The sequence below is a fragment of the Curtobacterium sp. MCBA15_004 genome (assembly GCF_001865055.2).
GTDB lineage: Bacteria > Actinomycetota > Actinomycetes > Actinomycetales > Microbacteriaceae > Curtobacterium.
In genome coordinates this window covers 1597369-1712711 of record NZ_CP126266.1, presented here as the reverse complement: position 1 = coordinate 1712711, position 115343 = coordinate 1597369, and the positions used below count along the sequence as shown (strand labels likewise).

The 115343-nt window shown below is 72.8% G+C and carries 104 protein-coding genes, 1 other RNA gene and 1 pseudogene; 37 read left to right on the top strand and 69 right to left on the bottom strand.

Annotated elements, in window-relative coordinates; translation table 11 throughout:
- Nucleotides 1-93: 93 nt before the first annotated feature.
- The 3 genes from QOL16_RS08070 to QOL16_RS08060 form a co-directional block, all read right to left on the bottom strand.
- Nucleotides 94-705, bottom strand: a complete 612-nt coding sequence (locus tag QOL16_RS08070; RefSeq protein WP_175473145.1) for a GrpB family protein — start codon at nt 703-705, stop codon at nt 94-96.
- A 358-nt stretch (nt 706-1063) separates the two neighbouring features.
- Nucleotides 1064-1279, bottom strand: a complete 216-nt coding sequence (locus tag QOL16_RS08065) for a hypothetical protein (RefSeq protein WP_065964506.1) — start codon at nt 1277-1279, stop codon at nt 1064-1066.
- 224 nt (nt 1280-1503) lie between these two features.
- The gene (locus QOL16_RS08060; protein WP_065964505.1) at nt 1504-1926 is read right to left on the bottom strand and encodes an NUDIX domain-containing protein; all 423 of its coding nucleotides are present in this window, start codon (nt 1924-1926) and stop codon (nt 1504-1506) included.
- 133 nt (nt 1927-2059) lie between these two features.
- Here QOL16_RS08060 and QOL16_RS08055 point away from each other — a divergent pair, with 133 nt between their 5' ends.
- The gene (locus QOL16_RS08055; protein WP_071285377.1) at nt 2060-2560 is read left to right on the top strand and encodes an RES family NAD+ phosphorylase; all 501 of its coding nucleotides are present in this window, start codon (nt 2060-2062) and stop codon (nt 2558-2560) included.
- Nucleotides 2561-2784: 224 nt separating this feature from the next.
- Nucleotides 2785-3783 (top strand): IS481 family transposase, encoded by a 999-nt coding sequence (locus tag QOL16_RS08050; protein ID WP_305411566.1) that lies wholly within the window; start codon nt 2785-2787, stop codon nt 3781-3783.
- Here QOL16_RS08050 and QOL16_RS08045 read toward each other — a convergent pair.
- From QOL16_RS08045 to QOL16_RS07965, 17 genes are all read right to left on the bottom strand, one after another.
- Entirely contained in the window at nt 3780-4955 is a 1176-nt protein-coding gene (locus tag QOL16_RS08045) for a flagellar hook protein FlgE (protein WP_071284945.1), read from the bottom strand. The genes QOL16_RS08050 and QOL16_RS08045 overlap by 4 nt on opposite strands.
- 107 nt (nt 4956-5062) lie before the next feature.
- Complete coding sequence (locus tag QOL16_RS08040; protein ID WP_071246899.1) at nt 5063-5494, bottom strand: flagellar hook assembly protein FlgD; 432 nt, start codon at nt 5492-5494, stop codon at nt 5063-5065.
- 8 nt (nt 5495-5502) lie between these two features.
- Complete coding sequence (locus tag QOL16_RS08035) at nt 5503-7056, bottom strand: flagellar hook-length control protein FliK (RefSeq protein ID WP_139266453.1); 1554 nt, start codon at nt 7054-7056, stop codon at nt 5503-5505.
- Nucleotides 7053-7781: a C40 family peptidase gene (locus tag QOL16_RS08030; protein ID WP_071284943.1), complete on the bottom strand. Its 729-nt coding sequence runs from the start codon at nt 7779-7781 to the stop codon at nt 7053-7055. The genes QOL16_RS08035 and QOL16_RS08030 overlap by 4 nt, the downstream gene beginning before the upstream one ends.
- Complete coding sequence (locus QOL16_RS08025) at nt 7778-8209, bottom strand: flagellar FliJ family protein (protein WP_071284942.1); 432 nt, start codon at nt 8207-8209, stop codon at nt 7778-7780. The genes QOL16_RS08030 and QOL16_RS08025 overlap by 4 nt, the downstream gene beginning before the upstream one ends.
- Nucleotides 8209-9549 (bottom strand): FliI/YscN family ATPase, encoded by a 1341-nt coding sequence (locus QOL16_RS08020; protein WP_065964837.1) that lies wholly within the window; start codon nt 9547-9549, stop codon nt 8209-8211. The genes QOL16_RS08025 and QOL16_RS08020 overlap by 1 nt, the downstream gene beginning before the upstream one ends.
- A complete protein-coding gene (locus QOL16_RS08015; RefSeq protein WP_065964839.1) occupies nt 9546-10232 on the bottom strand; it encodes a hypothetical protein in 687 nt (228 codons plus the stop codon). The genes QOL16_RS08020 and QOL16_RS08015 overlap by 4 nt, the downstream gene beginning before the upstream one ends.
- The gene (gene fliG / locus QOL16_RS08010; RefSeq protein ID WP_083230421.1) at nt 10225-11274 is read right to left on the bottom strand and encodes a flagellar motor switch protein FliG; all 1050 of its coding nucleotides are present in this window, start codon (nt 11272-11274) and stop codon (nt 10225-10227) included. The genes QOL16_RS08015 and fliG overlap by 8 nt, the downstream gene beginning before the upstream one ends.
- On the bottom strand, nt 11271-12935 hold the full coding sequence (gene fliF / locus QOL16_RS08005; RefSeq protein ID WP_071284941.1) for a flagellar basal-body MS-ring/collar protein FliF: 1665 nt from the start codon (nt 12933-12935) through the stop codon (nt 11271-11273). The genes fliG and fliF overlap by 4 nt, the downstream gene beginning before the upstream one ends.
- Entirely contained in the window at nt 12935-13285 is a 351-nt protein-coding gene (gene fliE / locus QOL16_RS08000) for a flagellar hook-basal body complex protein FliE (protein ID WP_071284940.1), read from the bottom strand. Before fliE ends, fliF begins: the two co-directional genes overlap by 1 nt.
- Nucleotides 13285-13680 carry a flagellar basal body rod protein FlgC gene (locus QOL16_RS07995; RefSeq protein ID WP_065964843.1) on the bottom strand — a complete coding sequence of 132 codons (396 nt, stop codon included), beginning with the start codon at nt 13678-13680 and terminating at the stop codon, nt 13285-13287. The genes fliE and QOL16_RS07995 overlap by 1 nt, the downstream gene beginning before the upstream one ends.
- Complete coding sequence (locus QOL16_RS07990; RefSeq protein WP_065964845.1) at nt 13677-14021, bottom strand: flagellar basal body protein; 345 nt, start codon at nt 14019-14021, stop codon at nt 13677-13679. Before QOL16_RS07990 ends, QOL16_RS07995 begins: the two co-directional genes overlap by 4 nt.
- A gap of 165 nt (nt 14022-14186) precedes the next feature.
- Nucleotides 14187-14507 (bottom strand): hypothetical protein, encoded by a 321-nt coding sequence (locus QOL16_RS07985; RefSeq protein ID WP_071284939.1) that lies wholly within the window; start codon nt 14505-14507, stop codon nt 14187-14189.
- On the bottom strand, nt 14497-14970 hold the full coding sequence (gene fliS, locus QOL16_RS07980; protein ID WP_083395081.1) for a flagellar export chaperone FliS: 474 nt from the start codon (nt 14968-14970) through the stop codon (nt 14497-14499). The genes QOL16_RS07985 and fliS overlap by 11 nt, the downstream gene beginning before the upstream one ends.
- Nucleotides 14971-14981: 11 nt before the next feature.
- Nucleotides 14982-16382 (bottom strand): flagellar filament capping protein FliD, encoded by a 1401-nt coding sequence (gene fliD, locus QOL16_RS07975; RefSeq protein ID WP_071246885.1) that lies wholly within the window; start codon nt 16380-16382, stop codon nt 14982-14984.
- 90 nt (nt 16383-16472) lie between these two features.
- Nucleotides 16473-17663 (bottom strand): flagellin, encoded by a 1191-nt coding sequence (locus tag QOL16_RS07970; RefSeq protein WP_071246884.1) that lies wholly within the window; start codon nt 17661-17663, stop codon nt 16473-16475.
- A gap of 169 nt (nt 17664-17832) precedes the next feature.
- Nucleotides 17833-18648 carry a sigma-70 family RNA polymerase sigma factor gene (locus QOL16_RS07965; RefSeq protein ID WP_065963886.1) on the bottom strand — a complete coding sequence of 272 codons (816 nt, stop codon included), beginning with the start codon at nt 18646-18648 and terminating at the stop codon, nt 17833-17835.
- 448 nt (nt 18649-19096) lie between these two features.
- Here QOL16_RS07965 and QOL16_RS07960 point away from each other — a divergent pair, with 448 nt between their 5' ends.
- The 6 genes from QOL16_RS07960 to QOL16_RS07935 all read left to right on the top strand — a co-directional run bounded on the left by QOL16_RS07960 (nt 19097) and on the right by QOL16_RS07935 (nt 24676).
- Nucleotides 19097-19585 carry a flagellar protein FlgN gene (locus tag QOL16_RS07960; RefSeq protein WP_071284938.1) on the top strand — a complete coding sequence of 163 codons (489 nt, stop codon included), beginning with the start codon at nt 19097-19099 and terminating at the stop codon, nt 19583-19585.
- Nucleotides 19586-19592: 7 nt separating this feature from the next.
- Nucleotides 19593-21008, top strand: a complete 1416-nt coding sequence (flgK, locus tag QOL16_RS07955; RefSeq protein ID WP_071284948.1) for a flagellar hook-associated protein FlgK — start codon at nt 19593-19595, stop codon at nt 21006-21008.
- Between the two features lie 2 nt (nt 21009-21010).
- Nucleotides 21011-21892 (top strand): flagellin, encoded by an 882-nt coding sequence (locus QOL16_RS07950; protein WP_065963893.1) that lies wholly within the window; start codon nt 21011-21013, stop codon nt 21890-21892.
- Nucleotides 21889-22257: a flagellar assembly protein FliW gene (gene fliW / locus QOL16_RS07945; protein WP_065963896.1), complete on the top strand. Its 369-nt coding sequence runs from the start codon at nt 21889-21891 to the stop codon at nt 22255-22257. The genes QOL16_RS07950 and fliW overlap by 4 nt, the downstream gene beginning before the upstream one ends.
- Nucleotides 22258-22639: 382 nt before the next feature.
- Entirely contained in the window at nt 22640-23602 is a 963-nt protein-coding gene (locus QOL16_RS07940) for a hypothetical protein (RefSeq protein WP_071246881.1), read from the top strand.
- A 150-nt stretch (nt 23603-23752) separates the two neighbouring features.
- Nucleotides 23753-24676, top strand: a complete 924-nt coding sequence (locus QOL16_RS07935) for a hypothetical protein (RefSeq protein ID WP_175473110.1) — start codon at nt 23753-23755, stop codon at nt 24674-24676.
- A 77-nt stretch (nt 24677-24753) separates the two neighbouring features.
- Here QOL16_RS07935 and QOL16_RS07930 read toward each other — a convergent pair whose 3' ends face one another.
- Both QOL16_RS07930 and QOL16_RS07925 read right to left on the bottom strand, forming a co-directional pair.
- Nucleotides 24754-25722, bottom strand: a complete 969-nt coding sequence (locus QOL16_RS07930; protein WP_065963900.1) for a beta-ketoacyl-ACP synthase III — start codon at nt 25720-25722, stop codon at nt 24754-24756.
- 228 nt (nt 25723-25950) lie between these two features.
- Entirely contained in the window at nt 25951-26343 is a 393-nt protein-coding gene (locus QOL16_RS07925; protein ID WP_065963902.1) for a ChaB family protein, read from the bottom strand.
- A 133-nt stretch (nt 26344-26476) separates the two neighbouring features.
- On the opposite strand from QOL16_RS07925, the gene QOL16_RS07920 reads away from it, so the two are divergent.
- Nucleotides 26477-27448: an aldo/keto reductase gene (locus tag QOL16_RS07920; protein WP_065963906.1), complete on the top strand. Its 972-nt coding sequence runs from the start codon at nt 26477-26479 to the stop codon at nt 27446-27448.
- A 205-nt stretch (nt 27449-27653) separates the two neighbouring features.
- Here the strand turns inward: QOL16_RS07920 and QOL16_RS07915 are convergent, their stop codons facing one another.
- Together QOL16_RS07915 and zapE are read right to left on the bottom strand one after the other, a co-directional pair.
- Complete coding sequence (locus QOL16_RS07915) at nt 27654-28928, bottom strand: ammonium transporter (protein ID WP_065963908.1); 1275 nt, start codon at nt 28926-28928, stop codon at nt 27654-27656.
- 417 nt (nt 28929-29345) lie between these two features.
- Nucleotides 29346-30296: a cell division protein ZapE gene (gene zapE / locus QOL16_RS07910; RefSeq protein ID WP_083395082.1), complete on the bottom strand. Its 951-nt coding sequence runs from the start codon at nt 30294-30296 to the stop codon at nt 29346-29348.
- Between the two features lie 212 nt (nt 30297-30508).
- Here zapE and QOL16_RS07905 point away from each other — a divergent pair, with 212 nt between their 5' ends.
- Nucleotides 30509-31420: a sulfurtransferase gene (locus QOL16_RS07905; protein ID WP_071284936.1), complete on the top strand. Its 912-nt coding sequence runs from the start codon at nt 30509-30511 to the stop codon at nt 31418-31420.
- Nucleotides 31417-31866, top strand: a complete 450-nt coding sequence (locus QOL16_RS07900) for a SufE family protein (protein ID WP_065963913.1) — start codon at nt 31417-31419, stop codon at nt 31864-31866. The genes QOL16_RS07905 and QOL16_RS07900 overlap by 4 nt, the downstream gene beginning before the upstream one ends.
- An 86-nt stretch (nt 31867-31952) precedes the next feature.
- On the opposite strand, the gene QOL16_RS07895 is transcribed toward QOL16_RS07900, so the two are convergent.
- Nucleotides 31953-33176, bottom strand: coding sequence for a S9 family peptidase (locus tag QOL16_RS07895; protein ID WP_071284935.1), 1224 nt, complete (start codon nt 33174-33176; stop codon nt 31953-31955).
- Between the two features lie 23 nt (nt 33177-33199).
- Here QOL16_RS07895 and QOL16_RS07890 point away from each other — a divergent pair, with 23 nt between their 5' ends.
- The 4 genes from QOL16_RS07890 to QOL16_RS07875 all read left to right on the top strand — a co-directional run bounded on the left by QOL16_RS07890 (nt 33200) and on the right by QOL16_RS07875 (nt 38666).
- Nucleotides 33200-33781 (top strand): DUF3000 domain-containing protein, encoded by a 582-nt coding sequence (locus QOL16_RS07890; RefSeq protein WP_065963916.1) that lies wholly within the window; start codon nt 33200-33202, stop codon nt 33779-33781.
- 215 nt (nt 33782-33996) lie between these two features.
- Nucleotides 33997-35187, top strand: coding sequence for an HRDC domain-containing protein (locus QOL16_RS07885; RefSeq protein ID WP_071284946.1), 1191 nt, complete (start codon nt 33997-33999; stop codon nt 35185-35187).
- Nucleotides 35188-35313: 126 nt separating this feature from the next.
- Nucleotides 35314-36525: a thiolase family protein gene (locus QOL16_RS07880; RefSeq protein WP_065965055.1), complete on the top strand. Its 1212-nt coding sequence runs from the start codon at nt 35314-35316 to the stop codon at nt 36523-36525.
- Nucleotides 36526-36527: 2 nt separating this feature from the next.
- Nucleotides 36528-38666, top strand: coding sequence for a 3-hydroxyacyl-CoA dehydrogenase NAD-binding domain-containing protein (locus QOL16_RS07875; protein WP_071284934.1), 2139 nt, complete (start codon nt 36528-36530; stop codon nt 38664-38666).
- Between the two features lie 273 nt (nt 38667-38939).
- On the opposite strand, the gene dxs is transcribed toward QOL16_RS07875, so the two are convergent.
- The 5 genes from dxs to dut all read right to left on the bottom strand — a co-directional run bounded on the left by dxs (nt 38940) and on the right by dut (nt 46072).
- Nucleotides 38940-40874 (bottom strand): 1-deoxy-D-xylulose-5-phosphate synthase, encoded by a 1935-nt coding sequence (dxs, locus tag QOL16_RS07870; protein WP_071284819.1) that lies wholly within the window; start codon nt 40872-40874, stop codon nt 38940-38942.
- 140 nt (nt 40875-41014) lie between these two features.
- Nucleotides 41015-43870 (bottom strand): aconitate hydratase, encoded by a 2856-nt coding sequence (locus QOL16_RS07865; protein ID WP_071284818.1) that lies wholly within the window; start codon nt 43868-43870, stop codon nt 41015-41017.
- Nucleotides 43871-43998: 128 nt separating this feature from the next.
- Nucleotides 43999-44829, bottom strand: a complete 831-nt coding sequence (locus tag QOL16_RS07860) for a DUF3159 domain-containing protein (protein WP_083395048.1) — start codon at nt 44827-44829, stop codon at nt 43999-44001.
- A gap of 35 nt (nt 44830-44864) precedes the next feature.
- A complete protein-coding gene (locus tag QOL16_RS07855) occupies nt 44865-45587 on the bottom strand; it encodes a DUF3710 domain-containing protein (protein WP_253181672.1) in 723 nt (240 codons plus the stop codon).
- Entirely contained in the window at nt 45584-46072 is a 489-nt protein-coding gene (gene dut / locus QOL16_RS07850; RefSeq protein ID WP_071284817.1) for a dUTP diphosphatase, read from the bottom strand. Before dut ends, QOL16_RS07855 begins: the two co-directional genes overlap by 4 nt.
- Nucleotides 46073-46129: 57 nt before the next feature.
- Here dut and QOL16_RS07845 point away from each other — a divergent pair, with 57 nt between their 5' ends.
- On the top strand, nt 46130-46570 hold the full coding sequence (locus tag QOL16_RS07845; RefSeq protein WP_253181671.1) for a DUF3093 domain-containing protein: 441 nt from the start codon (nt 46130-46132) through the stop codon (nt 46568-46570).
- Between the two features lie 200 nt (nt 46571-46770).
- On the opposite strand, the gene QOL16_RS07840 is transcribed toward QOL16_RS07845, so the two are convergent.
- Complete coding sequence (locus QOL16_RS07840) at nt 46771-47070, bottom strand: DUF4193 domain-containing protein (protein ID WP_065963598.1); 300 nt, start codon at nt 47068-47070, stop codon at nt 46771-46773.
- A gap of 271 nt (nt 47071-47341) precedes the next feature.
- Here QOL16_RS07840 and sepH point away from each other — a divergent pair, with 271 nt between their 5' ends.
- Nucleotides 47342-48352, top strand: a complete 1011-nt coding sequence (sepH, locus tag QOL16_RS07835) for a septation protein SepH (protein ID WP_171898799.1) — start codon at nt 47342-47344, stop codon at nt 48350-48352.
- A 23-nt stretch (nt 48353-48375) separates the two neighbouring features.
- Here sepH and QOL16_RS07830 read toward each other — a convergent pair whose 3' ends face one another.
- The gene (locus QOL16_RS07830) at nt 48376-49527 is read right to left on the bottom strand and encodes an alkaline phosphatase family protein (RefSeq protein WP_071284816.1); all 1152 of its coding nucleotides are present in this window, start codon (nt 49525-49527) and stop codon (nt 48376-48378) included.
- Between the two features lie 25 nt (nt 49528-49552).
- Here QOL16_RS07830 and QOL16_RS07825 point away from each other — a divergent pair, with 25 nt between their 5' ends.
- The gene (locus QOL16_RS07825) at nt 49553-52039 is read left to right on the top strand and encodes a DNA topoisomerase (ATP-hydrolyzing) subunit A (RefSeq protein WP_071284815.1); all 2487 of its coding nucleotides are present in this window, start codon (nt 49553-49555) and stop codon (nt 52037-52039) included.
- Nucleotides 52040-52195: 156 nt separating this feature from the next.
- Here the strand turns inward: QOL16_RS07825 and QOL16_RS07820 are convergent, their stop codons facing one another.
- Nucleotides 52196-54313 carry a type IIA DNA topoisomerase subunit B gene (locus tag QOL16_RS07820; RefSeq protein WP_065963579.1) on the bottom strand — a complete coding sequence of 706 codons (2118 nt, stop codon included), beginning with the start codon at nt 54311-54313 and terminating at the stop codon, nt 52196-52198.
- Between the two features lie 176 nt (nt 54314-54489).
- On the opposite strand from QOL16_RS07820, the gene QOL16_RS07815 reads away from it, so the two are divergent.
- Nucleotides 54490-54714: a hypothetical protein gene (locus QOL16_RS07815; protein ID WP_065963576.1), complete on the top strand. Its 225-nt coding sequence runs from the start codon at nt 54490-54492 to the stop codon at nt 54712-54714.
- Nucleotides 54715-54822: 108 nt separating this feature from the next.
- On the opposite strand, the gene QOL16_RS07810 is transcribed toward QOL16_RS07815, so the two are convergent.
- From QOL16_RS07810 to QOL16_RS07790, 5 genes are all read right to left on the bottom strand, one after another.
- Entirely contained in the window at nt 54823-55596 is a 774-nt protein-coding gene (locus tag QOL16_RS07810; RefSeq protein WP_071284814.1) for a type 1 glutamine amidotransferase, read from the bottom strand.
- On the bottom strand, nt 55593-56852 hold the full coding sequence (locus tag QOL16_RS07805) for a MurT ligase domain-containing protein (protein ID WP_071246852.1): 1260 nt from the start codon (nt 56850-56852) through the stop codon (nt 55593-55595). Before QOL16_RS07805 ends, QOL16_RS07810 begins: the two co-directional genes overlap by 4 nt.
- A 4-nt stretch (nt 56853-56856) precedes the next feature.
- On the bottom strand, nt 56857-58149 hold the full coding sequence (locus tag QOL16_RS07800; RefSeq protein WP_139197436.1) for an RNA polymerase sigma factor: 1293 nt from the start codon (nt 58147-58149) through the stop codon (nt 56857-56859).
- 188 nt (nt 58150-58337) lie between these two features.
- Nucleotides 58338-59666, bottom strand: a complete 1329-nt coding sequence (locus tag QOL16_RS07795) for a nitrate/nitrite transporter (protein ID WP_071284813.1) — start codon at nt 59664-59666, stop codon at nt 58338-58340.
- Nucleotides 59667-59805: 139 nt separating this feature from the next.
- Nucleotides 59806-60726 carry a proteasome assembly chaperone family protein gene (locus QOL16_RS07790; protein ID WP_065963570.1) on the bottom strand — a complete coding sequence of 307 codons (921 nt, stop codon included), beginning with the start codon at nt 60724-60726 and terminating at the stop codon, nt 59806-59808.
- Nucleotides 60727-60809: 83 nt separating this feature from the next.
- On the opposite strand from QOL16_RS07790, the gene QOL16_RS07785 reads away from it, so the two are divergent.
- From QOL16_RS07785 to sucB, 3 genes are all read left to right on the top strand, one after another.
- Nucleotides 60810-62291 carry a leucyl aminopeptidase gene (locus QOL16_RS07785; RefSeq protein ID WP_071246846.1) on the top strand — a complete coding sequence of 494 codons (1482 nt, stop codon included), beginning with the start codon at nt 60810-60812 and terminating at the stop codon, nt 62289-62291.
- Between the two features lie 153 nt (nt 62292-62444).
- Entirely contained in the window at nt 62445-63818 is a 1374-nt protein-coding gene (lpdA, locus tag QOL16_RS07780; RefSeq protein WP_071284812.1) for a dihydrolipoyl dehydrogenase, read from the top strand.
- 73 nt (nt 63819-63891) lie between these two features.
- Nucleotides 63892-65388: a 2-oxoglutarate dehydrogenase, E2 component, dihydrolipoamide succinyltransferase gene (gene sucB / locus QOL16_RS07775; RefSeq protein WP_071246842.1), complete on the top strand. Its 1497-nt coding sequence runs from the start codon at nt 63892-63894 to the stop codon at nt 65386-65388.
- 163 nt (nt 65389-65551) lie between these two features.
- On the opposite strand, the gene QOL16_RS07770 is transcribed toward sucB, so the two are convergent.
- Nucleotides 65552-66397, bottom strand: coding sequence for a hypothetical protein (locus QOL16_RS07770; protein WP_139266429.1), 846 nt, complete (start codon nt 66395-66397; stop codon nt 65552-65554).
- 127 nt (nt 66398-66524) lie between these two features.
- Here QOL16_RS07770 and QOL16_RS07765 point away from each other — a divergent pair, with 127 nt between their 5' ends.
- A complete protein-coding gene (locus QOL16_RS07765) occupies nt 66525-67238 on the top strand; it encodes a DUF4191 family protein (protein ID WP_065959351.1) in 714 nt (237 codons plus the stop codon).
- Nucleotides 67239-67556: 318 nt separating this feature from the next.
- Here the strand turns inward: QOL16_RS07765 and QOL16_RS07760 are convergent, their stop codons facing one another.
- A complete protein-coding gene (locus QOL16_RS07760) occupies nt 67557-68027 on the bottom strand; it encodes an RDD family protein (RefSeq protein ID WP_071246838.1) in 471 nt (156 codons plus the stop codon).
- A gap of 141 nt (nt 68028-68168) precedes the next feature.
- Here QOL16_RS07760 and glnA (QOL16_RS07755) point away from each other — a divergent pair, with 141 nt between their 5' ends.
- Nucleotides 68169-69593, top strand: a complete 1425-nt coding sequence (gene glnA, locus QOL16_RS07755) for a type I glutamate--ammonia ligase (RefSeq protein ID WP_065959355.1) — start codon at nt 68169-68171, stop codon at nt 69591-69593.
- A 445-nt stretch (nt 69594-70038) separates the two neighbouring features.
- Here the strand turns inward: glnA (QOL16_RS07755) and QOL16_RS07750 are convergent, their stop codons facing one another.
- The 6 genes from QOL16_RS07750 to QOL16_RS07725 all read right to left on the bottom strand — a co-directional run bounded on the left by QOL16_RS07750 (nt 70039) and on the right by QOL16_RS07725 (nt 79606).
- Nucleotides 70039-71466: a UDP-glucose/GDP-mannose dehydrogenase family protein gene (locus QOL16_RS07750; RefSeq protein ID WP_065959357.1), complete on the bottom strand. Its 1428-nt coding sequence runs from the start codon at nt 71464-71466 to the stop codon at nt 70039-70041.
- Nucleotides 71463-72965, bottom strand: coding sequence for a glycoside hydrolase family 26 protein (locus QOL16_RS07745; RefSeq protein WP_071284810.1), 1503 nt, complete (start codon nt 72963-72965; stop codon nt 71463-71465). Before QOL16_RS07745 ends, QOL16_RS07750 begins: the two co-directional genes overlap by 4 nt.
- A complete protein-coding gene (locus QOL16_RS07740; protein WP_071284809.1) occupies nt 72958-74544 on the bottom strand; it encodes a glycosyltransferase family 2 protein in 1587 nt (528 codons plus the stop codon). Before QOL16_RS07740 ends, QOL16_RS07745 begins: the two co-directional genes overlap by 8 nt.
- A 515-nt stretch (nt 74545-75059) precedes the next feature.
- Entirely contained in the window at nt 75060-78032 is a 2973-nt protein-coding gene (locus QOL16_RS07735; RefSeq protein ID WP_071284808.1) for a bifunctional [glutamine synthetase] adenylyltransferase/[glutamine synthetase]-adenylyl-L-tyrosine phosphorylase, read from the bottom strand.
- A gap of 20 nt (nt 78033-78052) precedes the next feature.
- Nucleotides 78053-79390, bottom strand: a complete 1338-nt coding sequence (gene glnA / locus QOL16_RS07730; RefSeq protein WP_065959363.1) for a type I glutamate--ammonia ligase — start codon at nt 79388-79390, stop codon at nt 78053-78055.
- 36 nt (nt 79391-79426) lie between these two features.
- On the bottom strand, nt 79427-79606 hold the full coding sequence (locus tag QOL16_RS07725; RefSeq protein WP_065959365.1) for an SPOR domain-containing protein: 180 nt from the start codon (nt 79604-79606) through the stop codon (nt 79427-79429).
- A 674-nt stretch (nt 79607-80280) separates the two neighbouring features.
- Here QOL16_RS07725 and map point away from each other — a divergent pair.
- The 3 genes from map (at nt 80281) to rnpB (ending at nt 82295) form a co-directional block, all read left to right on the top strand.
- A complete protein-coding gene (gene map, locus QOL16_RS07720; protein WP_071246947.1) occupies nt 80281-81144 on the top strand; it encodes a type I methionyl aminopeptidase in 864 nt (287 codons plus the stop codon).
- A 16-nt stretch (nt 81145-81160) separates the two neighbouring features.
- The gene (gene ppgK / locus QOL16_RS07715) at nt 81161-81919 is read left to right on the top strand and encodes a polyphosphate--glucose phosphotransferase (RefSeq protein ID WP_065959368.1); all 759 of its coding nucleotides are present in this window, start codon (nt 81161-81163) and stop codon (nt 81917-81919) included.
- A gap of 15 nt (nt 81920-81934) precedes the next feature.
- Nucleotides 81935-82295, top strand: an RNA gene (gene rnpB, locus QOL16_RS07710) — RNase P RNA component class A.
- A gap of 77 nt (nt 82296-82372) precedes the next feature.
- On the opposite strand, the gene QOL16_RS07705 is transcribed toward rnpB, so the two are convergent.
- The 10 genes from QOL16_RS07705 to QOL16_RS07660 form a co-directional block, all read right to left on the bottom strand.
- Nucleotides 82373-83107: a zinc ribbon domain-containing protein gene (locus QOL16_RS07705; RefSeq protein WP_071284807.1), complete on the bottom strand. Its 735-nt coding sequence runs from the start codon at nt 83105-83107 to the stop codon at nt 82373-82375.
- The gene (locus QOL16_RS07700) at nt 83104-84054 is read right to left on the bottom strand and encodes a Nif3-like dinuclear metal center hexameric protein (protein ID WP_083395047.1); all 951 of its coding nucleotides are present in this window, start codon (nt 84052-84054) and stop codon (nt 83104-83106) included. The genes QOL16_RS07705 and QOL16_RS07700 overlap by 4 nt, the downstream gene beginning before the upstream one ends.
- A gap of 62 nt (nt 84055-84116) precedes the next feature.
- Nucleotides 84117-85274: a hypothetical protein gene (locus QOL16_RS07695; protein ID WP_071284806.1), complete on the bottom strand. Its 1158-nt coding sequence runs from the start codon at nt 85272-85274 to the stop codon at nt 84117-84119.
- Between the two features lie 138 nt (nt 85275-85412).
- On the bottom strand, nt 85413-85976 hold the full coding sequence (locus tag QOL16_RS07690; RefSeq protein ID WP_254780279.1) for an alpha/beta hydrolase: 564 nt from the start codon (nt 85974-85976) through the stop codon (nt 85413-85415).
- 71 nt (nt 85977-86047) lie between these two features.
- Nucleotides 86048-87013 (bottom strand): AraC family transcriptional regulator, encoded by a 966-nt coding sequence (locus tag QOL16_RS07685; RefSeq protein ID WP_071284804.1) that lies wholly within the window; start codon nt 87011-87013, stop codon nt 86048-86050.
- A 130-nt stretch (nt 87014-87143) separates the two neighbouring features.
- Nucleotides 87144-87557 (bottom strand): ATP-binding protein, encoded by a 414-nt coding sequence (locus QOL16_RS07680; RefSeq protein WP_253181523.1) that lies wholly within the window; start codon nt 87555-87557, stop codon nt 87144-87146.
- A complete protein-coding gene (locus tag QOL16_RS07675) occupies nt 87554-87892 on the bottom strand; it encodes an STAS domain-containing protein (protein WP_065959378.1) in 339 nt (112 codons plus the stop codon). The genes QOL16_RS07680 and QOL16_RS07675 overlap by 4 nt, the downstream gene beginning before the upstream one ends.
- Nucleotides 87893-87948: 56 nt before the next feature.
- Nucleotides 87949-89166, bottom strand: coding sequence for a multidrug effflux MFS transporter (locus QOL16_RS07670; RefSeq protein WP_254780277.1), 1218 nt, complete (start codon nt 89164-89166; stop codon nt 87949-87951).
- Between the two features lie 153 nt (nt 89167-89319).
- Nucleotides 89320-91977: a phosphoenolpyruvate carboxylase gene (locus tag QOL16_RS07665; RefSeq protein ID WP_071284802.1), complete on the bottom strand. Its 2658-nt coding sequence runs from the start codon at nt 91975-91977 to the stop codon at nt 89320-89322.
- 127 nt (nt 91978-92104) lie between these two features.
- The gene (locus QOL16_RS07660) at nt 92105-92758 is read right to left on the bottom strand and encodes a heme oxygenase (biliverdin-producing) (RefSeq protein ID WP_071284801.1); all 654 of its coding nucleotides are present in this window, start codon (nt 92756-92758) and stop codon (nt 92105-92107) included.
- Between the two features lie 60 nt (nt 92759-92818).
- Between QOL16_RS07660 and QOL16_RS07655 the strand changes: the two genes are divergently transcribed.
- Entirely contained in the window at nt 92819-93664 is an 846-nt protein-coding gene (locus tag QOL16_RS07655; RefSeq protein ID WP_071284800.1) for a siderophore-interacting protein, read from the top strand.
- Between the two features lie 129 nt (nt 93665-93793).
- Nucleotides 93794-94408, top strand: coding sequence for a GIY-YIG nuclease family protein (locus QOL16_RS07650; RefSeq protein WP_065959388.1), 615 nt, complete (start codon nt 93794-93796; stop codon nt 94406-94408).
- A 142-nt stretch (nt 94409-94550) separates the two neighbouring features.
- Here QOL16_RS07650 and QOL16_RS07645 read toward each other — a convergent pair whose 3' ends face one another.
- From QOL16_RS07645 to QOL16_RS07625, 5 genes are all read right to left on the bottom strand, one after another.
- Nucleotides 94551-96140 carry a GMC family oxidoreductase gene (locus QOL16_RS07645; RefSeq protein ID WP_071284799.1) on the bottom strand — a complete coding sequence of 530 codons (1590 nt, stop codon included), beginning with the start codon at nt 96138-96140 and terminating at the stop codon, nt 94551-94553.
- A complete protein-coding gene (locus tag QOL16_RS07640; protein ID WP_071284798.1) occupies nt 96137-97477 on the bottom strand; it encodes an alpha/beta fold hydrolase in 1341 nt (446 codons plus the stop codon). The genes QOL16_RS07645 and QOL16_RS07640 overlap by 4 nt, the downstream gene beginning before the upstream one ends.
- A gap of 98 nt (nt 97478-97575) precedes the next feature.
- The gene (locus QOL16_RS07635; RefSeq protein ID WP_071284797.1) at nt 97576-98634 is read right to left on the bottom strand and encodes a hypothetical protein; all 1059 of its coding nucleotides are present in this window, start codon (nt 98632-98634) and stop codon (nt 97576-97578) included.
- Between the two features lie 107 nt (nt 98635-98741).
- On the bottom strand, nt 98742-99410 hold the full coding sequence (locus tag QOL16_RS07630; RefSeq protein WP_139197433.1) for an RES family NAD+ phosphorylase: 669 nt from the start codon (nt 99408-99410) through the stop codon (nt 98742-98744).
- A complete protein-coding gene (locus QOL16_RS07625; protein WP_083229962.1) occupies nt 99407-99964 on the bottom strand; it encodes a hypothetical protein in 558 nt (185 codons plus the stop codon). The genes QOL16_RS07630 and QOL16_RS07625 overlap by 4 nt, the downstream gene beginning before the upstream one ends.
- 190 nt (nt 99965-100154) lie before the next feature.
- Between QOL16_RS07625 and QOL16_RS07620 the strand changes: the two genes are divergently transcribed.
- The 3 genes from QOL16_RS07620 to QOL16_RS07610 are packed head-to-tail and all read left to right on the top strand — an operon-like array spanning nt 100155 to nt 103605.
- The gene (locus QOL16_RS07620) at nt 100155-101750 is read left to right on the top strand and encodes a GNAT family N-acetyltransferase (protein ID WP_083395046.1); all 1596 of its coding nucleotides are present in this window, start codon (nt 100155-100157) and stop codon (nt 101748-101750) included.
- On the top strand, nt 101747-102520 hold the full coding sequence (locus QOL16_RS07615) for an amino acid ABC transporter ATP-binding protein (protein ID WP_071284796.1): 774 nt from the start codon (nt 101747-101749) through the stop codon (nt 102518-102520). The genes QOL16_RS07620 and QOL16_RS07615 overlap by 4 nt, the downstream gene beginning before the upstream one ends.
- A 26-nt stretch (nt 102521-102546) precedes the next feature.
- Nucleotides 102547-103605 carry a transporter substrate-binding domain-containing protein gene (locus QOL16_RS07610; protein WP_071284795.1) on the top strand — a complete coding sequence of 353 codons (1059 nt, stop codon included), beginning with the start codon at nt 102547-102549 and terminating at the stop codon, nt 103603-103605.
- A 100-nt stretch (nt 103606-103705) separates the two neighbouring features.
- On the opposite strand, the gene QOL16_RS07605 is transcribed toward QOL16_RS07610, so the two are convergent.
- The 6 genes from QOL16_RS07605 to QOL16_RS07580 form a co-directional block, all read right to left on the bottom strand.
- On the bottom strand, nt 103706-104836 hold the full coding sequence (locus QOL16_RS07605; protein WP_071284794.1) for an LLM class flavin-dependent oxidoreductase: 1131 nt from the start codon (nt 104834-104836) through the stop codon (nt 103706-103708).
- Nucleotides 104833-106197, bottom strand: a complete 1365-nt coding sequence (locus QOL16_RS07600; protein ID WP_071284793.1) for an NtaA/DmoA family FMN-dependent monooxygenase — start codon at nt 106195-106197, stop codon at nt 104833-104835. Before QOL16_RS07600 ends, QOL16_RS07605 begins: the two co-directional genes overlap by 4 nt.
- On the bottom strand, nt 106194-107438 hold the full coding sequence (locus QOL16_RS07595; RefSeq protein ID WP_071284792.1) for an LLM class flavin-dependent oxidoreductase: 1245 nt from the start codon (nt 107436-107438) through the stop codon (nt 106194-106196). The genes QOL16_RS07600 and QOL16_RS07595 overlap by 4 nt, the downstream gene beginning before the upstream one ends.
- Nucleotides 107435-107863 carry a carboxymuconolactone decarboxylase family protein gene (locus tag QOL16_RS07590; RefSeq protein ID WP_083395045.1) on the bottom strand — a complete coding sequence of 143 codons (429 nt, stop codon included), beginning with the start codon at nt 107861-107863 and terminating at the stop codon, nt 107435-107437. Before QOL16_RS07590 ends, QOL16_RS07595 begins: the two co-directional genes overlap by 4 nt.
- A 94-nt stretch (nt 107864-107957) precedes the next feature.
- A complete protein-coding gene (locus QOL16_RS07585) occupies nt 107958-108206 on the bottom strand; it encodes a DUF4287 domain-containing protein (protein WP_071246812.1) in 249 nt (82 codons plus the stop codon).
- Between the two features lie 104 nt (nt 108207-108310).
- A complete protein-coding gene (locus tag QOL16_RS07580) occupies nt 108311-109621 on the bottom strand; it encodes a reverse transcriptase family protein (protein WP_071284791.1) in 1311 nt (436 codons plus the stop codon).
- A gap of 239 nt (nt 109622-109860) precedes the next feature.
- On the opposite strand from QOL16_RS07580, the gene QOL16_RS07575 reads away from it, so the two are divergent.
- Nucleotides 109861-110430 (top strand): histidine phosphatase family protein, encoded by a 570-nt coding sequence (locus QOL16_RS07575; protein WP_083229978.1) that lies wholly within the window; start codon nt 109861-109863, stop codon nt 110428-110430.
- A 38-nt stretch (nt 110431-110468) separates the two neighbouring features.
- Nucleotides 110469-110873: pseudogene (locus QOL16_RS07570) on the top strand (RidA family protein); the annotation flags it as partial.
- A 147-nt stretch (nt 110874-111020) separates the two neighbouring features.
- Here the strand turns inward: QOL16_RS07570 and QOL16_RS07565 are convergent.
- Together QOL16_RS07565 and QOL16_RS07560 are read right to left on the bottom strand one after the other, a co-directional pair.
- Nucleotides 111021-111983, bottom strand: coding sequence for an SDR family NAD(P)-dependent oxidoreductase (locus tag QOL16_RS07565; RefSeq protein WP_071284790.1), 963 nt, complete (start codon nt 111981-111983; stop codon nt 111021-111023).
- Between the two features lie 168 nt (nt 111984-112151).
- Nucleotides 112152-112679: a hypothetical protein gene (locus QOL16_RS07560; protein WP_071284789.1), complete on the bottom strand. Its 528-nt coding sequence runs from the start codon at nt 112677-112679 to the stop codon at nt 112152-112154.
- Nucleotides 112680-112762: 83 nt separating this feature from the next.
- On the opposite strand from QOL16_RS07560, the gene QOL16_RS07555 reads away from it, so the two are divergent.
- From QOL16_RS07555 to QOL16_RS07545, 3 genes are all read left to right on the top strand, one after another.
- Nucleotides 112763-113395, top strand: a complete 633-nt coding sequence (locus tag QOL16_RS07555; protein WP_071246941.1) for a TetR/AcrR family transcriptional regulator — start codon at nt 112763-112765, stop codon at nt 113393-113395.
- 51 nt (nt 113396-113446) lie between these two features.
- A complete protein-coding gene (locus QOL16_RS07550; RefSeq protein ID WP_065959418.1) occupies nt 113447-113713 on the top strand; it encodes a hypothetical protein in 267 nt (88 codons plus the stop codon).
- A gap of 191 nt (nt 113714-113904) precedes the next feature.
- Nucleotides 113905-115212, top strand: a complete 1308-nt coding sequence (locus QOL16_RS07545) for a PP2C family protein-serine/threonine phosphatase (RefSeq protein ID WP_071284788.1) — start codon at nt 113905-113907, stop codon at nt 115210-115212.
- Nucleotides 115213-115343: the final 131 nt, after the last annotated feature.

Genomic DNA, 115343 nt, shown 5'->3' with positions numbered 1-115343 from the left:
CGCGTGTCCTCGTCCAGCGGGATCCGGCATGTGCAGAGCCAGCTCCGCACGAGGACCGAGCCCGGGCCGCGGACACCGGTCGAACCGAGCCGCTCACGGCCGCGGATGAGGATCGTGGGCGTGGTTCGGATCGGCGGTGAACGCGCGCTCGTAGATGTCGTAGACGACCGCGGCCTTCGCGTCGTTGTACCGCACCGCTCCGCTCGCGCGCACTGCGCTCGCCTTCGCCTCGGCGTAGGTCGCTCGGTCCTCGGGGTGGGCCCGCAACCACTCCACGAACAGCCGGTGCCGTCGGGGCTCCACTGCGTCCGGCTGCCACACGTGCAGGTTGGTGTTGGGTTCGCCGAGGGTGAGCTGGCGGTGCGGATCTCCCGCGATGGCGTCGCGGAAGACCAGACGGAACCCGACCGCTTCGAGCTTCGGCAACCAGGCTTGCTCGTCGAGCACGTCAGGCACGAGCAGGTCGACGTCGATGACGGGCTTGGCCACCATCCCCGGCACGGCGGTGGAGCCGACGTGCAGGACGGTGCGGTCCGACCCGAGTGTGCTCGCGACGAGGTCGCGCACACGGGCGAACGATGCTTCCCACCGTCGGTCGTAGGCCTGCGGCGGACCGGGTTCGGTCTGTCGGAACGCCACGCGCTGGGACTGACGGGCGGCGTTGCTTCCGATGGCGATCGGGCGCCAGAGGGGATGTGTGGCCACCGTCACATCATGTCTCCTCGACCGGTCTCAGGAACCGATCGTCGATCGGGCAGCGTCGTCAGGACGAGCTCCGTCCCCCTCGGCGCGGCCCAGGAGAACACCGGCGCGACCTGCCCGGCCTCGACGATCGACACGACACAGACCACCAGTGCCACAGCGGCCAGTGCGATGGAGACACGTGCCCACGGGCGCGAGACCGCTCGAGCAACAACGAGACGATCGTAGCGACGGATGGCCGTCGATCGTCCCGTTCCGCCCGCGGATCTGCTGACGGCGCGGCAGCGGTGTTCGCGCTGAGGCCCCCTGAGCTGAGGCGCCCACGTGTCGGGAGCCGATCGACCGGTGCCCCGCCGCGCGGTCAGTAGCCCCGGCGGTGGAGCGCTCGGAAGACGAACACCCAGGCGATCAGGAGCAACAGCCCGACGGTGCCGACCCACCGCTCGGCTGTCCCGCCGTCGAACACCGCCCAGAAGCAGACCAGGGCCGACAGGCCGGTCCCGACAGCGATGGGGATGCGCCAGACCGTCGTCCAGGTCCTCGTGGCGGGTCGGTCCGACTCATCCGGGTTGGTCATGACGCGAGCGTACGGGTCTGTCACGGCATCCCGACAGCGGATCCGCTCCGGGGATGGGCCGGCGTTCATCCGAAGAGGACGACGCCTTGGAAGAGCCCGCCCACGAACGACACGCTGCCAGCAGCACCCAATGCGGACGGTCTCGGGTCCGAGGCATCGCAGCGGCGGATGGTCGCTGACCGACCGCGTCCAGCACGAGGCCTGACCGTCCGGTCATCGGTCGGTCATCGGAACGGCTCCGAGGTCGGCTCGACCGTGTCCAGCACGATGCGCACCGCCTGTCTCGCTGCGTCGGGAACGAGCCCCTCCTCGTCGAGTGACGTTGCCGCGACCCAGCTCGGCTCGTACTCGTTGCGCGCCGAAGCTCGGCGCAGTTCGGGTCCGCCGAGCGACACCGCCGTGGACGTCACCCGTACCGCGAAGTACACGGCAGGTGTCTGCTGGTCGACGGGGACGTCGAGCAGATCGCCCACGTCGCCGTCGAGCCCGGTCTCCTCGAGGAGCTCACGTCGGCACGCCTCGCGCAGGTCCTCACCCGCTTCGACGCCGCCTCCCGGCAGCACGCAGTAGCTCCGGCCGTCCCTGCGCCGTTTCACCACGAGCACCCGCTCGTCGAGCGTGACGACTGCCACCGACCGGATACGCACGACGACAGTGCACCATGCGCGGCCGCGATCCGCGAGACGCCTCGACGGCAGATCGGCTCCGGCGACAGCGCGTCGAGCAAGGATCTCGGACCAGACGTGCACCGGAACGCTCGAGGAGTGGCATGCTCCGGCTGTGACGAACGGCGAACAGCTCTTCGCGCCGGAGGTGCGCGGCACGTTCTACCGGGCCGTCGACCCGCGCTTCCGCCGGTCCGCGATCGCCGGCTCCCGCGCGGCGGGACGGTACTCGCGGGCGGACCAGCCGACGCTGTACCTCAGCTCGTCCGTCGAGGGCGTGGAGGCAGCGCTGATCGCCCATCCCGGAACGCGGTCGGCCGACCCGGTGGTCCTCGAGGTCGACGTCGTGGCCTCCCGGATCATCGACCTCCGCGACGGGTCCGCCCGCGAGGCAGCCGGCATCGACCTCGGCGATGCGACCGCGCCGTGGCAGCAGGTCGTCGCCGACGGCGGTGTCCCGACTTCGTGGCTCGTGCGTGACCGCCTGACCGAGCTCGGCGCGACCGGCCTGATCGACCCGTCGCGCAAGCACCCCGGGCTCTGGCACCTGGTGTTGCTCCGGTGGAACGAGGACGACGCGCCCAAGGTCCACGTCCGAGGTGCAGCGGCGGACTGACGGCCCCCGTCGGTCCCGGCGAGATCTGCGGACGACGGCGACGGCGCCGCCAGCCGATCGGGCACCGGGGCGAGCAGCTGCCCCGGACGCTCGCACCGCGCGCGGCCGGGGCGTCCGTCCGCGCGCTAGCTGTAGTTCCTCGGGACGTTGTGAACGGGTGACGTAGAAGAAGACCTCCGGGACGATGTGGGTTACCACACCAACACGTCGCACCGGAGGTCTTCGTGACTCACGCTAACGCCCCGTTCACCCCGACCGGCAGGGAACGTCTTGCTCGGCTGATTGTCGAAGATGGTTGGCCCGTTCGTCGCGCTGCGGAACGGTTCCAGTGCTCGCCCGCGACTGCTGCCAGATGGGCGGCCCGATACCGGGCTGGAACCTCGATGCAAGATCGGTCATCACGACCGTTGACCAGTCCGAAACGACTGCCCACACGGCTGGAGCGCCGCATCATCGCGTTGCGCGTGACAAGGCGTTGGGGTCCGCACCGGATCGCGTTTCACCTGCACCTGGCGCGCTCAACCGTCGGTCGAGTCCTGACACGGTTTCGGATGCCGTTACTGCGCAACATTGACCAAGCAACAGGGCTGCCCGTCCGCCGGCCGATACCGGTCCGATACGAGAAGGCCCGGCCAGGTGAGCTGGTCCACGTCGACATCAAAAAACAAGGCCGTATCCCGGACGGTGGCGGGTGGCGTTTCCATGGCCGCGGGTCTGCGCAGGACCGATCAGCGGGGTCCGCTCGCGATCGTGCTGCCCGAGGTGGTGCGCGTGGTTCTCGCGGGTTCAGGTTCCTCCACCACGCCGTCGATGACCACTCCCGATTGGCGTATTCAGAGGTCCTCGATGACGAACGCGGGACCACCGCTGCCGGGTTTTGGGAGCGCGCGAACACGTTCTTCGCCGCTGCTGGGATCCGGGTCGAGGCGGTCATGACGGACAACGGCGCCTGCTACCGGTCCCGGGACTTCGCCGCCGCGCTCGGTCAGGCGAAGCACCGCTTCACCCGCCCCTACCGGCCACAGACCAACGGCAAGGTCGAGCGGTTCAACCGGACCCTCGCAGCCGAGTGGGCCTACGCCTGCCACTACGAAAGTGATGCAGCCAGAACCGCGACTTACGCGGACTGGCTGCATCACTACAATCACCACCGACCACACACCGGCCTCGGCGGCCAAACCCCATCAGATCGCGTTCACAACCTCACGGGGAACTACAGCTAGCGCTTGAGGTTCGTCAGCTCCTGCAGCACCTCGTCCGAGGTGGTGATGATGCGCGCGTTCGCCTGGAACCCACGCTGCGCCACGATCAGGTTCGTGAACTCCTGCGACAGGTCGACGTTCGACATCTCGAGCGTGCCCGAAGCGAGCTGTCCGACGCCGGGCTCCCCCGGTGCGCCGACGGTGGCCTGGCCGGAGTTCGCGGTCGCCCGGTAGCCCGAGGCTCCGGTCTTCTCGAGCCCGGCGGGGTTCGCGAACGTGGCGAGGGCGATGCGGCCGATCGCGAGCGAGGCGCCGTTCGAGAACGTGCCGACGAGCGTGCCGTCCTTCGCGATCGAGTACCCCTGGAGCGCACCCGCGGCGGCACCGTTCTGCGACGAGATCGAGGACGTGTCGAGCGCGGCGAAACCGGTGAGCTGGGTCAGGTCGACCGCGATGTCGCCGACCTGCATCGAACCGCCGCCGGTGAGCTTGCCGTTGCCGTCGAAGGTGACCGCGCCCTGGACAGCGGTACCGCCGTCGATCTGGCCGCTGACGTTCCAGCCGGCGTCCGACCGCGCGAAGGTGAGCTTGAGGACGTGCTTCTGGCCCGCCGCGTCGTACACGGTCGACTCACGGACGCGCTGCCCGTTGACCGCGGTCTCCGACGGCAGGTTGCCGGTCATCGCCGCGGTCGTGGTGCTGACGGCGGGAGCGGCGGCCTCGAGCGGGAGGCGGATGTCGCCGAGCTGCCCGCCCTGGTTCACGACGCCGTTCGTCGCCGGGTAGCCCTGCACGATCTTGCCGTCGGCGCTCACGAGCCGACCGTCGGCGTCGAAGTCGAACGCACCCGCACGCGAGTAGACGGTGTCGCCGCCGAGGCGGGTGACGAAGAAGCCGTCGCCCGAGATCATCAGGTCGGTGGCCTTCCCGGTCGCCTGCGCCGAGCCCTGCGCGAAGTTCGTGGACACACCGGCGACCTGCACGCCGAGGCCGATCTGGGCGGGGTTCGTGCCGCCGATGCCGGTCTGCGGTCCGCCGGCGCCCTGGGTCATCTGCGACAGGGTGTCCTGGAAGACGGTGGACGACGACTTGAAGCCGACGGTGTTCACGTTGGCGATGTTGTTGCCGGTGACGTCGAGCATCTGCTGGTGCGAGCGGAGGCCGGAGATCCCGGAGTAGAGCGAGCGGAGCATGGTGCGACCTTTCAGAGGAAAGAGCGAGGGAAGAACGAGGAACGAGCGAGGAAGAGCAGGGGACGAAGCAGAGAAGGGCCGAACCAGCGCCGGGCGGCGCGGACCCGTCAGGCGCCCCGGATACCGGAGATCACGTCGAGGTCGACCTCCTTCCCACCCACGGTGACGGTCGGCACGCTCGCCGCGTAGGACACCGCGGTCGCCGTCCCGGTCACGGCCGTACCCGACGCGGCGTCGGTGTAGGTGACTTGCTTGCCGACGAGGTTCGCCGCGGCCATCCGCATCTGCAACGAGAAGCCCTCGTTCGCGGTGGTGGTCTGGTTGGTGATCTGCTCCATCATCGCGAGCTGCGTCTGCTGGCTGATCATCTGGTTCGTGTCCATCGGCGAGGACGGGTCCTGGTTCCGGAGCTGCGTGACGAGCAGCTTCATGAACACCTCGGAGTCCATAGTCTGGGACTTCTTCGTCGCGCTGTTCGCGGTCAGGGCCGCGGCCTGCGCGGCCTTGTCGACAGTGCCGGTGATGCCGTCGATGGGCATGGTGCCTCCTAGGCGAGGACGTCGAGTCCGACGCTGCGGACGGTGGACGGACGGGTGGTGACCGGCGTGGCGGCGGCGGGGCGCGCCTCCAGGCCGGTGTCGGGCCGGGCCGCGCCCGGCGCGGGCCGGTCGTCGCGGGAGCCGGGGTGGTTCTGCGAGGACAGGTCGAGGGTCGTCGCGACCCCCGCGCCGGCGTCGCGGCGCAGGTCCGGTAGGACCTGGCGGACCGCCTCGCGGCCCGCGTCCGAGGCGGCGAACAGCTCGACGTGCATGCCGTGCGCGGTGACGAGCGCGCGGACCGTCACCGGGCCGAGCGCGTCGGGCTGCACCTGCACGGTGACGACGTGCTCGCCGTGACCGGCGTGCGCGAGCGTGAAGAGCGGGCGGACGAGCTGCTGGGCGAGCGGCGCGGGTGCCGCTGCCGGCGCGGGTGCTGCCGGAGCGGCCGGCGCCGCGGCCGTCGTGGCGGGGACGACGAACGGCGTCTCGCCGCCGCGCGGGGCGGCGACGGCCGGGAGGCCCGGATCACCCTGGCCGGACGAGCGCGCGTCCGTCCCGTGGCCGGTCCGTTGGTCGGCGGTGCCGCCCGCGGGGAGGGTCGCGACGGTCGGCGCGGGCGCGGTGGTCGCGGTCGGCGCGGGCGCGGCCGTCGTGGTGCCGGCCGTCGGGCTCGGGACAGTCGTCGGCGCGGCGGCGACGGGGGTGCCCGCCGGAGCGGCGGGTGCGGCGGGTGCGGCGGGTGCGCCGGGGGTCGCGGCAGCGGGTGTCCCGGGGGTCGCGGCTGCGGGTGTCCCGGGGGTGCCGTCGGCGGAGGCTCCCGCGGCCGCGGCCGCGGCCGCGGCCGCGGGGGTTCCCGTGGTGGTCGAACCGGTCGCGACGGCGCCGGGGTCTGCGGCGGTGCCGGAGGCTCCGGCGTGCGGGCCCGGTGCAGCCGGTGTGGTCGGGCGACCGGAGCGCGCCGGAGCGGTCGTCACGGATGCGGACTCCGGGCCGGCAGTGGCAGTACCGGTTGCCGGGGTCGACGCGATGCCGGGCACCGGGAGTGCGGGCTGCGCCGACGCGGACGCCGACGCCGACGCTGCGGATGCGTCCGTCGCTGTGGCAGCCGCGGCGCGAGGCGACGCACCGACCGCGGCGGCCGGTGTGCCGAGACCAGCGGGTGCGGTGGCGGTTCCTGCCGCGGGCCCCGCCGTCGTCGGCGTCGTCGCTGCCGCCGACAGCGCCGCCGACGGTGCCGACACGGGCTGTGCCGTCACGGCCGAGGCGGACGGCGTGGTGGTGGCGGGGCTCGTCGAGCCGTCGTCCGTCCCGGCGCCGGTGTCCGGGCTCGTACGCTCCGTCGTCGACGTCGGCTTCGACGACGGCTTCGACGACGGCTTCGACGACGAGCCGGTCCCGCCGTCCTGGTGTCCCTCGGCCGAGCGACCGGCCCGGGCCAGCGCTGCCCCGAACGGGACGGCCGAGTCGGAGACGCCGGACGGACCGCGTGCGGCACGCTGCCCGAGCAGACCGGCACCCACCGCGGGTCCGCCGGTGGGCAGGCCGGTCGTCACGGGGCTCATGCCGCACTCCCCGAGCGCATCATCGACAGCAGGGCCGCCGTCTGCAGGTCCGCCGAGCCGGCACCGCCGACCGCGCGCGCAGCCGGGGTCGCCGCGCTCGCCGCCGGGGCGTCCGACGGCACGATGCGGCGGATGGTCGCGATGTCCGAGTCCTTGTACCAGTTGTCCACGATGCGGACGTCCTTCCCGGGTCGTGGCGCGTGCAGCACCTTGCCGTCGCCGAGGTAGATGACGATGTGCTGCTCGCCCTTCGGCACGATCAGGTCGCCGGGCTTCGCGTCCTTCAGCGAGCCGACCGGCACGCCCATGTCGGCCTGGTCCGGGACGACGCGCGGCATCGTGACGCCGAGGTCCTTGAACACCGTCTGCACGAGTCCCGAGCAGTCCATGCCCGACCGGGTCGTGCCGCCGAACACGTACGGCACGCCGAGGTACTTCTTCGCGTCGGCGACCACGTCGGCACCGGTTGCTCCGCTGCCGGTGGCGATCGAGCCGCGCCCGGCGTCGACCGACGTCGCGGGCGACGCCGCCCCGGCGTCCGCAGCGGCCGCCGTCCCGGACGCCGTGCCCGTGGCGGTCGCGAGGGCGTCGGCGAACGCGGTGGAGGACGCGGCGGAACCGGCGGTGCTCGCGGCGCCACCCGTCGGGGCGCCCACGTCGGCGCGCAGGGCGTCGATCCGCGACCGGATCTCGTCGATGCGGGAGAGCACGGCGTCGACGCTCATCGGGCACCACCTTCCGTGCGGCTCCGCGCCGCGATCTCGTCGAGGGCGGCCTGCTCGGTGCGCAGGTCGGCGGCCGTCTCCTCGCGGTCGTGCTGGTCCTCGAGCTTCTCGAGTCCGAGCGCGGCCCGGCGGGCGGCGTTGTACGCGGTCTGGGCGGCGTCGGCGTCCGCGCGTCGGGTCTTCGCGACGGCGTCGAACTCCTCGAGCATCCCGCGCGTCGAGGCCCGGGCAGCGGCGACCGCGCTCAGGGTGGCGGCGTCGCGGACGACCGTCGAGCCCTCGGCGTCGGCCAGGGTGCGGCGCGCGGCGAACCGGGCGTCGGCGGCGTCGCGCACCCGGTCGTTCGCGGCGGCGAGCTCGGCCGCGGCGCGGTCCTGCTCGGCGTGCCGCAGCCGCAGGAGCCCGGCCAGGGGGAAGCGGCGGGCCATCAGCGCACCCCTCCCGCCGGGACGAGCGTCGCGACGAGGCGGTCGAGCGCGTGCCACGACGCCTCGGCCGTCGCGCGCTCGTCCATGCCCTGCTGCAGGAACGCGTCGATCGCGCCCTGGTGGTCCACCGCGGCGTCGACGAGCGGGTTCGTGCCGCGCTGGTACGCGCCGACGTCGAGCAGGTCCTGCGCGTTCCGCCGTGCGGCCATCACGGTGCGCAGGGTCGTCGCCGCGGCACGCTGCCCGGGGGACGTGACCTTCGACGCGACGCGCGACACCGAACCGAGCGCGTCGACGGACGGGAAGTGTCCGGTGACCGCGAGCTTCCGGTCGAGCACGACGTGGCCGTCCAGGATGCTCCGGGCGCTGTCGGCGATCGGCTCGTTGTGGTCGTCGCCGTCAACGAGCACCGTGTACAGACCCGTGATGCTGCCGACACGGTCGGTGCCGGCACGTTCGAGCAGCCCGGCGAGCACCGAGAACGTCGACGGCGGGTAGCCCCGGGTGGCCGGCGGCTCCCCCACCGACAGCCCGATCTCGCGCTGGGCCATCGCCACGCGGGTCAGGGAGTCCATCATGAGCACGACGTCCTGGCCGGCGTCGCGGAACGACTCGGCGATCCGGGTCGCGACGAACGCGGCCCGGAGGCGCATGAGCGCGGGCTCGTCCGAGGTGGACACGACGACGATCGAGCGGGCGAGGCCCTCGGGTCCGAGGTCGTCCTCCAGGAACTCCCGCACCTCGCGCCCGCGTTCGCCGACGAGCGCGATGACGTTGACGGCAGCGTCGCTCCCCCGCGCGACCATCGACAGCAACGAGGACTTGCCGACGCCGGAGCCGGCGAACAGGCCCATGCGCTGCCCGCGGCCGACCGTGGTCAGGGTGTCGAGCACGCGGACGCCGAGCTGTATCGGGGTGTCGATCCGGGTGCGGGCCATCGCGTTCGGCGTGGCGTGGTCGAGCGGCACCCAGGCGTCGGCGGCGAGCGGTCCGCGGCCGTCGATCGGTCGCCCGAGCCCGTCGAGCACCCGGCCGAACAGCCCGGTGCCGGTCGGCACGAGCACGGGACGCCCGGTCGGTCGCGCCGGGGTCCCCGCGGTCACGCCGACGAGCCGCCCGAGGGGCATGCAGCGCACCCCGTCCGCGTCGGTCGCGACGACCTCGACGGCGGTCTGCGGGCCGCCCTCGGTGCCCACGGTCACGACGTCGCCGATCCGGGCGTCGAGTCCCGCGACGGTCAGGCCGAGCCCGACCGCGCTCGTCACGGTGCCGACGCGCTGCGGTGCCGCCGCGGCGAGGGCGTCGTCGAGGCCACGCGGGCGCAGCAGGGTCGCGGTCACCGGGACGTCTCCGTCGGGGCGGCGGCCGGTCGGGCCGGCGCGCCGAGCGCCGAGCGGGCCCGGTCGAGCGCGGCGTCGATCCGCGCGTCGAGCAGACCGTGCGGCAGGTCGACGACGGCGTCGCCGTCGCGCAGCGCCGGGTCACCGACCACCGGGACCGGCAGGTCCAGGTCCGCGACGCGGGCGGCGTCGGCAGGGCTCACGCGGATGGCCAGTGCGATCGTGCGGTCGACCGAGGCGAGCGCACGTCGGACCGTCGCCTCCGCGCCGGTGGTGGGTCGCGCCTCCCGGCCGGACTGCCGGGTCGCGTCGGACGCGCCCAGCTCCTCCTGACGGGAGGCGCGGACCACGTCCCCGACGACGGCCTCGGCCAGCTCCAGCGCGGCCGCGACGACCGACTCCTCGGCGTCGGCGAGGACGGGTGCGACGTGCGACAGGAGCGCGTTCGTCGCGGCGTCGAGCACCTGGACCCGGCGCGCGGTGTCGGCCTGCAGGGCCGCGAGCCGGGCGGCGTGCTCGGCCTCGAGCCGGGCGCGCAGTGCGTCGGTGTCGGCCTGCGCCGCGCGCAGTCCGGCCGTGTAGCCGGCCGCGTGGCCGCGGACGTCTGCGGCGGCGGACCGGTCGCGGGTCGCGGTGCCGCCGAGGGCGGGGAACGCGATGCGCTGGACGACGGGGTCAGTCAACGAGCTCGTCCTCCTCGGCGCGGTGCACCGTGATGACGCCCTGCGCCTCGAGTTCGCGCACGGAGCGGACGACCTCGGCGCGGGCCTCCTCGACCTGCGAGACGCGGACCGGGCCCATGGCCTGCAGCTCGTCGTCGAGCAGCGAGCGGTTGCGCTCCGACACGTTCGCGCGGATCGTCTCGACGACGGGGCCGGGCGCGCCCTTCATCGCGGTCGCGAGGAGCTTCGAGTCGATGCCGCGCAGCACCTGCTGGATGTCGCGGGACTCGAGCTTGACGATGTCGGCGAAGGTGAGCATGCGGGAGCGGATGTCCTCGGCGAGCTCGGGGTCGCGCGCCTCGAGGCCCTCGAGCACGGCCTTCTCGGTCGCGACGTCGGCACGGTTGATGATGTCGACGAGGGGCGCGATGCCCCCGACGACCTCGATGCTCTCGCGCGGGGACACGACGGCCCCGGCGCGCTGCCGGAGGACCCCGGCGACGATGCCGACCGCCTCGGGCGTGGCGCTGCCCATAGTGGCGAAGGCCTGCGCCACGTCGGTGCGGGCGCGCTCGTCGACCCCGGCGAGCACGGCGCTCGCCTGCGCGGGCTTGAGGTGGGCGAGCACGAGGGCGATGGTCTGCGGCAGTTCGCCCTCGAGCAGCGAGACGACCTGGCCGGGCTCGGCGTCGTCGAGGAACTCGAAGGACTGTCCGGCCAGGTTCGAGGCCAGGCGGTCCATCACGCCCGCCGCGCGCTCGGAGCCGAACGAGGCCTCGAGGAGCCCGAGCGCCGCGTCCTTGCCGCCGCGCTTCTGCACCCGACCGCGCTGGGTCATCCGGTGGAACTCGGTCATCGTGCGGTCCACCACGGCGTCGTCGACGCGGCGCATCCGGACGATCTCGGCGGAGATCTCCTCGGCCTCGAGCTCGGTGAACTGCTTCATCACCTCGGCGGCGCGCTCGGTCTCCATCTGCATGAGGATGAGCGCGACCTTCTGCGCGCCGCTCAGCGCGCGGTCGGCCGTTCCCCCGGCTGCGGGGGCCGGGACGAGCGCGCTCACACCGGCGCCCGGTCGTCGAGGAGACCGCGCAGGAGGTCCGCGGTGCGCTTCGGGTCGCGCTCGGCCAGCGCGGCGATGTCCTGCCGGCGGCGCTCGGCGCTGATCTCGTCCGTGGTGAGCACCTCGGTCGGGGCGTCGTCGTGCGGGATCGCGGGCAGGGCGACCGTCGGGGCGTCCCCGGCACCGAGCGGGGTGCGCTCGGCGTCGTCGAGGGCCAGCGGCAGCTCGAAGGTCTCCCCGGCGAAGGCGTCGAGCTCGCCGACGTCCACCGCCTCGCGCTCCTGGCGACGGCCGCGGCGTGCGAGCACGATCGCGAGCACGATGGCCGCCGCGATCACGGCGAGGACGATGCCGGCGGTGCGGATCGCCGACCACGTGCTGGCCTGCTGGTCGGCCTGCTCCTGCTCCTTCAGCGCCTTCGCGGCGTCGTCGGCGGCACTGCGGTCGAAGTCCATCATCGCGACGCGGACCTGGTCGCCCCGGACGTTGTCCACCCCGGCCGCCGCGGCGACGAGGTCGTTGATGCTCTGCAGGTTGGCGTTCTTCACGGCGTCGGCGCGGGAGTTCAGCGCGACCGAGATGGTCTGCCGCTGGACCCCGCCGGCCGGGATCTGCGTGGTCTCGGTGGTGTGGTCGACGGCGTTGTTCTTCGTCGCCGACTCGTTCTTGTAGCCGCCGTCGCCGTTCGCGCCCGTGCCGTTCGGGACGGCGATGTTGTCCGGCCCGAGGACGCCCGTCGCACCGGCGCCGCCGGCACCGGAGCCCGCGCCGTACTGCTCGGTCGTGCTCGACTCGTTCAGCGCGATCGGACCCGTCGTCGGGTTCGTGTAGCTCTCCTGCGTCCGGGTGCCGGACTGCTGGTTCATCGTCGCGGCGACCACCACGCTGGCGTTCCCGGCGCCGAGGGTCGTGTCGAGCAGGTCCTGGATCTTCTTGCTCGTCGTCGCGTCGTAGTCGGCGGCCTGGTCCGCGCCGCTGCCGGTCGCGCCGGTGCCAACGGCGGACAGGGTCTGCCCCTTCGAGTCGACGACCGAGACGTCGGTGGGCTGCATGCCCTCGACCGCGGCGCTCGTCAGGTGCACGATCGACTGCACCTGGTCGGTGCTGAGCTGCTTGCCGTTCTGGGTCGCCACGAACACCGAGGCGGTCGGGTCCTTCTCCTCGGCGGTGAAGACGGTCTTCTTCGGGATCGCGAGCTGCACGGTGGCGGCCTTCACGCCGTCCATCGACGAGATCGTCTTCGCGAGCTCGCCCTCGATCGCCCGCTTGTAGGTGACGTCCTGCTGGAACTCGGAGCTCGTCACGCCCATCTTGTCGAGCAGCGAGTAGCCGCCCTCGTTCGACGACGGCAGGCCGTTCGACGCGGCCTTGAGCCGCTCCGAGTACACCTGCGACTGCGGCACGAGGATCGTCGCGCCACCGTCGGTGAGCTGGTACGGCACGCCGTCGGTGTTCAGCTGGTCGGTGATCGAGCTCGCGTCGGCGGCGGCGAGCCCGGTGAACAGCGGCGCGTAGGACGCCTTGCCGAGGAAGCTCGCGAGGGCGATGCCCCCGAGCACGACGGCCGCGATGCCGATGATCGCGATGGTGCGCTGCGCGGCCGAGAAGCCCTTGACGTAGGCGACCAGGCGGCCGAGCGTGTTCCGGACGGCGGTGGGCATCAGGCCTGCATCCTCATGATCTCGTTGAAGGCGTCGACGCCCTTGTTGCGGACGGCGGCGACGAGCTCGAGCGTGACCTGCGCGCGGGTGGCGGCGATCGTGGCGTCGTGGATGTCGTCGAGGTTGCCGGTCACGGCCTTGAGAGCGAGGGTCTTCGACGTGTCCTGCAGCTGCTGCAGGCCGTCGACGGCGTTCGTCATGCTCGCGCCGAAGCCGTCACCGGTCGCGCCGGTGGTCGCCGCGGTGCCAGTCGCGCCGGATGCGCCGGTCGCGCTGGAGACGTCGGTCATCGAGGGGAACGCGCGGGTCATCGCGTTGGTGGTCACACCGTTCACGGCGTCGACGGGCATCAGTTCTTCCCGATCTGCAGGGCCGCCTCGTAGGCGGTCTTCGCCCGGTCGACGACGGCGGCGTTCGCCTGGTAGCCGCGCTGGGCCATGATGAGGTCCGCCATCTGCGTCCCGAGGTCGATGTCCGGCATCCGGACGTAGCCCTCGGCGTTCGCGAGCGGGTTGTCCGGGTCGTACGTCACGCGGCCGGCGGCGCTGCCGAACGCGGCGCCCTTGACGTAGGCGCCCGACGTGCCGGCACCCTCCTGCACCTCGACGTAGCGGGCCTGGAAGGCGGAGTCGTCCATCGACCGCACGGTGTTCGCGTTCGCGATGTTGTCCGAGACCGCGTCGAGCCACTTCCGGTGCACGGTGAGGCCGGTGCTCGCGATGCCGATCGCGTCGAAGGTCGTCACGAGTTCGTCCGCATCGCCGCGCGCACGCTCGTGAGCTCGCTGTTCATCGCCTGCGTGGCGAACTGGTAGCGCAGCACCGTGTCGACGTTGGAGAGGGTCTCCTGGTCGAGGTTGACGTTGTTGCCGTTCGTGTTCGTCGGCTCGAGGCTGCGCGAGGTGGTCGCCTCGGCGTGGCCGTCACCGTGCACGATCGACTGCGCGAGGGTGTCCTCGAACCGGACCTTCTCGGCGTGGTAGTTCGGCGTGTTGATGTTCGCGATGTTGTTCGCGATGGTGCGCTGGCGCAGCGACAGGCCGTCGAGGGCACTCTGCAGCGCGACGCTCGTCACGGAATCGAACACGGGGCCGTCCTCGTGGGGCGCGACGTCCGGGGACGCCGACGGGTGGCTGTGGCCGATCCGTGGCCGAGGGGTGAGCGATCCGTGCTCGCGGGGGTCTGTCGGCCCCGGGCGGGGGTGCGTAAGCGGCTGCCCCGAACGGGGGTCGGGTGCGGGGGTGCCCGACCGTCAGGCGGACGCGTCGAGGTACACCGACCCGCGCGGCTCGCGCGTCGCGTCGACCGCCCGCAGCGCACCGAGGTGTTCCAGGGTCTGCCGCCGCTCCGCCTCGAGGGTCGCCATCCGGTCCCGCTGCGCGGCGAGCAGCCGGGAGGCGCGCCCCACCAGGTCGCGCGGCACCGGTCCCAGCCCGGTCGGCTCGGTCCACGTGGTGGTCGCCTCCGCGGTCAGGTCGCGTTCGAGCGCGTCGAGCACGGCGACCCACGCGCCGTGGTCGGCGTCGGTGGTCACCGCGCCGGTCGCGCCGTCGCGCGTGGCGTCAGGCGACACCGAGGGCCCCGCCGGTCGACGTCACCGGGGTCGCGGTGGGCAGGGCCGCGGCGGCCTCGTGCCACGACTGGCGGAGGGGCTCGAGGATCCGGATGCAGTCCCGCGTCGCCTGGACGTCCCGGTGCACGTTCGCGGTGATGAGCGAGGTCGAGGCGTAGTTGTAGATCGCGAGCAGTCCCTCGCTCCCGTCCCACACGTCGATCCGGAGCGTCGAGGACAGTTCGCCGACGATCGCCTGCGCGTGCAGGAGCTGCTCACGTGCGGCGTCCCAGTCGGCGGTGGTCTGTGCGGCCTCGGCACGGTGCAGGTCGAGCAGCAGCCGGTCGTACAGCATCGTGACGAGCTGCGCCGGCGTCGCCGACAGGACCGCCTCGTTCGTGTACTGGGCGCGGCGCTGGTCGGTGACCGTCCGCGGCTGGGCGGCCTGGCGGAAAGCGGCGGACTGGAGGTCGAAGGCGTTCATGGGTCTTCCCGTCAACTCGTCGGCGTCGAGGCGAGGTGGCTGGCGATGTAGCTCGACTGCGACTGGAGCTTGCTGAGGCTGGTCTCGAGGGCCGCGTACTGCGCCTGCAGGGTCGCGCGGCGCTGCGTCAGGCGGTCGGTCCAGCTGTCGATCTGGGTGGTGAGGTCCTTCGCGACGGACTGCTGTCCGGTGATCGACGTCGTGATGGAACCGGTGTACTTGTCCGAGGCGGACGTCGCGGCGGCGCCGACGTTGGTCGCGACGCCGGACAGGATCGCCTGCGTGCCCTCCGGGTCCGCGGCGAGGGCCTTCTGGAACGCCGCGGCGTCGAAGGTGAAGTCACCGTTCTTGGTGATGACGATGCCGATCGACGACGGCGACTTCCCGTTCACCGGGGCCGACATCGTGCTCGTCAGGCGCTGCACGGCGTCGCGGGTGGTCGCGTCGCCGGTGAGGACACCCGCCGTGGTGCTCGTGGTGCCCGTCGTCGGGCTCGTCGTGCTCGTGACCGCGGTGTTCGACCCGTAGTAGGCCGTGATCGCGTTGAGCGCGTCGACCAGACCGGACGCGACCGCCTGGGCCTTCGACGTGTCCTGCCCGATCGTCACCGTGACCGGGTCGGTCGTGGCCTGCGAGACCGTGACGTCGACGCCCGGGAGCAGGTCGGTGAAGGTGTTCGTCGCACTCGTGACCGTCTGCGCTGCGGCCGTGCCGGCCCAGAGCGTGACGGAGGCGTCGCGGGCCGCCGTGACGACGGCCGCGCCGGTCGCCGACAGCACGTTCGGCGCGGTGCCGGCCGTGACCTGGTCGCCGCTGCCCGCGAACACCTGGAAGGCTCCGGCGGCACCGGTCTTCGTCGCGGTGAACTGCAGGCGGTAGAGCTTGGTGCCGTCGGTGTCGGTGCCCGCTGCGACCTTCGTCGCGGAGACCCCGGCGCCGGCCTTGTTGATCGCGCTGACGGCGTCGTCGAGCGATCCCGAGGTCGGCGTGACGGTGGTCTGCTTGCCGTCGGACCCGACGATCGTGATCGGCGCGGCCTGGGCGTCCCACGTCGACATCGCTCGGGTGACACCGACCTGCGCCGCGGCGGTCTGCCCGACCGTGAAGCTGACGGAGCCCGCCGTCGCCGCGGCGCCGGTCGCGACCGAGACGCTCGTCGCCGAGCTCTTCGCCGTGAACACGTCGAGCGAACTCGGCTTCGCCGCGTCGGAGGCCTTGGTGGCCAGGGTCTGCACGAGACCGTTGATCGTCTGCAGCGACGACACGAACGCGTTGGTGTCGGTGAGCTTGCTCTTGAGCAGCGTCTGCGGGACCTGCTCGATCGACATGAGCGAGTTGATGAGGTCCGAGGTCTTGAGACCGCTGACCAGACCGTCGATGGCGAGGCTGCTCGCCGAGGACACGGACGACATCGAGGGCTCCCTGCCGTCGGGGTCGGGTGGTGGGAGGGTGACGCCGCCACCCGGGGGCTCGAACTCCCCCGGGTGACGGCGTCAGGGGTGCTAGCGCAGGAGCGAGAGCACGCCCTGCGTGCTCTGGTTCGCCTGCGCGAGCATCGAGGTGCCGGCCTGGCTCAGGATGTTGTCGCGCGTGTACTTGACCATCTCCTGTGCCATGTCGACGTCGGTGATGCGGGACTGCGCCGCGGTGAGGTTCTCCTTGGCCACGTTCGTCACGTTGATGGCGTGGTCGAAGCGGTTCTGGATCGCACCGAGGTTCGAACGAGCAGCCGACACGGCAGCGATCTGCGTGTCGATCAGCTTGATCGCGTCCTGCGCGTGCTGGGCGGTGTCGAACTGCACACCCACCTGCGACGTCGCGCTGGCGGTGCCGTTGGTCAGACCAGCACTCGTGGTGGTGCCGCTGACCGTCCCACCGCTGAGCGACGAGACGACGATGCCCTTGCCCGCACCGTTGTCGTCCTTGACGACCGAGACGCTGAAGTTGGCCGAGAAGTTCGCGTCCTTCGACAGTGCGTCCGCGTACTCCTGGACGCTGTCCCAGCCGGCGGTGGTGCCGCTGGCAGACGAGAGGGTCCCCGTGGTGACCGTCTTCGCGGTGGTCGAGCCATCGGCGTTCGTCTGGTTGAGCGTGAACGATGCCGTCGTGCCGAGGGTCGCCAGGGCTGCGTCGAAGGACGTGCCAGCGTTCTGCACCGATCCGGTGGTCAGCTTCGTCGCGATCGCCGCCACGTTCGCACCGGAGAGGTCGACCGAGATCTGGCTTCCCTTGTCACCGTTCGCGCCGACCTGGAACTTCAGCGAGTTGTTGCTGCCGTCGAGCAGGTTGATCCCGTTGAAGTTGGTCGACGAGGAGATACGGGTCAGTTCCTGCTGGAGCTGCCCGACCTCGGTCTTGATGGCGTCTCGCGACGTGCCGTTGTTCGAGTCGTTGCCCGCCTGGACGGCCAGGTCACGCATGCGCTGGAGGATCGAGTGGGTCTCGGTGAGCCCACCTTCAGCGGTCTGCACGACGGAGATGCCGTCCTGTGCGTTGCGGGCGGCGACCGTGAGGCCACCGACCTGCGACTTGAGTCCCTCGGAGATCGTCAGACCGGAAGCGTCGTCGGCAGCGCGGTTGATGCGGAGACCCGTCGAGAGCTTCTCGAGGGACTTCGACAGGTCGTTCTGCGTCGAGTTCAGGTTCCGGTACGTGTTGAGTGCCGAGAGGTTGGTGTTGATGGACAAACCCATGGTGGTTTCCTCCGTGAATCCTTGGGTGGTGGTGTCTGCCCGTCCATGGGCTGACACGGGTGACTCTCGGCAGGTGCGCCGAGGTCGTTAGCGCCCGACGAGATTTCCTCGTCGAGAAGTCTCGAGCGGTGCGAGCCGGAGCGAGACTCGAGCGGTGCGAGCCGCAGGCCTAGCCCGCGGCCACGGCCGTCGGCACCGCGACCTCGTGCACCGCACGCGCGACCCCGGCACTCGCGTTCGCCGCGACCCGCGCCAGGTACGCGCTCCGTCGCGCCGCCGTCGTCCGCGAGGCCGGCTCGACCGCGGTCCCGTCGCCGTAGTGCTCGGCGAGCCCGTCGCGGAGCAGCCGCATCGCCTCGGAGCGCTGCTGCGACACGGCCGAGTGCGTGATGCCGAGCTCGGCGGCGACCTCGGTCACCGTGCGGTCGCCGAAGTACACGTTCTCGACCACGTACCGCATCCGCTCGGGCAGCGCGGCGACCGCGGCCCGGAGGTAGCGGCGCTTCTCGGCTGCGAGCAGGTCCTCGCCCGGCAGCGGCTGGTCGGCGGCGAGGGTGTCGTGCACCGTCTCGTCGATCGGACCGACCGTGCGGGCGGCATCGCTCATGGCGCCGGCCGCGGTCTGCCGGTCGACACCCATCGCGTCGGCGATCTCCTGCACGCCGACGCTCCGGCCGAGTCGGGCGGACAGCGCCTCCTGCGTGGCGAGGGTCTCGCGGATCCGCTTCCGGGTGCCGCGCGACGCCCAGTCGGCGGAACGCATGTCGTCGGCGAGGGCGCCCGCGATCCGGGTGCGGGCGTACGCACCGAAGGGCACGCCGAGCTCCGGGTCGAACGCCTCGGCCGCGGCGACGAGGGCCAGCGACCCGACGGCGGCGAGGTCGTCACGGTCCAGGTGGGTGGCGCGGGAACGGACGTCGGCGACGATGTAGCCGACGAGCGGCAGGTGCTCCACGATCATCGCGTTGCGTGCGTTCCGGTCCATGTTCCATCCCCTGGTCGACCTGCGTGACTGACCCGTCCCTGGGCACGACGGACGACGGCCTGCGGAGGGCCGTGGTGTACGCCGAAGAGCCGCCCGGATCCGTCCGGGCGGTGCCCGCATCCCTGCGATGCGGTGCGGGGTCTGTCCCCCGCGTGCCGTTCGAATGTATCGGCTGTGAAACCCGTGAGCGCTGTCAGGATCGACCCCAGTGCGGGGGTGCACACGGGGTTCTCCGGTCGGCATTTCTGGGGACCCAGGGCGGGGAACGGTCGTTCTTGTCCCCCGGCGCGGGTACGGACGGGAGGCACGGTGTGCTTCCCTGACGGATTCTCGCGTCCGTCGGTGCTTACGCCGCGTCCCGCCGCGTCGATAGTCGTCGGTGTCCACCGGAAGGCGGACCGACCGACCTGAACGAACCCCGAACGACCCGTCCCCCCGGGAGGAGCTGATGAGCGTGAACGACCTGTCCGCCGTCCTCTGGCGCGAGCGTGAACTGCTCGAACTGCTCACCTTCAAGCTCGAGGAGGAGCAGCTCCTGCTCGCTGCCGGGCGCTCCCGCTGGGTGTCGCACGCCAGCCGTGAGGTCGAGCAGGTCCTCGAGCGCCTCCGCAGCACCGGCCTCGAGCGTGCCGCGTCGAGCGCCGCCGTCGCCGAGGAGTGGGGCGTGCCCTCCGAGGCACCGCTGCACGACGTCGTCGCCGCCGCACCCGCCGGCCCGTGGGGTGAGATCCTCGCCGCCCACCTCACCGCGATGATGGAGCTCACGACGCAGATCGGCGCCCTCCGCGACGAGAACGACCGCTTCCTCCGCACCGCCGCCCAGGCGACCGAGGAGACCCTCGCCGGGTCGGTCACCTCCGCGGCCACGTACGACGCCTCCGGCTCGTCGGGGGCCACCGGCTCCGACGGCGCCCGCCTGTTCGAGGGGACCCTGTAGCACCGTGGTGAGCACCTTCGGATCCCTCGCGACCGCGTACTCCGGCCTGACCGCTGCGCGCACCGGCATCGACGTCACCGGGCAGAACATCGCCAACGCCGGCACCGCCGGCTACACCCGGCAGCGGGTCACGCAGTCGTCGATCCCCACCGTCCAGACCGGCTTCGTGCACGGCACCGCGGCCCTCGCCGGTCAGGGCGTCTCGGTCGACGGCATCGCACGGCTCGGCTCCCTGACGCTGGACGCGGGGCTCCGCGTCGCGACGGGTTCCTCGACGTGGGCGACGACCCGCGCCACCGCGCTGTCCGACCTCGAGGACGGGCTGCACGAACCGGGCAAGGACGGTCTGTCCGCGAAGCTCGACGCCTTCTGGTCCTCGTGGAGCGGCCTCGCCGCCCACCCGGACGACCCCGGCGCCGCGTCCTCGGTGATCGCGTCCGCGTCGACCGTCGCCGGCGCCCTCGCCTCCGGGTCCCGCGCCGTCGACGCACAGTGGACCACCGTCCGGGCCACCGCCGCGACGCAGGTCGGCCAGCTCAACGACGCTGCCGCGCAGGTCGCCGACCTCAACGGCCGGATCCGCTCGACCCTCGCCTCCGGCGGGAGCGCGAACGAGCTGATGGACCAGCGCGACCAGCTCACCCAGCAGATCGCCGGGCTCGCCGGCGGGACCGTGCGGGCGCACGCCGACGGCACGGTCGACGTGCTCCTCGACGGCAACGCCCTCGTGCAGGGCACCGACGCCCGCACCGTGCAGCTCGCCGGTGCCGACCGCATGGCCGACGGCCGACCCGTGACCCTGCAGTGGGCCGGTGCCGAGCCGCGCGACGTCGCCCTCGGCGGCGGGTCGATCGGCGGCGCACTGTCACTGCTGGCCCCCGCGTCGTCAGGCACCGGCGGCGCCCTGGCCGAGGCCGCGGCGTCCTACGACGCGGTCGCGACCGCCCTGGCGACGACCGTCAACGCGGCACACGCCCGTGGCACGACGCCCACCGGCACCGCCGGCGCACCGTTCTTCGCCCTCGCGTCGGGCACCCCCGCCGCCCAGGGCCTGTCGGTCGTCCCCGTGGACGGGTCCGGCCTGGCGACGCGGAACGCGGCGAACCAGCTCGACGACTCGTTCGCCGACGCGCTCTCGCGACTCGGCACGGTCGCCGGAGGTGCGGACAGCACCTGGGCAGGCTTCGTGGCGGGGGTGGGCAGCGCCTCCAGGACGGCCACGTCGGAATCGACGCTGACCGGCCTCGCACTCACCAGCGCACGCACCCAGCAGCAGTCGGGTGCCGGCGTCGACCTCGACGAGGAGAACGTGAACCTGCTGAGCTACCAGCACGCGTACCAGGGCGCGGCGCGCGTCCTGACCGCGGTCGACGAGATGCTCGACACCCTCATCAACCGCGTCGGACTCGTCGGGAGGGGCTGACCGTGATCACCCGTGTGACCACCCAGATGTCGATGGCGGCCGCCGGCGAGCGGCTGCAGGCGAACGCGGCCCGCGTCGCCGAGGCGACCCAGCGCGCCACCACCCTCAAGGCGATCGCCCGCCCGTCGGACGACCCGGTCGGCACCGGCTCGGCGATGCAGGTCCGCAAGGAGCAGGCCGCCGCGGCGCAGTACGCCCGCAACGCGGACGACGCCGTCGGCTGGCTCGCGACGACCGACAGCACCCTGACCGGGGCCTACTCGGTGCTCGGCAAGGTGCGCGACCTCACCGTGCAGGCCGCGAACTCCGGCACGATGGGCACCACCGAGCGCGACGCGTTCATCACCGAGCTCCGCGGCCTGAAGACCGACCTCGAGGCCGCCGCGAACACCACGTACGGCACCCGGTCGGTGTTCGCCGGCTCCTCCACCGACGCTGCCGCGTACACGCCCGGCACCGGCTTCGCGAGCGCCACCACGGCCGTGCAGCGCCGCGTCGGCGACGGGTCCACGATCCGGGTGGACACCCCCGGCGCCGCGGCCTTCGGCTCCGGTGACACCTCGGCGTTCGCCGTGATCGACCGCATCGTGTCCGACCTGCAGGCCGGCGTGAACGTCAACCCGCGGCTGAACGACGTCGACGGCGCGATCGACGCCGTGCGCGCGACCCAGGCCGACGTCGGCGTCCGGCACGCCGCCGCGCTCACCGCCCAGGACACGCTGAAGTCGACGTCCGTGTCGCTCGAGAACCGCCGCTCGGGCATCGAGGACCTCGACCTCGCCGGCGCCGTCCTCGACCTCCAGGTGCAGCAGACCACCTACCAGGCAGCCCTCGCCGTCACCGCGAAGGTCCTGCAGCCGACCCTGATGGACTACCTCCGATGAGCATCGACCTGACCTTCCCCGTGCCCCCGTTCGGCCTGTCCCCCGCGCCGGTGTTCTCGCTCGTGCCGGTCGACGGCGTCGAGGGGCTCTTCGCGCTCACCGGCGACGACGCCCGACTGTTCGTGCTCGACGCCGCGGTGCACCTGCCCGACTACGCGCCCGAGCTGTCCGACGAGCAGGCCGCCACGATCGGGCTGACCGACCCTGCTGAGGCGATGCTGCTCGTCGTGGCGAACCCCGGCGCGGAGTCGACGACCGTCAACCTGCTCGCGCCCGTGGTGGTCAACGCCCGCACGGCCGTCGGCGCCCAGTTCATCCTCGAGGACCAGGACCTGCCGCTGCGCGCGGAGCTCGCCCGGCGCTGAGGTGCCGGGCCGGGCGGGGTCGCCCGGGCTGCGGCTCGCCGGGCTGGTGGTCGCCCGGGATGTGGGTCGCCCGGGCTGTGGGTCGCCGCTGGTGATCGACACCGCCGCTGTCGTTCGACGTCGGCAATGTCGCATCATGCGCACGCACCGGTTCCGGGCGCGAACAAGCGTCACTGCCGCTGTCGTCCGACATCGACGATGTCGCAACACGCGCACGTATGCGTCCCACCCACGAAGAAGCGTCATCACCGCTGACGTCCGACGTCGACGACGTCGCCTCCGGCACGCGCGGCGTTCCTCCACAGCCGGGAGGCGCGGCTCACCATCCACAGGTCGGCCCTCTTCCGCCAGTCCCTCGGCCCGACCGCGACAAGCTGCCGGCATGCACGAACGAGTCCTCTCAGTACCGCTCATCCGGACGAGCGGGTTCCCACCCGCGGAACGCCGCAGCCTGCAGCGCCAGGTCCGACGCGGCACCCTGGTCGCGGTGCGGCCGGGAGCGCTGGTCGACCCGGCGGACGTGGCCGGGCTGCGTCCCGAGGAGCAGCACCTGTTGCTCGTCCGGGCGACGGCACCGCGGATCGTGCCACCCCTCGTGCTGTCGGACCGGTCCGCGGCGGCTGCTCACGGGCTGCCGTTCGTCGGCCCGACGCCGGACCGTGTCGAGGTCCGCGACCCGCGACGGTCTCGGACGGAGACCACCGCGCGGCTCCGCGTCCGGCCGGCGAGGCAGCGGACGAGCACCGGCACCGACCGGTGGTCCGGGACGCCCCCGTTCCGACCGGCCGACTTCGCCGGGGTCGTCGTCGAACCACTCGTCGACGTGCTCGTCGAGGTCGCTTCCACGGAACCGCTGCTCAGCGCGCTGCCGATGATCGACGCAGCGCTGCACGATCGGCGCATCCTGCCCGAGATGCTGGTCGACGAACTGCGCTCGGCCGACTGGAAGGGGCACGCGAAGGTCGCGGCGGCGGTCGAGATGGGGTCGGCGGCGTCCGGGTCGCCGGCGGAGTCCGTGTGCCGGGTGCGGTTCCGGCAGCTCGGGCTGGCGCAGCCCGTCCAGCAACACCGCTTCGTCCGGCCCGGGCACCGCGACGCGGTCGTCGACTTCTGGTTCCCCGACCACGGGGTCGTCGTGGAGGTCGACGGACGCGCGAAGTACGAGGACGATGCGATGCTCGCCGGGCGTTCGACCGCCGAGGCGCACTGGCAGGAGAAGCAGCGTGAGGACTTCGTCCGTTCCTTCGCAGCGGTCCGTCGGGTCGTCCGGGTCACCTGGGCGGACCTGATGGACCCCGAACGACTGCGGGCGGCGTTGGTCCGGGCAGGGTTGCCGTGCCGATGAGTACCGAGCGGACATCCGGGCCGACGCCGACGCCGACGCCCGTGACCGCCCCCGCCCCCGCAGCCGGTCCCGCTCCGGCCCCCGGCGAGGGCGCACGCAGGGGGACGCTCCCGAGCGTCGCTCCCACCCGGTCCGGGTACGGTCGTCCGCATGGCTCGACAGCAGAAGAACGAGGCGATCGTGCCGATGCCGCCCGCAGCGGTCCGCGCCGGTGGCCCGGACGACCAGGACGGACGCCGCGTGCAGGAGCAGCAGACGGGCTGGGTCAAGATGCTCGACCGCGTCATCGCCGTCCAGCGGCCGGTCGTCGTCGCGCACGTGAACGCGATCCGTCGGCGCCACCCGGACGCCGACCCGCAGCAGGTCGTCCAGATCCTCGAACGGCAGTACCTGGCAGCCGTGACGACCGGCGGTGCAGCCGTCGGCGCGAGTGCGGTGATCCCGGGTGTCGGGATGGTCGCAGCCCTCGGGCTCAGCGGCGCCGAGACGGTGGGCTTCCTCGAGGCGACGGCACTGTTCGCCCAGTCGGTGACCGAGGTCCACGGCATCGCGCTCGACGACCCGGAGCGGTCGCGCACGCTCGTCATGGCGTTGATCCTCGGCTCGCCCGGGACGCAGCTCATCAAGCAGCTCGCGGGCCAGGCTGCCGGTGGTCAGGCACGGACGGCCTTCTGGGGCGAGATGGTCACCTCGACGCTGCCGAAGCAGGTCGTGAACGGCATCGGCGGCAAGGTGCGCGACCAGTTCATCAAGCGTTTCGCCGCACGTCAGGGAGCATCGGTCCTCGGCCGTGCACTCCCCTTCGGGATCGGCGCAGCGGTGGGTGGCCTCGGCAACCACGCCCTGGGGCGGAAGGTGATCCAGGCGTCGCGCGAGGGGTTCGGCCTGCCGCCGCGCCACTTCACCATCGTGCTCGACGCGAACCCGGTGTCGGACCGCAAGGCGAAGAAGGCGCTCGACGGCGGGAAGGCCTCGGAACCGAAGCAGCGCGGACGCTCGCGGCGCCGCGGTCGGGACCAGGACGAGGACCTCTGGGGCGACACCCCGGACCGGGACGATCCCGCCCTGCGCTGACCCCGGCGGTCGGGGGCGTCAGCGACGCGCAGCCTCGACCACCCCGACCCGGTGGTGCCGCGCGCCGCCGACGCGCCTCAGCGCCGCCGGACCGGCGTCGTCACGACCTGCCCTGCGTGCGCGAACCCGCCGCCGAAACCGAACAGCAACGCCGGCACACCCTCGGGCAGCTCACCGCGCGACCACGCCTTCGAGAGTCCGAGCGGGACGCTCGCCGCCGAGGTGTTGCCCGACTCGACGACGTCGCGCACGACGTACTTCGACTCGCCGCCGAGGGCCGCCGCGAGCGGTTCGATGATCCGCAGGTTCGCCTGGTGGAACGCGAACACCTCGATGTCGTCGAGGGTGAGCCCGGCAGCCTCGACGACGGCGCGCGCGTGCCCCTCGGCCTCGGTGATCGCCCATCGGTAGATCGACCGGCCCTGCTGCGTGAAGTACTCCGGGTCACGCGTGACGAGCACGGCCTCGTTGAGGTGCGGCACGCTCCCCCACGACACGGGCCCGATCTCGGCGGTGTCGGAGGCACCGAGGACCGCTGCCCCGGCGCCGTCACCGACGAGGACACAGGTCGAGCGGTCGGACCAGTCGGCGATGCTCGAGAGCGTCTCCGAGCCGATGACCAGTGCGGTGTCGGACGCCCCGACGCGGATCGACTGGTCGGCCAGCGCCATGGCGTACTCGAACCCGCTGCACGCAGTGTTGATGTCGATCGGTGCGGGCCCGTTCGTCATGCCGAGCGCGGCGGCGACACGTCCGGCGGTGTACGGCGACCGTTCGCGGTGCGTGGTCGAGGCGACGATGACCAGACCGATGTCCGACGGCTGGAGCCCGGCGTCGGCGATGGCGTTGCGGCCAGCCTCGATGGCCATCGAGACGACCGAGTCGTCCGGTCCGGCGATGTGCCGGGTCTTGATCCCGGTCCGGGTGGTGATCCACTCGTCGTTCGTGTCGACCATGGTCGACAGTTCGTCGTTGGTGAGGACGCGCGAGGGCTGGTGGTGCCCGAACCCGAGGATCCGGCTGCCACGGAGAGCTGGGGTGTTCATCCGCGGCACGCTACTCCTGTCGACCGGCGCCACATGCCCAGCGCGGCATGCGCGTCGGGTGCTGGTGCCAGATCAGGCGCGGCAGGAGTGGCAAGCGCCGGGTGCGCGACAGACGCGGCGGGCGCCGAGTGCGCGGCAGTCGCGGAACGCGCCGCATGCACGGCAGGAGCGGCGGCCGCCTTGTGGACGGCACGAACGGCGTCCGCGGCCCGCCCACCAACACCCGCGTCACTCCCGCGCCGCCGCCGTCGCCCGGTCGTTGGCCCGCTTGATCGCCTCGACGAGCTCGTCCTTCGTCATCGACGAACGTCCGTGCACGTCGAGTCGTCGCGCCACGTCCATGAGGTGCGCCTTGGTGGCGTTCGCGTCCACCCCGCCCTCGGTCGTCCCGGACCCGCGCGTCCCCTCGGCGCCGGAGTCGGACGGACCGCGGTGGTCCTTCTCCTCCCAGTGGTCACCGACCTTCTCGTACTCGTGCTTCACCGCGGCGAAGGCCGTGCGGTGGGCGCGTTCGCCGGGGCCGTAGGTCTCGTTCGCCGAGTCGAGCGTCTTCTCGAAGATCTCCTGCGCGTGCTCGGGCGAACGTCGCAGGGTGCTCGGGATCTCGTCCTTCGCGGGCATCGTCGTTCCTCTCGTCGATCGGTGCTCCCCTCGTACACCCCGCACCTGGCGACACCGACGGAACGCCCCGGCGCACCCCGCCGGGTACTCCCAGGGCCTGGCTCCCCCAGCCCACGCCGCGTAGACCGGCCACATGGACTACACACACCTCGGTCGGACAGGGTTGTCAGTGTCCCGAGCAGTGCTCGGCACCATGAACTTCGGCCCGGAGACCAGCGAGGACGACTCGCACGCGATCATGGACCGAGCCCACGAGCTCGGCGTGAACTTCTTCGACACCGCCAACGGCTACGGCGGCTCGGTGGGCAAGGGTACCACCGAGGAGATCATCGGCCGCTGGTTCGCGAAGGGCGGCGGTCGTCGCGAGAAGACCGTCCTCGCGACGAAGGTCTACGGCGAGATGATCGACTGGCCGAACGGCGGCAAGCTCTCGGCGTACAACATCCGGCAGTCGCTCGACGCCAGCCTCCGGCGCCTGCAGACCGACCACGTCGACCTGTACCAGATGCACCACGTCGACCGGGACACGCCCTGGGACGAGATCTGGCAGGCGATGGAGCTCGCCGTGCAGCAGGGCAAGGTGCTCTACGTCGGCTCGTCCAACTTCGCCGGCTGGCACATCGCCCAGGCGCAGGAGGCAGCCGCGCACCGGAACTTCCTCGGCCTGGTCAGCGAGCAGTCGATCTACAACCTCGTCGTCCGCGACGTCGAACGCGAGGTCCTGCCCGCCGCCCGCCACTACGGCCTCGGGGTCATCCCGTGGTCACCGCTCCAGGGCGGGCTGCTCGGCGGCATCATCGAGAAGACCGAGCAGGGCTCGCGCCGGCTGTCGGGCCGGAGCGCCGAGTACGTCGAGGGACACCGGGACCAGCTGACGGCCTACGAGGCGCTCGCGAAGGACCTCGGCCACACCCCGGGCGAACTCGCCCTCGCGTGGCTCCTCCACCAGCCCGGCGTCACGGCGCCGATCACCGGCCCCCGCACGATGGAGCAGTGGGAGTCGGCGGTCCGCGCGACGGACGTCCGCCTGGACGACGCGACGCTGGCGCGCCTCGACGAGCTGTTCCCCGGCCACCGCACCTCGCCCGAGGACTACGCCTGGTGAGCTGACCAGCGGCGGCCGACCGGCGCAGTCCTGCGCCGTCGGCCCACCCCACGCCGCGGTCGCGGCCACGGACGGGAGGCGCGGTGCGGGTCGCTCCGACCCGCTCCGCGCGACCTCACCCGCACACGACGAAGGGCCCCGCGCCGTGCGCGGAGCCCTTCGTCCCGACCGGTCCGACCCTGCGGGCCCTTCCGGCCGACCGGCCCTACCGGACCGAGACCGGGGTCTTGTCCGACTCCTCGTAGAGGACGTAGCCCTCTTCACCGTGGACCGCGGTGTCGATGCCGGCGACCTCGTCCTCGGTCTTCACACGGAAGCCGATGGTCTTCTCGATGGCGAACCCGATGACCAACGCGAGGACGAACGAGTACGCGCCGACCGCACCGGCCGCTGCCGCCTGCTTGCCGAGCTGGACGAACGAGCTTGAGTAGATGAGCCCGGTCGTGTTGGCGAAGATGCCGAGGTAGAGCGTGCCGAACACGCCGCCGACCAGGTGGACGCCCACCACGTCGAGCGAGTCGTCGAAGCCGAGCTTGTACTTGAGGTCGATCGCGAAGCAGCAGACCACGCCGGCGAGGAAGCCGAGCAGGATGCCCCAGCCCGGGGTGAGGTTGGCGCAGGCCGGGGTGATCGCGACGAGACCGGCGACGGCACCCGAGGCGGCGCCGACCGAGGTGGCCTTGCCGTCCTTGATCTTCTCGATGAGCAGCCAGCCGAGGACCGCGGCAGCGGGGGCGGCGAGCGTGTTCACCCAGGCGAGGGCTGCGGTGCTGTTCGCGGCACCGGCCGAACCGGCGTTGAAGCCGAACCAGCCGAACCACAGGATCGCGGCGCCCAGGAGGACGAAGGGCGGGTTGTGCGGCTTGTGCGCGCCCTTGGCGAAGCCGACGCGCTTGCCGAGCACCAGGGCGAGCGCGAGACCCGCGGCACCGGCGTTGATGTGCACTGCGGTGCCACCGGCGAAGTCGATGACGCCCCACGTCGCTGCCCAGCCCGAGGTGAGGTTGAAGACCCAGGAGGCGACGGGGAAGTAGACGACCGTGACCCAGATGCCCGCGAAGACCATCCAGGCGCCGAACTTCGCACGGTCCGCGATGGCGCCGGAGATGAGGGCGACGGTGATGATCGCGAACGTTGCCTGGAACCCGACGAACGCCAGGTCCGGGTACGTGGCGGCGAGCTTCGTGGCCTGCGACTGCTCGAACGCCTGGCCGAGACCGATCTGGTTCCAGTCGATGCTGAAGAAGCCGACGATGCCGGACACCGCGGTGTGGTCACCGGTGTTCGCGAAGGCGATCGCGTAGCCGTAGAGCACCCAGAGGACGCCGACGAGCGCGATCGCGCCGAACGACATCATCATCATGCTGATGACGGACTTCGCCTTGACGAGACCGCCGTAGAAGAAGGCAAGGCCGGGTGTCATGAACAACACCAGTGCAGCCATGATCATGATGAAGCCGGTTTGGCCCTGATCGAGCATCTGTTCACCTCTCGCGCGAATGCTGTGCGGCTCTCGGTCCGCCTCGGGTGTTCAGAGTCTGGCGACGCGGTGTTTCACGAGGGGGCACGAACTGTTTCGCGGGTGTAACGCCGCGACGCGGCGTGTGAACGTTGTGTTTCGTGGGCCTCCGACGTCGCCGTCAGGAGGCGGGGCAACGGCTGTGCCGTGTCGGACGGGAGGCCCGTGGCGGGCACGTCCACGGGCCTCCCGTCCGGTGCGGGGCCCGGTCCAGGGCGCGCACCAGCGCGAGGGCGGCGAGCAGCGCGCGACAGCGCGACAGCGCGACAGCGCGACAGCGCGACAGCGCGAGGTCGGTCAGCAGTCAGCAGTGCGCGGCAGCGCCGTCACTCCGCAGCGCGCGACAGCGCCGTCAGTCGGCAGCGCGCGACAGCGCCGTCAGTCGGCAGCGCGCGACAGCGCGACGACGCGCGACGCGGCGCGCAGGTACTTCTTGCGGTAGCCCCCGTCGAGCATCGCCTGCGGGTAGACCTGGTCGAGCGGCGTGCCCGAGGCGACGATCCGCACCTGCGCGTCGTACAGCCGGTCGACGAGCGCGACCCACCGCAGGGCGTCGGTCTGGTCGGTGAACGCATGGGCGTCGGTGAGCCCGACGGCATCGAGCCCCTCGACGAGCGCGACGTACTTCGAGGGGTGCACGGTCGCGAGGTGCGCGACCACCGCGCGGAAGTCGTCGAGCGTGGTCGCACCGGCGGGCAGCTCCCCCGCGACGTCGTCCACCACGCGGGCCGACTCGTCGACGGCGCGGCGGCGGTAGTCGAGGCCGTCGATCCGCATCGTCTCGAAGCGGTCCGACATCGCCTGGATCTCGCGGAGGAAGTCCTGCGCCGCGAACCGGCCCTCGCCGAGCGCGCCGGGCGGGGTGTTCGACGTCGCAGCGAAGCGCGTGCCGGTCTCGGCCAGCTCCTTGATGAGCCGGGTCATCACCATCGTGTCGCCCGGGTCGTCCAGCTCGAACTCGTCGATGCAGACGAGCGACGTCCCGCGCAGCAGGTCGACCGTGCCCTGGAACCCGAGCGCCCCGACGAGGGCGGTGTACTCGATGAACGTGCCGAAGGTCTTCCGGGACGGCTCCGCGTGGTAGGCGGCGGCGAGCAGGTGCGTCTTGCCGACACCGAACCCGCCGTCCAGGTAGACCCCCGAGCGTGCAGGTGCCTCGGGGGCCTTCCGACGGCCGAACAACCCGCGCCTCGCGGGCTCCGGGCGAGTGGCGACGAAGGCCTCGACCGCGTCGCGCACGGCGGCCTGCGACGGGTACTCCGGGTCCGGGCGGTAGCTCGCGAAGGACGCGTCGGCGAACTGCGGCGGCGGCACGAGTGCGGCGGCCATCTGCTGCGGCGTCACCTGCGGGTCGCGGTCGACGAGGTGTCCGGGCACGGAGGTCACTGCGGGGGAAGCCAATCGAGGGGCCCTTCGGGAAGCTTGTCGTGCGGTGTCACGTTGCAGGTGGCGGTCGGTACGTCCGCGTACCGTTGCCAGCAGGCACCGAGGTCCGATCCTAGTCTCGGCCCGCCCGACGTCACGCCCTGGAGGTACCCCCGATGACCGCACCGGTCGACCCGTCCGAGAAGTTCGCCGCCTACGCCCACCCGGAGCGCCTGGTGTCGACCGAGTGGCTCCAGGAGCAGCTCGACGCCGGGGTCGGTTCGCCCGACCTGGTTGTCGTCGAGTCCGACGAGGACGTCCTGCTCTACGAGACCGGCCACGTCCCCGGTGCGGTGAAGATCGACTGGCACACCGACCTCAACGACCCGGTGCAGCGCGACTACGTCGACGGCGCCCGGTTCGCCGAGCTCGTCGGCGGCAAGGGCATCGGACGCGACACCACGGTCGTCATCTACGGCGACAAGAACAACTGGTGGGCCGCCTACGCCCTCTGGGTCTTCACGCTCTTCGGCCACGAGGACGTCCGCCTGCTCGACGGCGGCCGCGCCAAGTGGATCGCCGAGGACCGCGCGCTGACGCGGGACCGCACCGAGGTCGCGCCCGTCGAGTACCCCGTGGTCGAGCGCCGCGACGACGAGGTCCGTGCCTTCAAGGAGGACGTGCTCGCCCACCTCGGCAAGCCCCTCATCGACGTCCGGAGCCCCGCCGAGTACGACGGCTCCCGCACCACCGCCCCCGACTACCCGGAGGAGGGCGCCCTCCGCGCCGGCCACGTCCCCACCGCCGTGAACATCCCGTGGGCCACCGCGGCCGCACCGGACGGCGCGTTCAAGACCCGCGAGGAGCTCGACGCCGTGTACCGCGACGGTGCCGGCATCGGTGACGCCGACGAGGTCGTCGCGTACTGCCGCATCGGCGAGCGGTCGAGCCACACCTGGTTCGTCCTGCAGCACCTGCTCGGGTACGAGAACGTCCGCAACTACGACGGATCGTGGACCGAGTGGGGCAGCGCCGTCCGCGTGCCGATCGCCGTCGGCAGCGAACCGGGTACCGTTCCCTCCCGATGAGCACCGAACTCCCCCAGTCCCTCGCCGAGATCCGCGACGACTTCCTCGAGCTGACGCAGCAGGACCGCCTCCAGCTGCTCCTCGAGTTCTCCGACGAACTGCCCGCGCTGCCCGAGCGGCTGCAGGGGCACGAGGACGAGCTCGAACGCGTCGAGGAGTGCCAGTCCCCCGTGTTCATCACCGTGACGGTCGGTGCCGACGGCGACGAGCCCGACGTCGTCCGCATGCACGCCACCGCGCCGCGCGAGGCACCCACCACCCGGGGCTTCGCCTCGATCCTCGCGCAGGGGCTGTCCGGCCTGACCGCCGAGCAGGTGCTCGCCGTCCCGACCGACTACCCGCTGACCCTCGGGCTGAGCGAGGCGGTCAGCCCCCTGCGCATCCGCGGGATGGTCGGGATGCTCGGCCGGGTGCAGCGGCAGGTGCGCGCGGCGGTCGCCGCCTGACGGCGACCGCCTGATCACGACCCCCTGACGGACGGGAGGCACGGTGCCGGCTGGCACCGTGCCTCCCGTCCGTCAGCCGGTCGCGTCTACCGGGCGCTGGTCGCGTCGGTCGGCTGCACCACCTCGGTCAGCCACGCGAGGATGCGGGCGTCGAACCAGTCGGCGTCGTGGTTCCAGAGCTTGGTGTGCCGCGCGGTGGTCTGCACCTCGAGCCGGACGATGTCCGGCCGCGCCCGCGCGAGGTCGTGCGACGCGGACGACGGCACGAACCCGTCGTCGTCGCTGTGCAGGATGAGGATCGGCACCGTCAGCTCGTCCGAGCGGGCGACCATGTCGAGCTCGCGCAGGTCGACCGGGCGCTGCAGACCGGCGACCCGGTGCAGGACGGGTGTGCGGAGGACGCGCTGAGCGACCTTGCGGACCGGCCGCGGCAGCTTGAGCACCCGGCTCTGCGACTTCAGCACCGCGTGCCAGTCGACGACCGGGGACTCGAGGACGACGCCGTCGACGAGTCCGGCGAACCGAGAGCGGACGAGGGTCTGCAGCACGACCGCGCCGCCCATCGACCACCCCATCAGCACGACGCTGCTCGCACCCCGCGCGGACAGCCACCGGAGGACCGCGTCGACGTCCTCCCACTCGGTGCTGCCGAGGCCGTACCGACCGTCGGCGCTCCGCGGGGCGACGCCGTCGTTCCGCCACGACGCGAGGACGACCGAGTAGCCGGCGGCGCGGAAGACCGGCACCGCCCGGATCGTCTCGGCGCGGGTCACGCCGCGGCCGTGCACCAGGACCGCCCACGGTGCGTCGGGGTCGTCGGCGCGGACGACCCAGGCCGGTGCGGGACCGTTCGGCGTGGGGACGTCGACGTCCTCGACGGGGACGTCCAGCTCGCCGGGGGTCAGGTAGAACCAGCCGCCCCAGCGTCCGCGTCGCGCGGCGGTCGGGTCGCCCGCGTCGACCGCGATGATCCGCCGGGTGACCGTCGTCTCCGTCGTGCCGAGGACCTCGCCGATCCGCATGTGCCCGGTACCGCCGCCGAACCACAGGCTGTAGCGGCCCTGCAGCTCCGTGTCGGCGGTGCGTTCGAGCGTGACGGTCATCGCGTCGGTGTCGACGGCGTGGATCGGGACGCGTTCGGTGCGCTTGCGGTCGGGCGTCACGACGGCACGGGCGACGGCGGCGACGAAGCCACCGACCACCGCGGTGGCGACGGCTGCCGCCGCGATGCCCGCCCCCAGGGCGACGAAACCGGCCGATCGTGCGGTCTCCTGGACGACGTCCTCGGCGGGTCGCGCGGATCGGGACATGGCCGGGAGCCTAGTCTGCATGCGTGTCCGATTCCCGAGAGCCCGAGGCCTTCGCGCGACTGCGTGCGTTCGTCGAGTCGGGCGGGACCCGCACCGAGACCACCGTCACCGAGATCCCCTCGCCCTCGCGGATCGCGCCGTACTCGATCGCCCTCGCGGCGGACGTCAGCGGAGCCGTGCACGGCATCGACTCGGACCTCGGGACCGGCCGGTTCATCGCCCTGTACGACCCCGAGGAACCCGAGGGCTGGGGCGGCGCGTTCCGCGTCGTGACCTTCGCCCAGGCGCCCCTCGAGCCGGAGATCGGCGTCGACGAGTTCGTCGCCGACGTGACGTGGAGCTGGCTCGTCGACGCGCTCGCGGCGCACGGCGCGACGTACGACCGGGCATCGGGGACGGCGACCAAGATCATCTCGCGCGGCTACGGCGACCTCGCGGCCCAGGGGGACGGCGCACAGCTCGAGCTCCGGGCCTCGTGGACGCCCCGCGACGAGGACCTCACCGCGCACGTCGAGGCCTGGGAGGAGATCGTGGCGATGCTCGCCGGTCTCCCGCCGGCCTCGGACGGCGTGACGCTGCTGGCTCCGAGGAGGACCACGAAGTGACCGACCCCGCCGCACCCGCCGGCACCCCCGCTCCGTCCGGCTCCCCCGCCGAATCCGGCGGCGCCGCTGCCTCGGGTCGCACCGCAGCGTCCGGCGACGCCGCTGCCTCCGGTCGCACCGCAGCGTCCGGCGACGCCGCTCCGACGGGCCGCACCACGCGCGGCGGCGGCGCCACGCGTCCGGCGGACCCGGCGTTCGAGGCCGCGCACGCCACGGTGCACGTCATCGAGGAGCACGACGAGTACCTCGAGGCCGTCCGTGCGATCGCCGCCGGCCACGGGCCCGTCGCGGTCGACGCCGAGCGCGCCAGCGGCTACCGGTACTCGCAGCGGGCGTACCTCATCCAGGTCTTCCGCCGCGGCGCGGGCGCCTTCCTGTTCGACCCGATCGCGATCGGCGACTTCTCCGAGCTGCAGGACGCGATCGTCGACGAGGAGTGGCTGTTCCACGCCGCCTCGCAGGACCTGCCCTGCCTGCAGGAGGTCGGCCTGGTCCCGACCCGCATCTTCGACACCGAGCTCGGGGCCCGTATCGCCGGGTTCCCCCGCGTGGGCCTCGGAGCGGTCGTCGAGCAGCTGCTCGGCATCACGCTCGCCAAGGCGCACTCGGCCGCCGACTGGTCGACCCGACCACTGCCGCAGGCCTGGCTGGTCTACGCCGCGCTCGACGTCGAGCTGCTCCCCGACCTCCGCGACGCGCTCGCGACCGAGCTCGACGCCGCGGGCAAGTCGCGCATCGCCGCCGAGGAGTTCGCGGCGGTCCTCGCACGAGCCCCGAAGCCGCCCCGCGCCGAGCCCTGGCGTCGCCTGTCCGGCATGCACGCCCTGCGCGGTGCACGGGCCCTCGCGATCGCCCGGGCGCTGTGGACGGCCCGTGACGCGTTCGCGCGCGAGACCGACGTCGCGCCCGGCCGGACGATCCCGGACTCCGCGATCGTCGCCGCCGCCGCTGCCGCCCCCGCGACGAAGGCCGAGCTCAGCGCGGTCAAGGCCTTCACCGGCCGCGCGAGCCGCTCCGAACTCGACCGCTGGTGGGCCGCCGTGGAGGAGGGCCGCACGACGGACGACCTGCCGAAGCTCCGCGGCTCCGGCGAGGCCACGCTGCCGCCGCCCCGCGCGTGGGCGGAGCGCAACCCGGAGGCCGACCGCCGGTACAAGGCGGCCCGTGCGGCGGTCGTCGCCCGGGCGGAGGAGCTCGACCTGCCCGTCGAGAACCTGCTCACGCCGGAGACCCTCCGCGTGGTCTCGTGGGACCCGCCGAAGCCGATCGCGACCGAGACCGTGGGCGCCGCCCTCGCGTCCCACGACGCGCGGCCGTGGCAGGTCGAGGAGACCGCTTCGCTCATCGCACACGCCTTTGTCGCAGACGCACAGGAGCCTGCTGCGGAGAGCAACACCGACTCGTAGGAACACCCCAACGGGCATGCGTCCGCCCAGCCTCGGGGCATAGCGTCGAGGCCGTCGCCGGGTGCAGCCCGGCAGGTCGGGGCGACAGGTGTCCCGACTCGATCAGTGAGGATCTGGAGGCCCAGATTGCCCAAGGCATCAGACGTCGTCTTCGTGGACGGCGTTCGCACCCCGTTCGGACGAGCAGGCGAGAAGGGGGTGTTCTGGAAGACCCGCGCGGACGACCTCGCGGTCCACGCGATGCGGGGGCTCCTCGACCGGAACGCCCAGCTCGACGGAGCGGCGGTCGACGACGTCGCCGTGGCCGCCACCACCCAGCAGGGCGACCAGGGCCTGACCCTCGGCCGGACCGTGGGCATGCTCGCCGGGCTGCCGAAGTCGGTCCCCGGCTACGCCATCGACCGCATGTGCGCGGGCGCCATGACGAGCGTCACGACGCTCGCCGGCGCGATCGCCTTCGGCGCCGCGGACGTCGCGATCGCCGGTGGCGTCGAGCACATGGGGCGCCACCCGATGGGGTTCAACGCGGACGTCAACCCGCGCTTCGTGGCCGAGCGCATGGTCGCGAGCGACGCGCTCGTCATGGGCAGCACGGCCGAGCGCCTGCACGACCGTTTCCCCGCCATCACGAAGGACCGCACGGACGCCTTCGCCGTCCAGTCCCAGCAGCGCTACGCCGCCGCCTGGGGCGCCGGCAAGCTGCAGCCCGACGTGGTCCCCGTCGAGGTCAACACCGGACAGGGCTGGGACGTCGTCACGGCGGACGAGCCGCCGCGACCGGGCACCACCCTGGAGGCGCTGGCCGCCCTGCGCACGCCGTTCCGGCCCCACGGACGGGTCACCGCCGGCAACGCGGCCGGCCTGAACGACGGCGCCACGATGAGCCTGCTCGCGTCCGAGGAGGGCGCCAAGCAGCACGGCCTGCCGACGAAGATGCGCATGGTCTCGTTCGCCTTCGCGGGCGTCGACCCCGAGGTCATGGGCATCGGCCCGGTCCCCGCGACCGACAAGGCGCTCCGCAAGGCCGGGCTGACGATCGACGACATCGGTCTGTTCGAGATCAACGAGGCGTTCGCCGTCCAGGTGCTCGCCTTCCTCGACAACTACGGCATCGCGCAGGACTCCCCGAACGTGAACGCCTGGGGCGGCGCGATCGCCGTCGGGCACCCGCTCGCGTCGAGCGGTGTCCGGCTCATGAACCAGCTCGCGGCGCAGTTCGCCGAGCGGCCGGACGTCCGGTACGGCATCACCACGATGTGCATCGGGCTCGGCCAGGGCGGGACCGTCATCTGGGAGAACCCGAACTTCAGCAAGAGCGCGGCACGGAAGGCGGCCTGAGCATGACCACCACCCCGATCGACCAGCTGACCGCGCTGAGCGAGGACGAGGTCGTCACGCACTCGTACGTCAAGCACGTGGCGCTGCCCTCCGGTGGCACCCTCGCGCTCATCACGCTCGACAACGGCAAGGACTACAAGCGTCCGTCGACGCTCGGCCCGCGCACCATGCGCGAGCTGTCCGACGTGCTCGACACCCTGCGCGACGAGGCCGCGAAGGGCGACGTCCAGGCCGTCGCGATCACCGGCAAGGAGTACTGCTTCGCCGCCGGCGCCGACCTGTCGCAGGCCGCGGCGCTGCCGTCCCGCGAGGTCGCACACGAGCTCGGCGTGCTCGGGCACGCGACGCTCCGGAAGTTCAGCGACCTGGGGGTGCCCTCGTTCGCGTTCGTGAACGGGATCGCCCTCGGCGGCGGCCTCGAGGTCGCGCTGCACTGCACCTACCGGGTGTTCTCCTCCGCAGCGCAGGGCATCGGTCTGCCCGAGGTGTTCCTCGGGATCATCCCCGGCTGGGGCGGGGCGACGCTGCTCCCCCGCCTGATCGGTCCGGAGAAGGCGCTCCGCGTCATCGTCGAGAACCCGCTCAAGAACAACCGCCTGATGGACGGTCCGGCCGCGGTCGAGATCGGCATCGGCGACGCCCTCATCCCGTCGGTCACGTTCCTGCCCTCGGCGGTCGCGTGGGCCGACGGCGTCGTGTCCGGTCGGACGAAGGTCAAGCGCGCCAACGAGCCCGGGATGCTCGAGAAGGCCGCGTGGGGCACGGTCGTCAAGGTCGCCCGCCAGCAGGTCGCGTCGAAGATCGGCACGGTGCCGAAGTCGCCGTTCCGCGCGCTCGACCTCGTCGCCGCCGCGAAGTCCGGCTCGCTCGAGGAGCGCTTCGCGGGTGAGGACGACGCACTCGCCGACCTCCTCGCCGGGGACCAGTTCGCGGCGTCGATGTACGCGTTCGACCTCGTCCAGAAGCGCGCGAAGCGTCCGGTGGGTGCCCCCGCCGACGTCGAGGCGAAGAAGATCACGAAGGTCGGTGTCCTCGGCGCCGGGCTCATGGCGTCGCAGTTCGCGCTCCTGTTCGCCCGCCGCCTCGGTGTGCCGGTCGTCATCACCGACGTCGACCAGGCGCGCGTGGACGCGGGTGTCGAGCGCATCCGCGGCGAGGTCGCCAAGCTCCGCGAGAAGGGGCGCATCTCCCCCGACGACGCGAACCGGATCTCGGCGCTCGTCAGCGGTTCGGTGTCCTACGACGCGTTCGCGGACGCCGACTGGGTCATCGAGGCCGTCTTCGAGGAGATGAGCGTCAAGCAGGAGGTGTTCCGGAAGATCGAGCAGGTCATCGCCCCGGACGCGATCCTGGCGACGAACACGTCCTCGCTGTCGGTGTCCGAGATGGGCTCGGTCCTGTCCGACCCGTCGCGGCTCGTCGGCTTCCACTTCTTCAACCCGGTCGCCGTGATGCCCCTGCTCGAGGTCGTCCGGACCGAGCAGACCTCGGACGAGACGCTGGCAACCGCGCTGGCCGTCGCGAAGACGCTCAAGAAGACCGCGATCATCACGGCCGACCAGCCGGGCTTCGTCGTGAACCGGGTGCTCGCCCGTGTCCTCGGCGAGGCCATGCGCGGCGTCGAGGAGGGCACCTCCTTCGAGACCGTCGCCGAGGGTGCGGCACCGCTCGGCCTCCCGATGTCGCCCTTCGAGCTGCTCGAACTGGTCGGCCTGCCGGTCGGCGCGCACGTGCTCGACTCGCACCACGCCGCCTGGCCGGAGCGCTTCTACCCCGGTGACGGGCTGAAGCGCATCGCCGAGCACGGGACGATCCTGACCCGCGACAAGAAGGGCAACGCGACCGGGTACGACCCCGCTGCCGTGAAGCTCGTCGCACCCGCGAAGAAGGACGCGAAGCCGGTCGACGCCGCTGAGATGCAGCGCCGGTTCGAGGACGCCCTGGCCGACGAGGTGCACCGCATGCTCGAGGACCACGTGGTCGAGCACGTCGAGGAGATCGACCTCGGTCTGATCCTCGGCGCCGGTTACCCGTTCCAGGCCGGTGGCATCAGCCCGTACCTCGACCGTTCCGGTGCCTCGGAGCGGGTCTTCGGCGGCACGTTCCACGACCCGGCGATCGTCGGCCCCGCCTCGCGCTAGCCGCGCCCTGCACGAGCGGAAGCAGCTCGCGCCACGGATCCCCGTGGCGCGAGCTGCTTCCGCTTGTGCGCGAGCACGTCGCGGCGCCGAGCGGCGCCCGCGGCGCCGAGCGGCGCCCGCGGCGCCGAGCGGCACGCCGCCGCGGCCGCCGCCAACCCCTGCACAGCGGAAAGCACCGCGCGCCACGGATTCCCGTGGCGCGCGGTGCTTTCCGTTGTGCGCGAGCACGTCGCGCCGCCGCGCGCCGCGCGGCACGCCCCGCGCACCGCGCCCTCAGCGCCCGGCGGACTCCCGCGACCGCGCCGGCTTCGCCTGCGGCACCTTCGTCCCGACGACCTGGTCGATGACGTCCCGGGCGATCACCTGCGCGGTCAGTCCCGCGTCCGCCAGGATCTCGGACCGCGACGCGTGGTCGATGAACGCGTCCGGCAACCCGAGTTCGTTCACACCCGTGTCGACCCCCGCGGCGCGCAGGTCCTGGCGCAGCCGCGTGCCGACTCCGCCGACGCGCACGCCGTCCTCGATCGTGATGACGAGCCGGTGCTCGCGGGACAGGTCGACGAGCGACCCGGGGACGGGCACGACCCAGCGCGGGTCGACGACGGTCGCGCCGATCCCCTGCGCCTCGAGCAGCGCCGCCGCGTCGAGCGCCACGGGCACCATCGAGCCGACGGCCACGAGGAGCACATCCGGCTCCTGTCCGTCGGCCGGGTCGCGCAGCACGTCGACCCCGTCGGCCAGTCGTCGGAGCGCCGGCAGGTCCGGGCCGACCGACCCCTTCGACCAGCGCAGCACGGTCGGTGCGTCGTCGACGGCCACGGCCTCGCGGAGTTCCTCGCGCAGCGTGACGGCGTCCCGGGGTGCCGCGATGCGGATCCCGGGCACGACCTGCAGCAGCGCGAGGTCCCACATCCCGTGGTGCGACGGCCCGTCCGGCCCGGTGATGCCGGCACGGTCGAGGACGAACGTCACCCCGGCGCGGTGCAGGGCGACGTCCATGAGCACCTGGTCGAACGCCCGGTTCAGGAAGGTCGCGTAGAGCGCCACCACGGGGTGCAGCCCGCCGTACGCCAGGCCGGCGGCGGTCGTCACGGCGTGCTGCTCGGCGATGCCGACGTCGATGACGCGGGACGGGTGCCGCTCCTGGAACAGGTGCAGCCCGGTCGGGCGGAGCATCGCAGCGGTGATCGCGACGATCCGCTCGTCCTCCGAGCCGATGTCCGCGAGCGTCGAGGCGAACACCGACGTCCACGACGGCCCCGACGACACGTCGAGCGACTCACCGGTCTCCGGGTCGATGTGCCCGACCGCGTGGAACTGGTCGGCCTGGTCGCGGAGCGCCGGCTCGAAGCCGTGCCCCTTCTCGGTGATCGCGTGCACGATCGTCGGCGCGCCGTAGGCCTTCGCCTGCCGGAGCGCCGCCTCCATCGCGCGCTGGTCGTGCCCGTTCACCGGACCGATGTACTTGATGTCGAGGTTCGAGTACAGCGCCTCGTTGTTCGTGAACCGGGCCAGGAACCCGTGCAGCCCCCCGCGCAGCCCACGGTAGAACGCCCGACCGGGGGCGCCGAAGTGCGATGCGACCGCCTGCGACTTCTCGAACAGCGCGCGGTACTCGCGGCGCGTGCGCACCGAGCTGAGGAACCGGGCCATGCCGCCGATCGTCGGGGCGTAGGACCGCCCGTTGTCGTTCACGACGATCACGAGCCGGCGGTCGTTGCTGTCCGAGATGTTGTTGAGCGCCTCCCACGTCATCCCGCCGGTCAGCGCGCCGTCACCGACGACGGCGACCACGGTGCGGTCGTCCTGCCCGGTCTGCCGGAAGGCGCGGGAGATGCCGTCCGCCCAGGACAGCGACGACGACGCGTGCGAGGACTCGACGATGTCGTGCTCCGACTCGCGCCGCTGCGGGTAGCCCGCGAGCCCACCCCGCTCCCGCAGCCGCGAGAAGTCCTGCCGCCCCGTGACGAGCTTGTGCACGTACGACTGGTGCCCCGTGTCGAACACGAACGGGTCGTGCGGGGAGTCGAACACGCGGTGCATCGCGAGGGTGAGCTCCACGACACCGAGGTTCGGCCCCAGGTGCCCGCCGGTCTTCGCGACCTCGGCGACGAGGAACCGCCGGATCTCCGCGGCGAGGTCGGTCATCTGCGCGTCCGACAGACGCTTCAGGTCACGCGGCGACGTGATGCTCGAGAGCAGGCTCACGGGCGCTCCTTTCGTGGGGCAGGCCCCCACACTATCCGCGCGACCGGACGACGGACTGGAGGCCCGTGGCGGTGTCGCCACGGGCCTCCGGTCCGTCAGATGGTCGCGTCAGCGACCGGTGCGCGCGTCGCGCGCCGTGCTCACACGAGCGAGCGGAGCACGTACTGCAGGATGCCGCCGTTGCGGTAGTAGTCCGCCTCACCGGGGGTGTCGATGCGGACGACCGCGTCGAACTCGACGGTCTGCTTGCCCGCCGGCGAGTGCTCGCTCGGCTCGGCCGTGACGTGCACGGTCTTGGGCGTGCGGCCCGCGTTGAGCTCGGTCAGACCGGAGATCGAGACGACCTCGGTGCCGTCGAGCCCGAGCGAGTCCGCTGACTCTCCCGCCGGGAACTGCAGCGGGACGACGCCCATGCCGATGAGGTTCGAGCGGTGGATGCGCTCGAAGCTCTCGGTGATGACCGCCTTGACGCCGAGCAGGTTCGTGCCCTTGGCCGCCCAGTCACGCGACGAGCCGGAGCCGTACTCCTTGCCACCGAAGATGACGAGCGGGATGCCCTGCTCCTGGTAGTGCTGCGACGCGTCGTAGATGAACGACTGCTCGCCGTCGGCCGTGGTGAAGTCGCGGGTGTAGCCGCCCTCGACCCCGGCGCCGTCGTTGGCCGAGGCCAGGAGCTGGTTGCGGAGACGGATGTTCGCGAACGTCCCGCGGATCATCACCTCGTGGTTGCCGCGACGCGACCCGTACGAGTTGAAGTCCTTGCGGTCCACACCGTGCTCGTCGAGGTAGCGACCCGCGGGGCTGTCCGCCTTGATCGAGCCGGCCGGCGAGATGTGGTCGGTCGTGACCGAGTCGCCGAGCTTCGCGAGCACACGGGCACCGGAGATGTCCGACACCGCGTCGGGCTGCATCGTCATGCCCTCGAAGTACGGGGGCTTCCGGACGTAGGTCGACTCCTGGTCCCACTCGAACGTGTCGCCCGTCGGGGTCGGCAGGTTCTTCCAGCGGTCGTCGCCCTCGAACACCGAGCCGTACTCGTGCGTGAACATCTCGGTGTCGATCGAGGTGTCGATGACCTGCTGCACCTCGGCCGCGTCGGGCCAGATGTCCTGCAGGTAGACGTCGTTGCCGTCCTGGTCGGTGCCGAGTGCGTCGGCGTCGAAGTCGAAGTGCATCGACCCGGCGAGGGCGTACGCGATGACCAGCGGCGGCGAGGCCAGGTAGTTCATCTTCACGTCGGGGTTGATGCGGCCCTCGAAGTTGCGGTTGCCCGAGAGCACCGCGGTCACGGCGAGGTCGTTGTCCTGCACGGCCTGCGAGATCTCCTCGGGCAGCGGGCCCGAGTTGCCGATGCAGGTGGTGCAGCCGTAGCCGACCGTGTAGAAGCCGAGCTCCTCGAGGTAGCTGGTGAGACCGGCCTTCTCGTAGTAGTCGGTGACGACCTTCGAACCCGGCGCGAGGGTGGTCTTCACCCACGGCTTGGCCTTCAGGCCCTTCTTCGCCGCGTTCCGGGCGAGGATGCCCGCGGCCATCATGACCGAGGGGTTCGACGTGTTCGTGCACGAGGTGATCGCGGCGATCGCGACCGCGCCGTGGTCGATCGTGAACGTGTCGCCGTCGCCGACCGTGACCGAGGTCGGCTTCGAGACCGTGCCGGGCGCGCTCGACGCGTGCACCGGGACCTCGGACGCCTGGGCGTCCTGCAGGTCGTCGACCGCGTGCTCGTCGCCGGGCGCCGCGGCGACCGGGTCGGATGCCGGGAAGGTGTCGGCGACGGCCTTGTCCTCTTCCGAGTGGTCGATGCTCGCGTAGTTGGCGAGGTCGACCTCGAACTGGTCCTTGGCCTTCGACAGCTCGATGCGGTCCTGCGGACGCTTCGGGCCGGAGATCGAGGGGACGACCGTCGACAGGTCGAGCTCCATGTACTCCGAGTAGGCCGGCTCGACCGAGGGGTCGTGCCAGAGGCCCTGCTCCTTGGCGTACGCCTCGACGAGGGCGATCTGCGCGTCGTCGCGGCCGGTCAGGCGCAGGTAGTCGAGCGTGACGTCGTCGACGGGGAAGATCGCGGCCGTCGAGCCGAACTCGGGGCTCATGTTGCCGATGGTCGCGCGGTTCGCGAGCGGGACCGCCGAGACGCCCTCGCCGTAGAACTCGACGAACTTGCCGACCACGCCGTGCTTGCGGAGCTCCTGCGTGATGGTGAGCACCACGTCGGTCGCGGTGACGCCGGCCGGGATCGCGCCGGACAGTTTGAAGCCCACGACCTTCGGGATGAGCATCGACACCGGCTGGCCGAGCATCGCGGCCTCGGCCTCGATGCCGCCGACGCCCCAGCCGAGCACGCCGAGGCCGTTCACCATCGTGGTGTGCGAGTCGGTGCCGACGAGGGTGTCCGGGTACGCGTAGAGCTCGCCGTCGAACTCGCGCGTGTACGTGACCTTCGCCAGGTACTCGATGTTCACCTGGTGGACGATGCCCGTGCCCGGCGGGACGACCTTGAAGTCCTCGAACGCGGTCTGGCCCCAGCGGAGGAACTGGTAGCGCTCACCGTTGCGCTCGTACTCGAGGTCGGTGTTGCGCTGCAGGGCGTCCTCGCGACCGAACAGGTCGGCGACGACGGAGTGGTCGATGACCATCTCGGCCGGGGACAGCGGGTTGATCTTGTTCGGGTCGCCGCCGATCTGCGCCATCGCCTCGCGCATGGTGGCGAGGTCGACGATGCAGGGCACGCCGGTGAAGTCCTGCATGACCACGCGGGCCGGCGAGAACTGGATCTCGGTGTCCGGGTCGGCCTCGGGCTTCCACGAGCCGAGGGCGCGGATCTGCGCTTCGGTGACGTTGGCCCCGTCCTCGGTGCGGAGGAGGTTCTCGAGCAGCACCTTCAGGCTGTACGGGAGCTTCTCGTGCCCGGGCACGGCGTCGATCCGGTGGATCGCGTAGTCGACACCCCCAACCGACAGTGTGTCCTTCGAGCCGAAGCTGTTGACTGCAGCCACTGTGCCGCCTCCCTGGTGATCGGTGTGCCCTCATCCTCGTGGGCCGCGGACCGTCCCACCAGCAAGGCAAACCTAATCCCGGGGCCGTGCGAGCGCCGCCGGGAAACTGTCTCGATGTCGAGACAACCCTACACCGCGGCGGTGTCGTCCCGACGCGTGAACACCGTGCGGACGAGCAGCCACGTGACCCAGAGCACGGCGGCGTAGAGCGGCACGCCGAGGATCAGCTTCAGCCCGGCGAGCAACTCGACCTGCGCCGTCAGGTACAACGGCACCTCGACGGCCAGGCGGAGCGCGAACAGTCCGACCCAGACCCACGTGGCCACCGTCAGGACCCGCCGCTTCGCGAGATCCGCGCGCCAGTCGACGTGCGAACCGTCCTCGGCCGCCGGCAGCAGGAAGCCGACGACGACGCCGATGAGCGGCCACCGGACCGCGAGCGACACGAGCAGTCCGACGAGCCACACGGCGTTGATCACGATGCCGGGGATGAAGTTCGTCTCGGCACGTCCGGTCAGGAGCGCGAGCCCGGCGGACACGGCCACGCCGAGGATGCCGGCGAACGACATCGTCACGGACTGCCGCTGCACCAGCCGGAGCACGACGAAGACGAGCCCGACGACGACCGGGATCACGACGCTCGGGACGAGCTCCTTCGTGATCGTGTAGACGACGAGGAACGCCAGGCCCGGAAGGATCGACTCGGCGAGCCCGCGGATCCCACCGACGGCACCGAGCAGGTCGCGGCCCGACGGCGTCTCGCCGGGTGCGACGCGGGCGATCCCGGCGTTCTGCACCGCGGCGCGGAACTGCTCCGAGAAGGTCGGCTGCGCCGCACCGGGCTCGCCCGCCACGGACGCACCCGTGCCGGACGCACCCGTACCGGCCGCGAGCGTGTCGGACGCGTCCGTCGGGACCGCGCCCGTGTCGGGACGTGGGCTGTCGTCGTGGACCGGCACCGTGCCTCCAGGCCTGATCGTGTGTCGGGACGGCGTCAGACGGCGCTCTGCGTCGCCTTCGGCATGTGCAGCGGGATGAGGTCGCGCGGCGGCATCGGCGTGGTGCCGCGCACCACGACGACGCTGCGGAACAGCTCCTCGATCTCGGTGGCGTCGTCGGGCTGCTCGGCGGCCTTGCCGGCGATCACGCCGCGGAGGAACCAGCGCGGGCCGTCGACCCCGACGAAGCGTGCCGGGCGGGCACCGTCGGTGGTGCCGGTGCCGTCGGTGACGACCGGCACGAGGGCACGGAGCTCGGGGCCGAAGGGACCCTCGACCTCGTCCACGGTGCCGCCCTGGCGCTCGATCTGCTCGGCGATCTGCGCGCGGATCTCGTGCCACAGGCCGGTCGACCGGGGCGCGGCGAACGGCTGGACCTGCAGCGTCGACTCGTCGTAGTCGAGGCCCACGGCGACGACGCGCTGCGAGCCCTCCTCGACCTCGAGACGCAGGTGCAGTCCCTCGCGCGGCAGGACCTTCACGCCACCGAGGTCGACGTACGGGCGCACCAGGTTCGCCTCGGTCTCGTCGTGCGGACCGTTCTCGGCACGGTCGGCCGGTGCGGACTTGTCGGTCGGGGCGACCGCGTCCACCTCGTCGACCCCGGCGTCGGCGTCCGTGGCGATGTCGAGCTCGGGCGTCGTGTCCGCCACCTCGGCGTCCGCGGCGACGGCGTCCGCCACCTCGACCTCGCTCTGCTTGCGTCGACCGAACTTCATGCGTCCGTTCCTTCCTGAACGTCGTGGGCGGCGCCGGGGGCACCGCTCCGGTCACCGTAGCCCGAGGACCCGAACCCGCCCTCACCGCGACCGCTCTCGGGCAGTGCGTCGACGCGGGTGAACGACACGCGCGGCACCGGCATGACGATCAGCTGGGCGATGCGGTCGCCGACGTGCACCTCGTACGGCTCGGTGGCGTCGGTGTTGAGCAGGGCGACCTTGACCTCGCCGCGGTAGCCCGCGTCGACGGTGCCAGGGGCGTTCACGATCGTGATGCCGTGCTTCGCCGCGAGGCCGCTGCGCGGGACGACGAAGGCGACGTGGCCGTCGGGCAGCGCGATGCGCAGGCCCGTCCCGATGAGGCGGCGCTCGCCCGGACGGAGCACGAAGGACTCGGTGGAGACGAGGTCGGCACCGGCGTCGCCGGGGTGCGCGTACGCGGGGGTGTTCTCCCCCGTCCAGAGGACGTCGACTGGTTCGGTCACGTGACGAGGGTAGTGCAGCCCGTGACCGTTCCGTGACCTGGACCGGTTCGTGGTCGAATGGACCCCGTGACCGTGTACCGCGAACGACTCTGGGCCCCGCCCGCCCTCTACCTGGCGACGGCGCTCGTCATCCCCGCGAGCCTCCTCGTCTTCCTGCCGATCAGCGTCCTCGCCGGCGTCCTCGTGGCGATCGGGATGTACGCCGGGGTCGTCGTCCTGCTCGGGGTCCTCGCCCCCGTGGTCGAGGTCACCGACACCGAGTTCCGCGCCGGACGCGCACACCTGCCCCGAGGCCTCGTGGGTGCGGTCACCGCGTACCAGGGCGCGGAGGCCACGACCCAGCGCGGTCCGAAGCTCGACGCCCGTGCGTGGACGCTCTTCCGCGGCTACGTGCGCGGCGTCGTCAAGGTCGAGGTCGCCGACCCCGCCGACCCGACGCCGTACTGGCTCGTCAGCGTGCGGCACCCGGAGCGCGTGGTCGAGGCGCTGCGCGCCTGAGGACCGGCCGGGAGGCGCGGGTCGGGCCCGCCCCGCGCGCCGGCCCCGTCGGCTGGTCCCGGCCGCCGGAACCGTCGGCTGGTCCCGTCCACCGACACCGTCGGCTGGTCCCGTCCACCGACACCGTCGGCTGGTCCGGCCCGCCGGGACGACGGAAGGCCCGCCACCCCGAGGGGTGACGGGCCTTCCGGTCGATCTGCCTAGAGCGAGGCGCACTCCGCGCACACGGGTCCGAGCTTCGACTCGTGGTCGAGCTGCGAGCGGTGCTTCACGAGGAAGCACTCCACGCACGTGAACTCGTCGACCTGCGGCGGGAGCACGACGACGTCGAGGTCGACGTCGCTGAGGTCCTGTCCGGCGAGCTCGAAGCTGCCGGGGTTGTCCGAATCATCGTCGACGACCCCCGACATCTTGTCGGGCACGCGCTCCTTGAGGGCCTCGATCGACTCTGAGTCAGAGGATTCGTCGGTCTTCCTGGGGGCGTCGTAATCGGTGGCCATGCCCATCCATTTCTCGGTTCGAGAGGTCGTCGCCGGTGATCGGCGGCGACAGTTTGCACCACGGCCCCGCAGAGCGCAAACCGAACGCGCTGTGGGATCGTCAGGCCCTGCAACCGGACACCCGACCCGGACATTCCCGGGTGCCGCACACCGGTCGACACCAACCCGCGGCGCGCCCGTGCGCCTCCGCCGGATCGGCCCGGGGCCCCTGCATACTCCTCGGGTACGCGCACGACCGTACGGACGCTCGGGAGGCGGAACCATGCAACACGTGAGAGTCATCGGAGTCGAGGCCGGGGCACTCCTGCTCGCGACCGACGGCGGCACCGAGTTCCGGTTGCCGGTCACCTCGTCGCTGTCGAGCCAGGTCCGGCAGGCGAACCCCGACGCGGGCCCGCAGAAGCGCGTCTCGCCGAAGGACGTGCAGGCACGCATCCGCGGTGGTGCCGACGCCGCCGACGTGGCCTCGGCGCTCGACGTCGACGTCGAGTACGTCCGTCGCTTCGAGGGCCCCGTGCTCGCCGAGCGTGCGTTCATCCTCGACGCAGCACGCCGCGTGCCGGTCACCCCGGCGGACGCCGAGTCCCCGGACACCTTCGGCGAGGCCATCGACGCCAAGCTCGCGTCCGGCGACGCCACCGCGGTCACGTGGGGGTCCTGGAAGCACGCCGAGCACGGCTGGCAGGTGCGCGTCCGCTACACCGCGTCCGAGGTCGAGCACGACGCGCAGTGGCTCTTCGACCCGAAGACCTCGACGCTGACCCCGGACAACGGTGACGCCCACCGGCTGTCCGACACCGAGGAGGAGGGCATCGCCCCGCGCCTCCGTGCGGTGGAGAACGACCACCAGGCAGCCGACGGCACGCGCTTCGACTCGGGCGCGTTCCGCGTCGAGCAGGTCGAGGAGCAGCAGCCAGAGCCGGAGGCCGCCGAGCGTCCGCTCCGTGCGCCGCTCCCCCGCATCGGCGCCGCACCCGTCGAGGACCGCTCGCCGGGCAACGAGACCGCCGACCTCCTCGAGGCCCTGCGCCGCCGCCGTGGTGAGCGCGAGGCCGCGGCGTTCGGCGAGCAGCAGGACGAGCCGCGCGGCACGTCCATCAGCGTCGTCGACATCCCCCTGCAGGGCTTCGACTCGCCCGTGTCGGCCCCCGAGCGCGGCGATGCCCGCCCGGCATCGGCGCCGGACGCCGACGCGCGTCCCGACCGCAAGAAGCGGAACCGCCGCTCGATGCCGAGCTGGGACGAGATCGTCTTCGGCACCCGCCCGGAGGACCCGGCCTGACCGAGCGCGCCTGACCGCCGTGGTCAGGCGGCGAACGCCCCGCCGAGCCGGAGCGGCACGAACACCTCGTCGTCGGTCATGGCCCCGTGCTGGCCGACCATGCGCTTCGGCGTGTCGCGCGGCCCGACCTCGCGGTCGTCGTTGAAGGCCCAGGAACCCCGCGCCACGACCACGACGTCGCCGATGCGCGGGAGCACGCGCGCGTCCACGGCGCCGAACCACCCGGCCGCGACCGCCTCGTCACGGCTCGCGACGTACGCCTTCTTGCCGTAGCGGACCCGCCAGGCCTCGACGAGCGCCGGGACGTCGGTCCCGGGTGCGACCGTGAGCTGCCGGCAGCGCGGGTCACCGGCGACCCCGACGACGTCCTCGAGCAGCGCCGGGTCGATCGCCACGTTCGCCTGCTCCGGCACGTCGAGCACCCCGTGGTCGGCGGTCACGAGCAGCCCGACGTCGGGCGCGCCGCGGTCCTCGAGCCGGGCAAGCTCGCCGTCGAGGAGCTCGAGCGCGGCCGTCCACCGGTCGGACTGCCACCCGTGCTTGTGCCCGATCGAGTCGAGCTCCGGCACGTACAGGTAGACCAGGGACCGGCCGGTCGCGGTCTCGGCCAGTGCGGCGTCCACCCGCTGCGGGATGCTGTCGGCGGCGACGTAGCGCGCGCCGCCGAGCACGCTCGCGGTCATCCCCGACGCGCGGTACCGGGTCGGACCGACCACCACGGGGTCGACCCCGAGCGGGACCGCGTCGGTGAAGACCGTCGACGCGAGCAACCAGTCCGCGGGCACGACGTCGTCCCACCCGCTCAGCAGGTTCATCACCCGCGCTGTGTCCGGGTTCCACCCGCTGTACCCGACCACGCCGTGGGTCCCGGGCGAGCGACCGGTCGTCAGGGTGCTCAGGGCGGCGGCGGTCGTCGTGGGGAACCCGCTGCGCATCCGCTTCCCCCCGGTGGCGAGCCAGCGCGCGTGTCCCGCTCGCGCAGCCAGCGCGGCGGACCCCAGGCCGTCGACCAGCACGACGACCGCGGAACGGGCGGGACGGAGGGTGATCCGCGCCTCCCGGCCGGTGGCACGCAACCACGCGTCGTCGGCGGCGCCGAGTGCGACGAGGCAACTCGGCAGCACGTCGGCGAGGTTCGCGGGGGCGTCGGGGGCGCTCGGTACGCTGGGGGGCACCCCCAGATCCTCCCAGAAAGGTCCCATGGCACGCACGGAAGCAGTCGGCCTGCCCGACGGTGAGCGCATCGAGGACGTCGACGTCTCCGAGGAGATGCAGGGTTCGTTCCTCGAGTACGCGTACTCCGTCATCTACTCGCGGGCACTGCCCGACGCACGCGACGGCCTCAAGCCGGTGCAGCGTCGCATCCTGTACCAGATGGCCGAGATGGGCCTGCGCCCGGACCGCGGGCACGTCAAGAGCGCGCGCGTGACGGGCGAGGTGATGGGGAAGCTGCACCCGCACGGCGACGGCGCGATCTACGACGCCCTCGTGCGGATGGCGCAGCCCTTCACGATGCGCGTCCCGCTCGTCGACGGACACGGCAACTTCGGCTCGCTCGACGACGGTCCGGCGGCCGCGCGCTACACCGAGGCCCGGCTCGCCGAACCGTCGATGGCGATGACCGAGGGGCTGAACGAGGACGTCGTCGACTTCGTCCCGAACTACGACAACCAGATCATGCAGCCGGCGGTCCTGCCCGCGGCGTTCCCGAACCTGCTCGTCAACGGGGCCTCGGGCATCGCGGTCGGCATGGCGACGAACATGGCGCCGCACAACCTCGGCGAGGTCGTCGAGGCCGCCAAACACCTGCTCCTGCACCCGTCGGCGACGCTCGAGGAACTCATGGAGTTCGTCCCCGGTCCCGACCTGCCCTCCGGCGGCACGATCGTGGGGCTCTCCGGGGTGCGCGACGCCTACGCCTCGGGGCGCGGCTCCTTCCGCACCCGCGCCAAGGTCAGCGTCGAGAACCTGACGCCGCGCAAGACCGGCCTGGTCGTGACCGAGCTGCCCTACCTGGTCGGCCCGGAGCGCGTGATCGAGAAGATCAAGGACGGCGTCCAGTCCAAGAAGCTCGTCGGGATCTCGGACGTCAACGACCTGACCGACCGCAACCACGGGCTCCGGCTCGTCATCGGCATCAAGTCCGGCTTCAACCCGACGGCCGTGCTCGAGCAGCTCTACAAGCACACCCCGCTCGAGGACGGCTTCGGCATCAACAACGTCGCACTCGTCGACGGATCCCCGCGCACCCTCGGGCTGCGGGAGCTGCTCGACGTGTACGTGCGGCACCGCATCGCGGTCGTCACCCGTCGGTCGGAGTACCGCCTCGCCCGGCGCCGGGAGCGGCTGCACCTGGTCGAGGGCCTGCTCGTCGCGATCCTGGACATCGACGAGGTCATCGAGGTCATCCGTTCCTCCGACGACTCCGAGACCGCTCGCGGCCGCCTGCAGGACGTCTTCGACCTCTCCGAGGTACAGGCCGAGTACATCCTCGAGCTCCGGCTGCGGCGGCTGACGAAGTTCTCGCGCCTCGAGCTCGAGGGCGAGCGCGACCAGCTCCTCGCCGACATCGCCGCGCTCGAGGAGCTCCTGGCCTCGGACGACCGGCTCCGTGCCCAGGTGGCGCTCGAGCTCACCGAGGTGTCCGACCGCTTCGCGACGCCGCGCCGCACGCTGCTCACCGAGGCCGACGCCCCGGTCCGCGGCGCACGGAAGGCCGCGGTCGACCCGGAGTCCCTGCAGGTCGCCGACTCGCCGTGCCGCGTGCTGCTGTCCACCACCGGGCGGCTCGTGCGGGTCGACATCCCGGACACCGACCTCGGCATCGTGCGGGTCCCGAAGCGCTCGAAGCACGACGCGGTCCGCTCCACGGTCGTCTCGACGGTCCGCGGTCGGGTCGGTGCGCTGACCTCGACCGGACGGGTGCTGCGGTTCTCGCCGGTCGACGTCCCCTCGGTGCCGCCGGCGTCGGTGCGGCTCGACGCGGGCGTCCGGGTGGCCGAGTACCTCGGCATCGCACGCACCGAGACCGTCGTCGCCCTCGTCGACCTGTCCGACGGCGCCACCGACTCGCTCGCGATCGGCACCGAGCAGGGCGTCGTCAAGCGCGTCGCCACGGGTGCCTGGCCCGACAAGGACGAGTTCGTCGCGATCGGGCTCAAGCCGAGGGACACCGTCGTCGGCGCGGCGCAGGCACCGGAGAGCGACGACCTGGTGTTCATCACCTCGAACGCGCAGCTCCTCCGCTTCCCCGCCGTCGGCGTACGCCCGCAGGGACTCCCGGCCGGTGGCGTCGCAGGCGTGTCCCTCGCTGCGGGTGCCTCGGTCGTCTGGTTCGGCTCGGTCCCGCGCTCCGACGACGCGGTCGTCGCCACGGTCTCGACGTCGTCGGGTGCGCTGCCCGGCACGGATGCGGGCCGCGCCAAGGTGTCGGCGTTCTCGGAGTTCCCGGTCAAGGGCCGGGCGACCCAGGGGGTCCGCGCGCACGCGTTCCTCAAGGGCGAGGACGGCGTGACCGTCGCCTGGGCGGGCATCGCACCGCCGCACGCCGTCGGGTCCGACGGTGCCGCACGGACGCTGCCCGACTGGCTGTCGAAGCGCGACGGTTCCGGTGCGCCGCTCGAGGCCGTGATCGCGACGATCGGCGGGAGCGCAGCGGCGCTCGACGGGACCGCGGGCGAAGCGTAGCGGCGGGCTCGCCGGTGTCACCGCGTGCGGGCGGCGCCGGCGTCACCGCGTACGGGCTGTGACGCCAGCGTCACCGCTCGGGGGCTGTGGCGCCGGCGCCCCCGCCTGCCGGCGTCCCCGCCCTGGCTCGGCGACGCCGGCAGGCCTCGCTCGCAACTAGGCGTCGATGCGGTCCCGGTCGAGGCCCTCGCCGGCCAGGATGAACTCCTTGCGCGGCGCGACGTCGTTGCCCATCAGCAGCTCGAAGACCTTCGCGGCGCCCTCGGCGTCGGTGACGTTCACCCGACGCAGGGTCCGGTGCGTCCGGTCCATCGTCGTCTCGGCCAGCTGGTCGGCGTCCATCTCGCCCAGGCCCTTGTACCGCTGGATCGGCTCCTGGTACTTCTTGCCCTGCTTCGCGAGCTTCTTCAGCACGGCCTGCAGCTCGGCCTCGGAGTAGGTGTACAGCGTGTCGTTCGGCTTGCCGCGGTTCACGACGACGACCCGGTGCAGCGGCGGAACGGCGGCGAAGACGCGGCCCTGCTCGATCATCGGGCGCATGTACCGGAAGAACAGCGTCAGCAGCAGGGTGCGGATGTGCGCGCCGTCGACGTCGGCGTCGGACATGATGATGATCTTGCCGTAGCGGGCCTGGTCGATCTCGAACGAACGACCGGAGCCGGCGCCGATCACCTGGATGATCGACGCGCACTCGGCGTTCGAGAGCATGTCGGAGACCGAGGCCTTCTGCACGTTGAGGATCTTGCCGCGGATCGGCAGGAGCGCCTGGTACTCGCTGTTGCGCGCCAGCTTCGCGGTGCCGAGCGCCGAGTCCCCCTCGACGATGAACAGCTCGGTACCCTCGGCGTCCTGCTTGCGGCAGTCGGCGAGCTTCGTCGGCAGCGAGGAGTTCTCGAGCGCGTTCTTGCGACGCTGCGTCTCCTTGTGGGCGCGCGCGGAGATGCGGGTCTTCATCTCGGCGACGACCTTCTCGAGCACGAGCGCCGCCTGCGCCTTCTCGGTCCGCTGCGTCGAGGTGAGGATGTCGGTGAGGTGCTTCGACACGACCTGGTCGACGATCTTGCGGACCGCCGGGGTGCCGAGGACCTCCTTCGTCTGCCCCTCGAACTGCGGCTCGGGCAGGCGGACGGTCAACACGGCGGTGAGCCCGGCGAGGACGTCGTCCTTCTCGAGCTTGTCCTGCCCGACCTTGAGCTTGCGGGCGTTGGCCTCGACCTGGGTCCGCACGGCCTTCACGATGCCCGACTCGAAGCCGGCCAGGTGCGTCCCGCCCTTCGGCGTCGCGATGATGTTGACGAAGCTGCGCTCGATCGTCTCGTACCCGGAGCCCCAGCGCAGCGCGATGTCGACCTCGCACGCGCGCTCGACGGACGTCGACACCATGTGGCCCTTGTCGTCGAGCATCGGCACGGTCTCGGTGAACGTGCCCGTGCCCTGGATGCGCCAGACGTCGGTGACGGCGCTGTCGAGGGCGAGGTGCTCGACGAACTCGCTGATGCCGCCCTCGTACCGGAAGCGCTCGACGACGGGACCGGCGGCGACGGTCGTGCCCGTCGCCTCGGCCCGCTCGGCCGCGGCGGCGATCGACGCCGGGCGCTCGTCGGTGATCGTGATGCCGAGGCCGGGCACCAGGAACGCGGTCTGACGCGCCCGGCTGACCAGGTCGCTCGTGCTGAACTTCGCGTCCGGGGTGAAGATCTGCCGGTCCGCCCAGTACCGCACGCGGGACCCGGTCACGCCCTTCTTCACCTTGCCGACGACCCGCAGCTCGCTGCCCGACGTGTACGGCGAGAACGGTGCGTCCGGGCCGTCGCCGTCGAACACCCCCGGCTCACCGCGGTGGAAGGACATGGCGTAGGTCTTGCCGCCCCGGTCGACCTCGACGTCGAGGCGCTCCGACAGCGCGTTGACCACCGAGGCGCCGACGCCGTGCAGTCCGCCCGAGGCCGCGTACGACCCCGAACCGAACTTGCCGCCGGCGTGCAGCTTCGTGAACACGACCTCGACACCGGTGAGCCCGGTCTTCGGCTCGACGTCGACCGGGATGCCGCGCGCGGTGTCCCGTACCTCGACCGAGCCGTCGGCGTGGAGCACGACACCGATCTCGTCACCGTGTCCGGCGAGGGCTTCGTCGACCGAGTTGTCGATGATCTCCCACAGGCAGTGCATGAGGCCCCGGGAGTCGGTCGACCCGATGTACATGCCCGGACGCTTGCGGACCGCCTCGAGCCCCTCGAGGACGGAGAGATGGCGCGCAGAGTAGTCGGAGCTCACCCGCCGATGGTACCGACGCGCACCGACACCCTCGGCCGAGCGGAGCGGCGCGCCTCGGACTGGGGACAAGTGGTCCGCGGTGAGCGAAACAGGGTGCGCGCGATGCAGGGTTCCCAGCCACCACGTGTTCAAATGGTGACTCAACGCACCCCCTGCGATCCGTGAGGAGCACAGCAATGACCCAGACCGTGCACGACCTCTCCATCGACGAGACCACCAGCAACCAGCTCACCGCGCTCGACCGCTGCGACAGCTGCGGAGCGCAGGCCTACATCCGCGCGACGATGGCGAGCGGCGAGCTCTACTTCTGCGCGCACCACGGTGCTGAGTTCAAGGACAAGCTCGCGGCCACCGCGATCGAGTGGCACGACGAGAGCAGCCGACTCTACGAGTCGAAGTAGGCGCTCCCCCACAGCAGACGGGAGGCGCGGTGCCAGCTGGCACCGCGCCTCCCGTCTTGCTGTGTGCGGCAGGTCCCCCGGAACGGGTCGGTCTGCCGGCCCGCGGGATCAGGTGATCCGCTTGAAGGCCTTGTCGACGTAGCGGTCGACCGTCGCGCGCGCCTCGCGCGCGTACCGGTCGATCGTCGCGGTCCGCTCCGGGTCCGGGGCGTACGCGCGGCCGAGCCGCGCGGTGGCCGCAGCGAGCACGGCGTCGGTGAGCTGCGGGTTGAGCGGCAGGAGCGGCCCCTGCGTGTGCGTGCCGAAGGACGTCCCGACGATCGCGCCCTCGACCGGGGTGCCGGCCTGGTTGCCACCGCCCGAGACGACGTCGGCGAACGGCTCGACGCCGGCGCCGAGCTCGATCCGGGTCGCGTGGTCCTCGAAGCCGGCGAGGCGCGTCGGAGCACCGGGTAGGAGCGGGTACCGGGCGTCGAGGACGAAGTAGTTCACGCGACGCTCGGCCCCACGGACCGCACGCGCGTCGAACACGCCGAACCCGGTGACGGGCTCGCCCTCGGTCGGGACGACCTCGTTCGTCGCGAGGTCGAAGCCGCCACCGACCGCGACCACCGGCACGCCGGAGGCCGCCAGGTCGCGCAGCGGGGCGCCGACACGGACGACGTCCGCCCCGAGCGACCGCATGGCGCTGAGGGGTCCGTTGCCGACCACGACGACGTCGGCTGCGGTGGGCAGGTCGTCACCGGGGGCGTACTCGACGACCTCGGTCGCGATGTCCGCGGCCTCGGCCCGGCGGACCAGGGCCGCGACGTTGCCACGGTCGCCCGAGACGCCCATCTGGCGCGGGTACACGTGCAGGATGGTCAACCGGTCGGCGGTCATGCCGTCTTCTCCATGTCGCCGTGCCCGAGCGCCTTGCGGGCGATCATCATGATCTCGTAGTTGACGATGAAGTTCTTCGTGCCGGAGGTCGTCGCTCCGAGCTGCTCCATGTGACGGATCGCCGCCTCGACGTCCGGCTCGACGCGGTCGATGCGGACACCGGCGTGCTCGAGCGCGATCGCGATCTGCCAGGCCTTGTCGCCCGACACGACGTCGACGTGGTCGAGCTTCGAGAAGTCGATGTCGTAGATCCACGAGATGTCCGGGGTGCCCTCGTCGATCGCCATGAGGACCTGCTCCGGGCTGTCCGGCAGTGCGTCGAGGTTGAGCTGGAGGCTCGCGGCGTTCTTGAACATCGTGAACTCGGCGGACTCGCCGGCGATCGGGAGCCGCTCGCCACGGCCGTACGCCGGCTTCATCGTGCCGAACGCCCGCGTGACCGCCTCCGCGCGGAACTGCGCGCCGAGTGCAGCACTCGCGGTCGCGGTGGCCGCCGCGGCGTCGACCGCGTAGTGCAGGCCGCGCGCCGGCAGCCGGACGGGGATGTCCGTCCCGGCGAAGCGGATCGTCGCACCGTCGCCGGTGTTGACGACCACCTCGGACTCGGCCGGGTTCGGCTCGCCGTCGGTGCGGTCGAAGTCGTCGGCGTTCTGCAGGCCGTTCGGCGCCGCCGCCACGACCTCGGCGCTCGCACCGAACCGGAGCACGCGCTGCCCCGGCTCCGCCGTGTAGGCGTCGAGGAACTGGTCGTCGCGGTTCGTGATGACGTTCGCCGTCGAGAGCGCCGCCGTGTCGAGCATCATCGCCGCGACGCGCTCGGTCTCGAAGAATCGGTAGAGCTGGTCGACCTGGACGTTGAGCATCGTGACCGTCGACGGCGACAGGATCCCCGCGAGTTCGACCGCGAAGGCCTCGTCGACCTCGAGGATGCCGATGTCCGCCTTGAGCCGACCGGTCAGCGACACCTCGGACAGGAGCGCCGAGGCGATCCCCTGCGGAAGGTTCGCACCGGACGGGTTCGTGAACACCCGGAGCCCGTGCGCCCGCACGATGTCGGAGATCATGTGCGTCGTCGTCGACTTGCCGTTCGAGCCGAGCACGAAGACGACGCCGTTCGGGAACTGCTTCGTCACGTGCTGCAGGAAGTCCGGCACGAGCTTGAGGACGATGTAGCCCGGGTAGGCGGATCCCCCGCCGCGCGCACGTGCGAGGGCGCGGAGGACCCGCCCGACCAGGATCGGGATGAGGAAGCGCATCGGCCTACTCGAGGTAGTCGCGCAGCGACTGCGACCGCGACGGGTGGCGGAGCTTCGCCATCGTCTTGGACTCGATCTGGCGGATGCGCTCGCGCGTCACACCGAACGTGTCACCGATCTGGTCGAGGGTCTTCGGCTGGCCGTCGCCCAGGCCGAAGCGCATGCGGATGACGCCCGCCTCGCGCTCGGACAGGGAGTCGAGCAGGCTCTCGAGCTGCTTCTGCAGCATCGTGAACCCGACCGCGTCGGCCGGCACGACCGCCTCGGTGTCCTCGATGAGGTCACCGAACTCCGAGTCGCCGTCCTCGCCCAGGGGCGTGTGCAGCGAGATCGGCTCGCGGCCGTACTTCTGCACCTCGACGACCTTCTCCGGGGTCATGTCGAGCTCGCGGGCGAGCTCTTCCGGAGTGGGCTCGCGACCGAGGTCCTGCAGCATCTGGCGCTGGACGCGGGCGAGCTTGTTGATGACCTCGACCATGTGCACCGGGATGCGGATGGTGCGGGCCTGGTCGGCCATGGCGCGGGTGATCGCCTGGCGGATCCACCACGTCGCGTACGTCGAGAACTTGAAGCCCTTGGTGTAGTCGAACTTCTCGACCGCACGGATCAGGCCCAGGTTGCCCTCCTGGATGAGGTCCAGGAACTGCATGCCGCGGCCGGTGTAGCGCTTGGCGAGCGAGACGACCAGACGGAGGTTCGCCCCGAGCAGGTGGCTCTTCGCGCGCTGCCCGTCACGGGCGACCCAGCGGAGCTCGCGCTCCTCGGACTTGGACAGCCCCGTGCTGTGCTGCAGCTTGTCCTCGGCGAACAGGCCGGCCTCGATGCGCATCGCGAGCTCGACCTCCTGCTCGGCGTTGAGGAGGGCGACCTTGCCGATCTGCTTCAGGTAGTCCTTGACCGGGTCGGCCGTGGCGCCCGTGATGGTCGTCGAGTAGACCGGGGCCTCGTCGTCGTCGGACTGCGAGATGACCAGCGCACCGGCGGCGACGGCTGCCGCGGCGTCGGGCTTCGCAGCCGTGCCCTCGGTCTCGGTCTCGTCGGCGTCGTCCGTCGCGTCGACGACCTCGTCCACGGGCTCGACGGCCTCGTCCTCGTCGACCTCGTCAGCCTGCTTCTTCGCACGGCTGGTGGTCTTCTTCGGCGCAGCCTTCTTGGCGGCGGGCTTCTTCGCGGCGGTGGCCGGTGCGGCGCGCTTCTTCGGCGCGGCCTTGGTCTCGGCCGCGGGCTCGTCGCCGGTGGCGACGCCCTCGGGCTCGGTGTCCTTCGTGGGATCGATCGTCGTGCTCCGGGCAGCCATGCGATCACCTCTCTCGTCGTGCCACGTTCGTGGGGTCGTGGCCTCCCTCGCCGCCCAGGGCGTCCGCCGCAGTCCCCCGCGTCACACGTCCTACCGTTCCGGGCAGCACGAGGACCCATGTCAAGTCCCCCGCGTTCGCGGCGCAGTCGAGCGTCACGGTTGCGAGGGGGCCAGAACGGGTCCTCGGTCTATTGTTGCACGGCCTTCTTCCGCAGGCGCGCAACGAGTGCAACCCAGAGCGGTCCGACCTGTATTCCTTCCTGCGCGTGCAGCTCCCGACGAGTGCGCCGACGGGCGTGCAGGAGCATGCCCACGCCGACGCCGACGACGACGTACTGCACGGTCAGGGCGACCCGGAAGTTCTCCCAGTCGAAGACCGTGCGCCCCGTGGCCCCGGACACGACGTCGAGCAGGGTCCCGATGAGGAACATCATCACGAAGGCCGCCAGGAAGCCGCCGACGTTGACGACGCCGTTCGCCGATCCGAGGGACCCCACCGGGTTGAAGCTGCGGGCGAAGTCGAAGCCGATCAGGGAGCCCGGTCCGCCCACGCCCATCGCCACGACGAGCAGGACGAGCAGCCACGTCGGCGGGTGCCCTGGCCAGAGGAGCACCGCGGTCCAGACGAGTGCGAGCGCACCGACGATGCCGAGCACGAGGTTCGACCGACGCAGTGGGAACCGCGCGCAGAGGACCCCGAGCACCGGACCGGCGACGAAGCCGACGACGACGATGACCGTGAGGAAGGTCGCCGCCTCGGACGGGGTGTAGCCGAGCCCGCGGAGCATCGGCACGCCCCACAGGAGCGAGAACACCGTGCCGGACGACTGGGTCACGTAGTGCGACCAGAACCCGAGCTGGGTGCCCGGTCGGCGGAGGGCGTGCCCGAAGGTGTGGAACGCGCCTCGCCACGAGTGCGGCAGGGGCAAGGGGATGGTGTCCGTCCGGACCGGCACCGGCCCGTTGTGGACGAACACCACGGCGAGCAGCAGCCCGACGAGGCTCGCCGCCGCCGCGACACCGAACGCCGGGGTCCACCCGGCGGTGTGGAGCAGGACGGCGAACGGGAACGCGGACAGCACCTGCCCGACCTGGCCGAGGTTGCCCGTCCACTGCGAGACCTGCGGCAGGATCCGACCGCTGAACCACATCGGCACGAGCCGGATCACCGAGATGAACGTCATCGCGTCACCGGCACCGACGAGGACCCGGCCCGCGATCGCCGGCCCGATCGTCGGCGAGCAGGCGACGACCGCCTGGCCGGCCACCAGCAGCGCCGCGCCGAGGAGCACGAGCCGGCGCGGTCCGACCCGGTCGAGCGCGATGCCCACCGGGATCTGCAGCCCGGCGTACACGGCGATCTGGACGACCGCCAGGGTCGACAGGACGGCGGCGGACACCCCGAAGCGGTCCTGGGCGTCGACGCCCGAGACACCGAGGGACGAGCGCTGCACCACGGCCAGGACGTAGGCCAGCACCGCGACGCCCCACACGAGGAAGGCACGACGGGAGTTCACCCCACCAGGCTACCGAGACCGGTGCGTCACCAGCGTCCGCCTGTGCACGACGCGAGTGACGAGGCGGGCTGTGGAGGAGCCTCCAGTCCGACCGCTCGGCACGCTGGGACGGGAGCCGCCGCGTGTGCGCTCCGCGCGCTCAGTCGGCGGCTGCGTCGCCGTCCGGACGGCGGTCGGCGAGGAACCGCTCGAGCTCCGCCGCGATCGCGTCGGCCGTCGGGACCTCGCCGTCCACCCCGGTGAGGGGCGACCCGACGGGGTTGCCCTCCATGTAGGTGTCGTGCCGTTCCTCGAGGACCGAGACCAGCCGCTGCAGCTCGGCGTTGCCGGCCACCTGCTCGTCGACGCGCGTCAGGAACTCGCGACCCGCCTCGCGCAGGGCGTCGGTCGGGAAGATGAGCCCGGTGGCCGCGGAGATGCCCGACAGTCCCGCGACCGCCGCGTCGGGGAACTCGGTGTCGCCGAGGTAGTGCGGGACGAGCAGGACGAGCCCGGTGACCTGCGCACCGGACGAGGCGAGGCGGTGCTCGACGAGGTGCAGGACGTTCGCCGGCGCCTGCGTCTCGGGCTTCCAGACGCTCATCTGCTCGACGAGGTCGGCCCGCGTGCCGGAGACCGTGAGCCCGACCGGCCGGGTGTGCGGGACCGGCATCGGGATGGACTGCAGCCACGTCGTGTCGGCCACCTGCAGGCGGTCGGCGAGCTCGGTGACGGCGCGCACGAAGCGGTTCCACTGGAAGTCGGGCTCGTACCCGGTCAGGAACAGGAAGGGCTGCCCGAGCTCGTCGCGCACCAGGTGGAGCACGAGCCGGGGCGGGTCGACCGCGGTGATGTGGTCCTGCTCGAAGGTGATGACGGGGCGGCGGGCGCGCCAGTCGAGCAGCGCGTCGGGGTCGAACTCCGCCACGAGCTCGTGCTCAAGCCCGAGGATCGACGACGCGACCTGGGCGACGGCCGACCCCGCGTCCACGAAGCCGGTCAGTCCGGCGACCAGGTGCAGGCCGGCCGGGACGTCGGGAGCGGCGTCGGCGACGGTGTACAGGTCCTCGGGGTGGTTCACCGTCCCATGCTAGGCGGAGGCCCCGACGGGACCGGGCCGGACACCCACGCTGTCGGCGAACACGTGCTGGATAGGCTGGGCGCATGGTCCGACCGACGCTCTCCACCTCATCATCCGCACCCTCCGACGTCGAGGCCGACGTCCTCGTCCTCGGGGTCGTCCCGGGGAAGGACGGCGGCGCGCCCACCCTCGCTGCGGGCGCGACCGGCACGCTGGACGCCCTCGTCGACCTGGACCTCGCGACCGTCGGCGTCACCGGCGCGAAGGACCAGCTCATCCGCCTGCCCGGCACCGGGGTCGCCGCCGCCGGCATCGCGCTCGTCGGCCTCGGCTCCTCGGTCGACGTCGCGGCGATCCGCTCGGCCGCGGGCAGCGCCGTCCGGCAGCTCCCCCACGCCTCGTCGATCACGCTCGCCCTCCCCACCGACTCGGCCGAGCTCGTCGACGCCGCGCTCGAGGGTGCCGCACTCGGCGCGTACGCCTTCACACGCCACAAGGGCGCCGGCACGACCGGCCCGACCCGCGGCGACCAGCGCATCGAGGTCCTCGCACCGTCCGACGTGCCGGCCGACGCCACGGTCCGTCCGGCGATCGTCGCCGACGCCGCCGCGCTCGTCCGCGACCTCGTCAACACCGCGGCCGGTGACCTCGGTCCCGCCGACGTGGCCGACGTCGCGGTCGCGCAGGCCGAGGGGCTGCCCCTGACGGTCGAGGTGCTCGACGAGCACGCGCTCGAGGAGCAGGGCTTCGGCGGCATCCTCGGCGTCGGACGCGGATCCGAGCGCCCGCCGCGCCTGGTCGTCGTGCGGTACCAGCCCGAGGGCGCAGCGAAGCACCTCGCCCTGGTGGGCAAGGGCATCACGTTCGACACCGGCGGGCTCTCGCTCAAGCCCGCCGCGTCGATGCTCGGCATGAAGACCGACATGACCGGCGCCGCGACCGTGCTCGCCGCGACCGTCGCGGCCGCACGGCTCGGGGTCGACACGCGCATCACCGCGTGGCTGTGCCTCGCCGAGAACATGCCGTCCGGCTCGGCCACCCGCCCCGGTGACGTGCTGACGCTGAAGAACGGCAAGACCGTCGAGGTCACGAACACCGACGCCGAGGGCCGTCTCGTGCTCGGCGACGGCATCGCAGCGGCCTCGCTCGAGCAGCCCGACGCGATCGTCGACGTCGCGACGCTCACCGGTGCACAGGTCGTCGCGCTCGGCGACCGCACCACCGGCCTGATGGGCAGCGACGACCTCGTCGCCCGCGTCCGCGCCGTCGCCGACGCCGTGGCCGAGCCGATCTGGCCGATGCCGCTGCCCGAGGAGCTCGACGCACGCCTCGCCAGCGACGTCGCCGACATGGTGAACGCCACGGTGGGCAACCCGTCCGGCGGGATGCTCCTGGCGGGCAAGTTCCTCGAGCGCTACGTCGGCGAGGGCATCCCGTGGGCGCACCTCGACATCGCCGGTCCGTCCGAGCACAAGGGCGGCGGCTACGGCTGGCTCGGCAAGGGGGCCACGGGAGTCATGGTGCGCACGCTCGTCCGGCTCGCAGAAGAGCTCCAGTCCAAGTAGTAGGTTGGTCCCGGCGGGGCAGCGCACCGACGCGCCCCCGCCGGAACCAGCGGGACGGGACCGGAACCATGCGGTCCGACCGTCGGACGCCGCCTCCGCGGTGTCCAGTGGGGTCCGACCCGGACCCCGACACGCACGAGGGAGTTGCACCAGGTGACGGAACAGACTTACGACGTCGTGGTCCTCGGTGGCGGCAGTGGTGGCTACGCCGCTGCGCTCCGGGCCGCGGAGCTCGGCATGAGCGTCGCGCTCATCGAAGGGGACAAGCTCGGTGGCACCTGCCTGCACCGCGGCTGCATCCCGACCAAGGCGCTGCTGCACGCCGCCGAGGTGGCCGACGCGACGCGTGACGCCGAGAAGTACGGCGTGGTCGCCGAGTTCGCCGGTGTCGAGGTCCCGAAGGTCATCGAGTACCAGCAGGGCGTCATCAACTCGAAGTACAAGGGCCTGCAGGGCCTGGTCAAGGCCCGCGGCATCACGGTCGTCGAGGGCTGGGGCCGCCTCACCTCGCAGAACACGGTGCAGGTCGGCGACCAGACCGTCACCGGCAAGAACGTCGTGCTCGCCACCGGCTCCTACTCGAAGTCCCTCCCGGGCCTCGAGATCGGCGGCCGCGTCATCACGTCCGAGACCGCGTTGAAGATGGACTACGTCCCGAACAAGGTCGTCATCCTCGGTGGCGGCGTCATCGGCGTCGAGTTCGCGAGCGTCTGGAAGTCCTTCGGCGCCGAGGTCACCATCGTCGAGGGTCTCCCCCACCTCATCCCCGCCGAGGACGAGTCGATGTCGAAGCAGCTCGAGCGCGCGTTCCGCAAGCGCGGCATCGAGTTCTCGCTCGGCATCCGGTTCGACCACGTCGACCAGCACGAGAACGGCGTCGTCGTGACGCTCGAGGACGGCAAGACCTTCGAGGGCGACGTCCTCCTGGTCGCCGTCGGCCGTGGTCCGCTCACGCAGAACATGGGCTTCGACGAGGTCGGCGTCGCGATGGACCGCGGTTTCGTCACCACCGACGAGCGTCTCGCCACCAACCTGCCGAACGTCTACGCCGTCGGCGACATCGTCCCCGGCCTGCAGCTCGCGCACCGCGGCTTCCAGCAGGGCATCTTCGTCGCCGAGGAGATCGCCGGTCTCAAGCCGGTCGTCATCCAGGACGTCAACATCCCCAAGGTCACCTACTCCGACCCCGAGGTCGCATCGGTCGGGCTCTCGCAGTCCAAGGCCGAGGAGCAGTACGGCGCCGACAAGGTCGACACGTACGAGTACAACCTCGCCGGCAACGGCCGCAGCCACATCATCGGCACGTCCGGTGCCGTGAAGGTCGTCCGCGTCGTCGACGGTCCGGTCGTCGGCGTCAGCATGATCGGCGCCCGCGTCGGCGAGCTGATCGGCGAAGCCCAGCTCGCCGTCAACTGGGAGGCGTACCCGGAGGACATCGCCCCCCTCATCCACGCGCACCCGACGCAGAACGAGTCGCTCGGCGAGGCGTTCCTCAAGCTCGCGGGCAAGCCGCTGCACGCACTGTGATCACCACGACCACCGTGCGCAGCGCGACCACGACATCCACCACCACAGCAACCCGCGAACAGGAGCCCACCCGATGAGCGAATCCGTCAACCTCCCGGCGCTCGGCGAGAGCGTCACCGAGGGCACGGTGACCCGATGGCTGAAGAACGTCGGTGACCGCGTCGAGGTCGACGAGCCGCTGCTCGAGGTCTCGACCGACAAGGTCGACACCGAGATCCCGTCGCCGATCGCCGGCGTCGTCGAGGAGATCCTCGTCCAGGAGGACGAGACCGTCGAGGTCGGCACCGCGCTGGTGAAGATCGGCGACGGCTCCGGCTCGGGTTCCTCCGACTCGGGCGACTCAGGCGCCGAGCAGGCCCAGGGTGCCGACGAGTCCGCCGCCGAGGCGAGCGAGCCCGAGACGGCTCCGAGCACCGAGCAGCAGGAGGAGCAGCAGGCTCCCGAGCCCCAGCAGGCCGAGCCGGCTCCGGGCGGGCAGACGCAGCCCGCCGCCCCGCAGGCCCCCTCCGCTCCCCCGGTCCCGCAGGCCGCTCCGGTGCCGCCGCCCGCCGCCGTCCCGGCAGCGGTCCCGGCGCCCGCCCCGGCCGCCGCTCCGGCCGCATCGGGCTCCGCCGCCAGCGCGTCGGTCCCGCAGCCGAACCAGGACGCCGCCGCATCCGGCTACGTCACCCCGCTCGTGCGCAAGCTCGCGAACGAGCAGGGTGTCGACCTGTCGACCGTGACCGGTTCGGGTGTGGGGGGACGCATCCGCAAGGAGGACGTCCTCGCCGCCGCCGAGCAGGCCAAGTCCGCAGCCGGGTCGTCCTCGACCGCGGCATCTGCCCCGGCCGGCCCGTTCGTCGCTGAGACCTCGCCGCTCCGCGGCACCCGCGAGAAGATGTCGCGCCTCCGCAAGGTCGTCGCCGAGCGTGCCGTGCAGTCGATGACCTCGACCGCGCAGCTCACCAGCGTCGTCGAGGTGGACGTCACCAAGGTCGCGCAGTTCCGCGACGCGAACAAGGCGCAGTTCCTCGAGAAGACCGGCTCGAAGCTCAGCTTCATGCCGTTCTTCGCGCTGGCCGCCTCGGAGGCGCTCAAGGCGCACCCGAAGATCAACTCGACGGTCGAGGGCGACGAGATCGTCTACCCCGAGCACGAGAACGTGTCGATCGCGGTCGACACCGAGCGCGGTCTGCTCACCCCGGTCATCAAGGACGCGTCGTCGCTCGACCTGGCGCAGTTCGCGAAGGCCATCGCGGACCTCGCCGAGCGCACCCGGAACAACCAGCTCAAGCCCGACGAGCTGGCCGGCGGAACGTTCACGCTGACGAACACCGGGTCGCGCGGCGCGCTGTTCGACACCCCCGTCGTGTTCCTGCCGCAGTCGGCGATCCTCGGTACCGGCATCGTCACGAAGCGTCCGGCGGTCGTCAAGGTCGACGGGCAGGAGGCGATCGCGATCCGCTCGTTCGTCTACCTCGCGCTGTCGTACGACCACCGGATCATCGACGGTGCCGACGCATCGCGCTACCTCGTCGCGGTGAAGAACCGCCTCGAGGAGGGCAACTTCGGCCCGAACCTCGGGTACTGATCCCGGCGCTCGAGCCCTGCCACCGGAACGGCCCCGGTCCCCTCGTGGGACCGGGGCCGTTCCCGTGCGACCCGGGAGTGCCGGTCACGCGGGTGCCGGGGGTCGGCCGTCACGGGGTCGCTGAGCACTCCACGGCGTCACGGCTCGGGGGTGCGTCGCGGCCTCACGCGGCCGACGCGAGCACGAGGACGCCGACCACGACGACGAGTCCCACGAGCACCATCCGGAGCGGCACCCGGCGAGAGGCCCCGATCGGCACACCCTGTTCGACCACCTCGCGGAGCACGACCAGGGCACGGTCGAGTCCCCCCGACGGACTGGTCCCACCGGTCGGCTCGGCCGAGGGATCGACCGGCGTGCCCAACGACACCCAGGCCGGCCGGACCCAGCGCACGGGCCTCGGCGGTGCCGCGGCCAGAACCGCGTCGAGCGCCGCGCGGACGACGTCGGCGTCGCCGGCGCGCGCGGCGTCGAGCAGGGGGTCCAGGGCCGCACGAGCCGGTTCCCGAGGGTCCGTACGGTCCCACACCGTTCGTGCGGCGGTGAGGAGGCCCCGGGCCCCGTCGCGGTCCTCGAACGTCGTCCGCGTGCTCGGTGACCGTGGCGAGTCGGTACTCCCGTCGTGCGGGTCCGGACAGCACGGCGCTCCGCCCGGCGGCCGGTCGGCCACCACGACCGCGCCGGCCTCGTCGACGCCGATGCCCTCGGCAGCGACGGCGCCGAGTTCGAGCGCACCCGCACGGCCTCGGTGGGCGAGTTCGAGCAGGGGGACCGAGAGCGTGACGGCGACGCCGCTCGTCGGGACACCGAGGACGTCGAGTGCCGCGTCGAGCGATCGCACGGCCGGTCGGAGCACCTCGGCGGCGAGGTGACCCCGGGGGCACCGGCCGACGCGGGTGATCGGGACGAGGTGCGGTCCGCAGCCGGCGGCGCGGTCTGCCACCCAGCGCGTGAAGGCGGCCGCGTCCTCGGCGCCGCACCACAGCTCGGTCCGCTCCCCCGTCGTCATGGTGACCAGCGTGGCGGAGGGCGGGCGGGCCTCCCGTCCGGTGGCGACCACCTGTGGACAGCGACGTTCGCCCACAGCCTGACCGCGAGCGGTCCTCGTGACACGGCGCAGGCCGTATCCTGTTGGCATGGCACGCAGCACTCCAGAAGGTACGACGGCGAAGGAGCCGGGTCGTCTCAAGCAGATGTACCAGGTCTTCACCATGACCCGCCGGGCAGACCCGAAGTCTGTGTGGTGGTTCCTCCTCGCCTTCCTCGGACCGGTCGTCGCGGGCGTGCTGCTCGCGTTCCTCCTCCCGGGTCAGAACTGGCTCGCGATCACGCTCTGGATCGTCGCCGGCGTGCTGCTCGGAGTCCTGCTGTTCCTGATCGTCCTCGGTCGTCTCGCCGAGCGTGCGGCCTACTCGCAGATCGCCGGCCAGCCCGGTGCCGTCGGTGCCGTGCTGTCGAACTCCCTGCGTCGGCAGTGGCGTTCCAGCGAGATGCCCGTCGCGGTGCACGGTCGCTCCCAGGCCGCCGTCTACCGTGCGGTGGGCGCTCCGGGCGTCGTCCTCATCACCGAGGGTCAGCGTGGCACCCTCAAGCGCCAGCTCGACGAGGAGCGCCGCAAGGTCCAGCGCATCGTGCCGAACGTCCCGGTGCACGTCGTCCACGTCGACGACGAGCAGGACGGTGTGACGCTGCACAAGCTGCCGCGTGCGATGAACAAGTACAAGAAGTCGCTGAACCGCAACGAGGTCCTCGCGGTCGCGAACCGGCTCGAATCCCTGACGCACAGCCCGGCGTCGGCGATCCCGAAGGGCATGGACCCGATGCGGGTGCGTGCCGGGCGTCCGCGCTGAGCCAGCGCCGTTCCCGGCGCAGCCGCCCCGACGGCTGACCGAACGGAGGCCCCCGACCGTGCCAGGTCGGGGGCCTCCGTCGTGTGCGGGGTACGGGTGCGGCAGGCCTGGGGCGGCCGGTGGGGCGCACCGGCGTCACGCGCCCCGGGGGCCCGCGCTGCCGTTCGCACAACCGAAGGCACGTCGCGCCACGGAACGCCGTGGCGCGACGTGCTTTCGGTTGTTCGGGAGCACGTCACACCAGGCCGCGTCGCGCTAGGACGCCCGCGCCCCGCGCCCACGCCCACGCCCACGCCCGCGCGCCCGCGCGCCCGCCGGTCAGCGTCGGACGAGCACCGTCCCGGCGATCCGGTCGTGGGCGCCGCGGCTGTCGCGGTCGATGATGAGCGCCGGCACGACGATGCACAGCAGCAGGGTCCGGACCACCGGCCGCCACACCCCGACGTAGCCGCCGCGCATCGGCACGACGCGCAGCCCGACGCACAGGTGGCCGAACGACCCCGAGAACGTGCAGATGAACAGGACCTGCAGCACGGCGAAGATCGCCAGCTGGATCCACGTGTGCGCGATGTCGCCGGAGCCGTTCACGGGCGACCAGACGCCGAGCAGGAAGGCCACGAGGTCGGCCAGGACCCCGTCGATCAGGAGCGCGACGACCCGCCGTCCGATGCGCCCGACGCTGCGGGGGCCCTCCTCGGGAAGACCGAGCTCCTTGCCCGGCCAGCCGTCCGGGTGTCCGCCAGCGGCGTGTGCGGATGCGTCGGAGGGCGGGGTGGTGCTGCGGGCCATGCCTCCAGCGTAGGCGACCACCTCGACGTAACACGCGCGAAACAACGCAGTCATGTCCGGGAAACTCTTGGTCAATAGCCTCGTCGGAGGGTGCACCCGCGGCACCTCCGACATCACCTACCCCCCAGGAGATCGACACACATGTTCAGCGATTCCTCCGAGGTGCTCGCCTTCATCAAGGACACGGACGTCAAGTTCCTCGACATCCGGTTCACGGACCTCCCCGGGGTCCAGCAGCACTTCAACATCCCGGCGTCGACGGTCGACGAGGACTTCTTCTCGGTCGGTCAGCTCTTCGACGGTTCGTCGATCCGCGGCTTCGCGTCGATCCACGAGTCGGACATGCAGCTCATCCCCGACGTGACGACGGCCTACATCGACCAGTTCCGTGCCGAGCGCACGCTGATCATGATCTTCGACATCTACAACCCGCGGAACGGCGAGATCTACGGTCGCGACCCGCGCCAGGTCGCCAAGAAGGCGGAGAAGTACCTCGCCTCGACCGGCATCGCGGACACCGCGTTCTTCGCCCCCGAGGCCGAGTTCTACATCTTCGACGACGTCCGCTACTCGGTGACCCAGAACCAGTCGTTCTACGCGGTCGATTCCGAGGAGGGCGCGTGGAACACGGGCCGCGAGGAAGAGGGCGGCAACCTCGCGAACAAGACCCCCTACAAGGGCGGCTACTTCCCCGTCTCCCCCGTCGACAAGACGGCTGACCTCCGCGACGACATCACCCTCAAGCTGATCGAGGCGGGCTTCGTGCTCGAGCGCTCGCACCATGAGGTGGGCACGGGCGGCCAGCAGGAGATCAACTACCGCTTCGACACGATGGTCCACGCCGCGGACGACATCCTGAAGTTCAAGTACATCGTCAAGAACACGGCCGACCAGTGGGGCAAGGTCGCCACGTTCATGCCGAAGCCGCTCTTCGGTGACAACGGTTCGGGCATGCACACCCACCAGTCGCTCTGGAACGACGGCAAGCCGCTGTTCTACGACGAGAACGGCTACGGCGGCCTGTCCGACGTCGCCCGCTGGTACATCGGCGGCCTGCTGAAGCACGCCCCGGCGCTCCTCGCGTTCACGAACCCGTCGATCAACTCGTACCACCGCCTGGTCAAGGGCTTCGAGGCGCCGGTCAACCTGGTGTACTCGGCCGGCAACCGCTCGGCGGCGATCCGCATCCCGATCACCGGCACGAACCCGAAGGCCAAGCGCATCGAGTTCCGCGCGCCGGACGCCTCGGGCAATCCGTACCTCGCCTTCGCCGCACAGCTGATGGCGGGCCTGGACGGCATCCAGAACCGCATCGAGCCGCACGAGCCGGTCGACAAGGACCTCTACGAGCTCCCCCCGGAGGAGGCCAAGGGCATCCCGCAGGTGCCGGGCTCCCTCGACGAGGCACTCGAGGCCCTCGAGGCGGACCACGAGTTCCTCACGAAGGGCAACGTCTTCACCGAGGACCTCATCCAGACGTGGATCGACTACAAGCGTGAGAACGAGATCCTCCCGCTCGCGCAGCGTCCGCACCCGTTCGAGTACGAGCTGTACTTCGGCGTCTGACCCTCGCTGAACGCAGGAGAGCCCCGCACCGTCCCGGTGCGGGGCTCTCCTGCGTTCGCGGCACCGGTCAGGACGGCGTCCCGAGTGGGATCGGGCGTACCTGGGCGGATCAACGGACCTGGTACACCCGGAAGGACCAGCTACGCCCGGGAGCAACAGGTCTGCCCGGCAGGTGGTGCGGTGGTGACCAGCCTGGAGGCGCGGGGTGGCCTGGCGGACGGGCGCCGCGCCTCCAGGCTGGTCGCGACGCACCCTCGTGGTCACCGCACCGCGTCACCGTGCCGCGCCACCTCGCTGCCGGAGCAGACGGCGGCACGCAGTGCCGCGCCGTGACCCGCCCCCGGGGCCCACGGACGACGCAGCACCCGGGTGCCGGACACGCGCACACGCACGGACGGGGCCCACGCCGCCCCGGCGCGGGCCCCGTCCTCGGGGCGACGAGTGCCTACCGCGCCGTCGCCAGCACGTCGGCGGCACCCGCCGCCACGCTCACGGGTGCACCCGTGACCGGCGTGGGACGTCCCAGGGAACGGACGGACCACCCCGCCTCGACCCAGTTCGCGACCGGGAGGCAGTTGCGCGCGTCGATCACCGAACGGCGTCCGACGAGCGCTCCGAGGGCGGCCGGGTCGGCACCGACGACCTCGTCCCACTCGGTGAGCACGAGCACCAGGTCGGCGCCCTCGACCGCGTCGGTCATCGACGTGGCGTACGTCAGCGTCGGGAACGACCGACGGGCGGTGTCGTTCGCCTCCGGGTCCCACAGCGAGACCTGCGCGCCGCGCAGGTGCAGGGCGGCGGCGACGTTGAGCGCCGGCGAGTCCCGCACGTCGTCGGTGAGCGGCTTGAAGGCCGCCCCGATGACCGCGATGCGACGGTTGAGCACCGAGCCACCCAGGGACTCGATGGACATGTCGATGACGCGTTCCCGCTGCCCCATGTTGATCTCGTCGACCTGCTGCATGAGTCCGACGACCCGCCCGGCGCCGAGCTCCCCCGCACGGTGCATGAGGGCACGGATGTCCTTCGGCAGGCAGCCGCCGCCGAAGCCGAGGCCGGCGTTGAGGAACTTCCGGCCGATTCGCTCGTCGTGCCCGAGGGCGTCGGCGAGGGTGGTGACGTCGGCACCGGTGATGGCGCACATCTCCGAGATCGCGTTGATGAAGGAGATCTTCGTCGCGAGGAACGCGTTCGCGCTGACCTTGACGAGCTCGGCGGTCGCGAGGTCCGTCGAGACCACCGGGGTGCCCTCGGCGATCGGGGCGGCGTAGACCTCGCGGATGACGGCGTCCGCAGCGGCCGAGGCACCGCCCCACACCAGGCGGTCCGGGTGCAGCGTGTCCGCGACGGCCTTGCCCTCGCGCAGGAACTCGGGGTTCCAGATGAGCTCGGCGTCGATCCCGCTCGGGGTGAACTCGCGGACGATGCCGCGCAGGCGCTCGGCGGTGCCGACCGGCACGGTCGACTTCCCGACGATGAGGCCCGGGTGGGTGAGGTGCTCGGCGACCCCTCGGGTGGCGCTCTCGACGTACGCGAGGTTCGCCGCGTGCGACCCGGCCTTCTGCGGGGTGCCGACGCAGATGAAGTGCACGTCGGCCGCGGCGACCGCGTCGGCCATCGAGTCGGTGAAGCGGAGCTTGCCGGTCGCGACGTGCTTCGTGATGAGCTCCGGCAGCCCGGGCTCGTAGAACGGGACCTCGCCGGCGGAGAGCGCCGCGAGCTTCGCCGGGTCGACGTCGACGCCGATGGTGTCGAAGCCCATCTCGGCCATGGCGGCCGCGTGGGTCGCACCGAGGTAGCCGGTGCCGATGACGCTGATCACCGGCGCGGGGCGGGTGTCGGGGGACGTGGATGCCTTCTTCGGAGCGGTCACTTCGAGACCTCCTGCAGGTCGTAGTCGATGTCGGTGCGGGCGATGCCCTTCGCGAAGGTCGCGAGGCTGTCGGCGCGGGAGTCGATGCGCCAGTCGTTCGTGGTGCGGGTTCCGTCGACGATGGTGGTCGCCACCTGGCTGAAGTACGCGAAGCCGATGACGTCACGGTTCGCCGGGTCGGCCAGGGCGTCGAACAGCGAGTCGAGCCACTGCGACTTCTGGCTGTCGGAGACCGTGCCCCCGGTCTCGGTCGCGCCGATCTCGTTGAGGACGATGTTCTTGCCCGGGGCGACCTTGCGGATCTGGGCGAGGGTCGCGCCGAACGTGTTCTGGAAGGTCGGCTGCTCGGTCGGCGTGCGGTAGTAGCCGGACATGCCCACCCAGTCGACGTACTGCGCGCCCGGGTAGTACTGCTGCATGTACGCGAGCGTCTGGTAGTCCGGGTTGCCGAGCTTGTCGATGCGCGACGGCGACCAGTTCCAGATGACGTAGTCGTTCGCGCCGTTCGCCTGGAAGACGTTCCACACGTGCTGCCACATGGCCGTGTAGGAACCCTTCGCGTTCTGCTGCTTGGCGCCCTCGGACCAGTTGTACCAGGAGCCGTTCATCTCGTGGTCGAGGCGGATGACGAGGGGCATGCCGTTCGCCTTCAGCGCCTGCGCGTACCGCGTCAGGTAGTCGTCGAACCTGCCGGAGACGATGTCCTGGTTCGTGTAGCCGGCGACGTAGGCCTCGTCGTTCCCGGTCTTCGCGGGCACGGTCTCCCACGTCATCATCGGCAGTCGTCCGTTCGCCCAGGACCGCTGGACGGCGGTCTGGTTGAAGTCCTGGTCGAAGCCCTGGAAGAAGCCGACCATGTTCGTGGCCTTGCCGACCTCCTGCGAGACGCTGTCGTACTCAGCCCAGTTGAACGGTGCCTGCGCCGTGTAGAGCCCGAACCAGCGGGACTGCTGCCCGAGGATCTCGGCCTTCGACGGCGTGCTGATCGGTTCGGTCGCGGGGTCCTTCGAGGGGCCGGCGTTCGGCGAGCCAGCGCCGCCGCCGTGCGCCCCGGAGCCACCCTTCGCCGCACCGCCGGCACCGGCGGCCTTGGCCGCGCCGGCCGCGCTCGCGGCCCCGGCCGCGGCGCTCTTCGCGGCGCCGAGGTCGGACTGCAGCGACGCGATCTGCGCCTTGAGCTTCGTGATCTCCTCGGCCCGCGAGCCGGCCTGGGCCCCGGAGGCGTCGAGCTTGCCCTCGAGCGCCCAGATCTGCTTCTGCGCGGCGGTGAGCTTCGTCTGGAGCTCGGCGGCGGACACCTTCTTCGACGCGGACGCCGGTGGGCGGACCCCGAGGGCCTCGCCGACCGCCGTCGACACCGGACCGCCCGGCGACACCCAGACCATCCAGGTGATGAGTCCGAGGACGAGGACGATCGCGGTGGTCCCGATCGCGGTGCGACGGGCGTGCTTGCTGGACTGTGCCCACCAGGTGCCGGTGGAACGGATGAGGTCAGACAATGAGGAACGCCTCCAGAGCGAAGATCGCGATCCCGATGCAGTACGGGATCGCCGCGTACGGGTTGAGCCGGCGACCGCGGCGCGGCGCGGGGCGCCCGGCCGGGGCCGCGGCGGTGGCCGTCGAGCGGCGGGTCGCGAGGACCGTCGTGGTCGAGGTGGTGGTCGCGTCGGCGCCGAACAGCTCGTCGAAGGCGCGGTCGGCGGCGGCCTGTTCGGCCGGCAGCGCGCGGTCCGCGGCACCGGTCGCGGGGCCGTTGCCGGTCCCTGCGGCGTCGACCGGGCTCACCGGCGCGAGACCGGTCGTCGGCTGCACCGGCTCCTGCTCCATCGGTCCACCGGCGTACGCCCCGGCCCGGGTCCCCCACCCCGACGCGTGCGCCAGGCGGAAGAAGCCGATGAGCCGGATCGGCATGAGGAAGAAGGTCGACACGATGATGAAGAGCGGGAGCCGGAAGAAGTCGCTCGGCTTCTCGGACAGGTGTCGGATCTGCCGGATCGCCATGCTCAGCACGCTCGACACGACCATGAGTGCGGCGACGTAGACGAAGCCGGTCGAGAAGCCGTACTGCTGCAGGATGCCCTGGTACAGGTTCTCGCCCTGCCCGGTGAGCGCCCGGTAGATCCACCCGGCGATGACGCCGAACAGCATGAACGGCAGCAGGATGTCGGTGACGAAGAAGACCGCGAGCAGCGGGGCGTGCCCGAGCATCCACGGCAGCATCCGCAGCGTGTTGTACTGCGACCCGCGTGCCCAGCGCAGCTGCTGCTTGAACAGCTTCTTCACCTGGAGCGGTGCGTCCGTGTAGACGAGCGACGTGTACTGGTAGACGGTCCGGTACCCCTCCTTGAGCGTCAGGTTCGTGAGCGTCCGGTCGTCGGACACCTCGAGGAAGACGCCCATGAACTCCTCGTGCATGAACTTGTCCATCACGCGGGTGAGGATGCTGCGGCGGAACGCGATGGTCCGCCCGGGCAGGCAGCCGATCTGGCCGAGCACGCTCTGCGCGGGCATCGAGTACAGCGCCCGGGAGTTCTCGAGCCAGTCCGCCCAGCGGGTGATCCAGGACCGGGTCGGCTCGAGGATCCGCTGGCGGGTGGTGACGCCGCCGACGGACTCGTCCGCGAACGGCTTCAGCAGCTCCTCGAGCGTGCCGGGCGTCCAGACGGTGTCGGAGTCGACGAGCACGGTGATGTCACCGTTCGAGAGCTCGGTGCCGACCTTGACGGCGTTGCGCTTGCCGGGGATCGGGGTGTGGGTCCAGCGGACGAGCGGGGCGAACTCGTCGCAGACCTCCTCGAGTGCCTCGTTGCGGGCGCCGTTGATGACGACGATGATCTCGCCCGGTCGCTGCTCGACCATGCGGCCGATGACGTCCCGGAAGAGGTCGAGTGGCTCGTCCACCACGGGGACGACGACACTCGTCGTCCCGGTGTACGTGCCGGTGAAGGGGCGGTACCGGGCGGACAGCACGACCTTGAGGATCCAGAGCAACCAGATCACCGCGGAGTACACGGCGAACAGGTAGAACTCGGGATGCCCTTCGACCATCTGCCGGATCTGGAGGATGAAGGTGAACATCGATCCCTGCTTCAACGTTCGAGGTGGGGATTCCGCTCCATCGAGGAACCTGTGGGGGTTCGGGTGTCCTCATTGAGACAGAACCTGAACGTCGGCGCAACGCGTCCCCCGTCCGGGGGCGGTCGGGTCCCCTCGCGGGGTACGTCGGTGTCCCCCACGGCATCGGGGAACGCTGTCCGCACTGCTGCTGACAGCACTGATGCGGACCGGTCAGTGTCGCGTCACCGTTCCGTCGGGGCGCGTCGACGGCCGGGAGGCGCGACCCGCGTCCGCGAGGAATCCCAGTTCAGCAGGTGGTCCCGACCGATCCGCGGGGTCGCCCGGCCCGGCCCGGTTGCGGGTCGCCGACGAGCGGAGCCGTCCGATGGTGCTCGTCGGCGCGGGGGTGGCGGCGGGGTACGCCGTGATCGCGATCGGGGGACAGCGTTCGATGCGCAGGAATCGACCCGGAGACCTTCTCAAGTTCGGGTCTCGGAGGTCGTCCCGGGCGTGTCGCGGCCGGGGTCAGCGCCGGGTCAGGCGCCGTAGAACTCCCGCTCGAACACCTGCCGCGCCCGTCGGGTGACGCCGAGGTAGTCGTCCTCGAGGCGCGACGCGGACCCCGGCGGGTACTCCAGCAGCCGCGCGATGCCCTCGAGCTGCACCCGGTCGACGGGCAGCACGTCCGTGGTCCTCCCCGACCAGAGCACGAGCGCACTGCGGGTGCGGGACGCGAAGCGCCAGGCGGCGCCGAGCTTCTCGGCGTCCTCGGCGGCGACGAACCCGGCCGCGGTCGCCGCGTCCAGTGCCTCGAGCGTCGACGTGGTCCGGAGACCGTGCACCGCGGTCGCGTGCTGGAGCTGGAGCAGCTGCACGAACCACTCGACGTCGCTCAGCGACCCTCGTCCGAGCTTGAGGTGCCGCGCCGGGTCGGCGCCGCGCGGGAGTCGTTCGGACTCCACGCGTGCCTTGATCCGGCGGACCTCGCGGACCTCGCGCTCGTCGATGTGCTCGGGGTAGCGCGTGCGGTCGGCGAGGTGCTCGAAGTCGCGGAGCAGCTGCTGGTCGCCGACGGAGCCCCGGGCGCGCAGGAGCGCCTGGGCCTCCCACGTGAGGGACCAGCGGGCGTAGTAGGCGCCGTACGAGTCGAGCGTGCGGACGACCGGGCCGTTCTTCCCCTCGGGGCGCAGGTCGATGTCGAGCTCGAACGGGTGGATCGCGTCCTCGGTGAGCCGGGACAGCTCGCGCACGATGCGCTGCGCGGCCCGGGACGCCTGCTCGGACGGCAGGTCCTCGGCCGCGCGGTACACGTACAGGACGTCGGCGTCCGACCCGAAGCCGAGCTCGCGTCCGCCGAACCGGCCCATCGCCACCACACCGAACTCCAGCCCCTCCGGGGCGTCCCGTCGGGCGAGGGCGAGGACGCCCGCGAGCGTCGCCTCGGTGACGTCGGTGAGCGCGGGGCCGAGCTGGTCGACGTCGAGGTGGCCGAGCACCGCCGCCATCCCGAGCCGCAGGGTCTCGCGACGCCGGGCCGACCGGACGAGCGCGGCCGCACCCTCGACGTCGTCGCCGTGCCGGGCCGTCGTCGCGCTGTGCTCGGCGAGCAACGACTCCGCCGGACGCGGACGCAGCAGGGCCTCGGGCTCGTCGAGCCACGCCACGGCCTCGGGGAACCGTTCGAGCAGGCCGGCGAGGAAGGCCGACTCGGACAGCACCGTCGTCAGCGAGTGCGCGGCACCGGACGAGTCGCGGAGCATGCGGAGGAACCAGCTCGACTCGCCGAGGGTGTCGCTCAGGCGACGGAAGGCCAGGAGCGCACGGTCCGGTGCCGGCCCCTCCGCCATCCACCGCAGGAGCACCGGGAGCAGGTTCCGCTGGATCGCCGCGCGCCGGCTCGTGCCCTGCGTGAGCGCACGGATGTGGCCGAGGGCACCGGACGGGTCCGCGAAGCCGATCGCGCCGAGGCGGTCGGCCGCCTGGTCGTTCGTCAGGACGATGTCGCCGTCGGTCGCCGCGACCGCGGAGAGCAGCGGGCGGTAGAACAGGCGCTCGTGGAGCCCGCGGACCTCGAGCTTCACGCCGCGCCACCGCTGTTCGAGCGCGGACGCGGAGGTCGCGAGGCCGGTCGACCGGGCGAGCACCCGGAGCTCGTCCTCGTCCGAGGGCATGAGGTGCGTGCGCTGCAGCCGTCGGAGCTGGATGCGGTGCTCGAGCAGCCGCAGCAGGGCGTAGTCCGGCCCGAAGCGCGCGGCCTCGGGGCGTCCGACGTACCCGGCGCTGGCGAGGGCGTCCATCGACTCGAGCGTCGAGCGCACCCGCACCGATTCGTCGTCACGACCGTGCACGAGCTGCAGGAGCTGCACGGTGAACTCGACGTCACGCAGCCCACCCGGACCGAGCTTCAGCTGCCGGTCGACCTCGGCGTCCGGGATGTGCTCCGTGACCCGCTCGCGCATCCGCTGCACCGACTCGACGAAGCCCGGCCGCTGCGCCGAGCTCCAGACGAACGGGGCGACCGCCGCCGCGTACCGCGCCCCGAGGTCGGCGGACCCCGCGATCGGACGGGCCTTGAGGAGCGCCTGGAACTCCCACCCCTTCGCCCAGCGCTCGTAGTACGCGACGTGGGAGTCGAGGGTCCGGACGAGCGCCCCGTCCTTGCCCTCCGGTCGGAGGTTCGCGTCGACCTCCCACAGCGCGGGTTCGGCGGCGAGGTCGGTGATCGCGTGGGTCGCCGCGATCGCCAGGCGCGTCGCGATGAGCACGGCCCGGTCGGTCCCGACCCCGGTGTCGGCGTCGTCGTCGCGGGTCGGCTCGGTCACGAAGATGACGTCGACGTCGCTGACGTAGTTGAGTTCGCGCGCGCCGGCCTTGCCCATGCCGATGACCGCGAGCGGGGTGGCCGCGACGTCGGCGGCCGGGAACGGGACCTCGCGCCGGGCGACATCGACCGCGGCCTCGAGCGCGGCACCCGCGAGGTCGGCGAGTCCGGCCGCCACCGACGGGAACACCTCGGTCGGGGCGGGGTGGAGCACGTCGTACAGGGCGATCTGCGCGAGGTGCCGGCGGTACCGGACCCGCAGGCGCAGGCGGGCGTCCTCACCCGTCGCTCCGTCGACGGCTTCGAGGAGCGACGACGTGTAGGCGTCCTGGTCCCACGGCGCGGTCACCGGGTCGAGCAGCAGCGCGATCTCGGCCGGGCGCCGGTGCAGGAACTCCCCCAGCCCGACCGACGCCCCGAGCAGGCGTACGAGCCGCTCGGTCGCCTGCCGGTCCGCCAGGACCGGCCGGAGCTCGTCCGGGGCGCGCTCGAGCAGGCGCTCCACGAGGCGGAGCGCACCGTCGGGATCGGCCGTGGCCTCCCACAGGGCCGGGGCGTCGCTGACCGGCACCCGCAGGTCCGGGCCGAACCGCGCCTCCAGGCCGGCGATCCGTTCCAGGCTCTCCGACAGCTCCGCGAAGCCCAGGCGGGCCATCTCGGAACGGGACGTCCTCGTCCGACCGGTCACGTGGTGCTCCGGGCGGGCTGCTAGAGCGCGCCGAGGTTCGTGTCGAGCTCGAACGGCGTGACCTGGTCGCGGTAGGCCTTCCACTCCTGCCGCTTGTTGAGCAGCACGTAGTTGAAGACCTGCTCGCCGAGGGTCTCGGCGACGAGCTCGGAGTCCTCCATGAGGCCGAGCGCGTGGTCGAGGCTCGCCGGGAGCTGCTTGTAGCCCAGTGCACGGCGCTCGGCGTCGGACAGGCTCCAGACGTTGTCCTCGGCCTCGGGCGGGAGCTCGTAGCCCTCGTCGATGCCCTTCAGACCGGCCGCGAGGAGCAACGAGTACGCCAGGTACGGGTTTGCCGCGGAGTCGATGCCGCGGTACTCGACCCGGGCGGACTGGCCCTTGTTCGGCTTGTACAGCGGGACCCGGAGCAGCGCCGAGCGGTTGTTGTGCCCCCACGTGACGAACGAGGGTGCCTCGTCGCCGCCCCAGAGCCGCTTGTAGGAGTTGACGAACTGGTTCGTCACGGCGGTGATCTCGGGTGCGTGGCGGAGCACGCCCGCGATGAAGTGCCGCGCGGTCTGCGAGAGCTGGTACTCGCCGCCGGCCTCGTAGAACGCGTTCTGGTCGCCCTCGAAGAGCGACACGTGCGTGTGCATGCCCGAGCCCGGCTGCCCGGAGATCGGCTTCGGCATGAACGTCGCGTAGACGCCCTGCTCGATCGCGACCTCCTTGACCACCGTGCGGAAGGTCATGATGTTGTCCGCCATCGTCAGCGCGTCGGCGTAGCGGAGGTCGATCTCGTTCTGCCCGGGACCGGCCTCGTGGTGGCTGAACTCGACCGAGATGCCGAGGTCCTCGAGCATCCGGACCGAGCGGCGTCGGAAGTCGTGGGCGCTGCCGCCCGGGACGTTGTCGAAGTAGCCGGCCTGGTCGACGGGCTGCGGGCCGCCGTCCTTCCAGTCGCGGCTCTTCAGCAGGTAGAACTCGATCTCGGGGTGCGTGTAGAACGTGAAGCCCCGGTCGCTCGCCTTGGCGAGGGTGCGCTTGAGCACGTTGCGCGGGTCGGCCACGGCGGGCTGGCCGTCGGGCGTCGTGATGTCGCAGAACATCCGCGCGGTGGGGTCGACCTCACCGCGCCACGGCAGGATCTGGAAGGTCGAGGGATCCGGGTGCGCGAGCACGTCGGCCTCGTAGCTGCGGGTCAGGCCCTCGATCGCGGAGCCGTCGAAGCCGATGCCCTCGGCGAAGGCGCCCTCGACCTCCGCCGGCGCGATCGCCACCGACTTCAGGGTGCCGATGACGTCCGTGAACCAGAGGCGGATGAACTTGATGCCCCGCTCCTCGATGGTGCGGAGCACGAAGTCCGTCTGCTTGTCCATTCGAGGCCCTTTCCGTGGTGCTGCAGGACCCCCAGCCTATTGGTCTTCGTCGTCCCAACGCTCGTTGTTGGCCTTGATGCGGTCCAGGGCGTGTTGCGCTTCCTCGCGCGTCTCGAACGGGCCGATGCGGTCGCGCTGCGGGGACTGCGGGCCCTGCTCGACCGTCTTGGTCTTGTCGTTGAACCACCACTGGGACTCGATGCGTTCGTCGCTCATGCCGCCACCGTACCCACGCGGACGCGGGCGCGGCCGGGCGCGGTCGGGCGGGGTCGGGCTCGGCGGGCGAGCGGGCGGGTCGTTGTCGCCGAACTGTCGCTTTCGTGAAAGCGACAGATCTGCGCGGAACATCGACGGCGATCTGTCGCTCTCGCGTGGTGGAGGGGCCGACGGAGACGTGATCTGTCGCTTTCGCGACACGGGCGTGGGTGCGTGGGAGGGTCGGGCGCGGCGGGTGGGTCTGCGTCGCAGATCTGTCGCTTCCGTGAAAGCGACAGATCTGCGCGGAACATCGGCCGCGATCTGTCGCTCTCGCGTGGTGGACGGGGCGACGGAGGCGGAATCTGTCGCTCTCGCGACAGGGCCCGGTGCCGTGGCGGCGGGGCGGCGGGCGTGCGGTCCCCGTCGTCCGCGCTCCGCGCAAGGGCGACCGTCTGGAGGCCCGGTGCCGGTCCGGCGGGCCGGCACCGGGCCTCCAGGCGGTCGCTTCCCGGCTACCACCCGCCGCGCTCCGCGGGCGCGCAGCCGCGTGTCGGCCACCACCCGCCGCGCTCCGCGGGCGCGCAGCCGCGCGTCGGCCGCAGCCGTCCGCACTTCACGGCCACCCGCGGGCGACCGACCGCGCAACGCGGCCGCGCGACGGCGCAGCGCGGCGCCCGGTTAGAGTGGTCCGCATGCCCCGGGACGCACACGGACACCTGACCGCCGGCCGGATCTCCCCGCAGCGACCCGTCCCCCGGGACATCGAGCGCCCCGAGTACGTCGGGAAGGCCGAGCCGCACGAGCACGGCCTCGGCGACACCTACACGCCCGACGAGGTCGAGCGGATCCGCGCGGCGGGGCGCATCGCCTCGCGGGCCATCGACGCCGTCGGTGCCGCGATCCGGCCCGGGGTCACGACCGACGAGCTCGACCGGATCGGACACGAGTACGTCGTGTCGCACGGCGCCTACCCCTCGACGCTCGGCTACCGCGGCTACCCGAAGTCGCTCTGCTCCAGCCTGAACGAGGTGATCTGCCACGGCATCCCGGACGACACCGTGCTGCAGGAGGGCGACCTCGTCAACATCGACGTGACCGCGTACAAGGACGGCATGCACGGCGACACGAACCGCACGTTCGTCGTCGGCGAGGCCGCCCCCGAGGTCACCGACCTGGTCACCCGCACGGAAGAGGCACTGCGTCGCGGGATCAAGGCCGTCGCGCCCGGACGCCAGGTCAACGTCATCGGACGGGCCATCGAGGCCTACGCGAAGCGCTTCGGCTACGGGGTCGTCCGCGACTACACCGGCCACGGCGTCGGGCGCGCGTTCCACTCCGGGCTGATCATCCCGCACTACGACGCACCCCAGTACGACACCGTCATCGAGCCCGGCATGGTGTTCACGATCGAGCCGATGCTCACCCTCGGCGGCATCGAGGCCGACATCTGGTCCGACGACTGGACCGTCTCGACGCGCGACAAGTCCTGGACCGCACAGTTCGAACACACCCTCGTCGTCACCGAGCGCGGCGCGGAACTCCTCACCGTCTCCTGAAAGGGCCCCAGTTCCCATGACCTCACTCGCAGTCGGCGTCGACATCGGCGGTACGGGCATCAAGGGCGCGATCGTCGACGTGACCACCGGCGAGCTCCAGACCGACCGGATCAAGAAGGCCACCCCCGAGGGCGGGAAGCCGCACGACATCGTCGCCGTGGCGAAGTCGATCCTCGACGAGCTCGCCCCCGGCGCGGACGTGCCGGTCGGGGTCTGCTTCCCCGCGATCGTCCGTGACGGCAAGACCATGTCAGCCGCGAACGTGTCGAAGAAGTGGATCGGCTTCGAGGCCGAGGCGCTGTTCGAGAAGGAACTCGGGCGCTCCATCCACTTCGTCAACGACGCCGACGCCGCCGGGTTCGCCGAGCAGCAGTTCGGCGCCGCGAAGGGCAAGGATGGCCTCGTCGTCGTGACGACCCTCGGCACCGGGATCGGCACCGCGCTCATCAACGACGGTGTCCTCATCGTCAACTCGGAGCTCGGACACCTGGAGATCGACGGCCACGACGCCGAGTCGCGGGCCTCGTTCGCGGCGAAGGAGCGGGACGAGCTCAGCTGGAAGCACTGGGCGAAGCGCCTGCAGACGTACTACTCGACGCTCGAGGCGCTGCTCTCCCCCGAGCTCTTCGTCGTCGGCGGCGGCGTGTCGAAGCACCACGAGGAGTTCCTGCCGCTCCTCGACCTGCAGGCCGGGATCATCCCCGCGACGCTCCGCAACAACGCCGGCATCATCGGTGCGGCGACGCTGGCCGCACGGTCGCACGCGCCCCGGTAGACTCAGCGGTGCGAACGGGTCGGTGAGACGGTCGCGTCACTCCCCCGGGAGTGCCGAGGAACGTCCGGGCTCCACAGAGCAGGGCGGTGGGTAACACCCACCCGGAGCAATCCGCGAGACAGTGCCACAGAGAACAGACCGCCGGCGGCGACGTCGGTAAGGGTGAAACGGTGGTGTAAGAGACCACCAGGGGTCCGGGTGACCGGATCCGCTCGGTAAACCTCGCCCGGAGCAAGGTCAGACAGAGGACGTCGAGGCTGCTCGCCGAGTCCTCGGGTAGACCGCTGGAGGCCGACGGCAACGTCGGTCCGAGAGAGATGGCCGTCACCGCCGCGTCAGCGGCGGGACAGAACCCGGCGTACGGCCGGCCCGTTCGCGCACCGACCACGAGACGGACGGGAGGCGCGGTGCCAGCTGGCACCGCGCCTCCCGTCCGTCTGCTGGTCGCGTCGGCTACAGGCCCGACTCGGCCGTCCGCACCAGGATCGCGTCGCTGTCCGGGCAGAGCACCACGTCGTCCGGTGCGGCGCGACGGATGGTCTGCAGGTCCGAGTTGGTGAGCGTCACCCCGGACGCCGTGGAGACGCCGCCCTGCAGGAGCGACGCGCCGAAGCCGTACCGCGCCCGCTGCCGGTCGTACAGCGCCAGGAGGTCGGCGGGCACCTTCGCGGCGACCGCTGCCCGGCTCTGCACCGCGGCGTCGCGGTCGGCCTCGACGCGGGCGATCTCGGCGTCGCGTTCGGCGACGAGCGAGGACCGGGAGGCCTCGACGTCGGCGAGCTGCGCCTCGATGTCCCCGACCCGGGCACGGTGCACGTCGAGCTGCTCCATGACCTCGAGCTCGGCCGTCTCGAGGTCGCCGATGCGCCGCTGGAGCGACTCCATCTCGCTCTGCAGCCCGGCGGCGTCCTTCGCGTTCGAGACGTTCTGCAGCATCGTCGTGTCGCGGGTGATGCGTGCCTGAGCGGTCGCGGTGTCGGACTCCAGGCGTGCGAGGTCCCGCTCGGCGTCCTCGGCGCGGCCGGTGGCGGCGACGAGCTCGGCGCGGAGCTTCGCGGCGGCGCTGCCGAGCTCGGTGAGCTTGTCGCCCTTCTGCAGCGACGTGATGCGGTGCGTGAGGCGGGTCACGTCGTTGTCGAGTCGCTGGAGGTCGAGGAGGACGACCTGGTCCTCGGGTGCTGCCTTCACGGTCGGTCTCCTTCGGGGACGGTGGTGGTGTCGGGGTGGGACGCGGCGGTGGCGGGCTGGTCGGCCCGCGTGGCGGGCTGGTCGGCCCGTTCGGCCGGCTCGGCGGGCTGCTCGGCGGGCCCGCCGGGCTCGGCTGCCGGCAGGACGGCGAAGTCCCAGGGGTCGGTACGGAGGTCGCTCACGGTGACGCGGACGCCGGCTGCCCGGCGGAGCTGCTCGGCCGCGACGTCGAGCCAGAGCCACTCGGTGGCCCAGTGCGACGTGTCGACGAGTGCGGGGCCGTCGCCGAGCATCGCCTGCTCCCGGAACTCCGACGCGGGGTGGTGGCGCAGGTCGCTCGTGACGTAGACGTCGGCGGCCCGCACCGCGGAGTTGCCGAGGAGCGAGTCGCCCGCACCCGCGCAGAGCGCCACGGTGCGGACCGGCCGGTCGAAGTCGCCGGACACGCGGACGCCGGTCGCGGTGGGCGGGAGCAGGTCGACGAGGGACCGCGCGAGGGCCCCGAGCGTCGTGGCCGTCGGCAGGGTCCCGACGCGGCCGATGCCGGTCTCGGGGTCCGAGCCGGACTCCAGCGGGCGCTGGTCGGTCAGCCCGAGCCGGTCGGCGAGCACGGCCGAGGTGCCGGTCGTGACGACGTCGGCGTTCGTGTGCGCGGCGAGGAGCCCGGCACCGCCGCGGACGAGGGTCGCGAGGACCGCACCCTTGTAGGTGGACTCGTCGATCGTGGTGACCCCGCGGAGCAGCAGCGGGTGGTGCGTCAGGAGGAGGTCCGCGCCGAGCTCGACGGCCTCGCTCGCGGTGGCCGGGACGGCGTCGACGGCGAGGTGCACGTGCTCGACCTGCTGGTCGGGGTGTCCGGCGACGAGCCCGACAGCGTCCCAGGACTCGGCCCCGGCGGCGGGCCACAGGTCCTCGATGACGGCCTGGAGTTCGCGGAGCGTCGGCATCCCGTCAGTCTACCGAGCCGTCCGGTCCCGCCGGGCCGCGGGTCGGACCCGGCCCGGGCGGTTCAGCGTCGGCCGACGAGGCGCAGCAGGCGCGTCACCAGCCGTGCCCACCAGCCCGGCTGGTCCTGGTCGACCGCGGCGGATGCGCCCGAGGTGTCGGCGGACCGTGTCGCGTCGGCACCGTCCGGACCGAGGCCGGAGGCGACCGTCTCGGGCAGGACGACGGGCGTGCTCGCGGTGGCGCCGGTGTGCGCGGTCAGCACGGCCGCGAAGGCGGCACGGTCGATGACCGTGGGGCCGGTGGCCGGCTGCACGAGCGGCGTGGGGCGCGTGTTCGCCGAGACCGGGCTGACGGCCGGGAGGGACAGCACGAGTCGGGCCGGTTCGTCGCGGCCCGGGGCGGTCGCCTCGGCGCCGGGGGCGACCGTGGGGACCACCGGGGACGCCATCGCGGCCCGGCGCGCGGCGGCGCGGCCGACGGTCCGAGCACCGCGGTCCGCGGTGCCGCGGCCGGTGTCCGCGAGCGAATGTGACGCCGTGGCCCGGCGGGCGGCGGCGCGGTCACGGCGGTCCGACTCGGCGGCTGCGTCGGCGAGCAGGTCGGCGAAGACGGCGTGTGCGAACTCGCGGGCGGCGGTGACCTCGGCGTCGTCGTACCCGGCGACCGTGGCCTCCCAGGCGGCGAGGCGGGCGAGGTCCTCGTCACGACGTCGGACCTCGTCCTCGAGCAGGACGATGCGTTCGATGGTGGTGCGTCCGCTGCTCGCGGCGACCTCGACGGCGAGGTCCTCGATGCGGAGGGCGATGCGCTCCGGCGGCTCCGGGAAGGCCGGGGCGCAGGCGGCGACGTGGCGGGCGCGGTCGCGGCGGCGGAAGGCGCTGGGCGCTGCCGCCTCGGGTGCCGCGTCTGGTGCGGTGCGCGCGGCGTCCGGGCTGGTGCGCTCGGCGTCGGGTGTGGTGACACTCGGGTCGTGGGAGGTGGTCGCGTCGGCGGCGGCCGCGGTGTCCGCTGCGGTGGTCGGCTCGACCACGGCGGTCTGCGCGCCGTCGACCGCGGCGAGGTCGGCGGCCGCGGGGCGCTGCACCGGTCCGGTGACGGGCGGGACGACGAGGTCGGCCAGGTACGGCGTCCGGGTGGCCGGGGCGTCCCGGAGCCACTCCTCGAGCTCGCGCCCGAACGGGTCGACGAGGGGAGCGCGTGCACCGGACTGCGTTTCCATGTGACGCAGGATAGATATCACGCGCCTCGAGATGCGGCACATCCGCGGTGTGTCGCGGTTCCCGGGGTCCGGCGCGTGGTGTGCCACCCCGGACGTGAGCGGCGTGTCGCACCCCGTCCCACCGTCTCGGGAGCGCGGTCAGCAGCGAGCGGAGAAGGCCTCGAGCAGCCGACGGCCCTCCGGCCAGTCCCCCACGCCGCTGGCCACGTTGACGTGCTGGCGGGGACCCACGCGGAGCGCCTCGGCACCGAGGGTCGCCGCGAACCCCAGCGCCCGGTCGACGCCGCAGTACGGGTCGTCGTCGCTCACCACGAGGGCGGTCGGTACCTGCACCGCCCGGTTCGGGGCGCGGAACCCCGCCGCCGCGGCCGGGAACGCGGGGCCGTCGGGGTCGGGCGGTGCGACGAGGAACGCCCCGGCGACCTGTTCCGCGTGGTCGACGAGCCAGTGCGCCGCCGCCAGCGCCCCGAGGCTGTGCGCCACGAGGACGGGCCGGCGGGGCGCCGCGGCCACGGCACGCGAGATGGCGTGTGCCCAGTCCTCCGGGTCCGGTTCGGACCACGACCCGGGGGCGATGCGCACGGCGTCGGGACCGCGGTCCCGCTCCCACCGGGACTGCCAGTGCTCGGCGTCGGAGCCCCAGATGCCCGGGATCACGACCCAGGGGTGGCCCACAGCGCCGTCGACGGGGAGTTCGGTCACGGTCGGATCGTAGCCGTCGGCTCCGTCCGTGCGTCGTCCCGCGTCACCGGGTGACGCCGGACCGGTCGGCCTCAGTGCCCGAGGGTCTCGCGGGGGTACTCGCCGAAGCGCTTGGCGTACGCCGCCGAGAACCGGCCGAGGTGGGCGAAGCCCCAGCGGACGGCGACCTCGGCCACCGTGGTCTCGCCCGGCGTGCCGCGCTGGAGTTCCTCGCGGACGCGGTCCATGCGGACGCCGCGGAGCATCGCGTTCGGTGCCGTGCCGACCTGCCGCTGGAACGCCTGCTGGAGTCCGCGGACACTGAGGCCGACGTGCTCGGCGACGTCGGTCGTCGTGATCGGCGTGTGCGCGAAGGCGTGCAGGAACTCGATCGCCTCGCGCACACGGCTGCTCGCTCCCTCGGGCACGGGTGCCGTCGGGACGAGCTGGCGGTGCGGGAACGTGCGGAGCATCGCGAGGGCGGTGTCGCGTGCGGTCTCGGCCATCGCGATCGGCGACACCGGTGCCGACCCGAGCACGGTCTGCGCGGCCCGACGCACCTGGGCGTTCCAGGCGCGGAGGTCCTCGGCCCGCGGGGTCTGCGCGTGGTCGAACACGAGCGGACCCGGGCCGGTCTGTCCGAGCTCGGCCGCGATGCCCTCGAGGTAGCCCCGGTCGAAGTGCACCAGGCTCTCGCGGACGTCCTGGAGCTCGAAGCGGAAGGACCCCTCGGTCGGGAACACGACGGGTGTGCCCGGCGCGTAGCTGACCTCCTCGCCGCCGGCCGTGATCGTGCCACCGCCCTGCGAGGTCCACATCACGACGTACTCGTCGTCGGTGCCGGCCTCTCCGGCGGCACGCGCGTCGAACAGCGTCGAGCGGAACGACATCGTCTGGTCGCCGACCACCCGGAACCGGTACGAGAACGGACGTTCGGTGCGCGACCCGACGAACCCGGAGCCGTCGTACGCCCGTCCGAACGTGTCGAGGGCGTCACCGAGGTCGGTGCCCGCCGTCTCGAAGCGCGTCCGTGGGTCGGCGGGGGTCTGCATGGTCATCAGGGGGAGCGTCCCACCCGGCACGGGCGGTGTCCGGCGTGTCCGTCCAGCGTGCGGGGACCGTCTCCCGCCGTGCGGGAAGTGGATGACCGCCTCCCCCGCTCGGGTGACGAGCGGTACCGGGCAGGGGTCAGTGCCGGCCGCGGTGCGCGGTCCAGCGGTTCCCGTCGCCGACACGCTCGTAGCGGAGGTCCTCGACGACCATCTGCACGAGCGCGAGCCCGCGGCCGCTCTCGGCGAGCCCCTCGGGCAGGTGCGCCTTCGCGGGGTCGACCGGAACCGGCACCCCGTCGTCGGTGAGCAGCACCCGCACGTCGTCCGCCCCGACGTCGAGGCGGAGCGAGCAGGAGACCGGGCGGCCGCCGGCGCCGTGCTCGATCACGTTGGAGGCGAGTTCGACCAGCGCGAGCTCGAGGGCCATCCGGTCCTCGACGGACACGTCGGGCTCGCGGTCCCACACGGACTCGAGGAACGTGTGCACCGCCGTGACGTCGTCCGGCGGGCAGGCGAGGTCGAGCACGTGGCCGCCCATGACGGGGCTCATCCCCAGTTCGTCACCGCGGCGTCCCCGTCCGGGTACGTCCGCAGGATCTTGTCGATGTTCGAGAGCTTGAGCACCATCTGCACCTGCTCGGACGGTGCCGCGATGCGCAGGTCACCGCCGGCCTGCCGCGCGGTCTTCAGGCAGCCGACCAGGGCGCCGAGACCGGACGAGTCCATGAACTCGACACCGGACAGTTCGACGACGAGCCGAGCGCGCCCACCGTCGACCACGGTCGCGACGGTCTCGCGGAACGTCCCCGCGCTCACCATGTTGAGCCGGCCGCTGCACTCCAGCACCGCCGTGTCCGACGAGACCTCGTGTACCTGGATGTCCATGCAGCCGCCCTCCTGATCAGTGTCGGTGCACCCAGCAACCTACCGGGTCGGTGCCGTCAGCCGGTACGGGTCCTCCGCGTGGCGAGGACCTGGACGACGAGCGCGGCCGTGATGAGCACCGCCATCACGCCGCCCATCGCGAGTGCCGTCCCGCCGAGCGCGCCCGCGAGCGGGGTGCCGAGCCCGCCGAGTCCGAACGTCAGCCCGCCCTGGAGCGCCGCCGCGGTCCCCGGGTGCGCGGCACCGACGTGCTGGGTCCTCGTCATCGCGGCGGGCAGCACGAACCCCCAGGCGCCGGTCACCACGGCGAGACCGCACCACACGGGTACCGGCCCGGCACCGGTCGACGCCGCGACGAGCACGACCGAGCTGCCGACCGCGCCGACGAGCAGGCCGGTGGTGAGCAGCGCGTCCTCGGAGAACCGGCCGACGACGCGGCGGAACACCAGGGTCGTCACCACCATCGCCGTCGCGTTCGTGGCGAACACGAGCGTGTAGCGCTGCTCGCTGAAGCCGAACTGCTGCTGGAACACGAACGAGCTCGTGGCGATGTACGCGAAGAACCCCACGGTGGACAGCACCCCCGTCAGCACGGAGGCGCGGAACCTCCCGATCGCCAGCAGGTCGCGGATGCGTCGACCGTTCGCGCGGAACCCCGTCCCGCCCCGGGCCGACCGCGGGAGCGTCTCCCGGAAGCGCAGGACCACGGCGACCGCGAACACGACCCCGAGCGCGGCGAGCACCACGAACATCGCCCGCCAGGTCGACACCGTCAGCACCGCTCCCCCGGCCAGCGGTGCGACGACCGGGCCGAGGGCGTTGATCGCCGCCAGGGTGCCGAACACGCGGGCGGTCCGCGCGCCGGTCGTCGTGTCGGACACCATCGCCCGCCCGGCGACGGCACCCGCGGCCCCTGCAAGGCCCTGGACCACGCGCGCGGCGACCAGCGTCCCGACGTCGGGGGCGACCGCGCACCCGACCGAGGCGATCGCGAACCCGACCGTCCCGACGAGCAGCAGCGGGCGGCGGCCGATGCCGTCGCTGACCGGACCGGCGAGGAGCTGGCCGACGGCGAACGCCACCAGGAACGCGGTCAGCGACAGCTGCACGGCGCCCGGTGTCGTGCCGAGTTCGCGTGCGATCGCCGGCAGCGCCGGGATGTACATGTCGGTCGCGAACGGCGAGACCCCGACGATGAGGGCGAGCGGGACGATCGGGGGCAGGGCGGCCCCGGTGGTGGCCGTCGACCCGGTCCCTGCGCGCTCCGTCGTCACGCGCGCCACGGTACGCGCCCTCGAATCGGTTCGACGGGACCAGGGCGGCAGATGCGTGCGCATCGTGCGACACCGCGGCCGTCGGACGACAGCGGACGTGTCGCACGGGAGCGGCAGGCGGCGCGGGTGGGCGCGCGGGGCGACCCGACCCGGTCACCCGGTGTTCTGCAGGCCGGCGGCGATGCCGTTCACGGTGAGCAGGAGCAGGCGGTGGTCGCCGTCCGTCGGGTCGGTGCTGCCGGACGTCCGGATCGCCCGGAGCGCGCGGAGCTGCAGGTGCGACAGGGCGTCGACGTACGGGCTGCGGAGGCGCACGGCGCGGGCGAGGACGGGACGGTCCTCGAGCACGTCGCTGCCGCCCGACACCCGGAGCACCCACTCGCGGGTGCGGAGCATCTCGTCGAGCACCTGCGCCGCGAGGTCGTCGCGGTCGGCGAGCTCGAGGTACCGGCGCGCGATCTGCTCGTCGGTCTTCGCGAGCGACATCTCGACGTTCTTGATCATCGCGCCGAACAGCGGCCACTCGCGGTACGCCGTGCGCAGCAGCTCGACGTCGCCGACGGCCTGCAGCGCGGACCCGAGGCCGTACCAGCCGGCGAGGTTGATGCGCGCCTGCGTCCACGAGAAGACCCACGGGATGGCCCGGAGGTCCTCGAGCGACTCGACGCTCAGGCCGCGACGGGCCGGGCGCGAGCCGAGGGGCAGCAGGCCGATCTCCTCCATCGGCGTGACCCGCGCGAACCAGGGCGCGAAGCCGTCGGCCTTGACGAGGTCGTAGAACGCGGCGCGGGAGACGTCGTCGAGCTGCTGCGCGAGGTCGGCGAACCGGTCTGCTGCGGCCGCGGTGCGGTCCTCGTTCGACGGCGACGACGCGAACAGCGTGGCCGAGGCCATCTGCTCGAGGTGCCGGGCGGCGATGTCCTGGTCGCCGTACTGGGCGAAGATGACCTCGCCCTGCTCGGTGAGCTTCAGGCGACCGTCGATCGACCCCGGCGGCTGCGCGAGGACGGCCTCGTTCGCGGGTCCGCCGCCGCGGCCGAGCGAGCCGCCACGGCCGTGGAACAGGGTCAGCTCGACGTTGTTGTCCCGCGCCCAGTCGGCGATCCGGGCCTGGGCGTCGTACAGCGCCAGGTTGGCCGACACCGGACCGACGTCCTTCGACGAGTCCGAGTACCCGAGCATGACCTCGAGTCGACGCCCGGTCGCGGCCAGGCGGCGCTGGAAGGGTGCGGTGCGCACGGCCTCGTCGAGGATGTCGACGCTGGCGTGCAGGTCGGCGAAGGTCTCGAACAGCGGGATGACGTCGAGCACCGGCGCGGCCTCGGGCGAACCGAGCGCGGCGACGGCCAGCTCGTGCACGTTCGCCAGGTCGGCGGGCGACTGGGTGAAGGAGACGATGTAGCGGTGCGCGGCGCGGACGCCGTACCGCTGCTGGAGCTCGGCGATCGTCCGGAAGACCGCGAGGACCTCCTCCGTGGTCTCGCTCAGCGGGCCACCCGCGCGGATCTCGGCGAGGGCGGTCCGGTGCACCTGCGAGTGCTGGCGGACCTCCAGCTCGGCCAGGTGGAAGCCGAAGGTCTCGACCTGCCAGACGAGGTTCTGCAGGTCGCCGTTCGCGGTCCGTGCCGCGCCGGCCGCGACGAGCGAGGCCTGGATGACCCGGAGGTCGGCGAGGAGCGCCTCGGGGCCGTCGTAGACGAGCGGGCCCTGGCCGCGGCGGGTGGCACGGATGCGGGCGGCCACGAACAGCAGCGCGCGGCGGTGGGTCTCGTTCGGGGCGCGGACGCCGATGCGCTCGGCGATGCCCGGGTCGAGGGCCTCCTGCGCGGCGACGAGCGCCTGCAGCCCGGCGTCGGCCGGGGTCTCGGCGGCGTCGAGCGTCAGGGCCGACCCGATCCGGGTGGCGGCACGGGCAAGGCCGAGCAGGATGTGCTCGGAGGCGATCTCGGCCGCCTGCCGTGTGACGTCGGCGGTCACGTGCGGGTTGCCGTCGCGGTCGCCGCCGATCCAGGTGCCGAACCGGACGAACGCCGGGGCGGTCACCGGCACGCGACCGGCGTCGTCGCCGAGCAGCCGGTCGTCGAGCAGGCGGTACACCTGCGGCACGATCTCGAACAGCGTCTGGTCGAACACGCTCATCGCGGTGCGGACCTCGTCGAGCGGGGTCGGCCGGGTCGTGCGGAGCGGCGAGGTGCGGAGGAGGGTCGTGATCTCCTCGAGCAGCCGGCGCTCGTTCTCGGCACGCGCGGTGGCGTTGCGGGCGCGGTCGCGCTCGTCGATGAGGTCGGTGATCCGTCGGACCGCCGTGGTCACCGCGCGACGGCGGGCCTCGGTCGGGTGCGCGGTGAGGACCGGGTGGAACCGGAGGTCGCGGAGCCGCTCGGCAGCGGCGTCGGCGCCGACCTGCTCGACCAGCGATGCGTAGGTCGCGGGGAACGAGTCGCCCGCGACGCCGCCGTCGTCGCCGCGACCGCGGAGGACCCGGACGCGGTGGTGCTCCTCGGCGAGGTTCGTGAGGTGGAAGTACGTCGTGAACGCCTGGGCCACCGCCTCGGCGCGCTCGGCCGACATGCCGGCCACGATCGCCTCGGCCCGCGCGGCACCCTCGGCGTCGGAGCCCTCGTAGGCCCCGATCACCGCGGCCCGCAGGTCCTCGACGTCGTGCAGCAGGTCCTCGCCACCGGTCTCCCGCAGCACCCGCCCGAGCAGGTTGCCGAGGTACCGCACGTCCGCGCGCAGGTCGCTGTCGACCGCTCCGCTGACGTCGTCCCGTGCGCGCCCGTGGCGCGTCGATCCGTCGATCGCCGTCATGGGTTCCTCTCACGTCCGCCGGGCACGCGGCCCGGGTCCCCAGCAGCGTACCGGCGGACGGCGACGCGTGACGACGCGTGACGAGGACCGTCCGGACGGACTCCGAGCGGTGCGACGGCGCCGGTGCTCAGGCCGTCGCGGCGGGGGCGCCGTGCCCGATGGACCGCAGCACCGCACGGTCGAGCGACGCGGCCAGGTCGACCTCGGCGAGGACGGCCTCGCGCTCCTCGGCCGACCACGGGGCGGCGTCGAGTTCGGCGCGGTAGGTGTCCTCGAACGCCGCCGGGTCGGCGACCTGGTCGAAGATCGTGAAGAGCACGCCGTTCGTGTCGAAGCCGAACCGCTCCTCGAGCAGCCGGGCGAGCGACGGGCCGCCGCTGAGGTCGCCGAGGTACCGCGTGTAGTGGTGCGCCACGAACCCGCCGGGCGACGTCGCCGCGACCTCGTTCAGGCGTCGGACGTACGCCGTGGTGGCGGGGGTCGGGCAGCACAGCTCCGACCAGTCCGGGCCGACGAGGTACTCGAGGTCGGCGCGGATCGCGGGCAGCCGGGTGAGCTGCGCCGTGACGAACGGCGCCGCGACGGGGTGGTCCGCCATCCGTTCGGCGGCCCGTTCGAGTGCGGCGTAGACGACGGCGTACTGTCCGAGCAGGTCGGCGTAGTCGGCGACCTCGCACTCCCCCGCGAGCAGTCCGTGGGCCCCGGACGTGCCGGCGGCCGCGTCCGATCGGCCCGCCCGCCGCAGCAGCAGCTCGGAGAACGTCGTCACGGTCGCACCCATGAGGTAAGGCTAACCTCAGTGCTCGGAACGTCAAGCAGCCCACTGACAGGAAGTCCCCCGATGACCCCCAGCCCGAAGCGCCAGCAGCACGTCTTCGTCGTCGAGCGGACCGAACGGCTGACGCCGCACATGGTCCGCGTCCACCTCCGCGGACCGGCCTTCCGGGACTTCGTCGACGGCGCCGACCCGGACCGGCTCGCGGCGACCGACAAGTACGTCAAGCTGCTGCTCGCCCCGCCGTCGTCCGGGCTCACCCCGCCGTACGACCTCGAGGCGCTCCGCACCGCCCTGCCGAAGCACGAGCGGCCCGCGCGCCGCACGTACACCGTGCGCGCCGTCGACCACGCGGCGGGGACGATCGCGATCGACTTCGTCGTGCACGGCGACGACGGCCTCGCCGGGCCCTGGGCGGCCGCGGCCCGTCCCGGGGACCTGCTCGCGCTGAGCGGCCCGGGCGGCGGGTACACGCCGTCCACCGACCCGGCCGTCACGCACGTGCTGCTCGGCGACGACAGCGCCCTGCCCGCGATCGGTGCCGCCCTGGAGGCGATGCCCGCCACCGCGCAGGGCGTCGCGCTCGTCGAGGTGGCCGGTGCCGCGGACGAGCAGGCGCTCGCGGTGCCCGCCGGGGTCGACCTGCGGTGGCTGCACCGCGACGCCACCGGCGCCGAGCCGGGCACGCTCCTGCTGGCGGCGGCGCGCGCACTGCCCCGCGCCTCCCGACCGGTCCGGGTCTTCGCGCACGGCGAGCGGACCGCGGTCAAGGCGATCCGTCGGCTGCTGCAGGACGACTGGGGACTCGACAAGGCCGACCTGTCGCTGTCGGCGTACTGGGCGCTCGGCCGTGCCGAGGACCGGTTCCAGGAGGAGAAGCGCGAACCCGTCGGCATGGTGTTCCCGGACTGACGCGGGCGCGCGGCGGTCGCCGCGGTCGCGGTGGGCTGCGGCCGCCGCGGTCGCTGTCGTCGCGGCTGCGCGCTCCGGTGCGGCCGGGAGGCGCGGTGCACGTCGGTGGGTGCGGCTAGCGTCCGGCGCGTGGTCACCGCGAAGCGCACCCCTCCCGTCCCCGACGGCCGTGCGGGCGACCGCGCGCGGTGCGCGATCCCCGGGTGCGACGGCGACGCACTGCCCGCCGTCGCGGCCGTGCTGCCGCTGTGCGCGGGGCACGTCGCGCTCGTGGCCGACCTGGCCGCCGAGCACACCGGTGTCGAGGACGTGCTGCCCGGGCCGTGCCCGCTGTGCGGGTCGCGGAGCGGCGTCCGGTTCCCGTCGGGCAGCCTGTGCGCCGTGTGCGAGTGGCCGTGGGGCGACGTGCCGGACGGCGACCTCGCGCCGCCCCGCGTCGACGTCGTCTACTACCTGCGGCAGCGCGACGACTTCGGCGACCGGATCAAGATCGGCACGACGACGAACCCGCGGCAGCGCCTGGCGGCGGTCCCGCACCAGGAGCTCCTGGCGTTCGAACGGGGCGACCGCACGCTCGAACGCCGACGGCACCGCGCGTTCGCGGCCGACCGGTACCCGCGCACCGAGTGGTTCCGGACGACCCCGGCACTGCTCGCGCACGTCGCGGTGGTCGGGGCCGGGGTCACCGACCCGTGGGCGCTGCACGCGCGGTGGACGAGCGAGGCGCTGGCCCTGCGGGGGTGACGCACGACGCCCGCCGACCGGGTGGTCGGCGGGCGTCGGGGCGGGGCCGTGCCTGCACCGGTGCGGTGCCGGCGTTCTCGCTCGGGTGGGCGTGCCCGGCGTCAGCGTCAGGCGTCAGGCGTCAGGCGTCAGGCGTCAGGCGTCAGGCGGCAACGGTCGCCGCTCCCGCCCGGTCCGCCGCGGCGTCGTCTCGGAGGAACCGGTCGGCCGTGCGGAGCGACAGCGCCATGATCGTCAGCGCCGGGTTGGCGATGACCGCGCTCGGGAACACCGAGTTGTCGCAGATCCACATGTTCGGCACGTCCCACGACCGGCCTGCCGGGTCGACGACCGAGCTGCCGCCGTCGGCCCCCATGCGCGCGGTGCCGATGGTGTGCGCCGTGCGCTCGAGCACGCGGACGTCGGTGCCGCCCGCCGCCTCGACGATCGCGGTCATGGTGCGGACGGCGTGGGCGCGGATGGCGTCCTCGTTGCTGCCGGGCGAGAACGACACCCGGGCCCGCGGGACACCGTGCTCGTCGAGCTCCTCGGACAGCACGAGCCGGTTGTCGTCGTACGGCAGGCACTCGGCGTTGATCCCGACGCCGGCCGTCCGGGGGTAGTCGCGCATCGCCCGCACCAGCTCGGCGCCGCGCAGCCCGCCGCCGCGCACGAGCGTCGTGGCGAAGGTCAGCGGCTGCACCCCCAGGCTCTGGATGAGGTAGCCGCCCGCGAAGTCGGCGTCGGCCGGGCGGACGAAGTCCTCGGTGATGATCGACGACGGGTACCCGCGGTACGAGCGCATCGACTCGTCGAAGGTCGCCCAGACCTGGGTCGCACCGTGCGCCGTGAAGTTCCGGCCCACCTGGCCGCTGCTGTTCGCCAGGCCCGTGTGCAGGAGCAGGCGTGCCGTCTCGACCCCGCCCGCTGCGAGCACGAGGGACCGGCAGCGCTGGCGGCGCTCCTGGCCGTCGCGCGTGTAGAGCACGGCGCTGACGCGTCCGGACCCGTCGAGCTCGATGCCGTGCACGAACGAGCCGGGTCGGATCTCCGCGCCGAACGCCACGGCGGCGGGCAGGTACGTGGTGTCCATCGACACCTTCGCGCCGTTGCGGCAGCCCTGGTGGCAGGACCCGCACGAGACGCAGGCCTGGCGGAGGCCGTGGTGCTCCTGGTGCCGGTCCTCGGTGGTGAGCGCGACCGGGGCGTCGGTGGCGGTGATGCCGAGCGCCGCGGTGCCGCGCATCATCATGTCCGAGGACGCGTTCCGGGCGGGCGGGCCCATCCGGTAGCGGCGTGCGGGGTCCCACGGGTAGTGCGCGGGGCCGGCGACGCCGACCTCGTGCTCCACGCGCTCGATGTACGCGGTCAGCTCGGCGTGGTCGACCGGCCAGTCCTCGCCCTGCCCGGACTCGGTGCGCAGGCGCAGGTCGTGGGTGCTCGGCCGCGGGGTGAACGCGCCCCAGTGCAGGGTCGACCCGCCCACGCCCGTGCCGCTGTTGTTCGGGCCGAACGCGGTCGGGGCGGATCCGCCGCTGATCCGCTCGTCCATCCAGTTGATGTCCGCCGGCGCCTCGACCTCGTCGGGCAGGTGGTCCTCGGGTTCGGTGTTGCGGCCGGCCTCGAGGGCGACCGCGGTCAGGCCCTCGCGGGCGAGCCGGGCGAGCAGCGGAGCACCGCCGGCACCCGTGCCCACGACGACCACGTCGACGACCTCGTCGTCCTGGTAGCGGCGCTGTGCGTCGAGTCTCATCGTCGTGCTCCCTCTGGTTCCCATGCTTCGCGTTGCCCGGCTCCGAGCAACTGGAAGCCCTGTTTGCGGACGCCGTCGCCGCCGTTGGCGTAGCCGTCGTAGTCGATCTCGGACATGGTCGCGGGGTGCGCCAACCACTGCTTCACCAGGTCCACGCTGGCGTCCTCGAACCAGGCGCGCAGCGCCCCGGCGTCGAGCGGGCCGTCCGACCGGTGGCGACCGGCGGCGACGGCCTCGAGGACCGCGTCGAGGTCCCCGCCGTCGACCACCGGGGCGAGCACGTCGAGTGCCGCCCGGTACGCCTCGACGTCGGTCGGCAGACCGTCGGGCCGCCAGCCGTCGCCCGCGCCGGCGGCGAGCTGGGCGTCCACGCGCAGGGCCAGGTCGACGTGGTGCGGGCCGGGCTGCGGGACGACCGTGCGGGCCACGGCGCGCAGGGTGTCGAGCTGCCGACGGGTGAGCGCGGCGGGCTCGGCGGCGGGGTCGTCCGCGAGGGAGCGCACCGCGAAGACGCCGCGCGTGCGGGCGCTGACCCGGGGCGAGGCGATCACGCGCACCGCGCCGGCGGGGACGGCCGGCGCGTGCGCGACCCGGCGGTTCCAGAAGTCGCGCACGACCGCGGCGACCTCGAGCGGACGCTCCCACGGCAGCAGGTGCGCCGCACCGTCGACGACGTGCAGCTCGGCGGCGGGCCAGTGCGGCATCGTCAGGCGTCGCTGGGCGTCGGCGTCGAGGTCGCCGTCCTCGGCCCCGGCGATCACGAGCGTCGGGACGGGGTTCGGCACGGCGTCGGCCGACCAGTCCTCGCGGCTGCCGCGGAGCAGCCAGTCCCGCCAGGCGCGGGGGTCGGCACGCTCGACGTCGTGCACGGCCATCTCGTGCCGGTCGGGCGGCAGGACCTCGGCGGTGTTCGCGTCGACGAACGCGGCGGCGTGGTCCGGGCGGATGCGACCGTCCTCGGCCCACGAGAGCATCGAAGCGCGACGGTCCTCGGCCATGGGCTCGGGCGACAGCGGCGAGGCCGCGAGCAGCACGACGGCGCGGAGCCCGAACAGGCCGTTCGCACCGGAGACGGTGCGGTCCGCGACCACCGTGGCGACCTTGCCGCCCATCGAGTGGCCGACGAGCACCCACTCGGTGGCGCCGCTCGTCCCGACGGCGCGCTCGACGGCGACGGCCATCTCCTCGACCGTCGTGCCGGCCGACGCCGGGCTGCGACCGAAGCCGGGGAGGTCGATCCCGACCAGGTCGAGGTCGCCGGCGAGCTCGGACCGGAGCAGCACGAACTCCTCCGAACTCGACCCGAAGGCGTGGAGGCAGAACGCGGTCGCAGTCATCGTTCGTTCCTACCGGCGGCTCGGCGTCGGTCTCAGGCTGGCGTACCCCGTTGCCGTACCCCGACCGCGGTCGTCGGCGGCGCGGGCGGCGGGCGCGGTCACCGGGCGTAGGCGTCGACGAACAGCGGTCCGCGCAGGTCGCGCAGCGTGTCGGCGAGCTGGTCGACGGTCCGCCGGGAGATGCCCGACACCTGCAGGTCGTACGGGCCGAGCGCGGGCAGGCGTCCGGTGCGGATGCGGACGACCTCCCAGCCGACACCCCGCACGGCGCGGTCCTTCCGCCGGTCGGTCTCCTGCCGCGGACCGACGTGCTCGAGCCCGTGGCGGCCCGTGCTGTCGTACTCGATCGCGACGCGGAGCTCCGGCAGGACGATGTCCGGCCAGGCCTCGACGTGGTCGAAGAACGGTCGGTCGAGGCGGATCGCCGTGTGCGAGAACGTGAACGCGAACCGCTCCTGCAGGGCCGCGCGGAGGTCCGCCTCGACCGCGGACGCGGTGGCCGGCGCGCACGTGCTCGTGAAGGACTCGCCCGACGGCAGCCGCGGGGTCTTCGGGCAGACGGCCCGCGGGATCGGCTGCCCGGCACGCACCGGCACGCCACCGCCGACCGGTCCGCCACCGCGCACGGGCGCACCGCCACGGACGGGCCGACGACGGGTCGAGGCCACCGCACCGGGCGGGAGGCCGCCGGACGGGACGGCACCGGGCAGCGCCGCGACGGCCGCCGGTCCGCGCGCGGCTGCGGCTCCCCCGCGCGCCGACGGCAGGGTCTGGCGCCCGACGCTCCGGACGGCGCGCTGCGGGACGGGCACCGACGCCGGCCAGTCCTCGGGCAGCACGGGCCACCGCTGCGGCTGTGCCTGGACCTGGCACTCCGGGCACCACACCGAGCGGCGGCGTTCGCGGCCCGGCCGGGAGCGCTGCTCGGCGGGGGTCGCGACGAAGACGTGGCCGACGTCGCACTCCCACGTGAGCAGGACCTCGGCGAGCGGGGGCACCTGGGTCAGGACGACCCCGTGGTTCCACTCCGGGTGGTACTGCCGGACCAGGACCGGGTACGAGGCCCACGCTTCACGGAAGGTCCCGACGGCGTACGGCACGGCTGTGCCGCGCGACCACTGTCGCCGGCGCCACCAGGCGTCCACGGGTTCCACCACGTGGGCCACCGTAGGCACCGCCACCGACAGCGCCGACCGCCGCCGCACGAGCGCGCGACCGGCCGCGCGACCGGTCCCGCCCGCGTCCGGTCGCTCGTGCCCGCGGGTCAGTCCTGCGGCGGCGTCGCGAAGGTGAAGCGCTCCGGCCCGGACTCGGACCCGTCGTCGAGCACCCGGATCCCGGCCTCGCGGCAGGCGGTGACCCCGTCGCGGTGCACCCGCTCGGGTCGTGGACGGCGGGGCACACCGGCCGCCCCGAAGACCGCCCAGGCGTTCGCGGCCGCGGCGCTCGTGAAGCGCGTGCTGTACCGCACCCCCGCGAACCCCGCGGCGTCGAACGCGCGCGCCCAGGCCTGCGGCACGCGGTAGTCGCCCATCGTCTGGAGCTCGGCGCCCACCCCGGAGCGCACGGCCGCCGGGTGCGTGACGTCGGCGAACCGTCGCCCGCGGGACGCCCGGGCCGCGACGACGACCATCTCCCGGGCCCGCGACGCGAACACCGTGTTCGTCGAGAGCACGTGGTGCGCCAGGCGCTCCCGGACGGCGACCTCGACCGCGTCCGCCCAGTAGCAGGTGCCCCGCGGCACGGCGAGGTCGAACCGGCCGCCGTCGACACCGTCGGCGTCGGGCTCGGTGCTCGCGAACCACCACGCGCCACGGTCGTGCCGCTTCGCCCGGTAGAACGTCGTGCCCCGCGACTCCTCGGCCGGGAAGTCGGTCAGGTCGAGGTCGGGTCGCGGGCGCCGCTGGGCGACCTCGTTGCGGTCCGGTGTCACGCGTCGGCCGCCCACGCGGTCGCCGCCCGACGGGCCGCCGCGAGCACCTGTTCCTCGCGGCCGTCGCGGAGCGCCTGGGCGGCCGTGGTCCCGCCGAACTCCTCGGCCTCGGTGTTCAGCCAGAGCGCACTCCCCCACGGGTCGATGCGGTCGGGGTCGACGAGCGCGAGGACCTGGCGCAGGTGCGGCAACGGACTGCCGGACACGCCGAACTGGAACGACGGGAAGACGAGGCTGCCGTCGCCGATCTTCAGGCCGATGAGGTCGCGCTTCGCCGTCGCCTTGCTGAGCGCCTGGCGGGTCACCCCGCGCCACGCCGCGAGGGTCGGCGTGTCGTAGAACGGCCCGATCAGGGCGTCGGCCTCGTGCTTGACCGACGGGAGCGCCGCGACCATCCGGTCGGCGAGCAGCTCGACGTCGACGCCGGAGTCGAGCGCCCCTGCCGCGCGTCCGCTCTCGATGCGGCGTCGGAGCGCGTCGAGCAGTGCGGCACCGTCCGCCCCGACGCCCGGACGCCCGGCCTGCTCGTGTCGTGCCTGTGTGGTCGCAGCCATGGTTCCTCCTGTCAACCCAGTCAACCACGGGGGACCGTGCTTCGACAACCCCGTCAACCTCTCGGGAGCACTCGGCACGCGGACACCACCACACCGACGACGGGACGAGTGTGACGCCGTGTTCCGTCGTGTGCCGTCGTGTTGCGCCGGTGCTTGCCGCGCCCGGACCGCCGCTCGTACGGTCCTCGCCATGACCGACACGGCAGACGTGACCACCCGCTCGACGCGGCGTGGCGAGCTGGTGTTCCGCGTCGTCCACCCGGACGACCCCGCCGCCGCTCCGCTCCTGGCCGACCTCGAGCGCGAGTACGACGCGCGCTACGGCGACCAGCTCGACGGGGGTGCGGCGGCGGAGCTCGCCCGCTACCCCGCCGAGGACTTCGTGGCCCCGCGCGGGGTGTTCCTCCTGCTCCACGAGGACGACCGACTGGTGGCCGGCGGTGCCTTCATGCCGCACGACGACGAGACCGTCGAGCTGAAGCGGATCTGGACCGCGCCCGGTGCCCGCGGGCGGGGCCTGGCCGGCCGCGTGGTCGCCGAGCTCGAGGAGGAAGCGCGTCGCCGGGGCTCCCGCCGGGTCGTCCTGACCACCGGCCCGCGCCAACCCGAGGCCGTGGCCCTGTACCGGCGCGCCGGCTACACCCCGCTGTACGACGTCACCAGACCGGCCGAGGAGGTCGGCGTGCACGCGTTCGAGAAGACCCTCGCGCCCGGCCCCGCCGACGGTGACCGCGGCACGCGACCCGGCCACCCTGCCGGGGCGACCCGCGCTGCGGAGGGGGGCCGCGCCTCCCGTCCGGTCGCCCCGACCATCGACGCGGCCGCACGCGCCGCGCTCGACCGCCCCGTCCTGCCGCTGCGCCACCCCGTGCGGTGGATCGCCGCCGCGGTCGTGCTGGTGCTCCTGCTGAACGGCGTCGAGACGCTGTTCACGAACCCGGCCTGGGGCTGGCCCGCGGTCGGGAAGTGGCTGTTCAGCCCGGCGATCCTGACCGGGCTGCAGCTCACGCTCGTGGCGACCGGCCTGAGCGCGGTGATCAGCTTCGCCGGCGGGGTCCTGGTCGCGCTCGCGCGGCTGTCGCGGAACCCGGTGCTGTCCGGGCTGGCGTGGGGGTACGTGTGGTTGTTCCGGTCCGTGCCGCTCATCCTCGTGCTCGTCTTCCTGTACAACCTCGGGTCGCTGTACCCGACGATCGGCATCGGCGTCCCGTTCGGCCCGCAGGTCACGGTGCCGACCGCGGACGTCCTCGGCGACCTGGCGATCGGCGTCCTCGCACTGAGCCTGAGCGAGGTCGCCTACGCGTCCGAGATCGTGCGGGCGGGGGTGCTCGCGGTCGACCACGGCCAGCTCGAGGCGGCACGGGCGCTCGGGCTCCCCCCGCGACGGCAGTTCGTCCGGGTCGTCCTGCCGCAGGCGCTGCGGTCGATCGTGCCCGCGTTCGTCAACCAGGTGGTGGGGTTGCTCAAGGCCTCGTCGCTGCTGTTCTACGTCTCGCTGCTCGACCTGTTCGGCGTGGTCCAGAACCTGTCGAGCACCTACCCGACGGACATCATCCCGCTGCTCGTGGTCGCGACGCTCTGGTACCTCGCGCTGACCAGCGGGGTGTCGGTCGTGCAGTACCACGTCGAGCGCTGGACGAACCGCGGATCCGCGCGCTCGCTCCCGCCGACGCCGTGGCAGCGGGTGCGCGGTGCGGTCCGGCGACGGACGGGAGGCGCGGGTCGCCTTCCGTCGTCGGCGCGCGGGGCCCGGGTGCTCACCGCCGACGCCCGGAGCGCCCGGTGAGCGCGGCGATCGGCGTCCACGGCGCGGTCAAGGCGTTCGGCGACCAGGTCGTGATCGACGGTGTCGACCTGTCGCTGCCCGCCGGGAGCGTCACCGTCGTCCTCGGGCCGTCCGGATCGGGCAAGTCGACCCTGCTCCGCACGATCAACCACCTCGAACCGCTCGACCGGGGCGTCGTCACGGTCGGCGGCGAGACGATCGGGGTCCGGCTGCGCACCGGGCGGTACGGGCGCGTCCGGTACCAGGAGCTGCCCGAGCGGCACATCCGTCGGCAGCGCTCCCGGATCGGGTTCGTGTTCCAGCACTTCGAGCTGTTCCCGCACCTCACGGCGCTCGAGAACGTCGCCGAGGGGCCGGTCGCCGCCGGGGTCCCGGTCGCAGCGGCGCGCGCTCGCGCCCAGGAGCTGCTCGAGCGCGTCGGGCTCGGCGACCGCGGCGCGTCCCGGCCCCGGCAGTTGTCCGGCGGCCAGCAGCAGCGCGTCGCGATCGCCCGGGCGCTCGCGCTCGACCCGTCGGTCGTGCTCCTCGACGAGCCGACGTCGGCGCTCGACCCGGAGCTCGTCGGCGAGGTGCTCGGCGTCGTCCGGGACCTCGCCGCGTCGGGAACGACCCTCGTGGTCGTCACGCACGAGGTCGCGTTCGCCCGCGAGGTCGCCGACCACGTCGTCTTCCTCGACCACGGGCGCGTCGTCGAGCAGGGGCCGCCCGCCCGGGTCATCGACGCCCCCCAGCACGCCCGGACCCGGGACTTCCTGTCCCGCGTCCGGTGAACCCGCACCCACCGAAGGAGTCCGCCTTGCCCACCACCGCCCTCTCCCCCACGTCCGACGCACCGCCCGCCGCGCCGCCCGCCCGCTGGCGTGTCCGCGCCGGGGCCCTCGTCCTCGCCGCCGGGGTCGTCGTGGCCCTCGCGGGCTGCTCGTCGGGCGCCGCCGCCACCGGGAGCGGCCCGGGGTCCTCGCGCGGTTCCGTGACCATCGGCGCCGCGTCGAACGGAGCGGCCACCGAGACGACGGTCCGGGTCGCCGAGGACACGACGCTGCACGACGAGCTACCGGCCGCCGTCAAGTCCTCCGGCAAGCTCGTCATCGGTGTCGGCGCGCTGCCCGCCGGGTTCCCGCCGCTCGCCTTCACGGGCGACGACCAGCGGACGCTGACCGGTTCGGAACCGGACCTCGGACGACTGGTCGCCGCGAAGCTCGGGCTCGAGGCCGACGTGCGGAACGCCACGTGGGACAACCTGTTCGTCGGCATCGACGGCGGCAAGATCGACGCCGGGTTCTCGAACGTCACCGTGACCGAACAGCGGAAGGAGAAGTACGACTTCGCGTCCTACCGCCAGGACAACCTCGCCCTCCAGGTGCTCGCGACCTCGAAGCTCGCGTTCGACGGCGACCCGTCCGTGCTCGCCGGCAGGACGATCGCGGTGAGCTCCGGGACGAACCAGGAGAAGATCCTGCTCGAGTGGAAGGCCGACCTCGAGCAGCAGGGGAAGACCATCGACGTCAAGTACTACCCGGACGGCAACGCGGTGCAGCTCGCGCTCGGCTCCGGCAAGATCGACGGCTACTTCGGCCCGAACCCGACGATCGCGTACGCGAACACGCAGAGCGCCGGCAGCGCACACCCGACGAAGACCGCGGGGACGTACTCGGGCGCCGGCTCGACGCTGCAGGGGCTCATCGCGGCGACGACGAAGAAGGACAGCGGGCTGGCGGAGCCGATCGCCGACGCGATCGACGCGCTCATCGCGGACGGGACCTACGCGAAGTGGCTGCGGGCGTACAACCTGTCGAACGAGGCCGTGCAGACCTCGCAGGTGAACCCGGAGGGGCTGCCGCTCGACAACGGCTGAGCGGGGCTCCGATCGTCGGACACCCCCGTGACCGTCGTGGTCACGGGGGTGTCCTCCGTGTGGCGGTGCGCGATGCGCGGTGCGCGGTGCGCGGTGCGCGTCAGGCGGGCTCGCCGACCGCGGCCCGCCGCGCCCACTCGGCCGCGAGCAGCTCGTACGAGCGGGCCCGGGCGTCGTGGTCGTGCGTGATGGTCGTGACGAGCAGCTCGTCCGCCCCGGTGACGCGACGGAGCACCTCGAGCCGGTCGGCGACGTGGCCGGCGTCGCCCACGAACCGCGTCGCGAGACGGTCCCGCACGGCGGCAGCGGCGTCGTCCGGGAGCGGCGTCGCACGGGCCGCGTCGGGCGTCGGGTACGGGATCGCACCCGCGCCCGAGCGGATGGAGTACACCCACGGGCCGTAGCCCTCGGCGAGCTCGTCGGCCTCCTCGGTGGTGCGACCGACGACCACGTCGGCGGACACGATCACGTGCGGCGCCGCGAGCACGCCGGGTCGGAACGCCGCCCGGTACGCCGCGACGGAGGCCAGGACGGTCCCGGGTGACGAGTGGTAGTTCGCGCCGTAGGGCAGGCCCAGGGACCCGGCGACCCGGGCGCTCTCGCCGCCGGTCGACCCGTGGATCCAGAGCTCGACGTCGGCACCGGTCGCCGGGGGTGCCTCGACGACCGCACCGTCGCGGGTCCAGGTGCCGGCGAACAGCTCCCGGACCAGCGCGAGGTCGCCGTCGAACCGCTCGACGTCGCCGGGCACCCGACCGAGCAGCTCGCCCTGCAGCGCGAACTTCGATCCCGGCGCGATCCGGAGGTCGAAGGGCGCCGGGACGAGCAGCCCGTCGACGACCTCGTCGGCCCGCGGTGCGAGCGACGGCGGCTTCGGCGTCCCGGGTGCCGGCGCTCCGGAGCGCCCGAGCCCGAGGTCGAACCGGGGACCGTACAGGCCGGTCAGGGTCCCGAAGGTCTCGGCGATCTGCAGCCCGCGGACGTTCCCGACGAGCGTCGCCGCACTGCCGACGCGGATCCGGGAGGTCACGGCCGCGACGGCCCCGATGACGACGTTCGGCGCGCTGCCGGCGACCCCGGGGTTGAGGTGGTGCTCGGCGAGCCAGTACCGCGCGTACCCGGCGCGTTCGGCGGCCCGGGCGAGGTCGAGGGTGTTGCGCAGGGCCGTCGCCGAGGACGACCCGGACGACACCGGGACGAGGTCGAGGACGGACAGCGGGACGGCGTTCACGCGGAGACCTCCTGGCGGTCGAGGACGTGGCCGGGCAGCCCGAGCGTCGACCGCAGCGTGGCACCGTCGTCGTACGCCTGTCGGTACACGCCGCGTTCCTGCAGCAGCGGGACGACGCGGTCGACGAACTCGTCGAGGCCGTACGGGTTCGTGTGCGGGACGACGACGAAGCCGTCGGACGCGCGCTCCTGCACGTACCGGTCGATCTCCGACGCGATGTGCGACGGCGTCCCGACGAAGCCGCCCCGCGTCGAGACCGCGATGACGAGGTCCCGGGTCGACAGGTGCTCGGCGTCGGCCCGGTCGCGCCACGCCTGCACGGTCGCCCGTGGGTCGCGGACGTGCCGGACCCGACCGCGCGTGATGGTCTCGGCGTCCACGTCGGGCTCGACGTCGGGCAGCGGCCCGTCGACGTCGTGGTCGGACAGGTCGCGGTTCCACACCTGCTCGAGGAACGCGATCGCCGTGGCCGGGCTGACCTGGGCGCGACGGATCGCGCGGGACCGCTCCTCGGCGTCCGCGGCGGTGTCGCCGAGGACGAACGTCGCCCCGGGCAGGACGAGCAGCTCGTCCTCCGAGCGGCCGACGCGCGCCAGCCGCTCCGTGAGGTCGGCGCGGAAGGCACGGGCGTCGTCGAACTCGGTGTGCAGCGAGAAGACCACCTCGGCCTGTCGGGCGGCGAGGTCGCGGCCCTCGTCGGAGTCCCCCGCCTGCACGACGACCGGGTGCCGCTGCGGGCTCCGCGGCACCGGGAACGTGCCGCGGACGTCGAACTGCGGCCCGTGGTGGTCGACGTCGCGGATGCGGGAGCGGTCGGCGAACACCCCGCCCGCGGCGTCGGCGACGACCGCGTCGGGCGCCCACGAGTCCCACAGCTCGCGCGCCAGGGTGACGAACTCGTCGGCCCGCGTGTACCGGTCGGCGTGGTCGAGGAACCCGCCGCGGCGGAAGTTCGCACCGTGGAAGGCGTCGGAGCTCGTGACGACGTTCCAGCCGGCGCGCCCGTCGGTCAGGTGGTCGAGCGTGGCGAGCTGCTCCGCGAGCTCCACGGGCTCGTTGAACGTGGTCTGCAGCGTCCCGACCAGGCCGATGCGGGTCGTCACGCCGGCGAGCGCCGCGAGGATCGCGAGCGTGTTCGGTCGACCGACCACGTCGAGGTCGTGGATGCGCCCCTTCTGCTCGCGGAGCCGGAGCCCCTCGGCGAGGAACAGGAAGTCGAAGCACCCCCGCTCGGCGTTCCGCGCGAAGTGCTCGAACGACGAGAACGCGATCTGGCTCTCCGCGCGGTCGTCGCTCCACACGGTGGTGTTGTTGACGCCCGGGAAGTGGGCGGCGAGGTGGACCTGACGCTTCGTGCTCATGCCGGGACCTCCTGGTCGGCGGTGGTGCGGGCGTACCGGCTGACCGCGGGCGCGACGCCGAGTCGGGTGCGCAGGTCGGCGGTGGGACGGGAGGCCACGTCGGCGCGCAACCCGGCGGCGACGAGCGCCGGCACGAGTCGGCGGGCGACGGCGGTGCTGTCCTCGGGGATGCGGAGCGGCCGGAGCCGGACGCCGGCGTACCCGAGGGACGCGAGGTCCCCGACCAGGGACACCAGCTCGGGCACGGTGGTGGCGAGCACCGGAGCGTCGGACGCCTCTGCGTACGACGAGCCCGCGGCCGCGTCGAGCGCGGCGAGGGCGTCGGCGGCCTCGGACGCGGACGCCCCGACGAGGACCGCGAGGTCCGCGAGGACCGGACGGCGGACGTCGGACCCGGCCGCCTGCTCGGCGTCACGGACGAGCGCCAGCGCACCCCGCGCCTCCAGGCCGGCTCCGTGCGACGGACCGGGCCCACCCGTCGGACCGGCGCTCCCCGACGGACCGGCCCCACCCGGCGTGACGAGCACGACGTCCGCCGCGTCGGCCGCGAACGCCGCCGCGTCGGCGCGGTGCGCGAGCGCGAACACCGGCGGCCGTCCCTGCGGCGAGCGCGGCACGATCGACGCACCGTGCACCGAGACGTGCTCGCCCACGAACGCGGCCCCGTGGATGCGGTCGCGGTCGATGAAACGACCGGTGGCGACGTCGCGGATGATCGCGTCGTCGTCCCAGCTGTCCCAGAGCCGCGAGACGACCTCGGCGACCTCGCGTGCCTCGGCGAACAGCGTGGCCGCGTCGTCGCCGCCGGGGCGGCGGCCGAAGAGCGCGGCCTCGCGGGCCGTCGGGCTCACCTGGATCCGCCACCCGGCTCGCCCCGCGGAGACGTGGTCCAGGGTCTGGAGGCCCGTGGCCACGTGGAACGGTTCGGTGTGCGTCACCGAGACGGTCGGCACCAGACCGACGGCGCGGGTCGCGGGGGCGACCGCACTGGCGACGAGCAGCGCGTCGAGTCGCCCGACGACCGTGCGGGTGTCGAGGTCACCTTCCTGGTTGAGGGGTCCGGCGGTGAAGGAGTCCTCGAGGGTGACGGCGTCGGTGCCCGCGCGGTCCTGCTCGACGACGACGTCGCGCCAGTGGCGCAGGCTCGTCAGACGGCGTGCGGCGGGTCCGGCAACGCGCCAGGCGGCCGGGTGCCAGCCGGCGCCCTGGAGTGCGGTCACCAGGACGGGGCGCGTGCTCACGGGTTCGTCCCCTGGTGCGGCTGGTCCGCGCCGTGGTCGTGCGGCTCGGGCTGGCCCTGCGTCTGCGGCTGCGAGGCGTGCTCGGGCGGGGTGGCGTCGGCGCCGAACTTGAAGCCGAGTCGCCCGTGGGCGAAGCCACCGCCGGCGCGGATGGCGGTCGCGACCCAGGCGGCCTCGGCGAGCTCGGCCTCCGTCGCGCCGGCGGCCACCGCGCGCTGGCTGTGCGCGTCGATGCAGTACACGCACTGCGTGGTGATCCCCACCGCGAGCGCGATGAGCTCCCGGTACCGCAGTGGGATCGCGCGCCCCTCGGGCTGGAACACCGCGGCGTCGAACTGCACGAAGGCCTGCAGGATGTCCGGGGTCTGCTGCTTGTAGACCCGGGTGAAGGTCGTGTCCCGCTCGCGGTCGAGGTAGTCGGTCATGCGGTGACGCTACGACGCGCCCCGGCCCGCGTCGGCGGGTGTTGCGGCACGTGACCGTGCGTTGCGTCGTGTGACGTGCGGCGCTGTCCCGGGGTCAGGCGAGCGCGTGCCGCACGTAGGCGACGAGGGCGTTCGCGTGGCCGTGCCCGAGGCCGTGCTCCTCCTTGAGCCACGTCACGACCTCCATGTGCCGGTGGGTGTCGAGCCGGTCGGCCACGAGGTCGAGCCACTCCTGGACCGGACGGCCGGAGGTCTTCTCGATGCTCGGGAAGTACGACGCCGGCCCCTTCGGCTTCGTGCCGTCCGCCGGCGGCTGCGGTGCGGTCACGCGGTGCGCTGTCATGGCGTCACGGTAGCGAGCACACCGGTGCGGGGCCAGGGGCGCGGTCCGGGGTCGGCGCTCGGACGAGCGCCGCTACCGGGTGGTTCCGTGCGCTGGGGCTCGTCTCACCACTCGATCCGGGCGAACAGCGCCCGGAGCTTCGCTGCCCGGTCCGGGTGCACCTGACCGACCCAGCCGATCCGGCCGAGCAGGTGCGCCCGGAAGTCCGCGTGCCCCGCGCGGTCCTGCGACGCCGGACCGTGCACGACGCAGTTGTGCAGCACGGCCTTGAGACGGTCGACCTCGCGGCGGCCGGGTGCGGTGCGCTCGTTCACGACCACACCGGTGACCGACTGCCGCACCCCGGCCGGCCGGACCCGGGTCTTCCGGGGGTTCAGCGTGTGGCCCTGGTCGGCGACGATCCGCTCGACACCGCGGAGGAACGCGTCGGCGCGGGCAGCGAGGCGGTCGTCGCCGCTGAAGGTCAGGTCGTCGGCGTACCGCGTGTACGTCGCCCCCGCTGCGGTCGCCCACCCGGCCAGTCGGGCGTCGAGGTGTCGGAGGGCCAGGTTGGCGAGCGCCGGCGACGTCGGGGCTCCCTGGGGCAGGTGCGCCTCGACGAGGGCGTCCCGGAGCGCCCGACGCTCGTCGATGCTCCCGCCCGGCGGCATCGCCGTGAGGACGTGGACCGGGACCCGGTGCGTGCAGAGCCCGGTGAGGACGTGCGCCAGCGGCTCGGCGTACCCCGCGGCGCGGAACACGCCGTACACGGTCGGCGCTCGGACCGTGGCGAAGAACGACGTGAGGTCGGCGGTCAGGACGACCCGGCGTCCGACGTGCCCGGTGGCACCGGTGACGACGCTGCGCCCGGTCACGAAGCCGTGCGCTGCGTCGTGGACCGGCAGCGCCGCGAGCAGGTCGTCGAGGACGGTGCGCTGGGTGCGCCGGAGCATCGCCATCGGCTTCTCGAGGAGCCTCGGGGTCCGCCCGGGCCGCGCGACCCACTCGTGCCGGACGTGGTGGAGCGGGCTCGACGCACCCGGACGGCGGTTCCACCCGCGGGTGTCGGCGAGCCAGAGCAACCGCCCCACCGTCAGGTCGAGCGCTCGGGCGAGCTCGGGCAGCGTGTCGACGAGCAGCCGGCTGTCCGTCACCGGACGCGCCCGCACGGCCGTGGCCTGCCGGGCCAGGACCCGGACGGGCCGTCGTGGTCCGCGGCTGTCGTGGAGGCGGACGAGGCGCGGGGCGGTCGCGAGCACCGCGGCGAGCTGCCGGGGCGCGTCGACGGGCGGCCGTGGATACGCGTCGAGCGCCGTCCCGACCGCGACACCGACGTACGTCCGCTCCACCCCGAGCACGTCGTACCCGGCGGCGGTCAGCGCGTCGCGGCTCCAGTCGTCGGCCGCGAGGAAGGCGTCGGCGAGCGCCTGCGCCACGACCGGGAGCGGTGCGTGCGTGGGGTTCCCGGGGGACCTGTCGGTGCCTCCGTGAGGGCTGGTGCGCGGAGCGCGCCGCGCCTCTCGGGGCGTGTGGTCCTGCTGGTCCTGCGTGCCCCGGGGTGACCCCGGAGAGGTCGACGCGTCACGCGCGCCGTCCGCCTCCCCCGGGAACTCCACGAGCACACCATACGACCGACCCCTGCCGTGGTGGTGGACGGGTCTGCCAGGCTGTGCCGGTGCCGTCGTTCTTCCTGACCCACGCCGAGGTCGTCGTCGACCCCGCGGTCCCGATCGAGTCCTGGGGACTGTCGGACTCCGGCCGCGCCCGGGCGTCCGGCGCGCACCGCGTCGCGTGGGCACCCGGGGTGCGCCGGATCGTCTCGAGCACCGAGCGCAAGGCCGTCGAGACCGCGGCCGTCCTCGGCGCGGCGGTCGGTGTGGTGCCGGAGCAGGACGCGCGGCTCGGCGAGATCGACCGGAGCGCGACCGGCTACCTGCCTCCCGAGGCGTTCGAACCGGTGGTCGACGCGTTCTTCGCGCGGCCCGAGGAGTCGGTGCGAGGGTGGGAGCGGGCGGTCGACGCGCAGCGCCGGATCGTCGGGGCGGTCCGCGACCTCACCGCCGCCGCCGGTCGGGGCACGGACGTCACCGTGGTGGCCCACGGCGCTGTCGGGGCGCTGCTCCTCGCCGACCTGCGGGGCGAGCCCGTCTCGCGGCGCCTGGACCAGCCGGGCATGGGCAGCGTGTTCACGTTCGACCCGCGCACCTGGCGGGCGCTGAGCGGCTGGACCCGCCTCGACCCCTGACCCGAGCCGGAGGTGCCGGCCTCGGGGAGGATGGCGTCATGGTCAGCGCTGTGCAGCTCATCCGGTCCTCGTCCCTCAGCTCGGTCGCCGAGTACGCCTACGCCGCGACCGCACCGGCCGATGCGCGGCTCGTCTTCCTGGCGGGGGCCTGCCCACTCGACGCGGACGGCCGCACGGTCGCCGTCGGCGACCACGCCGGGCAGGCCGCCGCCTGCGTCGCGAACCTGCGCCAGGCGCTCGCGGACGCCGGCGCCGCCCTCGAGGACGTCGTCTCGACCCGGGTGCTCGTGGCCTCGACGCGGCAGGCCGACCTCGTCGCCGCGTGGCAGGTCGTCCGCGACGCCTTCGGGGAGCACGACGTGCCGAGCACGCTGCTCGGCGTCACCGTCCTCGGCTACGACGACCAACTGGTCGAGATCGAGGCGGTGGCCGCGGTGCTCGACGGCCCGCGCGGCGTGACGGGACGGCCGGTCGCGACGGCCGGGCACGCGCCGACCCGGTCCGGCGGCCCGCGCCCGTGACGCGACCGTGTGACGGACGGGAGGCGCGGCACCGACCGGTGCCGCGCCTCCCGTCCGTCCGGTGGTGCGTCAGCGACGCGAGCGGCCGAGCACGACCGTGCCCACCACCGCGGCGATGCCCGCCCACAGGAGCGGGCGGGTGACGCGGCGGCGCTTCGCGACCCAGCCACCGTCGGTCGCGTTCGCGTGGTCGGCGGGCGCGTAGAGGTTGCCGTCGGTGGGCGCCTGGCGACCGCGGAGCGCGAACACCTCGACAGCGGGACGGGTGATCCGGTGGAAGATCCCGGGGACGATGAACTCGGCGGGGACGAGCGCCGCCTGCAGGCGTCCGACGTAGCGGTTGCGCTTCGGGTGCAGCGCCTGGCGGACGACGGCCTTCGCGGCGCGCTCGACCGGCACGGTCGGCGGCAGCGGGTGCGACGCCTTCTCGGTGTAGTTGGCGCCGTTCTGGTAGATCGGGGTGTCGATCGTCGACGGCAGCACCGCGCCGAAGCGGATCCGGGTGCCCTGGTGCTCGTCGGCGAGCACGTCCATCAGGCCGAGGGCTGCGTGCTTGCTCGTCACGTACGCCGACTGGTACGGCGCGGACAGCAGCGACTGGATTGAGCCGACGAGCACGTAGGTGCCCTCGCCGCGCTGCTTCCAGTGCGGCAGGAGCGCCTTCACGGCGTGCACGTGCCCGTGCAGGTTCGTGTCGACGACCCGCTTGAAGGCCTCGACGGGGGTCTGCTCGAACAGGCCGTAGACGAACAGCGCGGCGTTGCCGACGAAGACGTCGATGTGGCCGAAGCGCGTGGTGGTCGTGGCGACGAGGTCGCGGACCTGGTGTTCGTCGGCCACGTCGGTCGGGATCGCCACCGCCTCGGCACCGAGGTCGCGGCACTCCTGCGCCGCCGCCTCGAGGCTCTCCCTGCCGCGAGCGGCGAGGACGAGGGTCGCGCCCTGCCGCGCGAACTCGTGCGCGGCGGCCCTCCCGATGCCGCTCGATGCTCCGGTGACGACGACGATCTTCCCGCGGAACCGATGTGCCATGTCCCCATCGGTACCCGGTGCGGCCTGCGGTGCCGTCCAGCGGGTCGTCCACCGGACACCCGACGTCGACGGGCGACGGCCGCGGCGAGCGGACGAGCCGTGCGGGGTCGTCACGACCGCGCACCGGCATCGTGCGCGGTCGTCGGGTGTCGCGACGACCGGGCACCGTCAGCGTGCGCGCTTCGGCCACACCGTGTAGCTGACGGCCCACAGGAGTTCGACGCCGAGCACGACCGCGAGGACCGGGAGCCACGCGACGAGGGCTGCCGTGCGCTCCCCGGTACCGAACGCGAGCACGAACGCTCCGATGACGCCGGCCGCGACGACGACGCCGACGCCGGTCCGGAGCACGTCGGCCCAGCACGCACGGGTGTACGCCCACCCGGTCCTGCGCTCCGGGAGCGGACGCCCCGTCCGCCAGTGGGCGAAGCGCGCGTCGGCCCAGGCGACCATGCGGCGCCCGTGCGCGAGGGAGACGCCGACGTACAGCGCGGCGAGACCGTGCATCCAGTCGGCCGTCCCGCCGCGGGCGAGGTCGAGTGCGGTCACCGCGAGCAGGACGACGTCGAGGACGGGCCCGAGGGCGAGCAGGACCGCTCCGGTCCGGCGGAGTCCGACGACGTACCGGAGGACCAGGCCGCCGAGCACCGCCACCCAGAAACCCGCTTCGCAGGCGACGATGACGGCGATCAGCACGGGAACCCCTGGGTACCGGAGGACTGATCGAGTACGACTGTGTTCACAACGGCGATGCTAGTACGACTGTGTACGATCGGCACGTGCCCCGCCTGATCGACCACGACGAACGCGACCGGCAGATCGGCGACGCAGCCTGGCGGGTCCTCACGCGCGACGGGCTCGTGGCGTTCTCGGTCCGGAACGTCGCCGAGGAAGCGGGCATCGCGACCGCCTCGCTGCGCCGCGCCTACCCGACCCAGGACGCCCTGCGCGTGGCCTGCCTGCGGCGCGTGGCCGCACGGGTCCAGGAGCGCATGGACGCGGTGTTCGCAGACCCCTCCCTGCCCGCGCCCGAGGTCGACCCGGTTCCCCTCGTCTCCCGGTGCCTCGAGCAGCTGCTGCCGCTCGACGACGAGCGCCGTACCGAGACCGAGGTGTTCCTCACCCTCGGGTCCGTCGCCCTGACCGATCCCGGGGTGCGTGCGGCGTGGGACGAGGCCGACCGCGCGGTGCGGTCCGCGTGCGCGTCGCTCCTCGCACTGCTGAACCCGTCCGGGACCGGGAGCGGAGCACCGGCCCCGACCGAGCGCCGGGTCGCGCGGCTCCACGCCCTCCTCGACGGGCTCGCCCTGCACCTGGCGCACCGTCCCCGGCAGGACGACGTCGGGTGGGCACGCGAGCTCCTGGCCGAGGAACTCGCTCGCCTGCGGGCCGAGGGCGGCCCGACCCGCTGAACCCGTCACGGCTCCTGGCCGCCGCACGGCACGGGGTGGGACGATGGCCCCATGCCGAAGGACGAGCTGACCGTCGCCGAAGCGACGGCGATCGCGGAACACGCCCGGTCCGGGGCGCTCCCGCTCGACGACCCCGAGGTGCGCAAGGTCGTCGAGCAGGCGAACCGCACGCTCGTGCGGGCGCAGATGTGGGGTGACGACGACCGCAGTCCGCGCCTGCGTCGGCGCCGTCGGTTCATCGTCGGCGGGGCGCTCGTGATGGTGCTCGTGTGGGTCGTCGGCCTCCTCGGGCCCCTGCTGCTCCGCCTCGGCGTCTGACCCGGCGGCGCCCCTGGGCGATGCCGCGACGCCCCGCGTGCGGACCCGCCACGTCCTTGGTGCGAACGCGCGACGCCCCGCGCACGACCGGGCGACGCCCGTCGTCCAACGTCGCCGATACCAGTCCAACCTGCGCGACACCCCTGGACGCGGACTTGCCGAGTGATGCTCGACCCGATTGACTCGGGCGCGTGACGAGCACCACCGGCAGCCACGCCTCCCCCACGTGGACGGCGTCCGTCCGGGACGACACGGGGCCGATCGTCCTGAGCGCTCTGCGCGCGTCGTGGCACCCGCTCACGAAGCAGACCGTGGTCGCGGTCCTCATCGTCGCCGCCGCGGTGACGAGCACGGTCGTGCAGGGACTCGACGTCACCGACGCGCGTGCCATGTGGTCCGGCGTCGGCCTCGCGCTCGTCGGGCTGGTCGCCGCGGGGGCGATGGCACGGTGGCCCGCGGTCACCCGTCTCGAACTGCTCGTCCCCGCACTCGACTTCCTGGCGATCGGACTCCTCCGCTACGGCACGGGCGACGCTCGGTCGGTGTTCCTGGCGATCGTCGTGCTCCCGGTGATCTGGATGGCGACGAACCCGGGCCGGCAGCACGTGGTGTACCCCCTGGTCGGGACGGCCGCGACGCTCATGCTGTCCTACGCGATCGCGCCGCGGACCCCGCAGCCGAGCGAACTCGTCCGACTCGTGCTCGCCCTGCTCGTCTACGCCGCCGCGGCAGCGGTCACGAACGAGCTCGCACGCCTGTCCGGGCTGCAGCTCGACACCGCGCAGCGCCGCCGCCGGATCGCCGAGGGCGAGATCGGTCGCGCGGCGCTCGTGCAGCAGTCCCTGCTCCCGACGACCGCCGCCGGGCTGCCCGACGAGTTCCGCGCCGTCGGGGTCTGCATCCCGGCCCGGACCGTCGGCGGCGACTTCTACGACTGGTTCCCCACCGCCGACGGTGCAGCGTTCACCCTCGGCGACGTGATGGGCAAGGGCGTCGGCGCGGGCATGATCGCCGCCGCGGTGCGCTCCCTCATCCGCAGCACCGTCGACGAGTCCGACCCGGCCGTCGCGGTCCGTCGGGCCGCCACGGGGCTGGCCACCGGGGTCTCCGACCTGACGAGCGGGCAGTTCACCACCTGCTTCCACTTCCGCGTCGCCCGGGACGGCCGGGCGCGGTGGGTCGACGCCGGACACGGGCTCGCCGTGCTCCGCCGGGCCGACGGCACCGTCCACCCCCTGCGCGCGGCGCACCTGCCGATCGGCGTCGGCACCGAGTGGACCGCTGACCAGACCGACCTGGAGCCCGGCGACGTCGTCGTGGCGGTGAGCGACGGCGTGCTCGACCTGTTCGGCGGCGACCTCGACGCGGTCGAGCGCTTCGAGGCCTGGGTCGCGGAACGGCAGCACCCGCAGCAGATCGTCGACGGCATCGCCGAGCTCGCCCACGCCGGTGACCACCCGGACGACGTGACCGTCCTGTGCGTCGGCTACCGCCCCTGACACCGCCCGACGCAGGCCGACACAGCCTGACACAGCCCGACGCAGGCCGACACAGCCTGACACAGCCCGACGCAGGCCGACACAGGCCGACACAGCCCGACACAGGCCGACACAGGCCGACACAGGCCGAC

Coding starts and splice junctions, on each gene's coding strand:
- QOL16_RS08065 (WP_065964506.1), bottom strand. CDS start 1,279: ATGACCAACCCGGATGAGTCGGACCGACCCGCCACGAGGACCTGGACG.
- QOL16_RS08045 (WP_071284945.1), bottom strand. CDS start 4,955: ATGCTCCGCTCGCTCTACTCCGGGATCTCCGGCCTCCGCTCGCACCAG.
- QOL16_RS08040 (WP_071246899.1), bottom strand. CDS start 5,494: ATGCCCATCGACGGCATCACCGGCACTGTCGACAAGGCCGCGCAGGCC.
- QOL16_RS08035 (WP_139266453.1), bottom strand. CDS start 7,056: ATGAGCCCCGTGACGACCGGCCTGCCCACCGGCGGACCCGCGGTGGGT.
- QOL16_RS08030 (WP_071284943.1), bottom strand. CDS start 7,781: ATGAGCGTCGACGCCGTGCTCTCCCGCATCGACGAGATCCGGTCGCGG.
- QOL16_RS08025 (WP_071284942.1), bottom strand. CDS start 8,209: ATGGCCCGCCGCTTCCCCCTGGCCGGGCTCCTGCGGCTGCGGCACGCC.
- fliF (WP_071284941.1), bottom strand. CDS start 12,935: ATGCCCACCGCCGTCCGGAACACGCTCGGCCGCCTGGTCGCCTACGTC.
- fliE (WP_071284940.1), bottom strand. CDS start 13,285: ATGCCCGTCGACGCCGTGAACGGTGTGACCACCAACGCGATGACCCGC.
- fliS (WP_083395081.1), bottom strand. CDS start 14,970: ATGAACGCCTTCGACCTCCAGTCCGCCGCTTTCCGCCAGGCCGCCCAG.
- fliD (WP_071246885.1), bottom strand. CDS start 16,382: ATGTCGTCCGTGTCCTCGGCGAGCAGCCTCGCCATCGACGGTCTGGTC.
- QOL16_RS07970 (WP_071246884.1), bottom strand. CDS start 17,663: ATGGGTTTGTCCATCAACACCAACCTCTCGGCACTCAACACGTACCGG.
- QOL16_RS07965 (WP_065963886.1), bottom strand. CDS start 18,648: ATGGACCGGAACGCACGCAACGCGATGATCGTGGAGCACCTGCCGCTC.
- QOL16_RS07960 (WP_071284938.1), top strand. CDS start 19,097: ATGAGCGTGAACGACCTGTCCGCCGTCCTCTGGCGCGAGCGTGAACTG.
- fliW (WP_065963896.1), top strand. CDS start 21,889: ATGAGCATCGACCTGACCTTCCCCGTGCCCCCGTTCGGCCTGTCCCCC.
- QOL16_RS07940 (WP_071246881.1), top strand. CDS start 22,640: ATGCACGAACGAGTCCTCTCAGTACCGCTCATCCGGACGAGCGGGTTC.
- QOL16_RS07935 (WP_175473110.1), top strand. CDS start 23,753: ATGGCTCGACAGCAGAAGAACGAGGCGATCGTGCCGATGCCGCCCGCA.
- QOL16_RS07930 (WP_065963900.1), bottom strand. CDS start 25,722: ATGAACACCCCAGCTCTCCGTGGCAGCCGGATCCTCGGGTTCGGGCAC.
- QOL16_RS07925 (WP_065963902.1), bottom strand. CDS start 26,343: ATGCCCGCGAAGGACGAGATCCCGAGCACCCTGCGACGTTCGCCCGAG.
- QOL16_RS07920 (WP_065963906.1), top strand. CDS start 26,477: ATGGACTACACACACCTCGGTCGGACAGGGTTGTCAGTGTCCCGAGCA.
- QOL16_RS07915 (WP_065963908.1), bottom strand. CDS start 28,928: ATGCTCGATCAGGGCCAAACCGGCTTCATCATGATCATGGCTGCACTG.
- zapE (WP_083395082.1), bottom strand. CDS start 30,296: ATGGCCGCCGCACTCGTGCCGCCGCCGCAGTTCGCCGACGCGTCCTTC.
- QOL16_RS07905 (WP_071284936.1), top strand. CDS start 30,509: ATGACCGCACCGGTCGACCCGTCCGAGAAGTTCGCCGCCTACGCCCAC.
- QOL16_RS07900 (WP_065963913.1), top strand. CDS start 31,417: ATGAGCACCGAACTCCCCCAGTCCCTCGCCGAGATCCGCGACGACTTC.
- QOL16_RS07895 (WP_071284935.1), bottom strand. CDS start 33,176: ATGTCCCGATCCGCGCGACCCGCCGAGGACGTCGTCCAGGAGACCGCA.
- QOL16_RS07875 (WP_071284934.1), top strand. CDS start 36,528: ATGACCACCACCCCGATCGACCAGCTGACCGCGCTGAGCGAGGACGAG.
- QOL16_RS07855 (WP_253181672.1), bottom strand. CDS start 45,587: ATGAAGTTCGGTCGACGCAAGCAGAGCGAGGTCGAGGTGGCGGACGCC.
- QOL16_RS07845 (WP_253181671.1), top strand. CDS start 46,130: ATGGACCCCGTGACCGTGTACCGCGAACGACTCTGGGCCCCGCCCGCC.
- QOL16_RS07840 (WP_065963598.1), bottom strand. CDS start 47,070: ATGGCCACCGATTACGACGCCCCCAGGAAGACCGACGAATCCTCTGAC.
- QOL16_RS07825 (WP_071284815.1), top strand. CDS start 49,553: ATGGCACGCACGGAAGCAGTCGGCCTGCCCGACGGTGAGCGCATCGAG.
- QOL16_RS07815 (WP_065963576.1), top strand. CDS start 54,490: ATGACCCAGACCGTGCACGACCTCTCCATCGACGAGACCACCAGCAAC.
- QOL16_RS07810 (WP_071284814.1), bottom strand. CDS start 55,596: ATGACCGCCGACCGGTTGACCATCCTGCACGTGTACCCGCGCCAGATG.
- QOL16_RS07805 (WP_071246852.1), bottom strand. CDS start 56,852: ATGCGCTTCCTCATCCCGATCCTGGTCGGGCGGGTCCTCCGCGCCCTC.
- QOL16_RS07800 (WP_139197436.1), bottom strand. CDS start 58,149: ATGGCTGCCCGGAGCACGACGATCGATCCCACGAAGGACACCGAGCCC.
- QOL16_RS07785 (WP_071246846.1), top strand. CDS start 60,810: ATGGTCCGACCGACGCTCTCCACCTCATCATCCGCACCCTCCGACGTC.
- sucB (WP_071246842.1), top strand. CDS start 63,892: ATGAGCGAATCCGTCAACCTCCCGGCGCTCGGCGAGAGCGTCACCGAG.
- QOL16_RS07770 (WP_139266429.1), bottom strand. CDS start 66,397: ATGACGACGGGGGAGCGGACCGAGCTGTGGTGCGGCGCCGAGGACGCG.
- QOL16_RS07765 (WP_065959351.1), top strand. CDS start 66,525: ATGGCACGCAGCACTCCAGAAGGTACGACGGCGAAGGAGCCGGGTCGT.
- QOL16_RS07760 (WP_071246838.1), bottom strand. CDS start 68,027: ATGGCCCGCAGCACCACCCCGCCCTCCGACGCATCCGCACACGCCGCT.
- glnA (WP_065959355.1), top strand. CDS start 68,169: ATGTTCAGCGATTCCTCCGAGGTGCTCGCCTTCATCAAGGACACGGAC.
- QOL16_RS07740 (WP_071284809.1), bottom strand. CDS start 74,544: ATGTTCACCTTCATCCTCCAGATCCGGCAGATGGTCGAAGGGCATCCC.
- glnA (WP_065959363.1), bottom strand. CDS start 79,390: ATGGACAAGCAGACGGACTTCGTGCTCCGCACCATCGAGGAGCGGGGC.
- QOL16_RS07725 (WP_065959365.1), bottom strand. CDS start 79,606: ATGAGCGACGAACGCATCGAGTCCCAGTGGTGGTTCAACGACAAGACC.
- map (WP_071246947.1), top strand. CDS start 80,281: ATGCCCCGGGACGCACACGGACACCTGACCGCCGGCCGGATCTCCCCG.
- ppgK (WP_065959368.1), top strand. CDS start 81,161: ATGACCTCACTCGCAGTCGGCGTCGACATCGGCGGTACGGGCATCAAG.
- QOL16_RS07700 (WP_083395047.1), bottom strand. CDS start 84,054: ATGCCGACGCTCCGCGAACTCCAGGCCGTCATCGAGGACCTGTGGCCC.
- QOL16_RS07695 (WP_071284806.1), bottom strand. CDS start 85,274: ATGGAAACGCAGTCCGGTGCACGCGCTCCCCTCGTCGACCCGTTCGGG.
- QOL16_RS07685 (WP_071284804.1), bottom strand. CDS start 87,013: ATGACCATGCAGACCCCCGCCGACCCACGGACGCGCTTCGAGACGGCG.
- QOL16_RS07680 (WP_253181523.1), bottom strand. CDS start 87,557: ATGAGCCCCGTCATGGGCGGCCACGTGCTCGACCTCGCCTGCCCGCCG.
- QOL16_RS07675 (WP_065959378.1), bottom strand. CDS start 87,892: ATGGACATCCAGGTACACGAGGTCTCGTCGGACACGGCGGTGCTGGAG.
- QOL16_RS07665 (WP_071284802.1), bottom strand. CDS start 91,977: ATGACGGCGATCGACGGATCGACGCGCCACGGGCGCGCACGGGACGAC.
- QOL16_RS07660 (WP_071284801.1), bottom strand. CDS start 92,758: ATGGGTGCGACCGTGACGACGTTCTCCGAGCTGCTGCTGCGGCGGGCG.
- QOL16_RS07655 (WP_071284800.1), top strand. CDS start 92,819: ATGACCCCCAGCCCGAAGCGCCAGCAGCACGTCTTCGTCGTCGAGCGG.
- QOL16_RS07645 (WP_071284799.1), bottom strand. CDS start 96,140: ATGAGACTCGACGCACAGCGCCGCTACCAGGACGACGAGGTCGTCGAC.
- QOL16_RS07640 (WP_071284798.1), bottom strand. CDS start 97,477: ATGACTGCGACCGCGTTCTGCCTCCACGCCTTCGGGTCGAGTTCGGAG.
- QOL16_RS07625 (WP_083229962.1), bottom strand. CDS start 99,964: ATGGCTGCGACCACACAGGCACGACACGAGCAGGCCGGGCGTCCGGGC.
- QOL16_RS07620 (WP_083395046.1), top strand. CDS start 100,155: ATGACCGACACGGCAGACGTGACCACCCGCTCGACGCGGCGTGGCGAG.
- QOL16_RS07600 (WP_071284793.1), bottom strand. CDS start 106,197: ATGAGCACGAAGCGTCAGGTCCACCTCGCCGCCCACTTCCCGGGCGTC.
- QOL16_RS07590 (WP_083395045.1), bottom strand. CDS start 107,863: ATGACCGACTACCTCGACCGCGAGCGGGACACGACCTTCACCCGGGTC.
- QOL16_RS07585 (WP_071246812.1), bottom strand. CDS start 108,206: ATGACAGCGCACCGCGTGACCGCACCGCAGCCGCCGGCGGACGGCACG.
- QOL16_RS07565 (WP_071284790.1), bottom strand. CDS start 111,983: ATGGCACATCGGTTCCGCGGGAAGATCGTCGTCGTCACCGGAGCATCG.
- QOL16_RS07550 (WP_065959418.1), top strand. CDS start 113,447: ATGCCGAAGGACGAGCTGACCGTCGCCGAAGCGACGGCGATCGCGGAA.